The 110,980-nt window shown below is 60.2% G+C and carries 123 protein-coding genes, 2 tRNA genes and 7 pseudogenes (2 of these 132 cut by a window edge); 53 read left to right on the forward strand and 79 right to left on the reverse strand.

All coding sequences use genetic code 11. The features are described from left to right. The 32 genes from NVV72_01015 to NVV72_01170 form a co-directional block, all read right to left on the reverse strand. Positions 1-187, reverse strand: the 5' portion of a protein-coding gene (locus NVV72_01015) for a hypothetical protein (protein ID MCR6657973.1). The gene continues 3,182 nt to the left of window position 1, outside the view; only the first 187 of its 3,369 coding nucleotides appear in the window; its start codon is at positions 185-187; the stop codon falls past the left edge of the window. Positions 188-190: 3 nt separating this feature from the next. After that, entirely contained in the window at positions 191-373 is a 183-nt protein-coding gene (locus tag NVV72_01020; GenBank protein MCR6657974.1) for a hypothetical protein, read from the reverse strand. Continuing rightward, positions 370-3,297 carry a DUF1983 domain-containing protein gene (locus NVV72_01025; protein ID MCR6657975.1) on the reverse strand — a complete coding sequence of 976 codons (2,928 nt, stop codon included), beginning with the start codon at positions 3,295-3,297 and terminating at the stop codon, positions 370-372. Before NVV72_01025 ends, NVV72_01020 begins: the two co-directional genes overlap by 4 nt. Then, positions 3,294-4,385 (reverse strand): hypothetical protein, encoded by a 1,092-nt coding sequence (locus NVV72_01030; GenBank protein MCR6657976.1) that lies wholly within the window; start codon positions 4,383-4,385, stop codon positions 3,294-3,296. The genes NVV72_01025 and NVV72_01030 overlap by 4 nt, the downstream gene beginning before the upstream one ends. A gap of 6 nt (positions 4,386-4,391) precedes the next feature. Continuing rightward, positions 4,392-5,060: a hypothetical protein gene (locus NVV72_01035; protein MCR6657977.1), complete on the reverse strand. Its 669-nt coding sequence runs from the start codon at positions 5,058-5,060 to the stop codon at positions 4,392-4,394. A gap of 2 nt (positions 5,061-5,062) precedes the next feature. Then, positions 5,063-8,290 carry a phage tail length tape measure family protein gene (locus NVV72_01040; GenBank protein ID MCR6657978.1) on the reverse strand — a complete coding sequence of 1,076 codons (3,228 nt, stop codon included), beginning with the start codon at positions 8,288-8,290 and terminating at the stop codon, positions 5,063-5,065. Further along, positions 8,271-8,465 carry a hypothetical protein gene (locus NVV72_01045; protein MCR6657979.1) on the reverse strand — a complete coding sequence of 65 codons (195 nt, stop codon included), beginning with the start codon at positions 8,463-8,465 and terminating at the stop codon, positions 8,271-8,273. The genes NVV72_01040 and NVV72_01045 overlap by 20 nt, the downstream gene beginning before the upstream one ends. A 77-nt stretch (positions 8,466-8,542) precedes the next feature. Next, on the reverse strand, positions 8,543-9,028 hold the full coding sequence (locus NVV72_01050; protein ID MCR6657980.1) for a hypothetical protein: 486 nt from the start codon (positions 9,026-9,028) through the stop codon (positions 8,543-8,545). A gap of 11 nt (positions 9,029-9,039) precedes the next feature. Next, entirely contained in the window at positions 9,040-10,296 is a 1,257-nt protein-coding gene (locus tag NVV72_01055) for a phage tail tube protein (GenBank protein ID MCR6657981.1), read from the reverse strand. Positions 10,297-10,323: 27 nt separating this feature from the next. Then, on the reverse strand, positions 10,324-10,767 hold the full coding sequence (locus NVV72_01060; GenBank protein ID MCR6657982.1) for a hypothetical protein: 444 nt from the start codon (positions 10,765-10,767) through the stop codon (positions 10,324-10,326). Positions 10,768-10,769: 2 nt separating this feature from the next. Continuing rightward, positions 10,770-11,405, reverse strand: coding sequence for a DUF6441 family protein (locus NVV72_01065; GenBank protein MCR6657983.1), 636 nt, complete (start codon positions 11,403-11,405; stop codon positions 10,770-10,772). Further along, positions 11,402-11,716, reverse strand: coding sequence for a hypothetical protein (locus tag NVV72_01070; protein ID MCR6657984.1), 315 nt, complete (start codon positions 11,714-11,716; stop codon positions 11,402-11,404). Before NVV72_01070 ends, NVV72_01065 begins: the two co-directional genes overlap by 4 nt. Before the next feature lie 96 nt (positions 11,717-11,812). After that, positions 11,813-12,139, reverse strand: coding sequence for a major capsid protein (locus NVV72_01075; GenBank protein MCR6657985.1), 327 nt, complete (start codon positions 12,137-12,139; stop codon positions 11,813-11,815). Continuing rightward, positions 12,103-12,891: a major capsid protein gene (locus tag NVV72_01080; protein MCR6657986.1), complete on the reverse strand. Its 789-nt coding sequence runs from the start codon at positions 12,889-12,891 to the stop codon at positions 12,103-12,105. The genes NVV72_01075 and NVV72_01080 overlap by 37 nt, the downstream gene beginning before the upstream one ends. 82 nt (positions 12,892-12,973) lie before the next feature. Next, entirely contained in the window at positions 12,974-13,657 is a 684-nt protein-coding gene (locus NVV72_01085; protein ID MCR6657987.1) for a head decoration protein, read from the reverse strand. 56 nt (positions 13,658-13,713) lie between these two features. Beyond that, positions 13,714-14,658, reverse strand: coding sequence for a S49 family peptidase (locus NVV72_01090; protein ID MCR6657988.1), 945 nt, complete (start codon positions 14,656-14,658; stop codon positions 13,714-13,716). Then, positions 14,561-15,229: a hypothetical protein gene (locus NVV72_01095; protein MCR6657989.1), complete on the reverse strand. Its 669-nt coding sequence runs from the start codon at positions 15,227-15,229 to the stop codon at positions 14,561-14,563. Before NVV72_01095 ends, NVV72_01090 begins: the two co-directional genes overlap by 98 nt. Before the next feature lie 8 nt (positions 15,230-15,237). Beyond that, positions 15,238-16,989 carry a phage portal protein gene (locus tag NVV72_01100; GenBank protein MCR6657990.1) on the reverse strand — a complete coding sequence of 584 codons (1,752 nt, stop codon included), beginning with the start codon at positions 16,987-16,989 and terminating at the stop codon, positions 15,238-15,240. Between the two features lie 23 nt (positions 16,990-17,012). After that, complete coding sequence (locus NVV72_01105) at positions 17,013-17,405, reverse strand: hypothetical protein (GenBank protein ID MCR6657991.1); 393 nt, start codon at positions 17,403-17,405, stop codon at positions 17,013-17,015. 15 nt (positions 17,406-17,420) lie between these two features. Next, positions 17,421-17,654: a hypothetical protein gene (locus NVV72_01110; GenBank protein ID MCR6657992.1), complete on the reverse strand. Its 234-nt coding sequence runs from the start codon at positions 17,652-17,654 to the stop codon at positions 17,421-17,423. Next, positions 17,654-18,265, reverse strand: coding sequence for a phage terminase large subunit family protein (locus tag NVV72_01115; protein MCR6657993.1), 612 nt, complete (start codon positions 18,263-18,265; stop codon positions 17,654-17,656). Before NVV72_01115 ends, NVV72_01110 begins: the two co-directional genes overlap by 1 nt. Next, positions 18,154-19,158 (reverse strand): phage terminase large subunit family protein, encoded by a 1,005-nt coding sequence (locus NVV72_01120; protein ID MCR6657994.1) that lies wholly within the window; start codon positions 19,156-19,158, stop codon positions 18,154-18,156. The genes NVV72_01115 and NVV72_01120 overlap by 112 nt, the downstream gene beginning before the upstream one ends. Beyond that, positions 19,073-19,711, reverse strand: coding sequence for a phage terminase large subunit family protein (locus NVV72_01125; protein ID MCR6657995.1), 639 nt, complete (start codon positions 19,709-19,711; stop codon positions 19,073-19,075). The genes NVV72_01120 and NVV72_01125 overlap by 86 nt, the downstream gene beginning before the upstream one ends. 12 nt (positions 19,712-19,723) lie before the next feature. After that, positions 19,724-20,341, reverse strand: a complete 618-nt coding sequence (locus tag NVV72_01130; protein MCR6657996.1) for a hypothetical protein — start codon at positions 20,339-20,341, stop codon at positions 19,724-19,726. 284 nt (positions 20,342-20,625) lie between these two features. After that, on the reverse strand, positions 20,626-20,958 hold the full coding sequence (locus NVV72_01135) for a hypothetical protein (protein ID MCR6657997.1): 333 nt from the start codon (positions 20,956-20,958) through the stop codon (positions 20,626-20,628). After that, positions 20,948-21,592 carry a hypothetical protein gene (locus NVV72_01140; GenBank protein MCR6657998.1) on the reverse strand — a complete coding sequence of 215 codons (645 nt, stop codon included), beginning with the start codon at positions 21,590-21,592 and terminating at the stop codon, positions 20,948-20,950. Before NVV72_01140 ends, NVV72_01135 begins: the two co-directional genes overlap by 11 nt. Before the next feature lie 64 nt (positions 21,593-21,656). Beyond that, positions 21,657-22,310, reverse strand: a complete 654-nt coding sequence (locus NVV72_01145; GenBank protein ID MCR6657999.1) for a helix-turn-helix domain-containing protein — start codon at positions 22,308-22,310, stop codon at positions 21,657-21,659. 102 nt (positions 22,311-22,412) lie between these two features. Further along, positions 22,413-22,679, reverse strand: a complete 267-nt coding sequence (locus NVV72_01150; GenBank protein ID MCR6658000.1) for a hypothetical protein — start codon at positions 22,677-22,679, stop codon at positions 22,413-22,415. 142 nt (positions 22,680-22,821) lie between these two features. Next, positions 22,822-23,547, reverse strand: a complete 726-nt coding sequence (locus NVV72_01155; GenBank protein MCR6658001.1) for a hypothetical protein — start codon at positions 23,545-23,547, stop codon at positions 22,822-22,824. After that, entirely contained in the window at positions 23,544-23,738 is a 195-nt protein-coding gene (locus NVV72_01160; GenBank protein MCR6658002.1) for a hypothetical protein, read from the reverse strand. The genes NVV72_01155 and NVV72_01160 overlap by 4 nt, the downstream gene beginning before the upstream one ends. After that, a complete protein-coding gene (locus NVV72_01165; GenBank protein MCR6658003.1) occupies positions 23,735-24,553 on the reverse strand; it encodes a hypothetical protein in 819 nt (272 codons plus the stop codon). The genes NVV72_01160 and NVV72_01165 overlap by 4 nt, the downstream gene beginning before the upstream one ends. After that, complete coding sequence (locus NVV72_01170) at positions 24,550-25,020, reverse strand: hypothetical protein (protein MCR6658004.1); 471 nt, start codon at positions 25,018-25,020, stop codon at positions 24,550-24,552. The genes NVV72_01165 and NVV72_01170 overlap by 4 nt, the downstream gene beginning before the upstream one ends. 86 nt (positions 25,021-25,106) lie before the next feature. Between NVV72_01170 and NVV72_01175 the strand changes: the two genes are divergently transcribed. Next, on the forward strand, positions 25,107-25,373 hold the full coding sequence (locus NVV72_01175; GenBank protein ID MCR6658005.1) for a hypothetical protein: 267 nt from the start codon (positions 25,107-25,109) through the stop codon (positions 25,371-25,373). Here the strand turns inward: NVV72_01175 and NVV72_01180 are convergent. Further along, positions 25,352-25,546, reverse strand: coding sequence for a hypothetical protein (locus NVV72_01180; protein MCR6658006.1), 195 nt, complete (start codon positions 25,544-25,546; stop codon positions 25,352-25,354). The genes NVV72_01175 and NVV72_01180 overlap by 22 nt on opposite strands. A 419-nt stretch (positions 25,547-25,965) precedes the next feature. On the opposite strand from NVV72_01180, the gene NVV72_01185 reads away from it, so the two are divergent. The 12 genes and pseudogenes from NVV72_01185 to NVV72_01240 all read left to right on the forward strand — a co-directional run bounded on the left by NVV72_01185 (position 25,966) and on the right by NVV72_01240 (position 33,417). Next, positions 25,966-26,598 carry an XRE family transcriptional regulator gene (locus NVV72_01185; GenBank protein MCR6658007.1) on the forward strand — a complete coding sequence of 211 codons (633 nt, stop codon included), beginning with the start codon at positions 25,966-25,968 and terminating at the stop codon, positions 26,596-26,598. A 21-nt stretch (positions 26,599-26,619) separates the two neighbouring features. Then, entirely contained in the window at positions 26,620-27,495 is an 876-nt protein-coding gene (locus NVV72_01190; GenBank protein MCR6658008.1) for a hypothetical protein, read from the forward strand. A 131-nt stretch (positions 27,496-27,626) separates the two neighbouring features. Further along, complete coding sequence (locus tag NVV72_01195) at positions 27,627-27,959, forward strand: hypothetical protein (GenBank protein MCR6658009.1); 333 nt, start codon at positions 27,627-27,629, stop codon at positions 27,957-27,959. Beyond that, entirely contained in the window at positions 27,959-28,258 is a 300-nt protein-coding gene (locus NVV72_01200; GenBank protein ID MCR6658010.1) for a hypothetical protein, read from the forward strand. The genes NVV72_01195 and NVV72_01200 overlap by 1 nt, the downstream gene beginning before the upstream one ends. Before the next feature lie 300 nt (positions 28,259-28,558). Then, on the forward strand, positions 28,559-28,777 hold the full coding sequence (locus NVV72_01205; protein MCR6658011.1) for a hypothetical protein: 219 nt from the start codon (positions 28,559-28,561) through the stop codon (positions 28,775-28,777). After that, complete coding sequence (locus NVV72_01210; GenBank protein ID MCR6658012.1) at positions 28,774-29,103, forward strand: hypothetical protein; 330 nt, start codon at positions 28,774-28,776, stop codon at positions 29,101-29,103. Before NVV72_01205 ends, NVV72_01210 begins: the two co-directional genes overlap by 4 nt. Positions 29,104-29,113: 10 nt before the next feature. Further along, a pseudogene (locus NVV72_01215) lies at positions 29,114-29,526 on the forward strand (helix-turn-helix domain-containing protein). A 20-nt stretch (positions 29,527-29,546) separates the two neighbouring features. Next, the gene (locus NVV72_01220) at positions 29,547-30,680 is read left to right on the forward strand and encodes a hypothetical protein (protein MCR6658013.1); all 1,134 of its coding nucleotides are present in this window, start codon (positions 29,547-29,549) and stop codon (positions 30,678-30,680) included. After that, positions 30,677-31,096 (forward strand): hypothetical protein, encoded by a 420-nt coding sequence (locus NVV72_01225; GenBank protein ID MCR6658014.1) that lies wholly within the window; start codon positions 30,677-30,679, stop codon positions 31,094-31,096. The genes NVV72_01220 and NVV72_01225 overlap by 4 nt, the downstream gene beginning before the upstream one ends. Beyond that, positions 31,093-31,422 (forward strand): hypothetical protein, encoded by a 330-nt coding sequence (locus NVV72_01230; GenBank protein MCR6658015.1) that lies wholly within the window; start codon positions 31,093-31,095, stop codon positions 31,420-31,422. The genes NVV72_01225 and NVV72_01230 overlap by 4 nt, the downstream gene beginning before the upstream one ends. Continuing rightward, positions 31,419-33,116, forward strand: coding sequence for a ParB/RepB/Spo0J family partition protein (locus tag NVV72_01235; GenBank protein MCR6658016.1), 1,698 nt, complete (start codon positions 31,419-31,421; stop codon positions 33,114-33,116). Before NVV72_01230 ends, NVV72_01235 begins: the two co-directional genes overlap by 4 nt. Positions 33,117-33,177: 61 nt before the next feature. Further along, positions 33,178-33,417: a hypothetical protein gene (locus tag NVV72_01240; GenBank protein ID MCR6658017.1), complete on the forward strand. Its 240-nt coding sequence runs from the start codon at positions 33,178-33,180 to the stop codon at positions 33,415-33,417. Positions 33,418-33,428: 11 nt separating this feature from the next. On the opposite strand, the gene NVV72_01245 is transcribed toward NVV72_01240, so the two are convergent. Further along, entirely contained in the window at positions 33,429-34,088 is a 660-nt protein-coding gene (locus NVV72_01245) for a hypothetical protein (protein MCR6658018.1), read from the reverse strand. A gap of 71 nt (positions 34,089-34,159) precedes the next feature. On the opposite strand from NVV72_01245, the gene NVV72_01250 reads away from it, so the two are divergent. Genes NVV72_01250 through NVV72_01275 form a run of 6 tightly spaced genes read left to right on the forward strand, consistent with a single transcriptional unit; the run spans position 34,160 to position 37,594 of the window. Beyond that, positions 34,160-34,312, forward strand: a complete 153-nt coding sequence (locus NVV72_01250; GenBank protein ID MCR6658019.1) for a hypothetical protein — start codon at positions 34,160-34,162, stop codon at positions 34,310-34,312. Positions 34,313-34,315: 3 nt separating this feature from the next. Further along, on the forward strand, positions 34,316-34,897 hold the full coding sequence (locus tag NVV72_01255) for a hypothetical protein (protein ID MCR6658020.1): 582 nt from the start codon (positions 34,316-34,318) through the stop codon (positions 34,895-34,897). Then, a complete protein-coding gene (locus NVV72_01260; protein MCR6658021.1) occupies positions 34,898-35,026 on the forward strand; it encodes a hypothetical protein in 129 nt (42 codons plus the stop codon). After that, a complete protein-coding gene (locus tag NVV72_01265) occupies positions 35,023-36,096 on the forward strand; it encodes a phage Gp37/Gp68 family protein (GenBank protein MCR6658022.1) in 1,074 nt (357 codons plus the stop codon). Before NVV72_01260 ends, NVV72_01265 begins: the two co-directional genes overlap by 4 nt. Continuing rightward, on the forward strand, positions 36,093-36,428 hold the full coding sequence (locus NVV72_01270; GenBank protein MCR6658023.1) for a hypothetical protein: 336 nt from the start codon (positions 36,093-36,095) through the stop codon (positions 36,426-36,428). Before NVV72_01265 ends, NVV72_01270 begins: the two co-directional genes overlap by 4 nt. Beyond that, on the forward strand, positions 36,410-37,594 hold the full coding sequence (locus tag NVV72_01275; protein ID MCR6658024.1) for a site-specific integrase: 1,185 nt from the start codon (positions 36,410-36,412) through the stop codon (positions 37,592-37,594). Before NVV72_01270 ends, NVV72_01275 begins: the two co-directional genes overlap by 19 nt. Here NVV72_01275 and NVV72_01280 read toward each other — a convergent pair. The 3 genes from NVV72_01280 to NVV72_01290 form a co-directional block, all read right to left on the reverse strand. Then, positions 37,591-37,947, reverse strand: a complete 357-nt coding sequence (locus NVV72_01280; protein ID MCR6658025.1) for a hypothetical protein — start codon at positions 37,945-37,947, stop codon at positions 37,591-37,593. The two genes, NVV72_01275 and NVV72_01280, sit on opposite strands and share 4 nt — an antisense overlap. A gap of 149 nt (positions 37,948-38,096) precedes the next feature. Further along, the gene (locus NVV72_01285; protein MCR6658026.1) at positions 38,097-38,555 is read right to left on the reverse strand and encodes a DUF4065 domain-containing protein; all 459 of its coding nucleotides are present in this window, start codon (positions 38,553-38,555) and stop codon (positions 38,097-38,099) included. Positions 38,556-38,813: 258 nt separating this feature from the next. After that, positions 38,814-38,890: transfer RNA gene (locus NVV72_01290), tRNA-Arg, on the reverse strand. 200 nt (positions 38,891-39,090) lie between these two features. Here NVV72_01290 and NVV72_01295 point away from each other — a divergent pair. After that, complete coding sequence (locus NVV72_01295; protein MCR6658027.1) at positions 39,091-40,848, forward strand: gamma-glutamyltransferase family protein; 1,758 nt, start codon at positions 39,091-39,093, stop codon at positions 40,846-40,848. A 3-nt stretch (positions 40,849-40,851) separates the two neighbouring features. Here the strand turns inward: NVV72_01295 and NVV72_01300 are convergent, their stop codons facing one another. After that, positions 40,852-41,037, reverse strand: coding sequence for a hypothetical protein (locus NVV72_01300; GenBank protein ID MCR6658028.1), 186 nt, complete (start codon positions 41,035-41,037; stop codon positions 40,852-40,854). A 136-nt stretch (positions 41,038-41,173) separates the two neighbouring features. On the opposite strand from NVV72_01300, the gene NVV72_01305 reads away from it, so the two are divergent. After that, complete coding sequence (locus tag NVV72_01305; GenBank protein ID MCR6658029.1) at positions 41,174-41,857, forward strand: NAD-dependent deacylase; 684 nt, start codon at positions 41,174-41,176, stop codon at positions 41,855-41,857. A 649-nt stretch (positions 41,858-42,506) separates the two neighbouring features. On the opposite strand, the pseudogene NVV72_01310 reads toward NVV72_01305, so the two are convergent. From NVV72_01310 to NVV72_01340, 7 genes and pseudogenes are all read right to left on the reverse strand, one after another. Next, a pseudogene (locus NVV72_01310) lies at positions 42,507-42,650 on the reverse strand (Arm DNA-binding domain-containing protein). A 144-nt stretch (positions 42,651-42,794) separates the two neighbouring features. Then, positions 42,795-44,054, reverse strand: a complete 1,260-nt coding sequence (locus tag NVV72_01315) for a site-specific integrase (GenBank protein ID MCR6658030.1) — start codon at positions 44,052-44,054, stop codon at positions 42,795-42,797. A 347-nt stretch (positions 44,055-44,401) separates the two neighbouring features. Next, positions 44,402-44,486 (reverse strand) — tRNA-Leu (locus NVV72_01320). 64 nt (positions 44,487-44,550) lie between these two features. Beyond that, on the reverse strand, positions 44,551-44,706 hold the full coding sequence (locus tag NVV72_01325) for a hypothetical protein (protein ID MCR6658031.1): 156 nt from the start codon (positions 44,704-44,706) through the stop codon (positions 44,551-44,553). Then, a complete protein-coding gene (locus tag NVV72_01330) occupies positions 44,703-45,389 on the reverse strand; it encodes a hypothetical protein (GenBank protein ID MCR6658032.1) in 687 nt (228 codons plus the stop codon). Before NVV72_01330 ends, NVV72_01325 begins: the two co-directional genes overlap by 4 nt. A 2-nt stretch (positions 45,390-45,391) precedes the next feature. Next, positions 45,392-46,126 (reverse strand): hypothetical protein, encoded by a 735-nt coding sequence (locus tag NVV72_01335; protein MCR6658033.1) that lies wholly within the window; start codon positions 46,124-46,126, stop codon positions 45,392-45,394. A 95-nt stretch (positions 46,127-46,221) separates the two neighbouring features. Further along, positions 46,222-46,650, reverse strand: coding sequence for a MarR family transcriptional regulator (locus NVV72_01340; GenBank protein ID MCR6658034.1), 429 nt, complete (start codon positions 46,648-46,650; stop codon positions 46,222-46,224). A 267-nt stretch (positions 46,651-46,917) separates the two neighbouring features. On the opposite strand from NVV72_01340, the gene NVV72_01345 reads away from it, so the two are divergent. From NVV72_01345 to NVV72_01365, 5 genes are read left to right on the forward strand one after another with little or no spacing between them, the layout of a single operon-like run. After that, positions 46,918-47,499 carry a DedA family protein gene (locus NVV72_01345; protein ID MCR6658035.1) on the forward strand — a complete coding sequence of 194 codons (582 nt, stop codon included), beginning with the start codon at positions 46,918-46,920 and terminating at the stop codon, positions 47,497-47,499. A 12-nt stretch (positions 47,500-47,511) separates the two neighbouring features. Then, positions 47,512-47,853, forward strand: a complete 342-nt coding sequence (locus NVV72_01350; GenBank protein MCR6658036.1) for a disulfide bond formation protein B — start codon at positions 47,512-47,514, stop codon at positions 47,851-47,853. Further along, positions 47,771-48,073 (forward strand): disulfide bond formation protein B, encoded by a 303-nt coding sequence (locus NVV72_01355; protein ID MCR6658037.1) that lies wholly within the window; start codon positions 47,771-47,773, stop codon positions 48,071-48,073. The genes NVV72_01350 and NVV72_01355 overlap by 83 nt, the downstream gene beginning before the upstream one ends. A gap of 10 nt (positions 48,074-48,083) precedes the next feature. After that, positions 48,084-48,650, forward strand: a complete 567-nt coding sequence (locus tag NVV72_01360) for a demethoxyubiquinone hydroxylase family protein (GenBank protein MCR6658038.1) — start codon at positions 48,084-48,086, stop codon at positions 48,648-48,650. Positions 48,651-48,701: 51 nt separating this feature from the next. Next, positions 48,702-49,973: a divalent metal cation transporter gene (locus NVV72_01365; protein ID MCR6658039.1), complete on the forward strand. Its 1,272-nt coding sequence runs from the start codon at positions 48,702-48,704 to the stop codon at positions 49,971-49,973. Here the strand turns inward: NVV72_01365 and NVV72_01370 are convergent. From NVV72_01370 to NVV72_01380, 3 genes and pseudogenes are all read right to left on the reverse strand, one after another. Beyond that, positions 49,945-51,186, reverse strand: a complete 1,242-nt coding sequence (locus tag NVV72_01370) for a hypothetical protein (protein ID MCR6658040.1) — start codon at positions 51,184-51,186, stop codon at positions 49,945-49,947. The two genes, NVV72_01365 and NVV72_01370, sit on opposite strands and share 29 nt — an antisense overlap. Before the next feature lie 3 nt (positions 51,187-51,189). Beyond that, positions 51,190-51,411, reverse strand: coding sequence for a hypothetical protein (locus NVV72_01375; GenBank protein ID MCR6658041.1), 222 nt, complete (start codon positions 51,409-51,411; stop codon positions 51,190-51,192). 153 nt (positions 51,412-51,564) lie between these two features. Next, a pseudogene (locus NVV72_01380) lies at positions 51,565-52,126 on the reverse strand (HNH endonuclease). Between the two features lie 181 nt (positions 52,127-52,307). On the opposite strand from NVV72_01380, the pseudogene gluQRS reads away from it, so the two are divergent. Next, positions 52,308-53,106 (forward strand): annotated as a pseudogene (gluQRS, locus tag NVV72_01385) (tRNA glutamyl-Q(34) synthetase GluQRS). A gap of 86 nt (positions 53,107-53,192) precedes the next feature. Here gluQRS and NVV72_01390 read toward each other — a convergent pair. Then, complete coding sequence (locus NVV72_01390; protein MCR6658042.1) at positions 53,193-53,396, reverse strand: cold-shock protein; 204 nt, start codon at positions 53,394-53,396, stop codon at positions 53,193-53,195. 370 nt (positions 53,397-53,766) lie between these two features. Between NVV72_01390 and NVV72_01395 the strand changes: the two genes are divergently transcribed. From NVV72_01395 to NVV72_01415, 5 genes are all read left to right on the forward strand, one after another. Beyond that, positions 53,767-54,390, forward strand: a complete 624-nt coding sequence (locus tag NVV72_01395; protein ID MCR6658043.1) for an alpha/beta hydrolase — start codon at positions 53,767-53,769, stop codon at positions 54,388-54,390. After that, a complete protein-coding gene (locus NVV72_01400; protein MCR6658044.1) occupies positions 54,290-54,838 on the forward strand; it encodes an alpha/beta hydrolase in 549 nt (182 codons plus the stop codon). Before NVV72_01395 ends, NVV72_01400 begins: the two co-directional genes overlap by 101 nt. Then, entirely contained in the window at positions 54,838-55,374 is a 537-nt protein-coding gene (locus tag NVV72_01405; GenBank protein MCR6658045.1) for a DUF1285 domain-containing protein, read from the forward strand. Before NVV72_01400 ends, NVV72_01405 begins: the two co-directional genes overlap by 1 nt. Positions 55,375-55,469: 95 nt before the next feature. After that, positions 55,470-55,874, forward strand: a complete 405-nt coding sequence (locus NVV72_01410) for an RcnB family protein (protein MCR6658046.1) — start codon at positions 55,470-55,472, stop codon at positions 55,872-55,874. Positions 55,875-55,924: 50 nt separating this feature from the next. Further along, the gene (locus NVV72_01415) at positions 55,925-56,329 is read left to right on the forward strand and encodes a hypothetical protein (GenBank protein ID MCR6658047.1); all 405 of its coding nucleotides are present in this window, start codon (positions 55,925-55,927) and stop codon (positions 56,327-56,329) included. Between the two features lie 21 nt (positions 56,330-56,350). Here NVV72_01415 and dxs read toward each other — a convergent pair. From dxs to NVV72_01450, 7 genes and pseudogenes are all read right to left on the reverse strand, one after another. After that, positions 56,351-58,268: pseudogene (dxs, locus tag NVV72_01420) on the reverse strand (1-deoxy-D-xylulose-5-phosphate synthase). A gap of 106 nt (positions 58,269-58,374) precedes the next feature. Continuing rightward, the gene (locus NVV72_01425) at positions 58,375-59,286 is read right to left on the reverse strand and encodes a polyprenyl synthetase family protein (protein ID MCR6658048.1); all 912 of its coding nucleotides are present in this window, start codon (positions 59,284-59,286) and stop codon (positions 58,375-58,377) included. A gap of 3 nt (positions 59,287-59,289) precedes the next feature. After that, entirely contained in the window at positions 59,290-59,526 is a 237-nt protein-coding gene (locus NVV72_01430) for an exodeoxyribonuclease VII small subunit (GenBank protein MCR6658049.1), read from the reverse strand. Next, entirely contained in the window at positions 59,523-60,140 is a 618-nt protein-coding gene (locus NVV72_01435; GenBank protein MCR6658050.1) for a histidine phosphatase family protein, read from the reverse strand. Before NVV72_01435 ends, NVV72_01430 begins: the two co-directional genes overlap by 4 nt. Positions 60,141-60,272: 132 nt before the next feature. Beyond that, positions 60,273-61,505, reverse strand: coding sequence for a cyclopropane-fatty-acyl-phospholipid synthase family protein (locus NVV72_01440; protein ID MCR6658051.1), 1,233 nt, complete (start codon positions 61,503-61,505; stop codon positions 60,273-60,275). 168 nt (positions 61,506-61,673) lie between these two features. Continuing rightward, positions 61,674-64,547, reverse strand: coding sequence for a DUF5110 domain-containing protein (locus NVV72_01445; GenBank protein MCR6658052.1), 2,874 nt, complete (start codon positions 64,545-64,547; stop codon positions 61,674-61,676). A gap of 189 nt (positions 64,548-64,736) precedes the next feature. Continuing rightward, on the reverse strand, positions 64,737-66,407 hold the full coding sequence (locus NVV72_01450) for a DUF5597 domain-containing protein (protein ID MCR6658053.1): 1,671 nt from the start codon (positions 66,405-66,407) through the stop codon (positions 64,737-64,739). 246 nt (positions 66,408-66,653) lie between these two features. On the opposite strand from NVV72_01450, the gene NVV72_01455 reads away from it, so the two are divergent. The 3 genes from NVV72_01455 (at position 66,654) to NVV72_01465 (ending at position 68,270) form a co-directional block, all read left to right on the forward strand. After that, on the forward strand, positions 66,654-67,352 hold the full coding sequence (locus NVV72_01455; protein MCR6658054.1) for a FadR family transcriptional regulator: 699 nt from the start codon (positions 66,654-66,656) through the stop codon (positions 67,350-67,352). 3 nt (positions 67,353-67,355) lie between these two features. Next, a complete protein-coding gene (locus NVV72_01460) occupies positions 67,356-67,736 on the forward strand; it encodes an MmcQ/YjbR family DNA-binding protein (protein MCR6658055.1) in 381 nt (126 codons plus the stop codon). A gap of 249 nt (positions 67,737-67,985) precedes the next feature. Next, the gene (locus NVV72_01465) at positions 67,986-68,270 is read left to right on the forward strand and encodes a hypothetical protein (GenBank protein ID MCR6658056.1); all 285 of its coding nucleotides are present in this window, start codon (positions 67,986-67,988) and stop codon (positions 68,268-68,270) included. A gap of 63 nt (positions 68,271-68,333) precedes the next feature. Here the strand turns inward: NVV72_01465 and NVV72_01470 are convergent, their stop codons facing one another. Next, on the reverse strand, positions 68,334-69,473 hold the full coding sequence (locus NVV72_01470; GenBank protein ID MCR6658057.1) for a glycoside hydrolase family 27 protein: 1,140 nt from the start codon (positions 69,471-69,473) through the stop codon (positions 68,334-68,336). 418 nt (positions 69,474-69,891) lie between these two features. On the opposite strand from NVV72_01470, the gene NVV72_01475 reads away from it, so the two are divergent. From NVV72_01475 to NVV72_01495, 5 genes and pseudogenes are all read left to right on the forward strand, one after another. Next, positions 69,892-70,767 (forward strand): UTP--glucose-1-phosphate uridylyltransferase, encoded by an 876-nt coding sequence (locus NVV72_01475; protein ID MCR6658058.1) that lies wholly within the window; start codon positions 69,892-69,894, stop codon positions 70,765-70,767. Between the two features lie 91 nt (positions 70,768-70,858). Further along, positions 70,859-72,360: pseudogene (locus NVV72_01480) on the forward strand (phosphomannomutase/phosphoglucomutase). Positions 72,361-72,372: 12 nt separating this feature from the next. Beyond that, positions 72,373-73,677, forward strand: a complete 1,305-nt coding sequence (pncB, locus tag NVV72_01485; GenBank protein MCR6658059.1) for a nicotinate phosphoribosyltransferase — start codon at positions 72,373-72,375, stop codon at positions 73,675-73,677. A gap of 67 nt (positions 73,678-73,744) precedes the next feature. Beyond that, positions 73,745-74,665 (forward strand): VOC family protein, encoded by a 921-nt coding sequence (locus NVV72_01490; GenBank protein ID MCR6658060.1) that lies wholly within the window; start codon positions 73,745-73,747, stop codon positions 74,663-74,665. 13 nt (positions 74,666-74,678) lie between these two features. Next, positions 74,679-75,839 (forward strand): Gfo/Idh/MocA family oxidoreductase, encoded by a 1,161-nt coding sequence (locus NVV72_01495; protein ID MCR6658061.1) that lies wholly within the window; start codon positions 74,679-74,681, stop codon positions 75,837-75,839. Here the strand turns inward: NVV72_01495 and NVV72_01500 are convergent. Next, a complete protein-coding gene (locus tag NVV72_01500; protein MCR6658062.1) occupies positions 75,834-76,598 on the reverse strand; it encodes an RNA methyltransferase in 765 nt (254 codons plus the stop codon). The two genes, NVV72_01495 and NVV72_01500, sit on opposite strands and share 6 nt — an antisense overlap. Then, positions 76,546-77,649, reverse strand: a complete 1,104-nt coding sequence (locus tag NVV72_01505) for a mechanosensitive ion channel family protein (GenBank protein MCR6658063.1) — start codon at positions 77,647-77,649, stop codon at positions 76,546-76,548. Before NVV72_01505 ends, NVV72_01500 begins: the two co-directional genes overlap by 53 nt. A 299-nt stretch (positions 77,650-77,948) precedes the next feature. Between NVV72_01505 and NVV72_01510 the strand changes: the two genes are divergently transcribed. The 4 genes from NVV72_01510 to NVV72_01525 all read left to right on the forward strand — a co-directional run bounded on the left by NVV72_01510 (position 77,949) and on the right by NVV72_01525 (position 83,192). Next, positions 77,949-79,349, forward strand: coding sequence for a glutamine synthetase family protein (locus NVV72_01510; GenBank protein ID MCR6658064.1), 1,401 nt, complete (start codon positions 77,949-77,951; stop codon positions 79,347-79,349). Between the two features lie 46 nt (positions 79,350-79,395). Next, positions 79,396-80,670: an FAD-binding oxidoreductase gene (locus tag NVV72_01515; GenBank protein MCR6658065.1), complete on the forward strand. Its 1,275-nt coding sequence runs from the start codon at positions 79,396-79,398 to the stop codon at positions 80,668-80,670. Between the two features lie 161 nt (positions 80,671-80,831). Continuing rightward, on the forward strand, positions 80,832-81,884 hold the full coding sequence (locus tag NVV72_01520) for a methyl-accepting chemotaxis protein (GenBank protein MCR6658066.1): 1,053 nt from the start codon (positions 80,832-80,834) through the stop codon (positions 81,882-81,884). Positions 81,885-82,130: 246 nt separating this feature from the next. Next, positions 82,131-83,192: a methyl-accepting chemotaxis protein gene (locus NVV72_01525; GenBank protein ID MCR6658067.1), complete on the forward strand. Its 1,062-nt coding sequence runs from the start codon at positions 82,131-82,133 to the stop codon at positions 83,190-83,192. A 110-nt stretch (positions 83,193-83,302) separates the two neighbouring features. Here the strand turns inward: NVV72_01525 and NVV72_01530 are convergent, their stop codons facing one another. From NVV72_01530 to NVV72_01585, 12 genes are all read right to left on the reverse strand, one after another. Beyond that, positions 83,303-84,709, reverse strand: a complete 1,407-nt coding sequence (locus NVV72_01530; protein ID MCR6658068.1) for an aspartate aminotransferase family protein — start codon at positions 84,707-84,709, stop codon at positions 83,303-83,305. A gap of 126 nt (positions 84,710-84,835) precedes the next feature. Further along, positions 84,836-85,585, reverse strand: coding sequence for a gamma-glutamyl-gamma-aminobutyrate hydrolase family protein (locus NVV72_01535; protein ID MCR6658069.1), 750 nt, complete (start codon positions 85,583-85,585; stop codon positions 84,836-84,838). A 4-nt stretch (positions 85,586-85,589) separates the two neighbouring features. Continuing rightward, entirely contained in the window at positions 85,590-86,705 is a 1,116-nt protein-coding gene (locus NVV72_01540; protein MCR6658070.1) for an ABC transporter ATP-binding protein, read from the reverse strand. 8 nt (positions 86,706-86,713) lie between these two features. Next, positions 86,714-87,604, reverse strand: coding sequence for an ABC transporter permease (locus tag NVV72_01545; GenBank protein MCR6658071.1), 891 nt, complete (start codon positions 87,602-87,604; stop codon positions 86,714-86,716). Continuing rightward, the gene (locus NVV72_01550) at positions 87,604-88,500 is read right to left on the reverse strand and encodes an ABC transporter permease (GenBank protein MCR6658072.1); all 897 of its coding nucleotides are present in this window, start codon (positions 88,498-88,500) and stop codon (positions 87,604-87,606) included. Before NVV72_01550 ends, NVV72_01545 begins: the two co-directional genes overlap by 1 nt. 133 nt (positions 88,501-88,633) lie before the next feature. After that, positions 88,634-89,746, reverse strand: a complete 1,113-nt coding sequence (locus NVV72_01555) for a spermidine/putrescine ABC transporter substrate-binding protein (GenBank protein MCR6658073.1) — start codon at positions 89,744-89,746, stop codon at positions 88,634-88,636. Positions 89,747-89,903: 157 nt separating this feature from the next. Further along, positions 89,904-91,286, reverse strand: coding sequence for a glutamine synthetase family protein (locus tag NVV72_01560; protein ID MCR6658074.1), 1,383 nt, complete (start codon positions 91,284-91,286; stop codon positions 89,904-89,906). Between the two features lie 56 nt (positions 91,287-91,342). After that, entirely contained in the window at positions 91,343-92,677 is a 1,335-nt protein-coding gene (locus NVV72_01565) for an aspartate aminotransferase family protein (protein MCR6658075.1), read from the reverse strand. A gap of 141 nt (positions 92,678-92,818) precedes the next feature. Next, on the reverse strand, positions 92,819-94,270 hold the full coding sequence (locus NVV72_01570; protein MCR6658076.1) for an NAD-dependent succinate-semialdehyde dehydrogenase: 1,452 nt from the start codon (positions 94,268-94,270) through the stop codon (positions 92,819-92,821). Positions 94,271-94,273: 3 nt separating this feature from the next. Further along, entirely contained in the window at positions 94,274-95,791 is a 1,518-nt protein-coding gene (locus tag NVV72_01575) for an aldehyde dehydrogenase (protein ID MCR6658077.1), read from the reverse strand. 74 nt (positions 95,792-95,865) lie between these two features. Then, positions 95,866-96,363, reverse strand: a complete 498-nt coding sequence (locus NVV72_01580; protein MCR6658078.1) for a hypothetical protein — start codon at positions 96,361-96,363, stop codon at positions 95,866-95,868. A 1-nt stretch (position 96,364) separates the two neighbouring features. Continuing rightward, positions 96,365-97,087 carry a GntR family transcriptional regulator gene (locus tag NVV72_01585; GenBank protein MCR6658079.1) on the reverse strand — a complete coding sequence of 241 codons (723 nt, stop codon included), beginning with the start codon at positions 97,085-97,087 and terminating at the stop codon, positions 96,365-96,367. A 146-nt stretch (positions 97,088-97,233) separates the two neighbouring features. On the opposite strand from NVV72_01585, the gene NVV72_01590 reads away from it, so the two are divergent. Next, entirely contained in the window at positions 97,234-98,547 is a 1,314-nt protein-coding gene (locus NVV72_01590; GenBank protein MCR6658080.1) for an aspartate aminotransferase family protein, read from the forward strand. Here the strand turns inward: NVV72_01590 and NVV72_01595 are convergent. Continuing rightward, the gene (locus tag NVV72_01595) at positions 98,544-98,822 is read right to left on the reverse strand and encodes a hypothetical protein (protein MCR6658081.1); all 279 of its coding nucleotides are present in this window, start codon (positions 98,820-98,822) and stop codon (positions 98,544-98,546) included. The genes NVV72_01590 and NVV72_01595 overlap by 4 nt on opposite strands. 147 nt (positions 98,823-98,969) lie before the next feature. On the opposite strand from NVV72_01595, the gene NVV72_01600 reads away from it, so the two are divergent. After that, positions 98,970-99,539 carry a hypothetical protein gene (locus tag NVV72_01600; GenBank protein MCR6658082.1) on the forward strand — a complete coding sequence of 190 codons (570 nt, stop codon included), beginning with the start codon at positions 98,970-98,972 and terminating at the stop codon, positions 99,537-99,539. 54 nt (positions 99,540-99,593) lie between these two features. Here the strand turns inward: NVV72_01600 and NVV72_01605 are convergent, their stop codons facing one another. The 3 genes from NVV72_01605 to NVV72_01615 all read right to left on the reverse strand — a co-directional run bounded on the left by NVV72_01605 (position 99,594) and on the right by NVV72_01615 (position 101,459). Further along, the gene (locus NVV72_01605; GenBank protein ID MCR6658083.1) at positions 99,594-99,794 is read right to left on the reverse strand and encodes a DUF3126 family protein; all 201 of its coding nucleotides are present in this window, start codon (positions 99,792-99,794) and stop codon (positions 99,594-99,596) included. Positions 99,795-99,980: 186 nt separating this feature from the next. Continuing rightward, positions 99,981-100,808, reverse strand: a complete 828-nt coding sequence (gene cysE, locus NVV72_01610; GenBank protein ID MCR6658084.1) for a serine O-acetyltransferase — start codon at positions 100,806-100,808, stop codon at positions 99,981-99,983. Positions 100,809-100,829: 21 nt separating this feature from the next. Continuing rightward, positions 100,830-101,459 carry an NUDIX hydrolase gene (locus NVV72_01615; GenBank protein MCR6658085.1) on the reverse strand — a complete coding sequence of 210 codons (630 nt, stop codon included), beginning with the start codon at positions 101,457-101,459 and terminating at the stop codon, positions 100,830-100,832. 114 nt (positions 101,460-101,573) lie between these two features. Here NVV72_01615 and NVV72_01620 point away from each other — a divergent pair, with 114 nt between their 5' ends. After that, a complete protein-coding gene (locus tag NVV72_01620) occupies positions 101,574-102,194 on the forward strand; it encodes a nitroreductase (protein ID MCR6658086.1) in 621 nt (206 codons plus the stop codon). Here the strand turns inward: NVV72_01620 and NVV72_01625 are convergent, their stop codons facing one another. Further along, entirely contained in the window at positions 102,195-102,581 is a 387-nt protein-coding gene (locus NVV72_01625; protein MCR6658087.1) for a hypothetical protein, read from the reverse strand. 73 nt (positions 102,582-102,654) lie between these two features. Continuing rightward, the gene (gene queF / locus NVV72_01630; GenBank protein ID MCR6658088.1) at positions 102,655-103,116 is read right to left on the reverse strand and encodes a preQ(1) synthase; all 462 of its coding nucleotides are present in this window, start codon (positions 103,114-103,116) and stop codon (positions 102,655-102,657) included. 170 nt (positions 103,117-103,286) lie between these two features. Here queF and NVV72_01635 point away from each other — a divergent pair, with 170 nt between their 5' ends. Further along, complete coding sequence (locus NVV72_01635; GenBank protein ID MCR6658089.1) at positions 103,287-104,243, forward strand: nitronate monooxygenase family protein; 957 nt, start codon at positions 103,287-103,289, stop codon at positions 104,241-104,243. A gap of 148 nt (positions 104,244-104,391) precedes the next feature. Here the strand turns inward: NVV72_01635 and metC are convergent. Further along, positions 104,392-105,571: pseudogene (gene metC / locus NVV72_01640) on the reverse strand (cystathionine beta-lyase). A gap of 450 nt (positions 105,572-106,021) precedes the next feature. Beyond that, positions 106,022-107,296: a DNA-directed DNA polymerase gene (locus tag NVV72_01645; protein ID MCR6658090.1), complete on the reverse strand. Its 1,275-nt coding sequence runs from the start codon at positions 107,294-107,296 to the stop codon at positions 106,022-106,024. A 124-nt stretch (positions 107,297-107,420) separates the two neighbouring features. Here NVV72_01645 and NVV72_01650 point away from each other — a divergent pair, with 124 nt between their 5' ends. The 5 genes from NVV72_01650 to pheS all read left to right on the forward strand — a co-directional run. After that, complete coding sequence (locus NVV72_01650) at positions 107,421-108,773, forward strand: MFS transporter (GenBank protein MCR6658091.1); 1,353 nt, start codon at positions 107,421-107,423, stop codon at positions 108,771-108,773. Further along, positions 108,766-109,431, forward strand: a complete 666-nt coding sequence (locus NVV72_01655; GenBank protein MCR6658092.1) for a hypothetical protein — start codon at positions 108,766-108,768, stop codon at positions 109,429-109,431. The genes NVV72_01650 and NVV72_01655 overlap by 8 nt, the downstream gene beginning before the upstream one ends. A 129-nt stretch (positions 109,432-109,560) precedes the next feature. After that, positions 109,561-109,758: a 50S ribosomal protein L35 gene (rpmI, locus tag NVV72_01660; GenBank protein MCR6658093.1), complete on the forward strand. Its 198-nt coding sequence runs from the start codon at positions 109,561-109,563 to the stop codon at positions 109,756-109,758. Between the two features lie 15 nt (positions 109,759-109,773). Then, on the forward strand, positions 109,774-110,130 hold the full coding sequence (gene rplT / locus NVV72_01665) for a 50S ribosomal protein L20 (GenBank protein ID MCR6658094.1): 357 nt from the start codon (positions 109,774-109,776) through the stop codon (positions 110,128-110,130). 119 nt (positions 110,131-110,249) lie between these two features. Next, positions 110,250-110,980, forward strand: the 5' portion of a protein-coding gene (pheS, locus tag NVV72_01670; GenBank protein MCR6658095.1) for a phenylalanine--tRNA ligase subunit alpha. Its footprint extends 343 nt past the window's final position; the window shows 731 of its 1,074 coding nt (coding positions 1-731); the start codon lies at positions 110,250-110,252; its stop codon lies off the right edge, out of view.

Here is a 110,980-nt window from a genome sequence, read left to right on the forward strand (position 1 = left end):
CCACCGGGCCGCGCGCCATATGGAAGGCCGGCCCCGCGGCGTTGGTGGCCGTCATGTTGCCATCGGACAGCGTGATGTTCGCCGATTTCGGGCCGAAGATACCGGCCACTATGGCTGTGGCCGGGGCATAGGCCGTCGCGCCGTCCTCCAGCCAGAGGGCGTCATCGGTGGGATGAGGGAACGCCATGGCTTATTCCTTTGGCACGATCTGGCCGTCCACGACCTTGAACGACTTGTAATCGCGCGGACCGTCCGGATCCTCGACCGAGGGCCAGGGCAGCATGACCGGATTGACCGTGGCGCCGGAGGTGAACTGGACGATCGGGCCGCTGGTGCTGCCCGGCGCGTCTGGCTGATAACAAACGTAAATCATGCGACTTTCTGAATGCCCTTGACGAAGAGGGTGGCGGCGACGTTTTCGACCGAGGCCCCGCCCTTCCATTTGATTTCCACGGTATGGGCGCCGGCGGCGGCGGCGCGGGTGTTGAAGAGCGGCACGGCCACCTGCGTCCAGTCGCCCTGGACGTAGGAGGTCAGTCCGCTGAGCGAGCCGTCGATATAGATCCACACGTTCCAGTTATCGTCGCCGCTCGGGAAGCCCTGGATCAGGGCGCCCGACACTTCGATCGTGCCGGCCACATCGAGGGTGACCGTGGTGGCGCAGAGCGTATAGATGGTCGAGCCGTCGCCATGGAAAAAGGAAACGGTTTCGGCCTCGGCCGGCACGATAAAGGTATTGAGGGCGATGCCCTGGATGGTGACGGAGTCATCGAATATGGCCGCGCCATGGACGCGGATATCGGTATTGAAGCTGAAGACGCCGCCGCCGTACAGCATGACCTGGATCGGATGATCCGGATCGGAGGTGTCGCCCACAAAGAACTTGCTGGCGAAGACGCCGACCTCGGACGTGCCGGTCGTATCGTCCGCCCCGGCATAGACGCCGGCAATATATTTCCCGGCCTGAACCTTGACCATGTATTGCGCCTTCAGCCCGTCGACGGCCGTGGCGGTTTCGGTCACAGACGATTCCAGATCGCCGATCGACGAATTGACCGTGGTGACGAAGCCGGCCAGGGTCGTGTCGGCATTGATCTTGACGAAACTGGTATTGAGCACAAAAGCCGAGCTATCGGCACTCAGCACACCCAGCAGGTCGACCTTATACTGCGCGTCGTTCGCCCGGTTGATCGCCTGCAGGGAGACATACTGGATTGACCTGCCGTCGCCGGTATAGAGCAGACTGTCGGTGATCTGCTTATAGGTTTGCAGATCGAGATAGAATGACAAAAGGTCGTCGGCCGTCGAGGTGATGAGCGTCACCACCTCTTCGGGCAGGTCTTCGGTGGCCAGACGAACGTTCGGCGTGGTGGCCGTCACCCACGACGTCCAGTTGGAGCGGCGCTTGGTCACCAACTTGGCGCGCGCCTGATAATCGGTCGAGCCGACAATGCCTTCCGCCACCACGATGCCGCCGGCGGCGACATTATCGGTCGACGAACTGGTGACATCGGCCAGGCTGGGCAGCACCCGCACCTCATACATGACCGCATCGATATCCAGCAGATCCTCGGCATCCCATTCGATCGCCGGGGCCGCCCGGCGATCCGTGCCATTGCCATCCTTGATGGTGGTGCCCGTCACGCTGAAGCCCGGTACTTCCTGCGCCACCGGCAGGTGACTGCCCGGAATGGCCGCCACCCAGGGCAGGTATACCGAAGGCGGCACGAAATCGAGGCCGTCGCGTTCGCGCAGCATCATCGTATTGTTCAGGGTGCGCAGGCCCAACTGAGTGCGGGTCAGTTCGAAGACCTTGGCGGTGTAGCTTTCGGCGGCCGAAGTCCAGGCAATGGAATCGAGCGGCTCCAGCATGGAGGCATAGGGCCCCCGGGTGTGGCCATGTCGGCGGAACCGGCGCGCATCGGCGATCACCGACGTCATGATCCGCTGCGCCTGGGTGGGTATCCAGCAGGCGGTGATCGGCAGGTCAGCCACCAGGCGCCGGCCGCCGTCTTCAGCCTCCCAGTTCGGCCGGCCGCCCGTGCCGTCGTTATAGATCGGCGGCGCGTCCGTGTTTTCCCACAGGTTGGATGGCAGGGGATGGGTCGCCTGAATGCCGTTATGGGTATCGGCGAGGCTCGGAAACAGGTCGCGGTTTTCGTCGTGGTCGATTAGGATCGCGCCGTCATCCATGAAATAGACCGGCAGGCCGGGCCCGCCGACCCGCACCTTCCAGACGCCGCCGATCTCGACCGATTGCGCGCAACAGGCGGTGTTCAGCGCCTCCAGGATGGCCGCCGGTTCGTCCGACAGCGAGATTTCCATGCCGCACTGATACATGGGCTCGGGCGCGCCATCCGCGTCCTCGGCGGCCTCATCGCAGGCATTCATGGCCGCGAACCAGTTATCGAGCGGCAGGTCCTCGGCGGCCGCCTCACCGCCCCAGCTCAGGCCGTCCGGCAGGGCGATGCCGCGGTGAATATTGTACGACACCACCATGTTGTTCGTGGTCGTCACCCAGGTCGAGGGATCATCGAAACGCTGGTCGCCGGCGCCGCCGACAGTATCATCATGGCGCGGATCATAAAGCGGGATGCCGATACATTCGGGGCGGATCGACGGCTCACCGCTGTAGAGTTCGGTATTCAGCTTGAAGACGGCCACGATGTAGGGAATGCCGGTCAGGATCATATCCGCCGACCAGGGCCGGTCCGGATAGTCCGCGCATTTCTGCATCAGCAGGGCGTCGGCCTCGGTCTGGGTGCCGTCGTGGTAGCGGATCCAGGCATAGCCTGCATAATCGTCCTGCAGCGGGTAACCCAGGACAGTGGACCCGCCGATAGTCTCCTCGGTCGTGCCGATCGTGACATAGTTGTCGTTGATGACGATGCGCGAGATCTGCTGGCCGGGTATGCAGCCGAGGGCGATGACATAGACCAGATAGGCGTTCGGCGTCTTGCCGTCGACGCCGTAGCTCATGGGCGGACACACGGCCTGGCCGGCAGTGGCGTATTTGCCGACGATGAAGGTCTGCGGCGTGGTGCCCCCGCCGGAGGTCGTCGTCTTGACCCCCGTCGCCGCAGCCGTCTTTTTGCGGGCAAGGCCCTGGGCCGAGATCGACAGACCGACCACCGCCTTGGTCGCCTCGAACGCGACGATCAGCCAGGGCGCGCCGGTCTGAAACGCCGTCCAGGCGGCAATGGCCGCCGAAACCGGATCGGCGTGCGCCGGCGTGGCCGCAACGGTGCCGAGACAGACAACGGCCAGAACAGCCAGCCAAAGACGAAACAGCCTCATACGCGGAAGGCCCGTTGCATCTGGGCGCGCCTGACGATGGCCAGGCCCTCCGGCTTCAGCACATAGACGCCTTCGCCCTGGACGATGCCGAGCGCGGCGATGCCATCGGCCCCGTCAACCACGGCGATATCGCCGCGATGGGCGAAGGCCGGGGCCACTTCCTCGAACAGCGTGGCCACCAAAGCGACATGACTGGCATAACCGGCCTTCTTGAGCGCGCGCTGCCCGCCCTTCAGGGTCTTGTAGCGGCCGCGCCAGCCCTCGGCATGGTCTATACTGGTCATCGCCGCCACGGCGCCGGCGGTAAAGAGGGCGCAATCGTGCGACCCCGGTTCAAACGACCGGGCCTTGACCCCCGCCAGATAGGCGACCAGGCGCGGTTCCCAGTCTTTCATGCGCACATGCGTCATGTCGAGAAAAAGACCTTGAATGGCGGTGACCACCTTGCTTTTTACGGTTTTCGGCACGATGCGGTTCTGACCCCACCAGACATCGGCCGAGACGACGTCGGCATATTTGAAGCCGCCGTCGGCCGGGTTACGCAGGCGCTGGCTGGCATCGCTGAATTTTTGGGTCAGGGTCTTTGTCAGGCCCTGGGCCGCGCTCAGCAGTCTCAGCACCACGGTGGAATCGCCGGTGGGCTGGCCTTCCTCATCCTGGTTGGCCGTGACCTGGGGCGCTTCATCGACCCAGCCCTTCCACACCCGCTCCAGATCCGCTTCGATCAGTTGGTTGGTTTCGGTATCGAATTCGGCGAGATGCACCTCGGCCGGGGCCAGACGGGCGTCATAGCTGCTGATGGCAACGATCACCTCGTTGGAGACCGCCGACAGGGTGACATCGAGCGTGCGCACGTCATAGCCGATCTCGGCGACGATATCGCCGATATCTAGCAGGCTGCCGGCCGCATAATAGGTGCGGCCCACCCCACCTACCGTAAACACCTTGTGGTCGTCGCCCGACCAGAGCCCGATCGTTTCGATCGCGCCGGTCGAGCGGTTCCGGGCGGAAATCCACAGCAAGACATGCGTGGAGACGCCGGCCCGCGACTGGCGATAGGCCAGTTGCGCCGAAGAGAGCGATTTCATGGGAAGTTACCTAAGCGTCTGGCGCCAGTTGAACGAAATGCCTTCCAGGAACACCCCGGAGGCGGTGCCCGGCTGGACGGAACCGGGCACGATGACGGCTTTGCAGGCCGGCCGGATAAGCGACACGGCCAGATCGGCCTCGGCGCCATCGCGCAGGAAGCTGGAGGTTTCAACCGCCGCCACCCCGCCGACATTGGCCGTGCCGCCCCGCGCCAGGCGATGCAGGGCATAGCGCGTCGGGCTCTCGCCATAGGCAAAACCGAGATAATCGCCGCCTGAAAGTGCCAGTCCTGCCGGCAAGCCCTGCAGTTCCAGGTCACGGTTATTGCTGGCCACCGTCTTGATCGTCACCGTGGCCGCCTGCAGGGCGATATCGTCAGCCGATCCCGCCGCCACAGTAGCCGGGCGCGGCTTGGTGATGTTGTAGACGAAGAATGACCGCCCGGCCTCGCCCAGGGTATCGATCAGCCCCATCGCCGCCTCGCCTTCCGCGAAGCTGCACTTGCGCAGGGTAATCGTGCCCTGCCACAGGCGCTGCCCCCTGGTGGCGGTCAGTTGATCGCCGTCGCCGGTGAGGCCAGAGCCCTTGACCGCCGGCGGCAGATGGAAGCTGCACGATTTAACGCGCAGACCGCCGAAGAAATCATCGACCGACAAGGGAAAGGACAGCGCCATGTTTACGGCACCTTGCGCTGGTTGATGGCCGCGATATTGCCCTTCAGGCTGCTGGCCGAGGTCTTGACCGCCTCCTTATAGGCTTGCTTGGCGGCCTGGCTCGCATAGGTCCGAGCCTGTTTATTCAGGCTGTTGATCAGCTCCTCGGTCACGACCGCCCCCTGCGCATTTAGCTGAAACACCTGCTGCACAACAACCGGCTGCTGCCTGGGCTGCTGGGCCAGGACCGAGCGCGTCATGGCGTTGCTGGCCGGGTTCGACTTGATCACGTCGCCGGCGCGCATTTTCATCAGTTCCGGGCCCCGCTCACCCACCCAGGCATAGCCGGGCACGGCCGATTCCGTGCCGTCGGCATGGCCGCCGATATTGAAGATCGAGCTGAGTATGCTGGCAATGCCCCCGCTGTTCAGGGTCGGGTTGTCCTGGCCGAACGCCCAGTTCTTGAACGGGTTGATGACTGCCAGCTTCACCACCTCGGCCATGATGTCGTTGAGCACATTTTCCGCGGTATCGCCCAGTGATTTCCAGCTTATCTTGCCGTCCATCAGGTATTGCTGCAGCCGGTCGCCGATCTGGTCCTGCATACTGCGGATTTCGCCCTGGATCGCCTTGCCGCGCTCGAGCTGGGCGTTTTCATCCTCGCGGGCCGCCACGGCGCCCAGGATCTTTTGCCCCTCTTCCGACTCCAGACTGATATTCCGCTCCTTGAGGTCTTGACGCGCCTGCTCAAGGGCCAATGCCTTTTGGATTGCAGCGTCTTTTTGCCCCAACAAGGAGAGTTCGAGACGATCGATATCCGTCTCGTTTTTCAACGCCTTCGCTCTATCCTCGGCGTACTTTGCTTTATCGAGTGTAATGCCGGCAACCGCGGCCGTATCGGAGCTGATACCTTGGTTTACTGCGGCGAGAAATGGCGAGTCCGGATTATCCGCCTGGGGATTGTCAGGGTCCACCGATGAGTTGCGGGCGATTTCCTGTCCGGTGCGTTGCTGCGCCAGGGCTATGGCCCGCGCATCATTGGTGGCGTCGATCAGTTCAAGCTGTCTTTGGAGGAAGAACAACTGATCGGCATTGGCCTCAGTGGCCGTCAGCATATTGGCGCGCTGCTGTTCGGTATTGAGGTCGTGAAGCCCCTTCGTGGCTGCCTCGATAACCTTGTTCAGGCCGTCAAGCGCATCGCCCTGCATTTTCGTGCGCAGGGCGATCAGCGGGCGCAGGATCGCCTCTTCCTGCAGCGACTGCTGGGCGTCACGCGCCGGTATAAGACCGGCCGCCACCTGGTCATTGACGACCTTTTGCGCCGCCGCCTGGTCACGCGAGGCGGCGGCGGATTTCGCGCCGTTAAGCACGGCCCGGGCGTTGGTCAGGTCCATTTGCCGCTGCACGGCGGCGGCGACATCCGTGCCCTTGCGGGTGGCCTCGGTCATGGCCTTGCGCGTCGCCTCGGCCTTAAGCGCGGCGTCATTGCTTGTCAGATAGGCTTCGGCCAGATCGAGCGTGGCCGCCGTATTGACCTTGACCGACTCGGCTTCCCGCGCCAGCGAGGCTGCGCGGTTGGCGCCGGGCGCCGTCGGATTGTCCTGCTTGTCGAGAGCGGCATATTTTTGCTTTAACTTGGCGCGACCGTCAATCGCCTGGGCCAGCGTGATGTTGCCGGCCTTCAGATCGTCCTCAAGCTGCTTTCCCCGCGCGTCCAGGTCACGACGCTGCGCATCCGTCGGGTTCAGGAAATCGAGGTTCGACTGGGCGGCAAGAGATGCCTGGTCCTTCGCGGCAGCGGCGGATTTGGCGGCCTGGGCATTTTGGTCCTTCCAGAACAGCATATACGCCTTCTGGAAGGTCGAGTCGGAGCCGCCGAAATAGTTTGGGTCGACCTTGCCCGGATTGACCTTATTGAAATCGGCCATCCGGTTGAGGATCGTCGCGGGGTCCGGATTAACCAGTTGGCCGAATCCATGCCAGAAGTTCGACATCTTGTTGCCGAGCGCATCCATGGCCCCTGCCATGCCGTACACTTCCTTCGACGCATCACCAATTTTGCCCTTCATGGCACTGATGATTTCGGCAACCGCGCCCGCCTTGTCGCCGGCCTGCGCCATCGAGATGACATTCTTTTGCCAGTTCGCGTCGCCCAGCAACAATTCGGCGTTCAACTGCTTGACGCCATTGACCGGATCGGCGAGCGCTTTGGCCAGCGCATCCTGCGCCGCAGGAAGCTCCCTGCCGGTAACCAGGCCGTAGTCCCTTGTCAGCGCGATGGCGTCGCCGAGAACAGCCTTATTCACCATTCCGGCGCGCAACATCGCCGCAGCGCCGCTTTCGGCCGACGAAACCGAAATGTCGCCTGCCTTGGCGGCCTGAGCGGCGATTGATACAACCTGAGTACCGGTCAATCGGCTGGCGGCGCCAATGCCCATGACGGCCAGTTCCGCCTCGGAGATCGATTTGCCGAAGTCATAGCCGGCCTTGGCGGTGAGGAACAGAGCCCCGCCGACCAGGCCGATCGCGCCCGCCGCCAAAACCGCCGGTGAGGTGAGCGACCGCATTGCCGCACCGAAGCCGCCCGGCTGCATACCGGCGATCTGCACCGCCTGGCCGGCCTGGTTGACGAAGCTGGCAAAGGAAAACTGCCCGGCCAGCAGACCCTGGGCCAGGTCCGGCAGGGTCGAGACGGCCATCAAGCGCAGCGCGCCGCTGGACAGGCCGACCGCCTTCGCGCCCTTGTTGTGGGCCTCAGTGAACTGATCGAGCGCGACCTTTTCGTTCTTCAGGGCCGCGCCGTGCTGCTCGATTGTGATCTTGCCGTTCTTCAGCAGCTTGTCGAGCGCGGCTTCGGCCGCCGCATACCGGTCCGTTGCCATGGCCAGCGGGTCCAGCGAATAGCGCACTGCACGGGCCTGCTTATCCATCAGCTTAAGCTCGGCCGTGATGGCCGCCGCCGAAACCCCGGCCTTTGCGGCGCTCGAGGGATCGATACCGATCAGGTCACGCGCCGCCGCCCGGCCTTTGGCCGTAGAGGTGCGCGAGGCATTGGCAAGCGTGGCCGATTCCTCGGCAGAAGCCCGCTTCAGCGCCGCCACCAGATCATCGGTCGAGGCGGTGGCGCCGTCGATCGAGCCTTTGACGTTGCCGAAAGACGCCTTGGCCTGGGTTTCCAGTTCGGAGACATCGCGCTTGAACTCGGACTTGCCGTCCATCCCTAAGCGGATGCTAATCCTCTTGTCCGTCATCTTCGGATTCCTGTGAGTGATAGTCGATAAGGGCCGCCTCGATTCCCGGCAGCAGGTCGGTCAGCCAGTCCGATGGCAGGCCGGCGGCATCGGCAAAAGTGAGGAAGGCGGGGAAATCGGCGGCATAGACGCCGAAACCCGTGGTGCGGATCTGGTTGCGGCAGGCGCTGATCACCTCCCAGGCGGTGAGCCCCTCCTCGGTTTGGGGCTCATTCTCGCGCTTCGGGCATTCATGCCCGCAGTCCTGGCCGTCTAGTTGAACGCAGGCGCGGCAGTAGTCGTCCCCGCGCTGACCGAAGACCCACTCGGCAAGCGCGATGATACGTTTTTTTCAATGACCCTGGCGACGTAAGGGCTGACATAGGCTTCATCGACCGCATCGAAGATTTCGGCGATGGCCATGAACTGGTCGATTGCCTCGGGCGTCGGCTGCAGGACGTTGCCCTCGGCGTCGGTCACGACCGAACAGTCGACCTTTTCCGTGGTGATTGCCTCGCCTTCGCCCCCGGTGAATTGCCCCCAGGCGAGGATGCCCTCCCGCGCCAGAGCGCAGGAATAGGCTTCGTTGGCGGCCGCCAGACGGTCGTTTTCCGTCTGGCCGTCGGCCAGTTCGGCCGAGTTGACGGCCGTATAGGCCCTGGAGGCGGCACGGGCCGCCAGTTTTGAGACGGGCTGGAAGAGCGCCACCAGCCCGCCGCCCAGGGCGATCCAGCGCGCCCCCAGAATGATTTTCGTCATGTCAGGTCTCCTCAATATCCCGCCACATCATTGACCAGCTCGAAGGTGACGCCGGCGCCGGTATCCGGATCGAGGGCGGCCCGGCCGGCAAAGGTCATCTGGATGCCCTTCGGCCCGGTAATCGGCTTTTTCGGCTTGGGGATGAAAACGCGGGCGGCCGTGACCGTGAACGAATTGGAATCGTCGATCTTCCAGCCGAAAGACAGTTCGCACGGCGACTTGTTGGTGGCCTGGTCGAGCAGGACGCTGTCGGCGAAGCGGACGGTCATATTGACCAGGAAGGACCAGACGCTGGCGGTCAGGTCGCTGATATCGCCGGTTTCGGTGATATCCTCGCCCTTCTCCAGGTCGTTGGAATAGGTCCAGTCGCCCGCCGTGACCTTGCCCAGCGCCACGCCGTTGCGTTTGATGGCGCCGGAGAACTGGGCGAGGCGCTTGGTCGGCTTCACCGAGGGCGTGCCGGCCTGGCTGGTGGTGGCGACGCTTTCATTCTTGCCGAACAGGCTGACGACCGGGGAGAGCAGGCCGCTGCGCGCCGCCGACATCTTGAGCGAATTGACGCCCATGCCGTAATTCATGAAATATTTCAGCAAATCGGGCAGGCCCACCTCGATCGACATCGGCGGCAAGACCGTCCCGCCCGAGGTGAAGACGTGCTTGTTCGCGCCACCTGTAAGGGTGTCGCCCGAAAGCGTCGCCGTCGTGGTGGTCTCCAGCGTATAGGTGTTGCCGGCAATGCCCAGGGTGTCGTGCTCGATGGTCAGCGAGGTGGCGTCTGCCGTGTAGGTGCATTTCGCCGTCTGGGTATCGGCGCTGCCGTTGAGAGCGGTAGCCGCGGCGGTGAGGGTGGCGGCCAGGTTGGCGCCGATCAGGATCTGGTTGCCGGTCGTCAGCGCACTCACGAACGTCCATTCCGTCCCGTTGAGCGTGATCGTCGAATTCGCGGCCGGCTGGGTGCTGAAGGTCAGCTTGCCCGTGGCGGCGGCGAAGGCTGTGGTGACCGGTGCGCCCAAGCCACCCTTCAGCCAGTAACCCATATTGCGGACACAGGCCGGCACGGTGACATCGCCGTCATTGGTGATGACGTCGAACGTCGGATCGGACGGGTTTCGCCCCTGGCCGAGCGTGTCGTCCGTCACCAGGGCCTGTTCGGCGCCCAGATTGGACTGGGTGAAGGGTTGCGAGGCGAAGCCGGATGAGGGCGCAACGCCATATGTCGTCTCAAAAGCCAGCGCCATGACGGCATTGGCACCACGGGCCCAGGGCATGGGTGTCTCCTTATAAAAGTGGTGGGATTACTTCAGCGGGTTCGCCGTCCCGTAGGTGACGACGAAGTAAAAAAGGGCGCCGCCAACGGTTTCGGCGCCGTCGGCGGTGGCGTCGTCCGGATCCGGAACGTCAAGATCGACCCAGTCGCACCGGTCCTGGCCGTCGAAATTGAGGCGGCGGTTAGCTTCAACCGCATCGCCGATCGATACAAGCATCCGGTCGACGAACTGGTCGCGGGTCAGTGTGGCCGACTCATAGCCCATCACGACACAGGGCACCTTGCGCTCATAAATATAGCGAAGCTGGCCGAGTTCAGTGTCGATCAGGACGGACTCACCGCGTTTGATTTCAGCATATCCGCCGGCACTGACGCGCGGCGCCTTATCCGGGTTGAAATGGACGTCGGCATGGGGCAAGGCGGCCTTGACCAGGCGAAAACAACCGTTATCGACGTCTTCATGACTGGACATGATCAGTTTCCGAGATGTCCGGCCACCAGGCCGGGTGTGCGCGCTGCCCATTGATCGATGCGGCGCTGGATATCGACCCGCTTGCCAGGCCGAACGGATTTCACCAGAACGAACATCAGCACCAGCTCGGGCTTGCGCCCCTGGGCCAGCCGTCCACGGGTTGCCTGACGGAAGCCCCGGCCGCTCTTGCCGGCCACCACATTGACGAAGGCGTAATAATGGCCGAGGCGACCAGGCCGCAGGATCAGGTCCTGATTATAAAGGGTCTCGACCTCGACCGGCGTCATGGGCGTCGCGCCGCCGCGGCCATGCTTGTTCGGCGTGTTCTTGGTCGGGATGGCCAGCATCCTGCCGCCATTGACCGGGACAATGTTCGGATTGCGATCGAAGGCGTCGAGGATCTTCGGCGCTTTCGACCAGACCAGGGCGGCTGGGTCCAGGCTCTTGCCATGCGATGGATAGACCTTGAAGCGCCAGGTATTGGCCAGTTTACGACCGAGGCCGGCCTTGATGACGTCCTGGCGGAAGTCGTTACACAGCCCCTCCCCGACTTCATTCATGGCAGCCGTTGCGGCCTTTGCCATTTCATCCTCGGCCGCGGCAAACGCCTCGTGCAGGCCCGTTATCTGGCTGCTCACCGTGAAACGGTTTCCGTGGCTTCGCAGGTCCAGACCCGCCCTCGCCGATCGAGGCGCTGGGGTGGCGCGATAATCCTCAAAAGCTGACCACCGACCTCGACCAGGTCGTCGATCGCCGGACAAGGCACCTCTTTGACGCGAACCTTCAGGATATTGGCCTCGGCCAGAATGCCGGTGCCGGCGGCCATCAGTTCGCGGTCATTATGAAACCGGCGGATCAGGGCATCCTGATACTGCCACTTTCCGGGCGCGCCGAAGGTCTCAAAGGCGAGATCGAGCTGCTCTTCCATGGCGTCGTCGAATACGGACATGGCTTGCCTCCGATTTTAGAAATGATGGGGAGGGCCACAGGAATAACCCTCCCCGCATCCGGCGGCAGGACTGTACGCGCCGCCGGACGGACCCGGTTAGTAGGCGGTCGGCGTGGTCGAGGTGCCGTCGCCGGCCAGAACCTTGACCAGCAACTTCGGGCGACGCCAGAAGGGAAGCTGGTTCATGCGGCCGAGCAGCTCGATACCCTTGCCGTGATCCATGACCTTTTCGGTGATCCAGATGGCGGCGTCTTCCGGCGAAACGTCCGATCCGTCCAGCAGGGCGATGTCGTCCGGCGGGCAGCCATAGGTCACGTGGCTGCTGGTCGTGCCGGCGGGATAGGCGTGGCCGGTATCGGCGGCGATGACGCGCTGGGGGCCGGTCATCAGGGGAATGATCGCCGGATTTTCGTGGAAGGTGATATTGCCGAAGGTGAAGGTGCGCGGGCGCCATTCATCCTCGACCCCACGGACAGGTTGGCCAGGGCGAGGGCGTTTTCCGACGCCAGCCACTTGTCCTTGACCTTCGGGTGATTGATCAACTTCTGGAAGAACCCGGAATCGACCTCGACATTGACCATGGTCATGCTTTCGTCGGTCAGGTCCTGGCTGATCAGTTGATAGACCAGGGCGCACTTGCCCTCGACATCGGTCGTGTCGTCCGAGAGATCGAAATAGACTACCTTTTGTGTGATTTCGAAGGCCGTGAAGAGGTTCAGCACCTCGGCGCCCTTGCCGTCCGTGATGATGCCCTTCAGGGCGCCCCAGCGGAACCATTCGCGCGTCATGTCGAACTTCTTGCGCAGGCGCGCCAGGGTGCGGTTGGTCTGGTTCGCCAGGGTCTCGGGATTGCGGGACCGCTCAAAGAGCGCCATCATATTCTTGATGTCCCTGGCCGTGAAGGCGTCCTCGTGCTCGACCTGTGGCACGCGGAAGATGCGGCCGACGCTTGAGCCTTTGCGCGCCTCCGAACGGCCGACCGGCAAAACGGTTATGACGTCGTTCTCCATGTTGATCTCGAAGTACTCGGTCGCCAGCAGCTCATCTTCGACGAAGAGGCCCTGGCGGCTGAGATAGCCGTACTGGTTCGGCAGCACATTGATGGCCAGCGAATAGTCGATATTGGTATAGGGGAGCGGGCTCGCCCCCGTCTTGTCGACGACAGTGGTAGACATGTCTTTTTTCCTATTTTTGAGGGGATTAAAGGGTCGGGCGGCGAGCCGTTACCGGGGATTGGCCGTCAATGACGACCGGGGATCAGTTGCGGGCCAGAATACTGCGCGCTTCGAGCTGGGCGACCCAGACGGCCTTCTGAGCGTCCGTGGTGCTGTCCGGCCAGACCAGTTCATCGCGGACCACGACGGCCGGCCCGCGATCGAGCACCATGTCCAGAGTGACATCCTCACCATCGGGCGCGGTGGCTTCGCACAGGCAGATAGCGGCGGCGATCTGCGAGCCATCGGTGGCCGAGGCATCGACCGGCACATACTTTTCGGCGTCGTCCGAGGCCGTCACCGTATATTTGACCTGGGCGCCCGCAGCCCAGTCGGTGGCGCCATCCGCGATCGTGCCGGCCAGGCCGCCGATCGAGAAGGCGGAACCCACCGTGATGATGCCCATATTGACGCCGTCGGGATCCTCCAGGGCGAACACGCCGCCGGCGGACACCGGCTCGATGCAGGTGGCGACCCAGACGCCGAGCTTTGTATTGGCGGCGGCGGTGGCGCCGGTGATGGCGCCATCGCCCGTCCCGGTCTTGGCCGCGGCCACCGAGCGGGCACCGACGGCAATGACACCGAGAACCGCCAGCATGGCGAAGACACGTGCCGAACCCGAGCCGGCCAGGCCGGTGACGTTCACGCCGCGGGTAAATTGCTGGTTATACTCATGACGGATCAGATGCCCTTCCGTCTTCGGGCTGGTGGTCTTGATGACTTGCATCGCTTAGCTCCTGATTGCAGGTTTTGAGGGAGAGCCGGAAACCGCCCGGCGACGGTTTAGGATTTTCGCCTGAAGTCCTTGGCGGACTTGACCAGGCCGGAGCCGGGCGTTTCGGCTTTCTTGTCGCCATCGGCCCCAACGCGCTTCACGCCGGCCATGGCGTCACGCAAAGGCGAGGTTCTGGCGGCGCCGGCCGTGCCTTCGGCAGGCACAGCGGCGACATTGGCCTTGAACTGGGCATAGGTCTGGCCCGAACCAATGGCTGCGAGCGCAAGCTGCGGATGGGTTTTGGCCTCCGGGCTGCGCGAGATAATGGCCGCTTCAGGTTCCTTGGGGGCCTCATCATCGCCAGTATCGTCATCGTCCGCGTCATCATCGCCGTGCGTATCGGGATCGTCGACGTCTTCGTCTTCGGATTCACCGCCATCAGTTTCGGCATCGTCTTCCGGCTTGGCCTGGTCGTCGGCGCTCGCCGTGGTCTTCGGGTGCAGTTGCGCACTCTTGAACATTTCGGTCTCCATTTTGGCTTGGGTTTGGCCGGCCTGGGTTTCCCCTGTGGTTTGACCGGCGGGTAAAGTCACAGCGACGGTGGAACCGCCGAAGGTGGCGAGAAGAGCCTGAAACGCCTCTTCTTCGGTCTCGATGGCATCGACGAAGCCAAGCGACAGGCCGGAGCGCTCCGGATCGTCATGGTCGCCCATGTAGACGCGCGCCCGGGTGGCGATCAGGGCCTCCGGGGTCAGGACGGGGCGACCGGTAGCGACGTCGGCCACGAAATCCCGACCGCACTGGTCAATCTCTGCCTGCAGGTCGGCGCGCGCCGAGGCCGAAAGCGGCTTCCAGTACGCGCCGGCCGTCTTTTCCTCGCCGAACTGGATGGCCTCGACCTTGATGCCGGCCTGTTCATAGGCCCCGGAATAGTCCGCATGGACGATAACCGCGCCGATCGAGCCGACCAGGCCCACCTTGGGCGCGGAAATACGATCGCCCTGGGCGGCGATCCAATAGGCGGCCGATGCCGCCATATCCGAGAAAAAAGTGAATGGGCTTGCCACCGGCCGCGGCCCGCGCCGAACGAATATAGGCCGCCAGCGCCGGCAGGCCGCCCGCCACCGGCCCGCCGGGGCAATTCATGCGGATAAACAGCCCCTTTACACGCGCGTCATTGGCCGCATCGCGCAGCCCCGCGAGCAGGGTGTCATAACCATGATACCAGGTGCCGCACCAGTAATCGCCCTGGGCGCTCAGGGCCGTACTGACGTCAAAAAGCGCTGCGCCCTGGTACAGCGACCAGCAAAACCCTTCGTCCTCCGGCTCACCATAGGCTTGCTGCGCCCAGAGCGGTGAATAACAGGCCGGTTTTGCCGGTTCCTGCGTGCCGGCCTCATCATCTTCCATGGCCATCGGCCGGAAAATATTCAGCTTGCGCAGATTGGCGAGCAGCCGGCTTTCCGTCCGCATACCGCGCGGATCGGCGGCGGCCAGCCGTTCGATCAGGGCCTCGGCGGCTTCGGGCAACATGAGGAGCGGCCGGCGCGTATATCGCGCCAGCAAGGCGGCAGAATTAGACATAAATACCTCTAAATATTTGGCCGGGCGTCGAGTGACGCCTCATGCTCAGCGCTCATGGCGACCCGGCGTATCCAGGCCAAAGCCGAACCGGCGATCCCGCGTTTGGGGGCCGATGCCGTCTTGTCGCCCGGCCGTTGATCGGCGGGATCGGTCGTTTGCGTGTCCGCCGCCGGCGCATTCGGATCATTATTGCCCGGCTCTTCATCCGGCAGACCGAGATCGGCCTTGAGCTGGCGTTCATGCGCCTTTTGCTCCAGGACCTCTTCGTAATCCTTGCCCTGTTCGGCGCATTCGTCTTCCAGCGTGGAAATACCGGCCTCGATGCGCGCCGCCGCGGCGGCGATTTCCTTCACCGGGTCGATATAACCCCGGCCAGGGCCCAGCCACCGGCCATCGGCATAGGCGTCGATGGCGTCATAGAAGTCCGGCGCACCCGCAGGCGGGGCGATCCGGCCGGAATCGAAGGCTTCCTCCAGCCAGGCCACGAAGAACGGCTTCACCAGGTGCGATTCCAGCGTGCCCATCAGGGCCAGCGTATCGGACCAGGCGTGAATCATGGCCGCCCGTGCAGACGAATAGTTCGTCTGCGAATAATCCATGGACAGTTCTTCATAGGTGACGCCCAGGGCCGCGGCGATCAGCCGGATGATGGCGCGGGTGAAGGGCTCGAACTGGGTAACGTCCTTGCTGGCTGTCGCCAGTTGGATTTCATCATCGAAGGCAAGCGTCGGCAGGACCGCGTCGCCCATCTCGATGGCATTGTCTTCGTAATGACTGTACCGTTCCTTATCGAACTTGATCAGGTCGTCTACGCTGCCGCCGAAGGCTTCGCCGACCGCCTTAAAGCCGGAATTCGACTTGATATAACCCAGGATCAGCGCGTTGATCGTCGCCGCCTGGATCGTGGCATCGGTAAATTTGCTGAAGCCGCGGAAGGATTTCAGCGTCGAGGCGAAACGCGTGATGCCGCGCGTCTGGCCGGCGCGGTCCGGATCGAAGCCGTGCAGGATGTTCGGACGGCCAAGCGGCGTCGAATAACGGGGATGGCGCTGGTATGTCAGCGATTTGGCCGAAAACCCGACGTCGCGCGGATGGCGCTCGCGGATATGATAGGCGATCGGCACATCATTGTCGTTGAATTCGACGCCGGCGCGCAGATTGTCACCGTTCATGCGGCCGAGCGGGTTCCCCAGGCGGTCGGGATCGAGCAGCTTCAGGCAGGTTTTGTAACGCGCCATCGGGTCGTCATCGGCATAGACCACCTGAGCCAGGAACTCACCGTCCTGCATCAGGTGCGATGTGGCCACGCGCAGTTGCTGGCCGAAATGCAGCTTGCGCTCGGCGTCCGACAGGAAGGCGTAGCTATTGGCGTACAGCTTCCACTCGGTGTTGATCAGTTGCCCCAGCTCACGCGCTGCGGCCGGATCGATACCTAGGGCGCGGGCGTTCGGCTTCGAGGAAAAACGCCAGCCACGCCCGACGGCGGCGTTTTTCTTCCGCGCCACGCCGGCCGAGGCGATCGGATCGTTGCGGAACTGGTCCCGCGCCCGGCCGACCAGGTTGTGGCGGGCCGGAAAGTACTCCCGGTCGATCGATTGCAGCGATATCGGCCAGCGCCGCATAAAGGTGCCCGAACGGCGGGCGCCCTCATAGGCGATGCCGGCGTCGATCGCCTCCACCGCACTGTTGGCGGACGCACGGGTCCGGCCCGCCACGCCGGAGCGTCTCGGTTGGGCCACTGGCCGGTTCAGATTACGCATGGTGTTAAACGGCCCCCGGCGCGTCAGACGTTAAGCGAAGCCTGGTTGGCCCCGGCGCCGTCGCTCTTGGCGTCTTCAGCCTTGATCTCCGCGGCAACACCGGCTGGAGCGCTATCCGTTTTGATAGCGCGGCCCGCCGGCTTTTTCGCAAGTTCTTCTTCAGGCGCCGGGGACGCCTCGACTGCGGGCTTCACGTCGGTTTCGATTTCGGCCAATTTGGCGGTCAGATCGTCTTCGAGGGCCGTCATTTCAGCATCTGCCGATTGCAGGCCGTCGATCGCCTTGCGCAGATTGCGATACTGGTCGATACCCAGTGCCTGCGGCAGGGATTGCAGAACCGCTGAAACCGTGGCGGCCAGCAAGAGGGCCGAACTGCGGAAACCGCGCGAAGCGGCCAGATATTTGTCTTGAGACATGGAAAGTCCTTTCGATTAAACGGAAAAACGCAGGGGCCCGCGCTGGCGGGTAACACTGCCGGTGGCGGCCTTAGCCTCCAGATCGGCGATCGCGCGCTCAAGGCGCTTGATATTGGCCTCGGTCGGCTGCATCCAGCGCATCCGCTCGCCATCGGATTCCACTTCCTGGACAGCCACCCCCATGATCAGCTTGTCATAGGCGGCCTTCAGCTTGGCGAGACGTGCCGCCTCTTCTGTAGTCAGGGCCATCAGGCTTTGCTCCGGTGTTTGAAGAAGGATTTGCGCGCGTTGCCCGGATTTTCCGGCAGGGCGGGCGCGACGGGCATTTCAGCGGCGGCGAACAGCGGCAGATCAGGTTCCGGCGTCTTCAGACGCGCGGCAAACCGAGCCTGCCATTCGGCCGGGGTGCGGCTGAAAACCCCGTAACTCCAGGCGAGCGCGTAAGCGTAGACGGCGCAGTCAAGGCGTTCATTGGCCTGGCCGGGGATGCGGTCCCACCAGCCTTTTGCGCCGGCGCGAGCCGATTTGGGTTGTTGGTAGATTTCACCGACATATTGCTTGAAGTCCTCCAGGGTGGCATCGGGCGGATTGTAGAGACCGGCCGGCAGGCGATCGCCCTCGGCCTCGCGGCTTATATCGAGCATCCCGTAGATGATGCTCTTGATGGCGGCGCCACCCACCAGCCAGGGCTCGGCGGAAACCGGCTTCGACCCGTCTTTGGGGCGGTGAATGTGCCGCTTGCCCTTGGTCAGGGGCACGGCGTCGGGATCCTTCGCGCCCTTGAGCGCGATGACATTCTGCCGGCGATTGACGAAGCGGTAGACCATGGGCGTGACGCCCGCCTTGCCGCCGGAATCGATGCCGACCAGGTCAGCGCCGAGGTCAATCGACGTTTCACCCGGCCAGTGCGCGCGATGACGGCCGCCAGTTCGGCCCACGCCTCATTCTCCAGCGGATCGATACCGATTACGCCCCAATCGAAGCGGGCGAAGGCCAGGTCCGGACCGACGGCATAGGCGTCCCACTCGATACGGTCGCCCTGACAGTCACAGGCCAGGAACACATCGCAGGCCCAGGCGGGTATTATGCCCCTTTTTCTTGACGAACCGGCCGCGCGCCTCGAAGAGCTTCTGTGAATCCGGCGCGTCCGTACCGGCTTCCAGGCCAGACCCAGCTTCTGCTGGTAAAAGACCTTCATGGCCTTCGGATCGATGCCGGTTTCGACATCCTTCTTCGCTGACAGGTACTCCGCGAAGATCTTGGTCCAGCTTTTCAGCTTCGAATAGGCTTGCCAGGCCCAGAATGACGGATTTCGGCCCTCCGAAGGCCGGGCCCGCCATTTCGCCAGATCTTCTTCCGGGAAATGGTCGGGTGGCGCCGGATTCTCCGGATCGTCGGAAGGGTAACAGCGGATCCAGTACCGTCCCTGGCCGAGCATGAACGGCTTGTGGATTTCATCGATCACGCATCCATTGCCCGAGATGCAGGCAAAGGAGACGCGGCCCCCTTTACGGTCAGGCGGCAGTATGTTTTCAAACAGCAGCACCTGGAATTCACGGCAGTGCGGGCACTGAGCGTAATATTTGCGCTGATCGCCTTCGTCATAGAGCGCCGAGATGCGGCAATTCGGCAGTTCCTTCGGCGTCGAGGTCCACAGGCATTTGAAATCATCGTGGCCATCGCCGCGCGCGCCTGGCCTGCTTGACGGGATCGCCCCGGTCGCCCGCCTCCTCCGGGTATTCCGAGACTTCATCGCCCCACAGGCGCTTTATCGAGACGCCCTGGAGCCCTTTTGACGAAGACGCCGTCGTGAAAACGGCGTAGCCGCCGCGGAACTTCTTGAATTTGCCCGTCGAGCCCTTGCCGGAGCGCTCGACAACCTCACAAACCAGCTTCTTGAGTGCCGGCGTAACCTCGACCGTCGGGTCGAATTTCGTATTGTTGTACTTCGCCAGCTCGTCCAGGCTGGGGAAGATGGCCATGAACGAACACGGATCGTCGCAGATCGTCTGGCCGAGCCAGTTGGTGCCGACCTCGGTCTTGAACAACTGGGCCGAAGCCTTGATGACCACCTCGCCGCACGGATAATCCGCGCTGAGGCATTCCATGGGCTCGATCGCCAGGGGCGTGGTGTCGTTCGACCACTTGCCGGACCGCGAGGAGCCGGATTCGGCGGCGACTTCCCGCACCTCCTCGGCCCATTGCGCCACATTGCGCGGGATGCGAGGGGCCGAGACAAGCGCCATCGCGCCGAACACGACGACAGCGGCTGATCCCAGCCACTTCATTTTCGCGGATGCGGCCACCGAAAGAGGCGCTTAGAAGCCCAGGTCGGCCTGGGTGAAATGATCGTCCCCCAGGTCCATGATTTTCACTACATCGGGCGCCGGCTCAGCCAGTTTCGCGGCAACTTCGCCAAAACGCCCCAGTGTGGCCTCGAACTGATCGGACAGGAAGCGCACCACAGCGGTTTCCCGGTCAGGCGGCAGGTCGAAATGGGCACACAGCTTTTGCGCCATCTGCCGGCGATCATTGGAGAATTTCTCCCGCATGGCTTCCACGGCCAGTTGGGCCTGTTGCGCCACGTCCGAGGCCAGAAGCAGTTCGCCGGCCTTTTTCCGGAATTCCATTTCGGCGTTGAGCGCCGCGAACATGTCCTTGCGGGCCTTGTGACTGGTCGGCTCCGGTATCGGGCCGTTACGCGGCCGGGTTACCGTCTCAGGTGCGGCCGCGGGCACGAAATCACCCGCCTCCAGGGCGTCCAGTTTCTCCAGGGCCCGGCGGCGCTTATCCTCATTGAGCCGCCCCTCCAGAGCCTCCAGCGAGGCGCGGGCATCCACCTGCTTGCCATTCATCGAGATCAAGCCGTCGGCGTTGTATTTCGAGACCATGGCCTTCGAAATCCCGCACAGGGTGGCGAACTCGCTGGAGTTCATGAGGTGTGCCTTTACAGGCCCTTCCTATTCAATTTTCGGGGGTTGTTTCAAGGCTCCGCACGGTTGCCATAAATGGCAATCCGTGCGCGGGAGACCTCAGAATCACTAAAATAGCCGATTCGTTAACACGGTAAACAGCAAATTATTAATTTCGTTAACTCCACGGTCAATTGTTAACCGTTTTCGTCAACTGCCCTACTAAAAAACTCATGCGCTCTGCCGCACCGTATAGCAGGTACTTTTGGGGGAAGGACCCATGAAGCGGCATACGCGACTGATTTTGTTCACCTTTTCTCAGAACCCGCTTTGACCCGCCCGATGGCCATCTCCTGGGCCTGCCACGCCCGGAGTACCGCGATTGCCCGACCTTTGAGCCGCTCGACCATCATGGCGGCGGTGGCCAGTTCGCGGGCCGTGACACATAGGGTGTTGCGATAGGCGAGCGGACCGGTGACCGATCGATGCAGGCGGTCGATCTCGCGTTCGACCTGGTCTACCGGCATACCCACGCCCATGACCGTCAAGACATCCGGATCCGCCGCGGAGGTGCGTTCGACCGGCGTAACCACCCGAGGTGGCGGCACCCTGCCAAACAGGTCGCCCTGGTCACGCGGCATCTGGCGCCCGCCCCTTTTTCTTTTTCGTTGCCTTCTCGATCGCCGAGGCCGAGGCGATCTGCTCGGCCGTCCGCGTCCGCACCACCCGCGCCAGGCTGACCAGCAGGTGCGACGACCCGCCCATGAAACGCGACAGCAGGCTCAGGCGGCCATTGAGGTGATTGCACGTCACCACGCCCTGGATCAGCCCGTCGAGCGTCTCGACCTCATCGCCTTCCTTGATCTGATCCCGTGACGGATCGTTCGCATTGACGAAGCGGATATACCCATCCACTTCCTCGGCGCGCAGCCGATCGATCACGGCCTGCCGCACGGCCACCATGAAGCCCCGCTCGATACCGAAGATCGACATCAGCTCGGCCCGGCCGGGCCGCACCCGGCGCACGAACATGTAGTTCCCGAAGAGCGGTTCGCTGACCATCTGCAGGGTGGTGGCCCGCACCCCGTTGATCATAGGGCGCATTTGGCGTTGCGTCATCGGCCGGTAGAACTCGAAGCCCTCTGCCTCCAGTTGGCGGATGGTCAGATCATGGACGCATTTGCGGATCCCCATGCGGTACATGACGACATGCCAGCAGTCCTGAACGGGGGTCAAGGCCCGGACGAGGGTCGATTGATTGATTTCGGATTTCATTGGTGGACCTCCCAGCCCAGGGCGTTGACGCGTGCTCGAATGTTTGAAGCTGTGGCGCCTGGCCTTACGGCGGCTTCACCCGAATGCCCCTTAGGGCGGCGCATCCGCTCAGGCGCTCGAAGGCTGTCATGCTGGCGGCGACGATACCGCCCATGCCGTCGGGTCGGGCGCTGTCGAGGTAGGAACGGGCAAACGCCTCGCCGTAACGGGGATCATCCACGATCCGCTGGCGGACGACCGGATCACCGGCCCAGGCCGGAAAATAATCCACAGGAAGCGAAGTCGTGAATTTGCGTCGCCGCGTGTTTTTACGGTTATCTATACTTACAGGGTTAGTGTGCAAATTTTGCACACGGGAATTTGCCGATTTTGCACACGGGGCTGTGTGCAAATCCTGCACACGGCTGTCCGACTTGTCCACAGCGTCAGGCACCATTTTGAAGCCATCCTCAAAGGCCAAATGATACCGCGTCGGGCGCTGCTGATAGGTCTCCGGATCGATCGACGTCAGCCGCGTGATCAGCCCCTGCTGTTCCAGGAATTCCAGGTGCGTGTTAACGCTGCGGCGCGATATTTCGCACTCATCCGCTATGAATTGCTGCGTCGGAAAACAGCCATTGGCAGGGTTGTGACAATCAGCCAGGCACATCAGGACAAGCTTCTGTGCCGGTGTAAGGCCGCGTTGCCCCCATGCCCAATTGGTCGCTTTATGGCTCACGCCCAGTCCCCTTACCCTGCCGTCAGGTGACGGCTTATCGATGGCGGGAAGCACGCCCCCGCCGGTGTCACAGATGATCGGGCAGCCCCTTCCGGGGCCGCCCTAGTTGTTCAGATCGGCCCGGCTCAGCCAGCGCGGCTTCGGCGCGGACATGGCCCTGGGGCGATACCGGAAGGCGCTTTTACGCCCCCGGCGAGTGGGTTTTCGCAGGCACGGCGGCACCGGTGGCGGCAGTTCGGCCATCACCGCCCAGCAGGCTTCGGCGAAGCGTGTCAGCGCCCAGAAGGCCGCGGCCGACCCGTCATAGGCCAGACCGTCGCGCACCAGGCGCGCAAAGCAGGACTCGGCGTGGCAATGCCCCTCGGGCATGGAAGCGCCCCGGTTGCGATCGCCGCGCACCCCCGGCAGCGTTTCGCCGCCCGCTGGATGGCCAGCGTCTTCGGCGGCCGCTCACGCAGGCAAAGCGCGATCAGGGCGCTCCAGCGGTCATGATCCTCGGTCGTCAGCGGTTTCATATCCGCACATCCTCCCGGCGCTGAAAGCGCTCACGCGAGCCGGGCGGAATGGGCAGCACCAGCGGATGACCGCGATACCCCCGCTGGTAGTGAAACCAGGCGAATTCGGTGGCCGTGGAGGCTTGAGGGTCGTATCGCCCCAGCACCATCGGCACCCGCTCGATACAGGGCAGGAAGGTCTTGAGGTTGCCGCCAGGGTTATCGAAATGCAGCCCGTAACGCCCGGTCGAATTGAGGAAGGACAGCCGGCACAGCACGATCACATGATCGGCGAACTGAAGAGCTTTGTTGACGAAGGCTTCGGCCAGCTTGAAAGGCGGGTTGGTGACCATGGCATCGCATGGCCAGAGCATCAGATCCTCGGCCAGGAAGTCGACGACCCTGAACCCGCACCCATGATCATGAATGTCGCTGGCATGGACGAAACAGCCCAGCTCGCGCAAGGTCAGGGCGATATGACCGCGGCCGGCCGCTGGCTCCCAGACCGTCGGGTGCCGGTTCGGCTCTTTGCCGTCAAACGTGCGGAAATCCACGACACCAGAGGTGACCAGTGTCTCCCACATGGCGCGTACCGCCCAGGGCGGCGTCGGGAAGAATTCCAAGCTGTGGTGTAGCGCATTCTGCGCCGCGATATCGGCGCCTGCCACGAAGAGGGTATCCTCGGGCGGCGGCTTATCGAAGCGATCGACGCCTTCCATGATATGCGCGGATGGCGTTTTCATGCCGCCACCTGCCGATCAGGGTCGAGCCAGTCGGCGCAATCCTCGCTGAAATCGTGCGTCATCAGCCCCGGACGGCTTTCCATGCGGTCGAGCGCTTCGGCGAGGACATCGGCCAGGGTGGCGCGGCGTGGGCAGGCCATAAACCCGCAAAAGGCGGTGCAGACGATGCGGTCGGTCTCCCCGGCCGTCATGCGGTCGCCCTCCGTTTGCGCATGTTTTTGAACATGACGGCGGCCATGGCCTTCCACATGGGCTGTTTGTGGCTGAAGGCCAGGAGCTTGGCGTCACGTTCCAGGGTATCCGGCGCCATCTTGTCGAAGAGCGCACCGATATCCTCCGGCAGCGCACCGAAGTCCTTGCCGTGGACGATTTCCTCGGCCGCCTTGATGAAGGTCGAGGACACCGGCTCCAGGTCCTTCAGTTGTTCCAGGACAAGCCGTGCCGCTCGCGCGCCGCGCCGGCTGATCAATGCGGATATGGCGGCGATCGCGCTGGTATCGCCCGGCTTGCACGCATTGCCCGGTGTGGCGTTCTTCAGGATGCGTATACCGGCTTTCGCGCACACCTGGTCGATCGTCAGGGCGTCTTCGTCGCCGGCCGCGAGGGCCGAATAGTGCATCTGCGTCGTGGTAATGGCCACCCGATCGCGGTTTTGCCCCACGAAGGCCCTCGCCCGGTCGGCCTGGCTGGCTGCTTCCACGATGAGAACAGGGATCAGGGAAACGCCCGGATGGGTGGCGGCGGCGATCGCCGTATGCTGGCCGTCCAGAACCTCGCGCCCGCCCCCTTCGTTAATGGCGACCACGGGCGGCTTGAACCGGGACCACTGCCAGTGGCCGACGATGCGCCGGATGAGGCGGACCGACTTTTCGGAAAGACCCCGCTGGTAGTCTTCGTCGACCAGCAGGGTCGACGGATCGACCCACTCAATCACCGGGAGGGCGGAATCGATATCATTTGGCACCAGGTCATTAAGCTGCAGACCGGCAATCGCGCGCTTGGTCATGGCGCCACCGCCGTTTCCGCAAGCGTCAGGGCCGCTTCGATCCGCCCCCGCATCCTGGGCGATAGATGACCACCGGGAGACAGGGCATTGGCAACGGCTCCCGGCGTCACCCCGACATGGAAGGCGAACTCACGCACCGTCCAGCCCAGGGCCTGGCGGCGCTGGCGGCATGTCTCGATGAATTTAGGCGCCGCCGGCGACCGCGCGCCGTCATATCGAAGTCGTTCCCGCTTCCTTTGCAGCGGCGACCGGGCGCTTATCTTGGTTGCCGAAATGACGCTGGGCCTGAACGTAACGATCGGAAGGTCACGCGCGCCCTGGGCCGGCATATTGGCCCGCTGGTAGGCATTATCGTACTGCATCCGCAGGCTATGCTCGCTCCGACCGGCAATCCGAGCGGCATCCTGCCAGCGTCCGGCGCGGATCTCGCGCGAAATCACGCGGTCACATTGTGAGTGCACGGTCATTGGCCTCCCCTATGTGTTGAAAATGGTTGTGCGGGCGCACGGACTCGCGCCACGGTCGCGGCCTGGAAACGTGAAAGGAATTTGAGATGACGACATCGGAGGCCGAAAAGGCCATCAATGAAAACTTCCAGGCCCTGACTATTCTGGTCGAACACCTTATCGCTGAGAACGCGATGAAAAAGCCAAACCCGCTGGCTTATATTCACGAAGCGCGGGAACAAATGAGCGGACCGAATGGAAAGGCTGCGCCCGGCGCTAAAGAAACGATCAAAGGCGTCTATGACAGCCTGGAAACGCGCCTTAAAGCCGCGCTTGCCGCAGCCGCGGCGGCTCAGGGCAAAACGACTGGCTGAAGTGGGATTAGTTCGCCGGGGCCCATTTCCATCAAAAGCCTGATACTTTCCTCTGCCCGCTCCACGCGCATCCGGTCCTGCTCGATCCGGTCGGCTTCGATCAGCGCCCGGATGCGGTCTTCCTGCTCGGGCGTGAAGGGGGACGGTGCCCCGCTGTTTGTCGGCTCTGACATGGGCGATCCCTTTGCTGTCATGGTTAATTTGAGTCAGATGTGATGAAATCATGGGCGCTCACCCATCAGGCTGAGTGCCGCCGGTTGTGCGGGTTGGACGGGCGAGCCATTGCCCGGCAGACTGGGGGATATGTCAGGATCGATATCAGACGGTTTAGCTCCGGCTTTTGCTAATTCTTCCAGAGTGGCGACGCCAGCCTGGCTTATCGCCAGCCAGTACGCCGAGGGTATCACAGACCGCCTCTTGGCCTGCTTTGCAGCCCCTAACGACATCCCCGTGAGCCTTGCTAAGGCTGCGGCACTACCTATCCGATCCAATATTTCGGTGAAGTCGATGTGTTCCATGAACGCATTGGGTACACTTCGTACCGATTCACGTCAACACCAATTGTACCCAATCACTGGGTACAATTAGTACCATGATCAATCCAAAAGACCTTCCCCACCTACGCACACAAGCCGAAAGGCTGAAGTGGGCGCGTGAGCGATCGCACTCTTCAATGAGAAGCGCCGCAAATGCCTATGGGTGGAATGAAAATACCTACAAGAGCCACGAACAGGGCATTCGGCGTAATGACGGATTGGTTGTCGAGGATGCCAAGAAATATGCGCGCGCCTTTAAGGTGCCCGTAGATTGGCTGTTATTAGGTACGACGAAGATGGCTGCCTTGCCTTCCGTCCCGATAATCGGAAAGGCAGCCGCCGGCATTAATGGCTTTGCGGTCGATGACTATGAGCCGAATACCCACCCGGCACTTGACCTTTATCAGTTTGAAGATGCGGTCGCCGTCCAGGTCGATGGGGATTCCATGCAGCCCCGGTTCAATCATGGTGAGTTGCTTATGTTCGGCAGAGCAACACAAGACCCAATTCAACATGTCGGCCACGAAGTCCTGACCGAAGTTTCAGATGGCCGCCTACTGATTAAATTGCTTTACCATAACAAATACACAGGCAACTGGGACCTAATCAGCCATAATAGCCGATATGAGCCAATTACAGATAAGCAGCTTTTATGGACACGCCCATTCATCGGATTGCTAGTGGCTTAATAAAATCAACTGGGGGAAACTATGAAAACGAAAAACTGGGCATTAGTATTACCTATGGCTGCTGCCTTGTCGAATTGCAGCCCCGCCACCACCCCTGCTGAAACAAAAGAGAATAGCTCGATTTCGGCAACCGTCGCTTTGAGCGCCATCCCGGATACAAAAGAGGTAACGACGCTCGATCTTCTCAACTATGCTAGGTCTATGCTTTCTTTCAAAAAGCCTGACGAGTTCTCGAAGAGCTTTAATGATACTGCGTTGGCAGGCAAGAATTTTGATTTCCATCTAGCTGTTAATAAGAGGGGAGACGAAGGCAGCATCAATTATGGTTACGATGCTGATCGTGAAATCTTAACGTTATTGGTACTTCCGGAAGCAGGAACAATTCATCGTGGCGATCACGATACCGATCTTGATTTCAATTATATTGTCACAACACATGAAACAATCTTGGGCAAGCCAGGCCCTATGACAAATGCGTACGGTGTTACCAAAAACGTTACTCCTTCATATGAATTTATGGTTGGAGTGGGCTCTGCATCCGGCGAGTATATGGGCGCGCTTCCCCATACCGAAGTTACCGCCGACCGCAAATTCGTCATGTATGATATCGCCTCTAAAGAATTAAAATTGACGCCCGAACAGGCTCGAACCGTCGTCAGTGAGATGTGGGCTGAGGTTTCAGGTACATTCAAACCATCAGAGGATGGAAAAATTTTGACCTGCAAAGAGTCTTCAAAAGACGCGACTATCAACTATCCGTATGAAGAACACTGGACGCAATGCGTCTATTCGGCTCGAATTTCTCACGTTAGAATAGTTTCTAAAGCTTTTGGCGTCCTCGCAGAGTGGCCCGAGACAGGGAAAGACGCCCTTACCGGCAAATATCTCCGCAACTAAGCAAACACTCCCAAGCGCAACTGCGACTAACCCGATTCGTACCCAAATTTGATGTGGGTACATTTTGTGTTGACAATAGTTGGTACATTTCGTACCCATATCCCCAACACCAACCTTTTGGAGCTGGGGCCATGTCCGATACCGCAACACCCGCCAAGCCCGCCAAGACGAAACGGAAGATCCGCACCATCGCCCTGCGCTGTATTCGGGGCGGCGGCATCTGGGTCTTCGGCGACCGCTATCTCGCCCATGCCGTCCATACCGGCGTCAACGTCACCTATTTCGACATCATGACCGGCCGCGAAATGCGCACCGTGCCCGACGACCGGTTCGTGCCGGAGAACCTGTCGCACTGGTGGCTGTTCAGCGTCAGCCAGCGCCTGCGCTTCGGCCCCGGCGCCCGCGATCATCACCTGGCCTACCCGAATGCCGACCATCGGCTGACCGATCGGAGGGCCGCCTGATGCCCGCCATCAATGACAATGCCGTCGTCGACGTGACGACCGAGGAAGGCCGTCGCCAACGTCTGGAGCAGCTCAGGGGCGAGGCCCGTAACGCGGCCTATGAGGTCGGCAAGGCCGTCACCCGTTCGGCCATCGCCCAGGGCGCCATGCGTGATTTGGGCGACCTGACCAACTTCATGGCGGGCGCCGCCTCGGCCGGGAGCCTTCACCGGCCACCGAAGCCGCTGTGGCCGCCGGCGCGCCGGATCAGATTTACCGCACCCATGCCGAGGTGCTGCAGAGCTGGGGCGAAATGCTGATCGCCCTGGCGCAGGACGTGACCCTGCTGGCCAAGCCGCCGGCCAGCGCCACCACCCAGTAGCTTCCCCTTTCCGTTTTGCGTCGACAAGCCCGGTTCTCACCATGCTCATGCCGGGCCCCACGCAAACGGCCGCTGCCGGCGGGTTCATCCCCCCCTTAGCCCACCCGACCGGCAGCGGTCGAAACCTTTCCCCCTCGCGCCGCGCATCCCCCCTTTCCCGACGCGGCGCACACCGCCTCCCTCGCGTTTCCTGAACCTCGCGCGGGGGAGGCCCTTTTCCCCACCCGGAGCCCGGACCGTGCCCCAGCCTTATCACCCGCCGCATGAAGACTTTCCCGGCCATCAGGGCCTGAAGCCGCGCCAGCCGGCCATGGAAGGCCAGCCACCGCAGATCTTCATGGACCGCCGCCGCGGCCGCCTGGTCACGACCGGCGACGATACCCCCACCCTTATCGCCCTGACCGCCTGCCTGGTTGGACTGATCTGCCTCTTTGTCATCGGAAAGGCCCTGTCATGAGCAAGCCCTCTCACCGCGCCGCCGCCGGCCTCAACAAACGCGCCCGCCAGCACTATCCGCGCATCAAGGCCATGCCCGAGGACCCCGCCGCCGATACGGCCGATCTTGCTGAAGGTGACGACGACCTGTCCGTGGCCAATGTCGAAGGCGGCTGGTCCGGCCACAAGTCAGACCTCGACTGGCCGATCGAGACCGATGATCCGTGGATGGTCGGGCTCGCCATCGCCGCCCTGTTCGTCATGGGCGTCGGCATCCTCACCGTTATCGGCGGCCTGGGCTTCGGCCTGTGGCACATGGGTGCCGCCCTTTTCCATTCCCTTGATTAGGAGACCGGCCATGTTCGACGCCGCACCCGCCCATTCGCCACATCCGTTCGATCTGCATGTCGGCGGCCGGGTCCGCACCCGGCGCAAGCTGCTGGGCCTCAGCCAGGAAGCCCTGGCCGAAGGCATCGGCCTCACCTTCCAGCAGGCGCAGAAATACGAGCGCGGATCGAACCGGATCAGCGCCTCGAAGCTGTACGAGATCGCCATCACCCTGAAAACGCCGATGGCCTGGTTCTGCGAAGGCTATGGCGCCGCGCCCGGCGAATATGTGGAGGCCGCCGACGAAGCCGCGATCCACGCCTTCCTGATGACGACCGAAGGTATCGCCCCGGCGCGCGCCTTCCCCAGGTGACCAGCCTGCGCCAGCGCAAGCGCCTGCTCGACCTGATCCAATCCATGGCCGACACGGCCGACGATCTCTAACCCCCACCCGGAGCCCTTCCATGCCGATCGAAACCGAAAGCGCCACCAGCGCGCCTGATGATGTCACCCTCGCGCCCGCCCAGCCCGACCTGGTCGAGGACGCCGAAGCCACGAGCCCGTCGGAAGAGACACCGGCGGAGGAGAAGGCCCCGCCCGAACCCTTCCTGTGCGCCGTGTCGGCCGATCTGTTCCGCCGCGCCTTCCTGGCCGCCTCGAAGGAAGAACACCGCCACTATCTGATGGGCGTCCATATCGAGCCCTGTGACGCCGGCGGCGCCATGCTTTCGGCCACCGATGGCCATATCGCTGTCATCGTTCATGACCCGGATGCCTATGTGAAGGGCCGGGCCATCATCCGGCTTAACAAGCTGATGCTCCGTGCCTGCAAGGCCGAGCGCGGCGACCTGACCGGCACCGAGCGGGTGCTGATGATCAACTGCGCGGAAGATCTGCTCGACACCGCCATGATCGCCCATGTGCCCTATGCCGATAGCGACACCTCGCGCGATCACGCCTTCGGCCTGATTGACGAACCGTCCGAGCAGGTGATCGCCTCGGAATATGGCGATTTCCGTATCAATGAGACCTATCCGCGCCTCGATGCGATCATCCCGCGCGATATGCAGCCCGGCTATTCGGGCGTGGCCCTCAATGCTCTGCAGCTTAAGCCCATCATCGAGGCGCTGAAACCGGCCGTCGGCAAGGCGTGCCCCATCGCCGTCTTTACAGCCGAGCAATCGCCCGAAGCCTCGGCCATCCTGGTCAAGCCGGGCCGGACCACCACCCTGCTCAATGGCCGGGCGCTCGAAGCTATGGCCATCATCATGCCGATCCGTATCGACACCGAGGCCGGCCCCGCCGACTGGGCCCCGAATGCGCCCGATCGCCGCGTGTTCCTGGCCGACCTGGAAGACCGCGACCTGGTGGTGGCCGATGACGGCTTCACCTGCCTGTCGCGCGGCGTCCATACCGTGCATGACGACCCAGACATGACCATCGGTACATGCTCGCTCTATATCGAATGCGCCGACGGCAAGCACTATCTCGATTGTCAGCTCAATGACGACGGCAGCCTGGCCGGTCTCAGCCGGTATTTCGGGCCCATCGGCGTGAAGCCTGGTCAGCCGGTGCGCAAGGTCGAGCCTTCCGCATGAACGCCGAGATCAAACCCCTTCTGACGGCGCGCCAGCGCTTGGAAAAAGCTCTGCAGCACGAGTCGCAGGACTTACCCCGCGAAGCCAATACCTATGTCAGGGTCGGCGATGTGCGGGCCATCATGCACGAAGCCGATCTCTGGAAAACGCGCGCCCTGGCCGCCGGCTATACCCCGGAGGCCAGCGAGTTTTACGCCAGCCTCACGCAAATACGTGAGGGCCGCCCGCCGATGCACCTCATGGCGGCCTATGAACCCACCCAAATGAACGATCCGCGCCCGTACAAGGTCTCGCAGCTTTTGGCGGACGGCAAACGGACGGTCGCCGCCTGGCCGACCGAAACCGAGGCATTCGAGTGCCTGCTGGCGATCGTTATCCGCGCAGATAAGGCGAAGGATCAGGGGAAAAGGCCATGACCGGACACCGTGCCATCCTCAATATGCCGTTTCCGGCCTCCTGCATAAATGCGATCCGCGCCGGCCGCGCCCTGGGCGAAGCCAACATGACCATGGCCTTCGAGCTGGACCAGGTCACCACGCCCCAGGAAGCCCTGGCCTTCGAGGTGACGCACCTGGTGACCGGCCTGCATACCGCTGTCGTCTGCACCGATGACGCACCCCGTATGGCCGCCGAAAAGACAGAGCAGTTTAAGCGACTGCTGTCCGAGGCCATCGCTCACCTCCAGACCCTCGAAGCCGGTCTGACCACCGAAACCGTCAATTCCGAAAGGCCGGACGCATGACCAGCATTTCCAACAAACCCGTGTTCCAGGCCACACTATTGCAATTGGCCGTCGCCCCCGAAAATATCCGCGCCGGGGACGACGTCGACAGCGAAATCGACGAACTGGCCGAGACCCTCCTGGCCGGCCAGATTCAACCGCTGTTGGTACGCGCCGGGGGCGAAAAATGCCTGAAAGACTGGCTCATCCTTGATGGCCGCCGCCGCTTCCTGGCCTATGAGCTGCTCTGGCAGGACGGCCGGATAGATAACGAATTCTCCATCGACTGCATCCTGTGCGAAACGCCGGAGGAGATCGCCGCGGCGGCGATTGTGGCCAATAGCGCCCGCTTGGAAATAACCAAGGCCGATTACCTGCTGGCCGTTCATCGCCTGATGAGCCAGTTCAAGACGCCGGAAGAGATCGGGCGCATCCTGGGTGTGGATGCCGGCGCCGTGCGCCAGGTTGCCCGCCTGGGCAGCCTCGACAAGGTGTTCCTGCAAGCCTTCAAGGAAGACCGGATCAGCCTGAAGGGCCTGAAACAGATCGCCCGGCTGAAGGACGCCGATGCGCTGTCGGAATTGAAACAACGGCTTGAAGGCGATGGCGAGATTCATGACTACCAGTTGCCCGATGCGACTCGGAGCGCCCTGACAGCCCAGTCCCGCCTGCTGGATGTTTTCAGCCTCGAAGACTATACCGCCGCCGGCGGCCGCATCGAATCCGACCTGTTCGGCGAACTGCCGGACCAGTTGCTGGATGGTCAAATCGCCTTTGACCGGTGGATGGCCGCCACTCAGCCCATAGCCGGCCTGCTGGCCGAACAGGGCCTCCAGGTGCATCACATGGTGGTCACGGCCGGCGATCCGCCGGGCACGGTGGCGCTCGATTATAACTATGACAGCGGCAGCACCTACCCCGAGCGGATGGACACGGATAACGCCATCGAAAGCTTCAAGCCGTCGCTCACGGCTGCCCTGGCCGCCAACGATCGCGCCGCCTATATCGAGGCGCTTAAAGATCAGGCTCTGAAGCGGCTCGACCACGCCAAGGTGGTGGCCCAGCCACAGGCCCCTGTCGCCGCCGTCGTCACCTTCAGCCAGTACAATGGTTTGACGATCAAGTTTTACGCCGACCAGGCCGAATACAAGGCCCGGCTCAAGGCAAAGCAAACCGCTCCGGACGCCCCGGCCATACGCAACAGCCTGGTCAATCGCCTGAAACTGCCCCACGCCAGAACGCGCGTGGACGTGCAAAGCTACGGCACACTGCTGCACCAGAAGGTGACCAGCATCGCCGGCAAGGCCCTGGCCTGCGAACTGGCGGCCAACCCGACGGCCGCGCTCGATACGCAGATCTCGGCCCAGTTTCAGCAATGCCTGCTGCATAGCTACAATTCAGACAGCACCACCAACCTGCTGAAGCTGTCGGTGGGCCGGATCATCAGTTTGCAACGCATCGATGCGGACGATATCCGCCGGCCGCTGGTCGACCGGCTGAAAGCCTGGCGGGATCAATATACCGCGAGCGGCCTGTATCCGTTCGAGTGGGTTCAGTCCCTGGACATGACCGCCAAGCTGGAGCTGCTGGCGCTGATCACCGCCCTGCAGGTCGATACCTTCGAGCAGAAAAAACAACGAGCTCCGCCTCGATGCCCGCGCCGAGGCCGCCCATATCGCCCGCGCCATCGGCCACGATATCCGCAAGCATTATAAGCCCGAGGCCGACTTCTACGCCCAGTGCAGCAAGAAACAGCTCATAGATTTCATCGACCAGATGAAGGTGGCCACACGGCCCTTCGAGAAGATGAAGACGGCCGAGCTGGCCGAAGAGGTGGCCAAGCTGGCCGCGGCGCATAACTTCATCCCGCCCGCCTTCCAGTTTGAACTGGTTGAAGACGAGGCGGTCACGACCGATGACAACGCCGAAGATGCCGATATCGACCTCAGCGACGACCAGGACGTCGACACCTTCGACGAAGAAGAGGTCGGCGACGACGACGAGGTGCCGGCATGAGCATTCATGATTTATTTGTTGGACCTAACTTCCCAAATTTCAGCTCTATAGTCTTGAATAAGGGCGCCATTGGAATACCGCGAGCAATATTTGAACGGGAAGCTATCAGTCTTTTCCTCTTTGAAAACATCGAGGTAAGTCAGCTTCACCGAGATGTAAAGCGTCGCTGCACCGTGTTCGACAAGCTTGTAATCGTCTTCATTAAACCCTTCCTCTGTCCTAAGTTCCGGTTCGTCAGGAGCGCCAGGAAATATCGTCCGAATTTCGTGATGTGCCATGACAGGTCCGCCGATCGGTGCATCCGGATCGAGTGCATTGCTCAGTTTGGTAAAACAGATAACTTCGATCTTCAAGGACGCTGCAGGCGTTCTTCCGAGGTTCGTAAGCTTCAGCGACATAGCAACACGGCCAGTGCTGTCAAAGGACACGCCATCGATGTCACACCGAACGTAGGCACGATGTTCAAGACGCTGTGCTTTTCGGTTGTCGAAATAACCGACGCCTGCGACACAAAGCGCAACAAAGGCAACCAGGCTACCGATTGCATTCCAGTTGAGTCTGTCGTCCGGAATCCGGCAGCCCACCAAAACACCAATGAACATTGCAAACAACAGCACAGAGACGACAAGCAGTCGTCTTTCAAGCTTCGTCAGTTCATTCCACCTATCCACACAAACCTCTCCACAACCCCTTCCCAAGCTTTAGCCTGGAACCATCCAGGCGCGCAACTCGAGGTGCTCGTATGAGCACCTATTACTGGACAGGCTACGCCGGCTTCCATGCCGCCAAGAAAGCCGCCCGCGAGACCGGCCGGCCAGAGCCCACACGGCTCGAATATGCCGCCTCCCAGCCCCGGCTGATCCCCATTCTCACACGCGTTCAACAGGCGATCTGATCTATGACTCAACCTCACTTGTTTAGCTTCACCCCCGCCGATCAGTATCGGGTTCATCATGTCCTGGATATGCTTGATGGATTCTCGGATGGCATAGATGCCGACCGTCTCGCCGCCGGAATCGCGTTCGCCAGGTCAGGCATCAAGCCCGACCAAATTCCCGAGGACCTGGTCGACCTGTTCGCGTCATTTTACCTCGGCGCCAAAGAGGCCGGCGAGTGGACGCGCGAAAACGATGACAGTCAAAAGATCGAGGCAAAAGCCGACATTGAGCGCATCATGGCCGAGAGCCTGAAGACGCCTTTGCCAGACGCTTCGGAAGTCCAGAAGCTGCTGCACGAACGCGACCGTATCCTGCGTGACCTCCGGAACCAAATCGTTCCCTTCGATAAGTTCAAGTCCGATTTTGCCGACGAGTTGGTGAAGCAGTTTGGTCAGGAAAAAGACAAGGATGGCGATGATGTCCGTGAATATGGCCTAGGCGCCGCTGAAGGATATTACGACGACCCCGATATGTGGGAAGACGGCACGATCGATCCTGCCTTTTGCGCCAAAACCGATCTCAGCTACTGGGAGACCGAGTAGATGCTGGAGATCCTGAAATTTATTTTCCGCGACTTCTGGACCTGGGCCGGCACCGCCGCCCTGCTGTCGATCATCGCCCAGGGCCTGATTACGGCGGTCGGGATCATCGTCACCGGGAGGAAGGAATGACCACCGGCATCACCTGGACTGAAGAAACCTGGAATCCGATCGTCGGCTGCTCGATCGTCAGCAAGGGCTGCACCAACTGCTACGCCATGCAATGGGCCGGGCAGCGCATGGATGGCAACCCGAAATCGCCGCACTATGCCGACACCACCAAACAGGTGAACGACCACCACGTCTGGACCGGCAAGCTGGCCCAGGCGCCCGAGGCCACCCTGCTGAAGCCACTGCGCTGGCAACGGCCACGCATGATCTTCGTCAACAGCATGTCGGACCTGTTTCATGAGGCCGTGCCTGATGAGTGGATTGACCAGGTGTTCGCCGTCATGGCGCTCACGCCCCAGCACACCTATCAGATCCTGACCAAGCGCCCGCAGCGGATGAAGGCGTATATGTCTAAGACGTGGCACTTCCGCGTCATGGACTTTATGCGCATTTACGGCAAGGTCCCGAAGGATAAGGGCGTAGGACTTAACACCAGCAACGGCGGCACCTTGGCCAATGTCTGGCTGGGCGTATCGGTCGAGGACCAGGCCACGGCCGATGAACGAATCCCGCTGCTTCTGGATACGCCGGCCGCGTTGCGGTGGATTTCGGCCGAACCGTTACTTGGGCCAATCGACTTAGTTTATCTAAACCGTGCACCATCAGTGATAGACAAGGCTATGCCCGGCTTCTCCAATGTTGAAGGTTTTTACTTAGACGCCCTCAATGGAGGTAAACACATCAAAATGAAGGCCGGCATAGGCTACAGCGCATCTTCGGTGCCGCCAAAACTCGACTGGGTTGTTATCGGCGGCGAGAGCGGTCGTGATGCTCGGCCGATGCATCCGGACTGGGCCCGATCGCTCCGCGACCAATGCGCAGATGCCGCCGTTCCGTTCTTTTTCAAACAATGGGGCGAGTGGCATCCAATGGGGCAAACAATGGCGGACGGCACCACCAACGCTTTAGACAAGGGACAACGCCCCGGCCTCTGGCACGAGGGATCGATGTCCGCCCGTGTCGGCAAAGGCGCCGCCGGCGACCTGCTTGATGGTGTCAGACATCATAACTGGCCCTTGGTGAGCCAATGAGTGCAGCCCATGCCATACCGGAAGCCTGGCCTCTGTTCCTTTGTGTGGAACAGTTGGAGGCTTACCTTGGCATGGACATTCGCACGATCCGCCATATCTGCCCGGTGGCGCCACTCGATTTCGGCAATAGCCTGGTACGTTACCATCGCCTGCAGATAGATGCCTGGGCGGCCACCTTGCCGCCACGCTTGCCTAAGTCGGCATCAAACGTTAACACTCCGGAGTCCGAGCCTATGCCGGCGGCCGACACGGTCGAGATTCCTCGCCTCAGTCCGGCCGAAAAGGCACGTCGCCGGGCGCAGGAGAAACAGAAATGGCCGAAGGCGAGTTAAAGGTTCCGCACGTACAGCGTATTAAGCGTGCGGACGGACGGGTCGACCTATATTTCCGCAAAGGTGGGTGGCGCGAAGGCCCCCTGAAATCGGCCGACGGCACGCCCGAGCTGATGGCCGAGGTGCAAACGATCCTGGATAAGGTCGCGCGCGCGCAAACGGCTGCGCTGAAGCCGAGATCGAATACGGTCGGCGGGCTGTTGCGCGCCTATAATAGGTCGGCCGAGTTCCTGATGCTGGCCCGGTCGACCCAGGGCGAATACCAGAATTATATCGATGAGATCATCGAGGACTGTGACACCTGGCCGTTGACCGATGTCACCCGTACCTGGGTGCTGGAGATGCGCGACGCCTGGGCGCTGCGTGGCCACCGCGCTGCCAGCAACCGCCTGCAGGTGCTGAAGAACGCCATGGCGCCTGTGATCGACGATGAGACCGACAACCGTATTGCCGGCGATCCATTCCACAAGGTCAAGAAGGTCTCGAGGCCGCACAGCAGCGACGAAGCCCATCCGATTTGGGAAGACTACGAGGTCGAGACCGCGATCGACGCCGCGATCGAGAATGACCAGGCCGGCCTCGCCCGCGCCATTGCCCTCGGCCGGTATGGCGGGTTCCGCCGCGGCACCATCTGCCACATTCCGCTGGGCGCGCGCCTGACCGGCTACAATGACGAAGGCTATGCGGAGCGCCGCCTATACTGGATAACCGAGAAGCGCATCGTCCGGTGCGACAAGCGCGAGGATCCGCGCCTCACGGCCGTCATGGAGCGCACCGCCAACCGGGCGATCACCATCGCCTATAATCAGCGGGATCACGCCTGGAAGGAGCGGCAACTTAACCAGGCCGTCGACCGGCTGATGACGCGCCTCGCCAAAGATGGCCGGGTGCGCGCCGCCGTCGACGAACAGGGCGAGATCTATTGCCCGCTCACCATTCATGGCCTTCGCCATTCTCGCGGCGTTGAGCTGGCGCACGCCGGCGCATCCGACGCAGAGATCATGGGGCAGCTTGAGCAACTGTCAGCCGCCGCGGCGCAGGAATATCGCCGCCAGGCCAACCGCCGGCGCATGGCCGACTCGGGTCAGGACAAGGTCGACAATGTCGTGAAGTTGCGTGCAGCGGCAAAGGAGCGTAAATCAGTCGACTCGAGAACCGGAAGCTAACCCCGGTTAAGCCTCTTTTCGAAATGCTTACCCAGCGAGGCTGCGATAATGCCACCTGTTATGATGTTCTGCATTGTGTCCATTTGTTTATCAGTAAGCCAATGGCAATGAATAGTTGCCCAGGTCCAAATAGGGATCTGTGCCGGGGAAACTATATGCCAAAGCCAAACAATTGCTACGACACCGAGTGCGACGAACATCCCCCACAACGCAACGACCGCCATGGTTTCGAAATGATCGCGAAACCGCTGGGTACGATTATGTTCCCGCTCCTGCGCTTCTTTTTCCAAATCTGAAGCAGACTTTCCTCGCTGCAGAAACACAGCCTCCCGCTCGGCAAGGTCTTCCGGCACGGACTCCGTTTCCTCAGTGGTCGAGGCAACAAACTCTGGGATTACCCGACGGTTAAGCGCGGCACCATCATCGGAAGTATGCGCCTTCCACCCAACTTGGGAGAAATCAGAACAATCGTCATCAGCGTCATTCCCCCCAGCCGTCATAGTCAGCCAGCCGGCTGCGATGCAAGACGCTCGTAATGGGACTGAATAAGGTCCATCGGAATCACCTCTCCGAAAGCCTGCTCATCGTACACATAATGCCATGGCGTCCGTGGCTGATGGGTCAGTCGGGACAAATCCACACCACTCATGTGTCCATAACGATCGTAGGTTTGGCGCACTAAATCTTTTTCCCACTCCAGTAAGTCGTCATGGCGGGGTGAGGGAAGTGTCTTGTCAACTGGGCTGCTTTTGAAATCTCTAACCGCACTATACAAACGAGGGATCACAGGACCATATTTCCACGCCTGAACGTCGTCACTGATCAATGGCCTGCCATACAGACCAAGGCACCACCCGTGAGCAATATACACCAGCTTCAAAAGCTTCATGGGAGTGATGGGATTATTGTCAGCGCGGGCAAGCTGAAGCAGATAGTTGGCTACCGTTCTGCTGTCGTGCATGGCCACCTCCTCTTCTTCTAACTGCCAATAAATGATTCTAGCATGATTGCAGAGTGACAACTAGATAGTTATCAACAATCTGTGCACAACCCTAGCATTACAAATCGTAAAATAAAGTTCCGGAATTTACTTCGAGAACAAACCTAAAACCGCTTCTGTAACAAGACCTGTAACAGCCCTGTAACAAGCCTCTCTTGCATCACTCCGGCACAAACAAAAACAGCACCCGAAGGTGCTGAATTTATTGAAATAGTTAAATGGCGCACTCGGAGCGATTCGAACGCCCGACCCTCAGATTCGTAGTCTGATGCTCTATCCAGCTGAGCTACGAGTGCCTGCACATTCAAGTCCGTCAGGTCGATCCCTGACAGCGAGGGCGGACATTTAGTTGAACGGTTTCGATAAGGCAAGGCCGGATCGGCACTTTTTCCACCGAATTGATGATTTTTTGTTGATCGCCCTGCCCTGAGGGCGTCACAGTCTTATATAGAACCTGCCAATACCGCCTAACTGTGTCGTCTAAAGGAATACCGTCATGCGTTACCCGTCCCTGAAATCGCTCGTCATTGTGGCAACAGGGCTGGTTCTGACGGGATGCGCCGCTCTCCCTGCGGCTGAAACCCCACGCGTGGAGCCCATCGTGGTCGCCGCCGAGCCGGAGGCCGCCCAGGCGGGGATGGGTGTGCTCAGGCGCGGCGGTACGGCCGCCGACGCCGCGGTGGCGGTCCAGACCGTTCTGGGCCTGGTCGAGCCGCAAAGCTCCGGTCTGGGCGGAGGCGCCTTCATGCTCTACTACGACGCCAGAACCGGAAAGATCAGCGACTATAATGGCCGTGAAACCGCGCCCGCGGCCGCTACGCCGGATATGTTCACAGGAACGGACGGCAAACCACTTGCTTTCAAGGACGCCGTTGTGTCCGGCCGCGCAACCGGCGTGCCCGGCGCCATGTTCCTGCTCGACCAGGCGCAGAAGGACCACGGCAATCAGGACTGGGCCAGCCTGTTCGCGCCCGCCACGGCACTGGCCGATAACGGCTTTACCGTGACAAAGCGCCTTGGCAACTATCTGCAAAACGCCGATTTCGCCGAAAAGCACACGCCGGACTTCATCGCCTATCTCGGTGACGGCCAGGGCGGCTATCGCAAGACAGGCGACGTGATCAAGAATCCGGCCTATGCCGAGACCCTGCGTGCCTTCGCCAGCCAGCGCAGCGAAGCCTTCCGCAAAGGGCCGATCGCCGAAGCCATTGTCGCAAAGACCCACGAAGCCCCCCTGCCCGGCGGCATGAGCCTGAACGATCTGGCTGGTTACAAGGTCAAGGTCACCACCACGGTGCCTTACGCCACCGCCGGCGGATATGCCGGCAAGCCGGTCTGCATCACCTATCACATCTATATCGTCTGCTCGAACAATGCCCCTTCCGGCGGCATCGCCCTGCTGCAGGGGCTGAAGATGGCCGAATCCCAGCCGCTGGCAGAATGGGGCGTGCATGATCCACGGTCGTGGCAGGTGGTCATCGAGGCCGAGCGTCTGATGTATGCCGACCGCGATCAATACGAGGCCGATACAGCACTGTTCAATTCGCAACAGGATGCCTACCTCAATCCGGACTATCTGAAAGCGCGCTCGGCCCTGATCCAGGTGGGCAGGGCCAATGCCGCGCCCAAACCCGGCGACCTGTCGATGAAGGTGGCGATGGACAAGACACTGGAGCCCGGCGGCACCACCCATTTCGTCATCCGCGACACCTATGGCAATGTGCTGAGCATGACGACAACCGTCGAGAGCTTCTTCGGCACCGGCCGGATGGTCGGCGGCTTCTTCCTCAATAACCAGTTGACCGATTTCTCCTTCAGCCCGCAGACGGTGGACGGCCTGCCGGTGGCCAACAGCGTGGCGCCGGGCAAGCATCCGCGCTCCTCCATGTCGCCGGTGATCGTGTTCGATTCGACGGGCAAAAAAGTCATTGCGGCGGTGGGTTCGCCCGGCGGCTCCGCGATCCTGGCTTATAATCTGAAAACCCTGATTGGCATTCTGGACTGGAATCTCTCCATGCAGGACGCCATCAACCTGCCAATCGTGGTGGCGCGTGGCGACACCATCCGCATCGAACAAACGCGCATGGAACCGGCGGTCTGGGACGGCCTGACCGGCATGGGCTACAAGCTATCGCCCCTGGCCGGTGAGGAATCCGGCCTGAACGGCATCTTGCGCCAGCCGGACGGCTCGTTCAACGGCGGTAGCGATCCGCGCCGCGAGGGCGTGGTGATCAGGGGGGATGCGAGGCCGTAAGTTTCACGATGCCTTGAAAGCGATCAGGGCCTGCAAATTGATCGCGTGATTGTCCCACGCATCAAGCACAAGCAGCAGCCGTGCGTAATAGTCATCAGGATCGATAAGCCCCGCCCTGTACTGGCGCAGCAGGAAGCCGAGATAATCGGCCAGGGCCTGTTCACGATCGAATTCAGCACGGCCTTCCATTTCTCTCTCCCTGAATCGGGCGGCATGATGGCCAAAGCGATGCGTTCATCAGGGACATCAGTCGTATAAAATCTCCATTAGGTTCTCTTTTTAAATAGAATTTGACTTGGCCGCGGGGCGATATCTAACCTGTGGCATGAGCAGGATCGTCATTCTTACCGGTGCGGGCATTTCAGCGGAATCAGGCGTGCCGACCTTCCGGGCCTCGGATGGCCTGTGGTGCGGCCACCGGGTCGAGGCCGTGGCGACGCCGGAAGGCTTTGCCGCCAATCCAGCCCTGGTGCAGGATTTCTATAACCAACGCCGCCGGCAACTGGCCGAGGTCCAGCCCAATGCCGCCCACCATGCCCTGGCCCGGCTGGCGGCGCATCCGGCCCATGAGGTGCTGGTGGTGACGCAGAATGTCGATGACCTGCATGATCGCGCCCACGCGGCGACCGGTGCCGCCCCGCCGCTGCACATGCACGGCGAACTACTGAAAGCGCGCCACGTCATTACCGGCGTGGTGCAGGACTGGCATACCGATATCCCCGTCGAGTCGGATCTGCGCCCACATATCGTCTGGTTTGGCGAAATGCCTCTGGAGATGGATCGTATCGAACGCGCACTGGATGCCTGCGACCTGTTTATTTCCATCGGCACCTCCGGCAATGTCTATCCGGCGGCCGGCTTCGTCTCGGCGGCCAAGCACGCCGGCGCCCATACGGTTGAGCTCAATCTCGAACCGTCGCTCGGCCACAGCCTGTTCGATGAAAAGATTTTGGGGCCAGCCACGCAGGTAGTGCCGGACTATGCAAGGCGATTTCTGTCGCTACAATAAAGGCCGCGCAGATTGCCAGCGGTGATGGACAGGGGCACATATTCAGCCATGCGTTCGGCCGGAACGCGGGGCGCCTCGCATTTGACGCAGTAGCATTCATGCGGCCGGCAATGCTGGCCGGGGAGCTTTGCGATTGTCCAGAAATTCAATGAGGTGCGCGCCAGCGATCAGGACGGGCTTTTGGTCATTGACATTGGGCAAGCCGGCCCTAAGCCAGCGCCTTATGGTTATGGGGGCCGCACCCAGCGCGCGGAATATTTCATCCACAGTCTAGGTGCGGTGAGTTTTTATCCCGGCGCAGCTGACTGCGGCGCATTTAGAAGCCATTGATCAGTTCTCGCGGGTTACCGACTTCAAAGAACGGTCCTTTAAATTTTCACAAATGAATGACTGGCTTAAACCGCAGCTCTTACATGCTTCATCAATGTGATACGCGATTTTATCAACTTGGGTAGACATGCGAATCCTTTCGTGGTTGCATGAACCCAAATCTTCTGCTTTGCCGTTTTGGTCATCCTTTAAAAAGATCAAATGTAATCATCAAATCAATATTTTGGATAATATTGGACACCAGTTGCCCACATGTGTTGATTTATTCTAAGGGGTCAAAAACCCTTTCATCCACAGTTTTGGATTAAATCTATGCATTTTCCTTGCCGTCATAACGATACTTCAGACGCCAAAGCTTGCTGCCCGATACCGCGACCAGAACGAACAACCCACCATCATCGGAGAGCTTATAAGGCTTGTCCTTTGGTTTGGCGTTGCGAATTGCCGTGTCGGTCAAGGCCATGTGTACCACCAATTCAGGGGCTGATTTGTGCCATCACGGGGAACCCAATCCTCGTATCCATGCTCCTCAAAAGGGTGGTCAACGATCCTCTAAACGACGGGATGCGAAGGCTCGCGAATGGAAGGCCCAGCATCTATCACCGCGCTACATCATCAGATGATCTAAGTTCAGGCTGTGATACGAAATCAGGTCGATGGCTTCCTTTAGATGTTGTGCGTTATGGCCACGGCCATAATGCTGATGCACCTCATGTTTACTGGCAGAAGCCCAGCCCCCAAGAGCCACGGCAAGCTGCTCATCGATTTTTGCGTCGCGCAGGGCATCGCGGAAGCAATGGCGGTAAGAATGAAACACAAACAGCCTATAATTGCTTCGTTCGTTGATCAGGGGACGGCTGTAGCGGCCATACCACTTCGAGAACTCGACCGAATAATGCCCGTTCTTGGACCGGGCCAGTTCTGGGAACAGCTTTTTTGAACCGTCTCTTTGTCGGATGTTGGCCACCCTAAGCAAGCCCATCTTCAAAAGGGCTTGGTGAATGGGGATCAACCTTCGGCTGGCTTCTGTTTTCAAGTGCTTATCAGCGCCGTCACTGACGGAGAAGCACGGAACGCCATCTACCTCAACGATGTCCTGCGGTTCCAGAGAGCAAATCTCGTTGAGCCTCATTCCGGAGAATAGCGCAATCAGCGGCACGAACCACTTTGCGGTCATTCTGTTGGCCATCGATGTGTCCTGATGCACCTTTCCCCGGAAGATCGCATTCAGATGTGCAATTGTGTAGGGATGACGCTTATCGCGTTTCTTGACGGGATCATTGACGCGCAAACCACGGGTATGGTTGCGATCAATCAGCCCTTCGTTAAGCGCGTAGGTCATGATTGTTGACATCACAATCATGTAGCCATTCACCGACACGGGGCCGAGGAGGTCCGGCGTGCCTTCGGCCTTGGCCATCTTTGCTGCGGCCTTTGCTGAAAGGTTTGGATAGCTCTTACGAGCATTAGCTGGTAGCCAGCGCAGCGTGTCCAGAAGCTTTCTGCACGTATCCCTGTCGATGTCCTTTACGGCCGTATCCTTGCCAACGATGTCGAAAAGGACGCTGACTATTTCATGATACCTGCAGACGGTCTTGGGTGTCCGTTTCTTTGCCGGATCATTGATGAAGAGCGTGAACACCTCTTCGAAGGTCTTACCCTTATCCTGCGTTAATGCCTGTGGCGCAGGGTTGATGACGATGGGTTGGGGAGGATGTCCCTCAGCCTGTCTAAGCCATTGTTCAAATTCGACACCCACTACGCGGGCTTGCCGGACAGCCTCATCAACTCTGCCGGTCCCCAACGATCTGACGAAGTGCGTCTTTCCCACGATGGCTTGTAGTGGTCTGGGGATGGACCATTTCACATAGATCGTTCTGCCTCGGACGATATAGCCTCGTCGTCCACGAAGAGAGAGCGCGCCAACCATCCTTTTCGACGCTGAATCAGATGACTGACGAGCCTTCGCATCCCGTCGTTTAGAGGATCGTTGACCACCCTTTTGAGGAGCATCGATACGAGGATTGGGTTCCCCGTGATGGCACAAAGTGATGGCACAGATAGTTTCAACGCAACTATCTGTTTTCATTGTGGAAAACGGCAATTTCGAATGCGGAAAATGGCACAAACTGATGGCACAGTCAGCACGAACGCTTACGCTACAGGCGTTTAATGGACTGTATTGTATGGAGTTTTTGCGATTTTTTGAAGATTTGGTGCCCCCGGTCGGACTCGAACCGACACACCTCTCGGTACCGGATTTTGAATCCGGCGCGTCTACCAATTCCACCACAGGGGCGCAGGGAAGGAAGCGGGTTGATAAAGGCTTTTCATCGCCCGTGCAAGAGCCAAACCAAGCGTTTTTATGCCAGCATATTGCGCTTGTGCGCCGGCAGTTTCCGAAGGTCCGGTTTTGGCGCCGGGGGCGGCGTCGGATCGGGCTCAGGCTGGGGTTCGGGCGTGGCCGCAACAACAGGCGCCGCGCCCGCCTTATCGGCATCCTTCAGCGCCTCGGTCACCACCGCCTCCGCGCCCTTCTTGCGCGCCAGAGGCCAGGCCGGGCGCCAGCGCACCAGTTCGGGGGACGGCAGGTACTGGGCTTCCAACTGGCGGACATAGGCCGGGAATCCGTCCGCGCCAGTTCGTCCTGGGCGGCGCGGATCAGGCTCTTCACATAGTCCTCGTTACTCCAGAACACCCGGAAGGCATTGAGGCTTTCCCATACCGCAATCATCTGCTCCTCGGCCGACATGGCGATCTTGACCTTGTTGGGCTTTGGCTTTTCCGGCTTCGGCGGCTCCGGCGGCGGCAGGGCCTTTTCGAGCTCGGCCAGGCTCTTGCCGGGCTTGTCGACCAGGGCCATGATATGGCCGAGACGGTTATGCACCTCATCGCGCACCAGGGCCGCGCGTTCGATGATCGCCAGTCCCCGCGCCTCAAGCGCCTGATTCAGCCGATAGCGGATGCTGTCATAGATATGATCGACCGAACGGCGCTTGGCCTCGTCAAGCCGCATGGCCGCCTGGCGCCGGCCGATATAGGCGCCGATGGCGACCGCGATGACCACCGTCACCATCAGCGCCAGAAAGACATAAAACAGGAACGGATCGAAATAGCTTACGCCGACATCGGCATAATAGGGATCGGGGGGCGCGTCATTGAACGGGCCGTTGAAATCCGAATCAAGGAAGAAAAGCGCCATGTCTACCCCCGAACCCCAGGCTCGCCGACACGCGGCAACAGGGGCGGCGTCCAGACGGGGGTATCGATAAGCTGTATGCGCGCATCCTCAATCAGGCCGGCCATGGAGCGCGTGCTTTTCCATTCCTCGTGCAGACCGTTCAGGGCCTTGTATATCCGCGCCTGGTGACTGAGCGGCGGCGCCGGCGGCTGGGCGAAAGGCGCACCGATCTGGGCGACCGGCTGCCCGTTATGGACGCCCGTCTGCACGGCATCGGCCACCGGTTGGCCGTTCGGGCTGTTACTGACGGCGATATTGATGATGGTACCGGAATTTTCGCCTATGCCGCCTATGCCATAACCGGCCGGTGCATCGACTTCCTTCACCCCGCTCAGCGCCTTTTCAAGCTTGCTGTATTCGTTACGGATTTCCTTGCCGCAGCGGCGCGTTTCACCGCTGATGGCATTGACCAGACCGATCACGTCCGGGCTGAGCGTGCCGGGGGTTTCATAGGCCCTGGCCTGGGCCAGACGCGAAGCCGTCTCAACCAGTTTCACGGTTTTGACGTGGGCGAAGAAGCTTTCCCACTGGTTGCGGCGGACAATGCGATATACGCCCCAGACGACGAGCGCCATGACGACGCCCCAGACCAGCAGGGCCAGAAGAGGGGCATCATGATAGAAAACGGGATCGGACGGAAAATCATTGGGCGGGGCAACGGGATCCGGCCCATCGGGAGCGTCGTAATTTCCGTGCATTATGAACCCTCCCTTTCACGCGCCTGCCTTCACCCCGGAAGGTTAACAGATTGCCAAAGGGGATGCGAGTCCACAACGCCTAATTTGCGAAGCGATCAGCCTTCGGCGCCGTTATGCGCCTTCAGCGCCGCTTCCTCGACACGGCGCAGCAGTTTCTTGAATTGCACCACTTCCTCCGGCGTGAAACCTGCCAGCATGATGCGCTCATATTCGGCTGCGGCCGGAGCGACATCGGCATAGAGGCGCTCGCCTTCGGCCGTCAGGATCAGGTGGTGCGACCGGCCATCATGTTCGTGGGGCGCGCGGGTGATCAGGCGGCGCTTGGCCAGGGCCTGGGCGGCGCGCGAAATGGTCACCTTGTCCATGCCGGCGCGCTTGACCAGCGCCTGCTGCGTGGTGGGACCATCTTCGCGCAGAATGAAAATCAGGCGCCATTCCGGAATCTTGAGACCGTAGAGACTCTCATATGCCGTCGAGATCAGAGCACTGACGGCGCTGGAGGCCACAGCCAGGCGATAGGGCATGTATTCGTCGAGAGGCAGCGAGATCTTGAGACATTAATACGAATCCTTCGTAGGGAAACTACTATGTGCCTTGCGGCAAGACCAATTACAAATGAGTTATTGTTAAGGGATTGTCTAATTAACCTAATGCCAGGGCCTTCCGCACACGGAAAATGTCGTTTTTACGCGACGTGACCGCGCTTTTTTGCGTCTGTCGTGCGTCACGCAGGCGACAAGGCGCGGAACACCTGATAAGGCAGTCTGCCTGACCCAATCCAAGGAGCCTCCGTGCTGCGTCGTCTCTATAACTGGCTGCTGAAACTGGCCGGCACCCAACACGCCGAAAAAGTCCTCGCCGTCGTCTCCTTCGCCGAAGCCTCCTTCTTCCCCATCCCGCCCGATGCCATGCTGATACCCATGGTGCTGGCCAAGCCGGAACGCGCCTGGCGCACCGCCTTCATCTGTTCGGTCGCTTCCGTTGTGGGCGGTTTCCTGGGCTACGCCATCGGTTATTACGCCCAGCCCATCGGCCACTGGATTCTGGCCCTCTTCGGCCATCCGCAAGGCCTGGAAGAGTTCCACGCCTGGTTCGCCAAATGGGGCGTCGGCGTCATCTTCATGAAGGGGCTGACGCCCATTCCCTACAAGCTGGTGACCATCGCCGCCGGCCTTGCACAATTCAGCCTCGTGTGGTTCTTTATCGCTTCGGCCCTGACCCGATCCTTGCGTTTCTTCGCGGTCGCTGCCCTGGTAAAGCGTTTCGGACCTGAAATCACCGAACTGATGGAGAAGCGCTTCTATCTGGTCGGCACCATTGTTGTCGGGCTGCTGGTGGCCGGCATACTCGCTGTCAAATTTATTCCTCATTAGATCCAAATCTTCATGACCGCGCACAAATCAAACAGGTTCGCCAAGAAGTTCATGCTGGCCTTCGGCCGCTGGTGGAGCATCACCGCCCTGGTCATTTCCCTGGTCATGCTGGCGACCGCCTGGTCCTTCCAGTTGTTCGGCCATCTTGCCCCCTGCCATCTGTGCCTGAAACAGCGCGACATCTACTGGATCGCGGTTGGCGTTTCGCTGGTGGCGAGTGTCTGGGCCCTTTTTACCGGCGCCAAAGGGCCACCGCGCGTCTTTTTCGTTCGTGCTGTTCGCCATCTTCCTGACCGGCGCGGCTCTGGCTTTCTTCCATGCCGGCGTCGAACTGAAATGGTGGCGCGGCCCTGAAAGCTGCACCGCCTCCGGCGCCGAAATCAGCCTCGACCAGATGGCCGCCTTCTTGGCGGGCGCGTCATCAAGTGCCCCGATGTGCGATGTGGCGCAATGGCGCATGTTCGGCCTGTCGATGGCCGGTTATAATGCCATCGTATCCGTTGTCCTGGCCGGCCTGAGCCTGCTGGCCTCGCTGCGTTTCAAGGCAAAGTACCGCTCCAGCCGGCCCTATTGAGTTCACGCCCATGATTTCGACCGCCAAACCCGTCCCGCCCCGCCCAGGCCATGGCGCCCCGCGCCGCCGGCTGGAGGAAATCCTGCGGGTTGATCATGCCGGCGAACTGGCGGCCATACATATCTACAAGGGCCAGAGCCTGGTCTTTGCCGATACGCCGAAACGGGCCTTGAGCGAACAGTTCAGCCATATGCAGGGCGAGGAACAGGTTCACCTCGACGCTTTCGAGCGCCTGCTGCGCGAGAGACAGGTCCGCCCCACGGCCATGACCCCTATCTGGCGCATGGCCGCGCTGGGCCTGGGTGTCGGCACGGCCCTGCTGGGTGAAAAGGCGGCCCATGCCTGTACCGAAGCCGTGGAAGACGTGATCGCCGATCACTATGCCGAGCAGATCGCCGAGCTGGAAACCTCTGATCCGGCGCTGGCGCAGCGCCTGACCCAGTTCCGCCAGGATGAAATCGGCCATCACGATCGTGCCGTCGACCAGGGCGCACGCGAAGCCACCGCTTACCCACTGCTCTCAGCCCTTATCAAAACCGGATGCCGGATCGCCATCAAGATCAGCGAAAAAATATAGGCGGACCGGCACGCTCGTGTTCGCAGCCTGTTACAGACATGCGGAGCCCTCATGCCGGATACGGATATCCAAAAGGAAAAGCCAAAAGGTCTGAAAACCTTGTGGAACCTCCTCGGTCCCGGTCTCATCACCGGTGCCAGTGACGATGATCCCTCCGGCATCGCCACCTACTCCCAGGCCGGGGCGCAATATGGCCTTACTACCCTCTGGACAGCCCTGATCACCTTTCCGCTGATGGCGGCGGTTCAGGAAATGTGTGCCCGCATCGGCGTGGTGACGACGCAGGGCTTGACCGGCATCCTGCGCAAAAACTATCCCGCCCCCGTCCTGTGGCTGATGGTGCTGTTCAGCTTTCCCGCCATCGTTCTTAATATCGGCGCCGATATCGCCGGCATGGGCGCCGTCGCCAACCTGATCTTTCCGGCCGTGAGTCCGCTCATTTTCAGTGTCGTTTTCACCGGCCTGCTGCTGGCCGCCATCATCGTCCTGCCCTATGCCCGCATGGCTGCGGTACTGAAATGGCTGTGCGCCATACTGCTGGTCTACCTCGTCGTGCCCTTCCTGGTAAAAACCGACTGGCCGGGCGTAGTGCGGCATACCTTCATCCCCGCCATCCAGTTCAACAAAGACTATATCAGCGTGCTGGTCGCCATTCTCGGCACCACCATCTCGCCCTACCTCTTCTTCTGGCAGACCACCATGGAGGTTGAGACAGTCAAACACCGGCATGTCGTGGTGGACAAGCGCTATATCCAGGAGGTCGGGTTCGATGTCGATATGGGGATGCTGTTCTCCAATATCGTCATGTATTTCATCATCCTGACCACCGGCACCGTCCTGTTCAATGCCGGCATCCACGAAATAGACACAGTGGAAGAGGCGGCGAAAGCCTTGGAACCTATCGCCGGCGCCGGCGCCTATTATCTGTTCGCCATCGGCATCATCGGCACCGGCTTCCTGGCCATTCCGGTTTTGAGCGGGTCGTTGTCCTATATCATTTCGGAGACCTTCGGCTGGCAGGAGGGGCTGGACAAGCGCCTGCACGAAGCCCCGGCCTTTTATGGCGTGATTATCGTGTCCCTGCTGGTCGGGCTGGGGATCAACTATATCGGCATCAGCCCGATCCAGGCCCTGATCTGGTCGGCCATTCTCTATGGCCTGACCTCGCCGGTCATCATCGCCATTGTCCTGCATATCTCGAACAACAAGGCCGTCATGGGGGAATATACCAACGGCGTCTGGTCGAATATCTTCGGCGGACTGGCCTTCCTGCTGATGACCGCCGCGGCCGGCTTTATGTTGTATTTTCAGTTCTTTGCGTAGTTAGCCCGGATACGGCGACACGCCCGGCCACGATCACCGTCAGGCAGCCGAAGAGCAGCATGGCCATTGAGGTGCGGTGCCAGAAATCGACATCGAAGATAAAGCTGAACACGCCCCAGACCATCCAGCCGACAAATAGCCACGACAACAGGAACCTGAAGACATCGCCGCCGATACGATAGGCCACCGCCATCAGCAGCGCGGCATAGGGGGCGATCAGGATCATGTCGTAATCGAGGATACGCGGGATCATCAGCGGCACCAGCCCCATGCCGAACAGCAGGCGCTCATCTTCCTCAAGCCTGCCCCATTGCGCGATCGCCATACCCGCAAGTCCCATGACGATCATGAAGCCCAGCGCCAGTTGCCAGTTCAGGTTGGACTTGCCCGGCACATGGAAGACCAGATTGGTCAGCTCGAACCAGCCCATGCCGGGCTGCCGCGCCAGGGTGACGGAATGCAGGGTCCGCTGCCAGGCCTTGCCGAAATGACCATCGGTAATCACCATCAGATGGTTGACGCCGATGCCCGCCACAGCACGCCAGATAAAGGCGAATCCGCGCCGCCACAAAGCCACGTCATCAAACAGGAAGATAACGAAATAGGCCAGGAAGGTTGGCTTGACGCAGGAACACAGGAGCACCGCCACAGTAAACGGCAGGCGCGCCAGGAAGAAATCCGGCTGGCTCATATCCGCCTGTGCCGTGTCCTTGCGCCGGAACAGCAAGAGGCTGGCCAGCACCAGCGCGTGCATGACGATCCCGACGTTGGCGCACAGGAAGGTCATGGCGGTCAGGCCGGAAAAGGCCAGCCAGCGCCAGCGGATATCGATATTGGCGAACGGCCGGATCAGGGCAAACCACAGCAGGAAAAGGGTGGCCGGATAAAGTAATACCCACTGAAACAGGGTGCGCGCGCCACTGATGCCGAAATGCTCGACGAATGGCATGAACAGATAAGCGACCTGCGGCGCGTAGACGTAAGCCGCGGGCCGGACGCCGGCACAGGTCGGCGGATGGATGGCATAGGGCGAATGGCCGGCCGCCAGGGTGCGCGCGCCGCACAGCACGGCGTCGATATCCATCATCATCCAGGCGTGATGGGTGATCATGTGATACATGCCGGCCACCACCGGCCAGGCGCAGAACAGCATGAACAGCAGCAGAAGCGGCCTGGAAACGGTCAGGCGCCGCAAGACCGAAAGTGCGTCCATGCGTCAGTGCGCCTCGAAATCGTGACTTTGGCGCAGGTGCTCCAGAATGATTTCCCGCACATCGTCATCGACCGTCGCCAGGTCAATCTGGGCGTCACCGGTTTCCAGCAGGCGGATCTTCACACGCTCGCCCATATACATAAAGCTCAGTACCTTGGGGCCAAACAGGCGCTCGCGTTTGATCTCGAAACGCACACCGAGCGTGGCTTCCAGTGCGCCCTGCAAGGGTTCGAGGGGAATGCGGCTCCGCCCCTGGGCCGCGGAAACGACACAAGGCCAAAACGGCGTTCATCAATGACGAAACGCACGGGTAATGGTGTTTCAGACGACATATCCTATGCCACGCCCAAGCCGGTATTCCTCCGGTACGCCGGAAGCTCAGCCCTCCAGTAGCGTATCCCAATACAGGTAGTCTATCCAACTTTCATGAAGATAGTTAGGGGGAAAACGCCGCCCCAGTTCCTGCAACTGATACATTGTCGGCCGGTGTGGATTTTTTGCCGGCATCATGCGTGCCTGCTGGGGAGTTTTTCCCCCCTTGCGCAAGTTGCACGGGGCGCAGGCCGTCAGGATATTGGTCCAGCTCGATTTCCCGCCCTGGCTGACTGGCACCACATGGTCGAAGGTCAGGTCTTCGTCAATGCCGCAATACTGGCACGAAAACTCATCGCGCAGGAAGACATTATAACGCGTGAAGGCGGGCGGACGGTTCTGGTCGATATAGGTCTTGAGGGCCACCACGCTCGGCAGGCGCATCTTGATCGAGGGGGGAGTGAATCTCGATGTCATAGGTCGAGACTACATCGACACGGTCTTCAAAAACGGCCTTTACCACATCCTGCCAGGGCTTGGTCGACAGCGGATAATAGGACAGAGGTCGGAAATCGGCATTGAGCACGAGCGCGCGCCAGTCCGACGGCGGGCTTTTTAGAATCTGCATGTCGACCTCCAACAGGCCGCATGAAGCACGGTACAGGTAGCGAACTGTTTGAAGACGTATCCTCCTCATGAAAAAGCAGGCAGTCATAAATCAGGCTGTACGCATACTCTGAGCCCGATTCCCGCAAAAGGAAACGGCAAATTTTTATGAATTTTTTGCGGCGAGAGCCTATATAGCAGGCATGTACCGCACCCGCTTCGCGCCCTCACCGACCGGCTACCTGCATCTCGGCCATGCTTTCAGCGCACTCACGGCCTTTGAGGCGGCGCGGGCCGCTGGGGGCGAATTCATCCTGCGCATTGAGGATATCGACCATACGCGCAGCCGCCCGCACTTCGAGGCGGCGATCTATGAAGACCTGGCCTGGCTGGGCATTGAGTGGGAAAAACCGGTCCTACGCCAGAGCGAGCATTTGGCCGATTACCAGGCGGCGCTGGAAAAGCTGAGAGACCAGGGTCTGCTCTATGCCGATGCCCGTACATGCAAGGGCGAGGCCGAAGCGGCCTTAAGCGCCCCTCAGGCCGATGAGACGGCGCCACAGACCACCCCCGCCAATCCCGCCTGGCGGTTATCGCTGGAAGCGGCACGCGACTATCTCGGCACGCGTTACGAGGCTTTATCTTTTTTCCGAAAAAGGCGAACGCCAAAAGGCCGATCCGGCCATCAATGGCGACGTTATCCTGGGCCGCAAGGATATCGGCGTGGCGTACCACCTCGCCGTGGTGATCGATGACGCGCGGCAGGGGATCACGCACATCATCCGCGGCCGCGACCTTTACGATGCCACGCATACGCAGGTTCTGCTGCAGGCCCTGCTCGACCTGCCAACGCCGCACTATCACCACCACGCCCTGCTGCTCGATGATCAGGGCCGCCGCCTCGCCAAGCGCAAGGGCTCGAAATCCCTGCGCGATTACCGCAATGAAGGCCTGACACCCGCCGATATCCGGGCCCTGATCGCCGCATCCGCCAGGGCTTGAGGTACAAAAAAGCGCAGACGGCCTGACGCCATCTGCGCTTTTCTATCTCAGATAAGATTCAGGCTTCTTACAGAAGCTGCCGGTTCTTACAGAAGCTGGATATCAACGGCAGCGGTCTTGCCGCGTTCGTTTTGCAGTTCGTACGACACCTTCTGGCCATCGGCCAGGCCCTGCAGGCCGGCGCGCTGCACAGCCGAAATATGAACGAAGACGTCGTTGCCGCCTTCAGCAGGCTGGATAAAACCATAACCCTTAGTGGTATTGAACCACTTCACCGTACCTTCAGCCATCAATGCTCTCCTTGGGTCTCAAGCTGTTACGAGGCGTGAGGCTCTTACCCCTCACAAGACAATCGTGTATCTCGGTAGCAGCGGGCGAGACCAAAGACTGCGGCGGATGCCGAAACTCTTCAAATCCCTTTAGCATAGGCAGCCAGACTAACGGATTGTGGGGATATTAAGACGCAGGTTTTAAAAACGGTCAAACAAAAACACGCCGTATTTGGGGTGTCTCTCACGCATTTTACCGGAAAATTGACAAAAATATCCCGGTTTGGCGGATTTTTTATCACTACCCGCTGCGATCCGGGCGTGAAAGATGATAAATCAAAGCCGGTGGCATCCCACGTCATCCGTCTGCAATACCGCTCCCCGAGGGTCTATGCGCGCCTCCGATATGAATACCTGGCTGCTGAAGCGCTACCTGACCCTGCCGGCGGCCGTGCTGCGTTTTCTCGCCGGGAGTGGCGTCGTTTATCGCCAGGGACGCACACTGGATGCGCAGATCCAGTTCCTGTGGCGCGGCCTGTTCACCACTCCGGCCGGACGCACGCGCCTGTCGCTTGCCGGCAAGAGCCTGGAGAGTGTCCGGGCGGAATGGCAGGAGACCATCGACCTGTTCGGTCTGCCGGACGACATCCGTGTCCGGTATGAAACCGTTGAGGGCGAGATCGGCGGACTGCTGATCCGGCCAGCGCATATTTCCGAAGACGCGCCGCTGCTGGTCTTCTTCCATCAGGGCGGCGGCGTGATCGGCGGGCCGAACCTCAGCCGGGCGTTCGCCGCCCTGATGGCACACGAAGCGCATTGTCCCGTTTTCCTGCCCGAATACCGCTTGGCACCGCTCAACCGGTTCCCGGCGGCGCTGGAAGATGCCCGCGCGGCCTATGACTGGGCAGTGGCCAATGCGGTGCGCACTGGGCGCTCTCTCCGGACAGGTGGCGCTGGGCGGGGCCTTAATCGGCGCCAGCACGGCGGCGCGGATCAGCCTCGACCTCAGGCTTGAAAACAGTCCCCTGCCCGCCGGGCAATTGCTGGTGACCCCGCTGGTCGATCTGGCCGATCCGGCCATCAAGGCGGATGCCGCAATCGGCCTGTGGCCGATAAATGCGGACGACCTGGATATCCTGATCAGCCACTATGCCGGCGCCGGCACGAGCCTGACCGATCCTCGCCTCTCTCCGGCACTGGAAAAACTACCCGGCAGGCTGCCGAAAACCTTGATTGTATCCGCCGGCCTCGATCCCCTGGCCAGCCAGGGCGAAGCCTTTGCAAAGAGTCTGACCGCCGCAGGTACGCCTGTCACCTACCGCCGTTATGACGCCCTGCCGCTCGGTTTCGACCTGTTTGCGGGCGTGGTCGATGAAGCCCGGTCGGCGATCAGGAACATCGCCGAAAACTGGGTCGATATGCTGCGCAATGTCGAGGCACGGCGCGCACAGGATGCCGCCTGATGGAGCTGGCGCATCTCTATGCCCATGCGGAGGCGCAAGGCCCGTTGCCGCCGGTCTCGAAATGGAATCCGCCCTTTTGCGGCAATATCGACATGCGCATCAGCCATGATGGAACCTGGCTACATAACGGCACCCCCATCACCCGGCCGGCCATGGTCAAACTGTTTGCCGGCATATTGCGCCGCGAAGGTGACGCCTATTATCTGGTTACGCCGGTTGAAAAGGTCGGGATTACGGTCGAGGACGTGCCCTTCATCGCCGTGGAGATGGCAGCCGACAACGGCCTTCTGACCTTCCGCACCAATGTCGATGACCGGGTGACGGCCGATGCCGATCACCCCTTGCGTTTCGAGTCCGATGGCGATGGTTTCAGGCCCTATATATGTGTCCGCGACGACCTGGAGGCGCGTCTGTCACGCAGTCTGGCGCAGGAGATTGCCGCCCTGGGCGATATCCGTGAGCACATGAATGCGCCATGGTTCGGAGTCAGTTCCGGCGCCTTATTCTTTCCTGTCGTCCCTGCCAACCATTTGTAATCGGCCCATTATTACATGACTGACATATTCATTCTGGGTTCAGGCTGAACCCGCTAAATTAATTTCATGGGGGCGATAGAATGAGGAAAATCGCCATGAAACGATTTATAATTTCCACGGCTCTGGCCGTAATGGCCGGTACATTTGCCATTGCCGGCACGGCTTCGGCCGATCCGGGGCATCGCGGTCACGATCGTGGCTACGAACGCGGCTATGATCGCCACTACGATCGTCATGACCGGCACGATCGCTACGACAACCGCCGTTATTATCGCGGTTACGATCGCGGCTATCATCGCGGCTGGCGCGACCGTTCAGACTGGCGCCGCGGCGGCTATGTCTCTTACAATGACTGGCATCGCGGCTATTATGTCGATTACCGCCGTCACCACCTCCGCCGTCCGCCCTATGGCTATGAATGGCGCCGGGTAGATGACAACTACGTGCTGGCGGCCGTGGCCACCGGCCTGATCGCCTCGGTGATCATCGGCGGCTATTAAAAACCGAAACGGCGCCTCGCAAGGGGCGCCGTTTTTTGTTATGCTTGGGAATGAGCAAGAAAGGTCATCCCCCAGTTCAGAAAACGCCACAGGAAAAAAAGCGGCTAAGTCTTCTTAAGGACCGCCGCAATAATTACGGCGAAAATGACAAGGCGTCGCGCAAATGGATACCTTTGCGCAAAGCGATGGAAAATCGCGACGATCGCCGCAAAGTCGGTCAAGCCTTGGGCCAGGTTCAGAATTTAAACGAAGAAGATGTCGATGTGCTGGAAAGCACGATCCGCCAGGATATAAACCGGATCGCCAACGCATGGACCAAAAGCCCAGACATTCCGCTGGGCGAACACATTGCAAATCAGCAAGAAGCTATCGGAAATCGCGGTAAAGCAGCGCGAAGATTTAAGCAGGAGGCCTTCAAGGATTTGATTGAGCTTACTAAAACTTCAAAACCATAAAGGTTCAACCTTCAGGCTCGATTACCTTTTGATCATCTTCACCGCCGCAGCATCATCCAGACCCAGCGCCTGGAGCGCCGTAAGGGTTATACCCGCCGCGTCAAGCCCGGCCTCGGCATATTGCTCGGCCTGCGACGCCTGATCCTGATAGGTATCCGGCAGGGTCAGGGTGCGGATTTTCAGGCCGGCATCCAATGCGCCTTCGCCAGCGAGATAATGCAGGACAAAGGCGCCGAAGCCTCCGACCGCCCCCTCTTCCACCGTGATCAGGCATTCATGGTTTTTCGCCAGTTGCAATACCAGATCCTTGTCGATCGGCTTGGCGAAACGGGCATCGGCGACGGTGGTCGAAAGTCCTCTCGCCGCCAGCATGTCGGCCGCCTTCAGCGCATCGCCTAGGCGTGTGCCCAGGGGACAGGATAGCGACCTTGCTGCCTTCGCGCAGGATTCGCCCCTTGCCGATCGCCAGAGGTGCGGCCCGTTCGGGAATGGCAATGCCTGTGGCCTCACCGCGCGGATAGCGGAACGCGGACGGACCGTCATCATAGGCCGCGGCCGTGGCGATCATCGCCGCCAGTTCGGCTTCATCGGCCGCCGCCATGATCATCATGTTCGGCAGGGCACCGAGATAGCCGATATCGAAGGAACCGGCATGGGTGGCGCCATCCGCTCCCACCAGCCCGGCGCGATCCAGCGCGAAACGCACCGGCAGGTTTTGCAGGCTGACATCGTGCGCCACCTGGTCATAGCCGCGCTGCAGGAAGGTCGAATAGATGGTGCAGAAGGGCTTCATGCCGTCCGCCGCCAGGCCGGCCGCGAAGGTGACGGCGTGCTGTTCAGCGATGCCGACATCATAGGTGCGCGCCGGGAAAACCTCGGCGAAACGGTCCAGGCCGGTGCCGGAAGGCATGGCGGCGGTGATGGCGACGATGCGGTCATCATCGCGCGCCTGCTTGATCAGTTCGGAAGCGAAAACATCGGTATAGCTCGGCGCATTGGCCTTGGGCTTGGATTGCTCCCCGGTAATGACATCGAACTTGGCGACGCCATGATACTTGTCGGGCGCGGTTTCGGCCGGTTCATAGCCCTTACCCTTTTGCGTCACCACATGGACCAGCACCGGGCGGTCCTTGATCTCCTTGACGCGCTTCAACACGGCCAGCAGGTTTTCCATGTCGTGGCCATCGATCGGCCCGACATAGTAGAAGCCCAGTTCCTCGAAGAAGGTGCCGCCGGTGAACCAGGTACGCGAAAATTCTTCCGACTTGCGCACCATCTCGAACAGCGGACGCGGCAGGCGCTCGGCCACGCTCTTGCCCCAGCGGCGCAGGGACTGATAGGCCCCGCCGGAAACCAGATTAGCCAGATAGGCGCTCATCCCGCCCACCGGAGGCGCGATCGACATGTCGTTATCGTTGAGGATGACCGTCAGGTGCCTGGTCGTCTCGGCGGCATTGTTCATCGCCTCATAGGCCATGCCGGCCGACATGGAACCATCCCCGATCACGGCGATGACGTTGTTGTCCCCGCCTTTCTGGTCGCGCGCGGCACAAAATCCCAGGGCGGCGGAAATCGAGGTGGCGGCATGGGCGGCGCCGAACGGATCATAGACGCTTTCGGAGCGCTTCGTGAAGCCGGACAGCCCTCCGGCCTGGCGCAAGGAGCGGATACGGTCGCGCCGGCCGGTCAGGATCTTGTGCGGATAACACTGATGGCCGACATCCCAGATCAGAATATCGCGCGGCGTCTCAAACACATGATGCAGGGCTACCGTCAGTTCAACCACGCCCAGCGAAGAGCCCAGATGGCCGCCGATCTTCGACACCACGTCGATGGTCTCGCTGCGCACCTCATCCGCCAGCGCCTTCACCTGGGGCGCGGTCAGGTCTCGAATGGTTTCGGGATTGGTCAGGCTGTCGAGGATGGGGGTTTCAGGCATCTAAACGCAAACCGGTATCTTTTGCAATTTCGGCGTAATACAAATCTGTCTTAAGCGCATTGCAACAAAATAGCCATTGGTTTTGCAGCCTGACAGAAGAATTGGCTCAGTTGCGCCGGTTGAGTACAAAGTCAACACTATCGCGCAGGTAACGGGCTTTCCCGCCGAAGATTTCCAGCCGTGATTTCGCCTGATCAGCCAGTATTTGCACCCGGCTCTTCGCCTCTTCCAGGCCCAGCAAGGTGACGAAATTGGTCTTGCCCATAGCGGCGTCCTTACCGCCCGACGCCTTGCCCATTTCTTCCGGATCGCCCTCGACATCGAGCACATCGTCGGCAATCTGGTAGGCCAGGCCCAGGTCCTGCGCGAAATGGGTCAGGGCCACGCCTTCCTTTTCCGAGGCATCGGCGATGATCAGCGGTATCTGGAAGGCATAGACGATCAAAGCACCCGTTTTCAGGCGCTGCATCCGCGCTACGCCGCCGAGATCATCGGGCACACCGATCAGGTCGATCATCTGGCCGCCGGCCATACCCTGTGCCCCCGACGCGATGGCCAGCATCCGGATCAGTTCGACGCGGACCTGCGGGTCTTCGTGGGTATCTTCATGCGACAGGATTTCAAAGGCCACGCTTTGCAACGCGTCGCCAGCCAGAACCGCCGTCGCCTCGTCATAGGCGCGGTGAACGGTCAGGCGGCCACGGCGGATATCATCATCATCCATGCACGGCAGGTCGTCATGGACCAGGCTGTAGGCGTGGATGCACTCCAGTGCGCAGGCGGCACGCAGTACGGCATTTTCGTCAGCATCGAACAGACGACCGGCTTCCAGGGCGAAGAAAGGCCGCAGGCGCTTGCCCGGACCCAGGGCGGCATAGCGCATGGCCTCGGTCAGGCGCATCTCGGCGCCCTCGCCGCGCGGCAGAAGTTCATCCAGTGCCATCGTCACCAGATCGGCCGTTTCGGCCATGCGGGCCTGCAGGGGCGGCAGGTCGGAATTGGCGGCGATGGGAGTCATGGCCTAACCAAACTCAGCCGGCGCGACGCCTTCAACGGCGCCGGACTTGTTCAGGGAAATCTTCTCGACCTGCAAACGTGCCGCTTCGAGGCGCTCCTCGCAAAGTTGCTTAAGACGCGCGCCTTCCTGATAAAGCGCCAGCGCTTTTTCGAGCGGCGCGCTTCCGGATTCCAGTTCGGAAACGATCTTTTCCAGTTGCTTCAGGGCGTCTTCAAAGGAAAGCTCAACAGTTTCGGTCATTTGCGTGTCCTTAGTTCGTAGCGGCGGCACCCCCAATACTTAAACCCCTCCTCCAGGGTTTTTCTATAACCCATTTTCTTCAGTTCAATGCTCACCATCAGATTGAAGAAACCGTGGGCCAGAACCAGCACGTCCCCGCCATCGCGGGCCTTGTCATACAGGAACTCGGCCACCTTGCGGGCACGGACCTTGGCCACTTCGCGGCCTTCGACATCGCCGTGGATATTGAGATACCACCAGCAAATCCGCGCCAGGAAACCCCAGGCGTAAGAATTGGGTGTCAGCCTGATAAAGGATGGCAGATGCGGCGGCGGCAGGGGCGCCTCGATCAGCGCCTCAAGCGACGTAAAGCCCTTGCCATCACAAACCGCCTCGGCCGTTTCGATCGAGCGCGGCAGGGTCGAGGAAAAGATGTAACGGGCTTCGCGGGCGAACTTGTGCAGAATCGGCGGCGGCGTCTGACCTTCCAGAAGGCCGGCCTGGTCGTATCTGGCCCACCACTCGACATAGCCCCGCCAGTCCAGCTTGACGCGGCGCGACAGGGCCGGTTCGCCGTGGCGTACAAGGGTGATCGCGCCGGCCTTCACGGCAGCGGATGTTCCCTGTTCGATCATATTCGTGTCGCGCAACAGACCCCCGAACCGACGCAACTCACAATGAGATTCGCCGCTGGCTATTGAATAGAGGCTGTTGGTAACGTCCTTGCGGAGGCCCGGCAAGGCATTTTTTCCGCTCAAGTGCCGCGCTTAATCCGCCCGCTGTAACTCCAGATGCACGACATTGGTCCGCTGGGTGCGGAAGCCGGCCTCGCAATAGGCCAGGTAAAACAGCCACAGCTTGCGGAAATGGGCGTCAAACCCCTTGATCCGCCCTTCTTTCCACGCATCCTCGAAACGCTGTCCCCACTGCCTGAGGGTCTCGGCATAATCCCCGCCGAACTTGAAGGAGGACACCGCTTTCAGACCCGCGGCCTGCGTCTGTTCCAGCAGCTTCTGCGCCGAGGGCAACATGCCGCCGGGGAAGACATATTTCTGGATGAAATCCGCGCGTGACTTGTAGTCCTCGAACATTTCGTCAGCGATAGTGATGATCTGGAGCCCCGCCTTGCCGCCCTTTTTCAGCACATCATGCAGCTTGGTGAAATAGGTGCCCCAGTAGCTTTCACCGACCGCCTCGAACATCTCGATCGACACCACCGCGTCGAACTGGCCCTTGATATCGCGGTAGTCCATCATCACGATCTCGACCCGGTCCTCCAGCCCCAGCCGCTTCATGCGCTCGATCGCGTAGTCAGCTTGCGCCTGTGATATTGTGACGCCGGTGACCCGCGCGCCGATGGTCTCGGCAGCATATTGCGCGAAGCCGCCCCAGCCACAGCCGATTTCCAGCACATGCTGGCCAGGCTTCAAATCGACCATCTTCGCCAGCTTGGCATATTTGGCCGTCTGCGCGGCGCCGAGATCCTTGTGCTCGCGGAAGCGCTCACCTTCGAACAGGGCCGACGAATAGGTCATCGACTGATCGAGCCACTGATCGTAGAAATTGTTGCCGAGATCATAGTGGTCGAAAATATTCCTGCGGCTGCCTTTCTTGGTGTTTTTGCGCAGGGCGTGGACGATATTGTTGAATGTCCGCACCACAATATTACCCGTGAAAAGCTGGCCCAGTTTCTCGCTGTTCAGGCTGAGTACGGTCAGCAGGGTGGCCAAATCGGGCGTATCCCACTCCCCTTCGCGGTAGCCATCGCAGAAACCGATATCGCCGGACGCCATGACCCGCTTCATGAAATTGAAGTCCTTGACCAGCAGGGTGGCCGCTGGCCCCGGTTCAGGCCCTTCAAGCCGCATGGACCGGCCGTCCGGAAAGACGACATCCATCTGGCCGAACGTCCATACCTTGCGCAGGGTTTCAACGCCCTTGCGCACGGCGAACGGCTGGTCTTTTAAGACTGGCAAATCCTGGTCGATGGCGGTGGTCATGAATGAATGGCCTTTCCTCAGAAGCGGTTCAACCTCTTATACGGTACGCCATGCCGGGCAGACCTGTCCGGCAGCACAATTCAGATGTGGACAGATTAACAGAAAACGGGCCGAACGCAAAAAGGCCCGGCATGATGACCGGGCCTTTTCACGAAGAGTTTAGGGCGGTTACTTTCGTACCGTCACCGCCGCGCCGGAATAGGCCACTTCCTTATCGAAGGCGTCCAGGTTTCCACTGGTCGAGGCGCCCGGCGTGATGAAGCGCACGCGGAAGGTCCGGTCGGCGATCATGCCCTTATAGCTGCCGGTGCGCGCACCAATGGTCAGTTCGCCGGTCTTGTCGTTATAGCTCAGCGGGATACGGCTGAACTCGCCGCGCGTATAACCATTTGTGACTCCGTCATCCTCATAGAGGCTGAAGGTGCCATCGGCGCCGGTATAGACGGTAAAGGTCAGCGGCGCGTCCGGCTTTTCGTCGACATACTGCGTCACCGGTCCCATCGGCACCACCGACCCCGCCTTGACGTAAAGCGGCATCTGGCTCAGCGGTGCATTGGCCGTGATGGTCTGGCCGCCTGTCTGGCGTTCACCGGTATAAAAGTCATACCAGTCGGTGCCCGCCGGCAGGTAGACACTGCGCGACGTGGCCTTGTATTCCGATACCGGCGCCACCAGGAAGGCATGGCCGAACAGGTATTCATCCTTGATATCCTTGACCTTCGGGTCACGGAAATCCATCACCAGGCCGCGCATGATGGTGCCGGAGTTATGATATGTATCTGAGGCCGTGGCGTAGATGTAGGGCATGAGGCGGTAGCGCAGCTTGTCGTACCAGATCATGTTTTCACGCATCTCGGAGCCTTCCGGCGCGATGATGAAGATTTCACGCTTCACGCCTTCGCCGTGCGATCGGAACAGCGGCGAGAAGGCGCCGAACTGGAACCAGCGCTGGTTCAGCTCGCGCCATTCCTTCAGGTCTTCCGCTGTGCCGGTGCCGCCGGCGCTGCGGTTTTCCTGCAACCCGCCGACATCCGTGCCCTGGAAGCGCGTTTCCTGGGCATAGCCGCCGATATCGTGCGTCCAGTTGGGGATGCCGGACATGGAGAAGTTCACACCGGCGGCGATCTGGTCATAGAGATTGTTCCAGCGGCCGACCGTATCGCCCGACCAGACGGCAGCGGCATTGCGCTGTACGCCGGCGAAGCCAGAACGGGTCAGGATGAACTGGCGGGTATCCGGCTGGTCCTTCTTCAGGCCATCATACATCGCCTTGGTGTTCATCAGGGCGTAAGGGTTATGGACAATAGCGCCCGGCCCCATCTGGGTCGGGGTGATCAGGGCGGCGAATTCGGCCGGCGAGGTATTAGAGCGCACGTCCGGCTCGGTATTGTCCATCCACCATGCGTCGAAGCCCTTCACGACCAGGGTGTCATGAAGCTGCTTGTAATACATATCGCGCGCGTCCTGATTATAGGGCGAGTAGTGGCTGTTGAGATAGCCCTTGCCTACCCAGTCGCGCTGGCCTTCCTCGACATTCTTCGTCCACATATAACCTTTCTTTTCAAAGGCTTTGTAGTTGTCGGTATTGGCGTAGAACTTGCCCCAGATCGAGATCATGATGTGGGCATGTTCTTTATGCACCTCGTCGACCATCTTCTGCGGATCGGGGAAGCGGACCGGATCGAAGGTATGCGAGCCCCACTGGTCCTCGGGCCAGTAGAACCAGTCCTGCACCATGTTGTCGATCGGGATCTGCATGTCGCGGTAGGTCTTGAGTACGCTGAGCAACTGATCCTGCGTCTCGTAACGCTGACGCGACTGCCAGAAGCCATAGGCCCATTTCGGCATCAGAGGCGCCTGGCCGGTCAGGTGGCGGTAACCGCCGATGACGCCATCCATGCTGTCCGAAGCGATGAAGTAGTAGTTGAGGCCGGTGCCGGCTTCCGAGGTGAATTGCAGCGAATGCTGGTCGGCGTTGGATTGTGGATTGTTGTGGGTGATGGCGATCATGCCGCCCGAAGGCTGCCATTCGAGATGGAATTTCACCGGCTTGCCCTGGGTGAAGCTCTGCTCGAAATTATGATACCAGGGGTTCCAGCCCTGGCGCCAGACGCTGAGGATTTTCTTGCCGTCGATGGTCAGGTCGGCATAGTCCGACGAGTACATCTGCATTTTATGGACGCCGGAAATATCCGAGGTCATGGTGCCATCCCAGACGACCAGCACCTTCTTGCCGGCGGTCGCTTCTTTGGAGAGCGCCGGATCGCTCGGCCAGTTGGCGGCGACATCGCTGAGATACTGATATTTGATATCGCTCTCATTGCGGGTCAGGACCAGCTTGCCATCGACATAGTATTTCGCGGTCAGGCCGGGCTTGCCGTCATCAGTGGCCAGTTTCAGGTCGCGGCTGAACAAGGCATAGGGCGTTGGGTTGCCCCAGCGGGTGATCGAGTTGTTGTCCCACAGGATGCCGTAATTCTGGTCCGACATGACGAACGGCACGGCCACGTCCATATTATGCTGGGAGAGCAGCACATCCTCGCCATTCATGTCCATCTGGGCGTTCTGGTGCTGCCCCAGGCCATAGAGCCCCTCGGTCGTACCGCGATTGAACTGGGCATGGGTGGCGACGTAAGGCTGGCCTTCGACAGTCATCGGCGTTATGGCGGCGGCCGTCTCGGTCAGGACGCGCCTGCCGTCGGCATCATAGAAGGTAACCAGACCGGTTTCGAGCGAGACCACGGCCGAAGCCTTGGCCGCCTTGAGGGTCACGTCCTTTTTCGTTTCGGAGACAGTGAAGTCGCCTCCCGGCGTTGCCACGGTCATCAGCGACGGCATCTGCTGGCGCGCCGGATCATCCGTCGCCAGCACATGGATGATCGAGTCGCTCATCACCTCCAGGCGAACCTCTTTCGCGGTGCCCGTATCGGGCTTCACCAGGATGCCTGTGGCCGTCTTTTCATAGGAACCGGCCAGGGCCGCGCCCGCCGACATAACGAGGGCGATGGCTGATACCGAGGCCCAAATCTTCGCTGCTTTCATCTCAACTCTCCCTTATTGTTGTTTGGAAGCAAGAAACCCCAGCACCACATCTCAGTCGCTACGCGCCTTCGTGCGGTCCCCCTCCCCTGCATAGCCGGGGAGGTTCTATTTCCTTGTACCTCCCCATCTTTGATGGGGAGGGGGACCGCGCCATTCTTCATGGCGTGGTGGTGGGGTATCTTCCTTTACTTACTGCTCGTAGGTCGCCAACCGAACCTTCAATATCACGGGCTGGCCAGTGAAGTTCAGGCCATAATCGGTCTGGTCACCGTTCCACACGCGTTCGAAGACCCACTTGCCACCTTCAAAGTGGCCTTCCTCGACACGATCGAGCAACATGCCTTTTTTGGCGTTTTCCTTGCCGGCGCCGAAGGTAATGCGCGCGTTTAATCCCGCCACCAAAAACTCATTGTCGTTCAGTTTCGCCACAACGACCCCGCCGCTCGGCACATCAGACCCTTCCGGATAACCGTTCTTATTCTCCGGATCCCATTTGCGCAGACCGAACTGCCACTCGCGGTAACTGACCGTGGCGTGCCATTTCGCGCCCAGATCGAGCACCTGATCCGAATGATCATCCGGTTCCGAGACGCCCCATACCTGATTTTCAAAGCTCAGCTTCGCCCATTCGCGGTCCATGCCTGCGAACAGCTTGTAAACCGTGGCGAAGGGCCTGACCATTTCGATATCGGTTTTGGTCGTCCCCAGCGGATGGTTGGAATAGCCGGTATAATCGAATCCAAACGGATCGAATCCGATGCCCTGCCGCCCCAGAACCGAGAAAATATAGCGGGCATAGACCGGCGAATTGCCGCTTTCAGCGACGTAGAGGGCGTTGTCGGGTCGGGCGTATAGCTCCAGCGTTTTTTCATAGCTGGCCGAAGTCGGTGTATAAAGGTCAGGTGCCAGCAGCTCGATATGCGGGGCCGCCGCCTTCCAGACATCGATCACGCTGTAGACCGGGCCGCCGGACGCATAGGAACCGGCCGGCTGATCGGGATTGAGCGGGTCTTTCAGCGCCGCATTAACATAGGTCGGCAGCGGATAGACGGCGTCGCCAGCCGCCACGATATCGTCGATATAGGTGGCGATCGACCAGGCATGGAAATATTCGTCGGCATCCTTGCCGAACACAGTGTTCCAGTCGCCGGGCTTCTTGTTGTACTTTTTCAATAGCGCCGCAGGCACCGGTTTCGCCATCAGGGCATCGGCCTTTTTTGAATAGTCGCGTGCCGCGCCATAGACACCGGTTTCGTTCTCCGGTTGAAGCATGATGACTGTGTGCTGGTCGCCATCGATCGCCTTGAGGTGCTTCACCAGTTCGACATAGGCTTTTTTATCGGCCTCGCGCGTCGTGTCGTAAAGCGGCGACAGGGCATAGGAGGTGGTGCCGTCCTTGTTGGTCAGGCGCGGGAAGCGCTTATTGTCGGTCTTGACCCACGTCGGCGCGTAGGAGGGGCCAGTGTTCTTCCAGGTGGCGAACCACAGGATCACCAGGCGGACATTGTTCTCACGCGCCTGCTTGACCAAGGTGTCGACGAAGCTGAAGTCGAACTTTCCTTCCACCGGCTCGATCTGCTCCCAGGCCACCGGCATGGTCAGCGTATTGGCGTGCATGTCCTTTATCGCCGGCCAGACCTTCGGCAGGGTGGCTTCATAATTGCTGGAATTATTGGCCTGACCACCCAGCACCAGGAACGGCGCGCCATCGACCATCAGCGCATATTTGCCATTCTTCTGCACCAGTTCAGGAATGGGCACCGTCGCCTGCGCCGAGGCCGCTCCGGCCACAGCCAGCACACTCGCTGATAGCGCTAACAGTAGTTGTTGCGACGCAAAGGTCTTGACTGTCTTTTCCAAAGGTATCCGCTCCCACAAAATTGCCGCCCTGCTTATTTTCGCAAAGTTTTACATGCAAAGTCGGCGCTCACATATAAAATATGTCGTACAATATTGGCCGTCCTTTCGGCAAGCGTCAAATGACGAATCTGGTTTTAAATAGTATTTTTTTCTGTAAGCTTCTTAAGGCGAAGTGGCGAATCTCAGGGTTCTGACATCGTGCGACGCGCCGCAGGGACTAACAAACGCCTACCAGAAAGACACGTCATGCGCTCCGAACTCGGCGTCAGCCTCGCCTACGGGCTCCTCGCCTCCCTTGGCCAATCCATCGTCACCGGCGAGTTCGAAAAAACCGGCTTCCCAACGGAGGCAGAACTGTGTGCCAAATTCGGCGCCAGCCGCACGGTCATGCGCGAGGCCGTCAAGATGCTATCGGCCAAGGGGCTGATCAGTTCGCGCCAGCGCCAGGGCACACGAGTCGAACCGGTCGAAAACTGGAATCTGCTCGATCCGGACGTGCTGCGCTGGCTTATGGAACGCCCCTACTCCAACAAGATTTTCCTCGAATTTGCCCAGATGCGCCTGGCCATTGAACCGGCCGCCGCCGCATTGGCCGCCGAACTCCAGGACAAGCGCGCCATTGCCGGCATCCGCGAAGGTCTGCAGGCCATGATCGACCATGCCGTCCAGCCCGATCTGGCACTTCAGGCCGATATCGATTTCCATGTCGCCATATTGAAAGCGTCGGGCAACCCGTTCTTCTGGCGCCTGAAGCCGCTGATCACCAATGCCCTGCACCTGTCGATCCAGTTGACCAACAAGATTTCCGGCCATATGGCCGATATCCATGCGCACGAGGCCATACTGATTGCCATCGAAAAAGGGGATGCCGTTGCCGCCCGCAAGGCTTCCGAAGACATCCTGCTGGAATCGCTGAATTTTATCGAAAAGGCCCAGGCGGATTAGCAAATGGTGGACAGCGCCGAGGTTCAAAAACTGGTGGCTGTCCTGCCCGGCGCGATCGATGACTCCACCCCCGACCGTCTCATCTTCTCCGTCAGAGAACGCGGCTTCGCCTGGACCTTCATGCAGCGCGATACGCCGAAGCAGAAACGCTGGCCGAACCGCGACGTACTGGCCGTAAGCTGCTCGCTCGATCACAAAGAACTGCTGATCGAAGCCGCGCCGCACATCTTCTTCGACGATGCCCATTATCGCGGTTACCCGGCTGTTCTCGTTCGCCTGCCCGCAATCAGTGCTGACGAACTGGCCAACCTGCTCGCAAGGGCCCATGCCATGCAGTCGAACAAGCCTCCGAAGCGAAAGCGGCCACGGCAAGAAAGCCAATAATTGTCAAACAACATCCAATTTGCGAAATTCACAACACAATATAGTGCATATTTATCGAGTATTCAGAAAAGCAACCCGTTACCGCATAAAGGAACCGACGCTAAAATCTACAAATTATTCATACTTTAAACATAGCCTCCTCCGATCAGGGAGCGGCAAACACAATAAGTCCACTTTAAAAACGGACACGGCCATCTCCAGGTAAAAAGTAAAGGCGTACCAGTTCCGCGTTGAGACCCGGAGAGGCCAATGTCTAATATTCGTGATCTGCTTGAGTATATCAAGGCGGTTGACCGCCTGCATGTCGCTGTCGGTCTGAATGGCCGCACCCAGTTAAACAAGGATTTCGAGCGTTTTCGCTCCATGCCGGGGACGGTGACGGTGTCGGAATATCTATCCAAACGCGTCCGCCCCTACCTGCCGGCCGGCGCGACCGTGGGCATTTACGATCCGGCGGGACGCCTGGTTGGCATGACCGCCCTGCTCGAAAATATCCGCATTCCGGACGCTGCCCCCATTTCCCAGAGGCGATAAAAGCGGCGACAGCAAAAAAAATGCGCCGGACTTCATATCCGGCGCCTTTCGCAATCATATCAATCAGACTGTCGGACTGATCCGTATCATCACCACGCCGTGCGGCGCGACTTCGGCGCTGTAGCTGCCTTTGATGCTCTTTTTCACCGCCTTGGACCAGAGATCCTTGACGCTGCCCTTGAGACCAGGCGCCCATTGCAGGGCATCCCAATCCACCGAAATTGTCTTTGCTTCCGCGCCACGGTTAAAAAGAACCACGGCGCGATCGCCACCCGCCAGCGGACGCACCCAAACCTCAGTATCGCCATTTTGAGCGACACGGCGCGCCTGCTGACCGAGCGTGTCCTGATCCACAGCGATGACGTCTTTGTTGGTCAGGATATCGAGCGTCGCCTTATCCATATTCGACAGGTCGTTACCGGCGATCAAAGGGGCGGCCAGCATGGCCCACAGCGAGAAGTGCGAGCGGTATTCGATATCTGTCATGCCGCCATTGCCGACTTCCAGCATATCGGGATCGTTCCAGTGGTTCGGGCCGGAATTGGCCCAGAGATTGGCATTATGATCGAGAATCCACAGGAAGGAATGGCTATAGCCTTCGTCCTTGTCCCATGAATCGCGGATATCGCCGGTGGTCCGCCACAGATGACTAAGCGGCGCCGCCCATTCTTCCGGCTTGTTATCGCCCCATTCGCAAATGGAAAAGACGATATCGCGCCCTGATGCCCGCAGCGCCTTCGCCATAACGGTATAGGAAGAATTGGCATCGCTTGAGCCGGTATAGCACCAGTCGACCTTCACGTAATCGACGCCCCATGAGGCCCAGGTACGTGCATCCTGGAATTCATAACCCCGGCTGCCCGGACGGCCGCCGCAGGTCTTGGCGCCGATATCGGAATAGAGACCGAACTTGAGCCCTTTTGAATGGACGTAATCGGCCAGGGCCTTGATGCCCGAAGGGAACCGCTCCGGATCGGCCTGGATGGTGCCATCAGCCGCGCGATCCTTCTGCCAGCAGTCGTCGATGACCACATACTGGTAGCCGGCCTCCTTCATGCCGGAAGACGCCATGGCGTCGGCCACACCGCGAATCTTGGCCTCGTCTATATTGCAGGCGAACTTGTTCCATGAATTCCATCCCATCGGCGGAGTCAGGGCAATGGCGGGCTTGGGCGCCTCCAGGCCAAGCGTTTCGTGGGCCATGGCAGCGCCGCCCCAAAACGGGCTCAACAGACAAGCGGCCGCCACTATCGGCTTAAGCCCCCGCAGGCATTGTTCGATATCCATTTTGTCTCTCCCTTACGGCGGTTATCTTCGCGCCTGGGAGGGAAATAAATATGACAATTCATCGAATGGCAAGCGCCGCACGTCACATAAATAAAACAATTTTTATTATTCAGCCGCGACCAACCCGGCCTAATTTCGGATGAGGCTATTATTTTTTAATGTCTTTTCCGTAGGGAAAGATCATCAAATTTTTATGACGGGCATGGAAATCTGCCTTACAAGACTTGCCGTAAACCGGACAGACCTCTAACCTGCGCGGATAGTTCGGCGCGTTGAGCCCATCATTGATTTCCAAATCCACAATGGATTAAGCCCCTTTCCTCCTGAGGTTCTTTTGACTCATAAACGCGTTCGTAAAGCCGTGATCCCTGTCGCGGGTCTGGGTACCCGCGTACTGCCCGGCACCAAGGTTGTTCCCAAGGAACTGTTGAATGTTGTCGATCGTCCGATCCTGTCCTATGTCGTCGCCGAAGCGCGGGCTGCCGGGATCGAGCATTTTGTCTTCGTAACCGGCCGCTCGAAAGGCGCCATCGAGGACTATTTCGATCATCAGGTCGAGCTTGAAGCGCAACTCGCTGCCAAACAGAAGACAGCGATCCTGAATGAACTGCTCGCCGAACTGCCCAAGGCTGGCGAAATGAGCTTTGTCCGCCAAATGCAGCCGCATGGCCTCGGCCACGCCGTCTGGTGCGCACGCGATATCATTGGCGACGAGCCCTTCGCCGTCATTCTGCCCGACATGGTGATGGATGCCGAGGTCTCGGCGCTCAAGCAGGCGATCAATGCCTATGATGAGGTCGGCGGCAATATCATCGTCGTCGAACCCGTACCGCATGACCAGACGCATCAGTATGGCGTGGTCGCCATCGAAGCCAAAGGCGGCCGGCTCAATAAGATGACCGGCATGGTCGAAAAGCCCGCACCGGGCACAGCGCCCTCCAATCTGATCGTTTCCGGCCGCTACATCCTCCAGCCGGAAATCTTCGACCTGCTGGCCTCACAGGAAAAGGGTGCCGGCGGCGAGATCCAGCTCACCGACTCGATGTTCCGCCTGATGGAAACGCAAGGCTTCCATGCGCTGGAATATGACGGCGTCACCTATGACTGCGGCGACAAGATCGGCCTGCTGCGCGCCAATGTCGCCCTGGCCCTGAGACATCCAGAGCTGGGCGAAGCCGCCCGCACCGCCCTGGCGCCTTTCTTTCAATAAGCGTTCGCCTTAATCAAGGCACTTTGAATTTTTACTTATTCATGTGGCATAGGAGCGCTCTCCCCTGCCGACATCCGAGGACACGCCTAGAATGACCCTGCTGCCTAAGGCCGATATCGCCGAGAATACCTACGAATACGAAACCCAGGCCAAGGTAAAGGCCACGGGCTTCCGCGAATATGATGCGCGCTGGGTTTTCGGCAAGGAAATCAACCTGCTCGGCATCCAGGCCCTGGGCCTCGGCCTCGGCACCTATATCCATGAGCGCGGCGTGACGCCCAAGCTGGTGACCGGCCATGACTTCCGCTCCTATTCGACCAATATCAAGAACGCCCTGATCCTCGGCCTGATGCAGGCCGGCATCGAGGTCATCGATATCGGTTTGTGCCTGTCGCCTATCGCCTATTTCGCCCAGTTTGATCAGGATGCGCCCTGCGTCGCCATGGTCACCGCCTCGCACAATGACAATGGCTGGACCGGCGTCAAGATGGGCTGCCAGGCGCCGCTGACCTTCGGGCCGGAAGAAATGGGTCGCCTCAAGGAGATCGTGCTCGGCGGTCTCGGTGTGGAGCGTCCCGGCGGCAGCCTGAAGCGCGTCGAAGGCGTGCAGCAGCGCTACATGGACGACATCTCCTCAAAGCTGCAACTGAAGCGCAAGCTGAAGGTCATCTGCGCCTGCGGCAACGGCACGGCCGGCGCCTTTGCCCCGCAGACCCTGCGCGCGATGGGCGCCGAGGTCATCGAACTCGACACCAACCTCGACTCGACCTTCCCGAAGTACAATCCGAACCCGGAAGACCACGAAATGCTGGTCGACATGGCCAAGGCCGTGAAGGAGCACAATGCCGACGTGGCCCTGGGCTTCGACGGCGACGGCGACCGCTGCGGCGTGGTCGATAACGAGGGCAACGAGATCTTCGCTGACAAGATCGGCCTGATGCTGGCCCGCGACCTGTCGGAAATCTACAAGAACGCCACCTTCGTGGTCGATGTGAAATCGACCGGCCTCTACGCCACCGATGAGGTGCTGAAGAAGAATGGCGCCAAGACGGTCTACTGGAAGACTGGTCACTCCTACATCAAGCGCAAGACCGACGAATTGAAGGCCCTGGCCGGTTTCGAGAAGTCGGGTCACTTCTTCCTGGCCCCGCCGATCGGCCGCGGCTATGACGACGGTCTGAAGGCGGCGGAAGCCATCCCGCCATGCTCGACCGCAATCCGGGCAAGAGCCTGTCGGAATTGAAGAACGCCCTGCCGGTCGCCTGGACCTCGCTCACCATGAGCCCGCACTGCGCCGACGAGATCAAGTACCAGATCCTGGAAAAGATCGTGAAGGAGTATGAGGACCTACTGGCTGCCGGCGGTTCGATCCTCGGCCGCAAGGTCACCGAGGTCATCACGGTCAACGGCGCCCGCGTCCATCTCGAAGACGGCTCCTGGGTGCTGGTCCGCGCCTCGTCGAACAAGCCGGAACTGGTGGTCGTGGTCGAATCCCTGCGTTCGGAAGACGACATGCGCGACCTGTTCCGCAAGGAAGTGAAGCCGCGCCTGGCCAAGTATCCGGAAATCACCGACTACAATCAGGAAATCTAGGCAGGTCGTTGAGTGGCCGTCACCGATATCGCCACCCGCACCTATGACCATAACTGGCGGCTCGATCCGATCGTCCGCAGCCTGCTCGATACTGATTTCTACAAGCTGCTGATGCTGCAAATGATCCGGCACCTGTACCCACAGGTGCCGGTGACCTTCTCCGTCATCAATCGCAATCACAGTATCCGCCTGGCCGAGGAGATCGATGAGGCCGAACTGCGCGCCCAGCTCGACCATGCCCGCACGGTGCGCTTTACGCCGAAGGAACTGATCTGGCTGGCGGGCAACACTTTCTACGGCAAGACTCAGATGTTCAGCCCGGACTTCATCGCCTGGCTGAAGGAGTTCCAATTACCGGAGTACGACCTGCGCAAGGTCGATGGCCAGTATGAGCTGCACTTCCATGGTCCATGGACACATACCACCCTGTGGGAAATCCCCGCGCTGACCATCATCAACGAACTGCGCTCGCGCGCCGCCCTGCGCGGCCGGGGCCGGTTCGCGTTCGATGTCCTCTATGCCCGCGCCAAGGCGAAACTGTGGGGCAAGGTCGAGCACCTGCAGGCCCTGCCCGACCTGGTGATTTCCGATTTCGGCACCCGCCGCCGGCATTCCTTTCTGTGGCAGCGCTGGTGTGTCGAAGCGCTGAAAGAAGGCCTGGGTAAGCGCTTTATCGGCACCTCCAATGTGCTGCTGGCGATGGATAATGACCTCGAAGCCATCGGCACCAATGCCCACGAACTGCCGATGGTGGCCGCCGCCCTGGCCGACAGCGACGCTGAGGTCGCTGCCGCGCCGTATCGTGTGCTGGAAGACTGGCGCGCACACTACGACAGCAACCTGTTGATCGCCCTGCCCGATGCTTTCGGCACGACTGCCTTTCTAGAGCGGGCGCCGAACTGGCTGGCGGAGTGGACAGGTTTTCGTCCGGACAGCGCACCACCCATCGCCGCTGGCGAGCAGATCATCGGCTGGTGGCAATCCAAAGGCGTCGATCCGAAATCGAAGCTGCTGATCTTTTCCGACGGCATGGATATCGACAGCATAGAAGCCACCTACCGCCATTTCCACGGCCGGGTGCGGATGAGCTTCGGCTGGGGCACCAATCTGACCAATGATTTCCGTGACTGTGCGCCGTTTGAAACCGACCGGCTGGATGCCATTTCACTGGTCTGCAAGGTAACCGAGGCCGATGGCCGCCCGGCGGTCAAGCTGTCCGACAATCCCGAAAAGGCGACCGGCGATCCGGCCGAAATTGCCCGCTACCTGCGCATCTTCGGCAACGAAGGACGCCAAGCCGCGGCGGTTAAGGTCTGATCTTTCCTTATTGTTATTACGTGTTAATGTGAGCGCTAACACATAGTAACAAGACGAGGAAATGCACATGAAGGCCCTGACCTGCCTGATCGCGTGCCTGCTATCGGCCTCTCCTGCCTTGGCCGCTGATCCGGTGCGGCCGCCAATCACCGGCATCTCCCATATCGCCCTCTATGCCGCCGACGCCGAAAAGAGCGACGCCTTCTACGCTCATGATCTCGGCGCCACCAAGGGCAACGATCCCGAAAATACCGGCGGCACACGCTATTATTTCTCTCCGGCGCAGTTCGTTGAAATCCTGCCCCTGCCCGCCAGCGCCTCCAAGAACCGGCTGGACCACGTCGCCTTCGCAACCCAGGATGCGGAAGCTCTGCGCACATATCTGGCCAGCCGCAAGATAGCCGTGCCCGCCAAGGTCAACAAAGGCAGTGACGGCAGCCTGTGGTTCGCCGTAAGTGATCCGGAAGGCAACCGCGTCGAGTTCGTCCAGGCGCCGACTGCTCTGGCCGATGTGCCGGCCAATCCCTTGTCCAGCCACATCATCCATGTCGGTTTCATAGTCCATGACCGGTCGCGCGAGGACGCCTTTTACCGCGAGATCCTTGGCTTTCGTCCCTACTGGTTCGGCGGCACCCATGCCGATAAACCCTCCTGGGTCAGCCAGCAGGTGCCCAACGGCACCGACTGGCTGGAATATATGCTGGTCGATGGCCCCGAGACCACCGGCATCCCCGCCGATATGAGCCAACAGACCGCTGGCGTGCTCAATCACTTTTCACTAGGCGTCCCCAATACGCGCGACACCTATACGGTTTTGTGGAATGGCGACCGCCTCAAGGACCAGGACGGCACACCCAAGATCGGTCTCGACGCCAAGTGGCAGCTCAACCTGATCGATCCGGATGGCACCCGCGCTGAGATCATGGAGTTCCATGCCATTGGCAAACCCTGCTGCTCGCCCTTTACCGCTTCAGATCCAGAAAAATAGAGGAGGTCCGGTCATGACCGGTTTTCGCATTGACCGCCGCAGTCTTCTGGTTGGCGCCGGCGGCTTGCCGCTGATCGCCTCCGCCGCCGGCGCGGCGACTCCAAAGGCGCAAGGCCAGCCGCTCGCCGGCAAGTTAAACCTGCCTGATCCACCGAAAGAACGGATGCGCTGGGCCGTGGTCGGCCTTGGCAGCTTCGCCATCGGCCAGATGATGCCGGGCTTCGTCGCTTCCAGCCATGCCCGGATGACCGCGTTCGTTTCCGGCAGTCCGGACAAGGCCCGCGATCTCGGCGCGCGCTACGGCGTCAGCAAATTTTATGATTACAGCACTTTCGACCGGATCGCAGACGACAAGGACATAGACGCCGTCTATATCGCCTTGCCCGTGGCGCTGCACGCCGAATATACCATCCGCGCCCTGAAGGCCGGCAAGCACGTGCTGTGCGAAAAGCCGATGGCCTCCACGGTCGCGGAATGCGAGGCGATGATCGCCGCCGCCCGTGCCTCCAACCGCCAGCTCGGCATTGCTTACCGCGTCCATTTTGAACCGAACAATGCCGATGCCATCAAACGCCTGCGCGCCGGCGAGATCGGCAACCTGCGCTATTTTTCCGGCGAAGCGGGGTTTGTCGTCAATCCGGACTATCCGCCGCACAAATGGCGTCTGCAAAAGGCCCTGGCCGGCGGCGGATCGATGTACGATATCGGCATCTATGCGCTGAATGCGGCGCTATGGGCGGTTGATGAAGCGCCGGTATCGGTGTCGGCTGTTTATTCAACGCCGGCGAATGATCCGCGCTTCAAGGAGGTCGAGGGTGGTGTCGAATGGCGCCTGCGCTTCCCCTCCGGTATCAGCGCGCAAGGCGCCTCGTCCTATTGCTGGACCTACGCCACGCGCCAGCGCTTCTTTGGCGCTCAGGGCAGCATCAGCATGGACCCGGCTTCCGATTACACCCAGATCAACACGACGATGCAGCACGCCGACCTGACGCCGGTGACGCTCCGCGCCGGCAATCCGGCTGTGCAGTTCAGCGCCCAGATCGACGCCTTCTGTATGGCCGCCGCCGCCAACCAGCCGCACCTGACGCCTGGCGAAATGGGCCTGCGCGATATCCGTATGATTCAGGCGATTTACCAGAGCGCCGATGCCGATGGTCAGATTGTGAGGCTATAGACGGCAGATCTGGTAAAGCACGATGCCACTGGTGGTGGCCACGTTCAGGCTGTCAAAGCCGCCGTGCATGTCGATCCGCACGGTGGTGCAGGCGGCCATGATGTCATCGGAAAGCCCTGCCCCTTCGGCACCGAACAGCAGGGCCGAACGCGCGGCCGGCTGAACCTGGTCCAGCGTCACCGTGCCTGACGGGCTGAGCGCATAGGGCGTCAGGTCGAGCCGCCGCAAGGTGCCGATCAGGTCATCGACGCGGTAGTGCGGCACTTCCAGCGCACCCCCGACGCTGACACGGATGGCCTTGCGGTACAGCGGATCGCAGCAGGTGGCGTCCAGCACCACCGCATCAACGCCAAAGGCCGCCGCATTGCGCATCAACCCGCCCATATTGTCGGTATTGGCAATGCCGGAGAGCACCAGCACGCGCGCCCTTTCACCAGCTACCGTTTCTTCAAGTGACAAAGGCGACGCATAGCGGCCGAGCGCCAGATAGCCACGATGGATCGGAAAACCGGCCACCACATCCATCACCGCCTGCGGCACCACATAGACCGGCGCCTCAGGCAAACGCACCAAGCCGGCCAGTCGCTCCGGCGTGGTCAGAACGCTGACCGTTTCCGCCAGCCTTGAGGTAAACAACCGCTCCAGCACCACCTTGCCTTCGGCCATAAACAGTCCGTCGCGGCCGGTCAGGTCGCGGTCCTTGACGTTACGATACAGGTTGAGGCGTGAATCCTGCGGATCGTTGATCTCTATAATCATCTGGGCTTTCGAGCGCGGCGCGGGTCTTGGGCAGGCATTGCGGATAGGTGTCCTGAATGAAGCGGATCATCTGCTCGCGGACGAAACAGCGCAGATCCCAGGCGGTGGGCGAATTGGCGGCACTGACCAGGATGCGTATCTTGATGACATCCTTGTCGCAGTCAGTCACCTGCACGACCTGAACCTGCTTATCCCATAGCCTGGTCGTCTCCAGCAAGGCCACCAGTTTTTCGCGCAAGGGGTCAATCGGCAGGGTGTAATCGGCATACAGTTCCACCGTGCCGATGATGCTGGCCGAGGTTCGGGTCCAGTTCTGGAAGGGCTTCTCGATGAAATAGCTGATCGGCAGCACCAGCCGGCGCAAGTCCCACAGGCGGATAATGACATATGTCAGGGTGATTTCCTCCACCCAGCCCCATTCGTTTTCCACCACCACGGCGTCTTCCAGGCGGATCGGCTGGGTGAAGGCGATCTGGATGCCGGCCAGCAGATTGCCGAGAGTCTTTTGTGCCGCGAAACCGATGGCCAGCCCCGCCACGCCGGCTGAGGCCAGAAGACTAACACCCAGGCCGCGCAGGGTATCGAACATCAGGAAGACCGCCGCCAGGGCCAGCAGGAAGACGATGAAATTGGCGATGCTCTTGACCACCACGATCTGGGTGCGGATACGGCGGGCGCGCAGATTATCAGCGACCGTTATGTCATAGCGCCGGGATACCGCCACCGTGACGATGTCGATGATGCGCATGGCCAGCCAGTACAGAAGGGCCACGCTGGCCACCTTGACAGTACCGGATACAACCGGCGTCAGCATGACTTCCGGCGCCACCGCCCGGATAGCGATGAAGACCGCCAGCACCGGCGTGACGATATAGAGCGGCGTGGCCAGGCGCGCCAGATTGATGTGGCGGGATAACTGCGGGTTACACTTGGCTAGCCATTTTGCCAGACTCATCAGCAGGCGGCCGGCAACCGCACCGGCAATAGCCGCGGCCACGGCAATCAGTATCAGGCGTAAGCCATCGGGCAGATAAATCGGCAGATCGAACATGGAGGCTCCTTTTTATAGCTGTTTCCTCCGCCCATCCCCCTTTAAGTCAACAAGCCGGGGGCCGCCGGGTCAACCCCGCCGCCTTCACGATTGCCCTCACCCCTGCGTGAACACGGCTTGCCTTTGGCTGGAATCCGGCATATTGTGATCACAATTCGTCAGAATACCCCGGCAGCCGCGTAGAGTACTGGCTGTGGACCTCGTCGCGCTTTTGTCATTTCCATTCGCGCTCTGGCTGGTGTCTGATCCCGACTGAACAATAAGCCATAAAGACGATTCACATGTCACACGACAGCTATATGAAGTCCAAGAACAAGCGCAAGATCGTGTTTGCCAAGCGCGGCGCTAAGGATCTTGAGGAGGCCACCGCCTGGCTGGCCAGCCAGAATATCGAGGAAATCGAGTGCATGGTGCCCGATCTCGCCGGCGTGGCGCGCGGCAAGATCATGCCCTCCAAGAAGTTCCTCAACACCCCCTACATGAACCTGCCGCTGGCGGTTTTCTACCAGACCATCACCGGCGACTATCCGGATCTCGAAGGCGTGGTCGGCACGGTGCAATCCGATACCGACATCTTCCTGCGGCCTGATTTCCGCACCCTGGCCGCCGTGCCATGGGCACACGACCCGACCGCCCAGGTCATTCACGATGCCTTCCATCCTGATGGACGCCCGGTTGAGGAAAGCCCGCGCCAGGTGCTGCGTCGCGTTCTCGGCTTCTATGAAGCCAAGGGCTGGAAGCCGGTCATCGCGCCGGAACTGGAATTTTATCTCGTCGAGAAGAACACCGACCCGGACTATCCGCTCAAGCCGCCCATCGGTCGCTCAGGCAGACCGGAAACCGGCCGCCAGGGCTATTCGATCTCGGCGGTCAATGAATTCGACGCGCTGTTCGAGGACATGTACGAATATTCCGAAAGTCAGGGTCTGGAAATCGACACCCTGATCCACGAATCCGGCGTGGCGCAGATGGAAATCAACCTGTTGCACGGCGATCCGCTCGAACTGGCGGACCAGGTGCTGATGTTCAAGCGCACCATCAAAGAAACCTCGCTGGAGCACGACATCTACGCCACCTTCATGGCCAAGCCGATGGCCAATGAACCCGGCTCAGCCATGCACATCCACCAGTCGATCGTCGATGCGGAAACCGGGCAGAATCTGTTTTCCAATCCGGAAACCGGTGAGCCGACCCCGGCCTTCTTCCACTTCATCGCCGGCCAGCAGAAATACATGCCCGCCATCACCTCGCTGCTGGCGCCCTATGTCAATTCCTACCGCCGTCTGGCCAAAGGTTCCGGCGCCCCGGTCAATACGCAATGGGGCTATGACAACCGCACGGCCGGCCTCCGCGTGCCGCCGTCCAATCCGGGCAACCGCCGGCTGGAAAACCGCATTCCGTCCTCCGACGCCAACCCGTACCCGGCGATCGCCGCGGTACTGGCTTCCGGCTATCTCGGCATGATCGAAAAGCTGACCCCCGCCGATCCGGTAGACAAGGACGCCTCCACCCTGCCGCAGGGCGACCTGCCCTATTCGCTGGTTCAGGCCATCATTAAGCTGGAACGCGCCCAGCCGATCATCGACATCATGGGACCGCAGTTCGTCACCGCCTACTCGCGGGTCAAGCTGCATGAATACGAGACCTTCATGCAGACGATCAGCCCGTGGGAACGCGAATTCCTGCTGCTGAACGTGTAGGATTTCATGGGGGAAACGCCTTTCCCCCATGTGCCCCCTTCCAGTCATGAAAAACACCGGTCACCCTTCCGATTCCTGGTACGTCGCCACCACGACTGCATCTCCCTACCCGGCGCTTAGCGGCGCACATCACACCGATGTCTGTATTATAGGCGGCGGCTATACCGGCCTGGGCGCCGCCATCGAACTGTCGCGGCAAGGCATCCATGTCACCGTGCTCGACACGGCCCAAATCGGTTCCGGCGCCTCCGGCCGCAATGGCGGGCAGATCCATACCGGCCAGCGCATTGATCCGGAACGTATGGCCGAAATGCTTGGCCCTGATGCCGCCCGTCAGCTATGGGACATGTCGGAAGATGCCAAGACCAGCCTGTATGGCCTTATCCGCGAACACAAAATCGATTGCGAACTGAAACACGGCCTCGTCCATGCCTGGCATAAGCCCGGCTATGAAGCGGAGGATCGCGCCTATGTCGATTTCGTGCGCACCTATGGTTATGACAAGGTCCGGCTGCTTGACAAGGCGCAGGTCGCCGCCGAACTGGGCACCGACGTCTATCATGGCGGCTCGTTCGATGCCGGCGGCGGTCACCTGCATCCGCTGAAACTGGCGCAAGGCATGGCTCGCGCGGCTGCTTCGCAAGGCGCACAGATTTTCGAGAACAGCCATGTCCTGCGCTATCGCAGGATCGCCAAGGGCATACATCTCCATCTCGAAAACGGCGCCACCGTCACCTGTCAGCGCCTGCTGATCTGCGGCAACGGCTATATGGAAGGGCTATCCGAAGAGATCGACAGCCACGTCATGCCGATCAACAACTTTATCCTGACCACCGAACCGCTCAATGATCCGGCGATCCTGCCGCATGACTACGCCGCCTCGGATTCGCGCTTCGTTGTCAATTACTGGCGCAAGACGCCCGATAACCGCCTGCTGTTCGGCGGCGGTGAGAATTATGTGCCGTGGTTCCCGAAGGACATCCGGGCCTTTGTCCGCCGCAACATGCTCAAGGTCTATCCGCAACTGGCCGATGTTAAAATCTCGCATGGCTGGGGCGGGACTTTGGCCATCACCATGAGCCGCGCGCCCTTCGTCCGCTGCCTGGCGCCGAACGTCTGGACCTCCGCCGGATACAGCGGCCAGGGCGTAGTGCTGGCGCCCTATTTCGGCAAACTATTGGCCCGCGCGGTCACCGGCAATGCGCAGGATATCGACCTGCTGAGCCGCCTGCCAACCCCGGCCTTTTTCGGCGGACGCGCCCTGCGCTGGCCCGCCTTGGTCGCGGGCTTAAGCTATTACGCTCTGCGTGACCGCCTGTAATATATGACCAATCAAGCCCCTGTGTCGCACTTTGCATCACGAAGGTTTCATATGCGATCAAACAACTGAAACAATCGGCAACAATCATGGCCGGTTTACCCATCATTAACCCTCCAAGCGCCATCCAGAGTGTCTTAAAAGCGAGACAAAATGGGGCATTCATGCAGACGGACTCGGTCCGGACGGTCAGCGTTCGTGATATTATTGAACACACCGCCAAGGCCAAATCCGTCACGTCGGACAATCTGCGGGATATCAGGGGCGTCACCAGCCTGCTGCGTATCCTGGCGCTGAACGCCCTGATCGAGGCCAAGCGCGCCGGCGACATGGGCGCCGGTTTCGCCGTGGTCGCCGATGAAGTCCGCCAGATTTCCACCCAGGTCGAATCCATCTCCAACATCATGGCCGAGGACCTGGGCCGCGAGATCGCTTCGCTGGAACAACTGACCGAAGACATGGCACGGCAGAACCAGGGCGCGCGTCTCGTCGACCTGGCGCACAACGCCATCGAACTGATCGACCGCAACCTCTATGAGCGCACCTGCGACGTGCGCTGGTGGGCCACGGATACCGCCATGGTGGCGGCCGCCGCCACGCCCGATGCCGCGCTTCATGACCATGCCTCCGCACGACTGGGCGTCATCCTCGATGCCTATACGGTCTATCTCGATCTGTGGCTGTGCGATCTTGACGGTCACATTATCGCTAACGGCCGGCCCGACCGCTATGCTGTGAAAGGCGCCAATGTCGCCGCCGCCGACTGGTTCCGTCAGGCCCGGCAACTGAAGAGCGGCAATGACTTCGCCGTCGCCGACATCACGACCGAGCCCCTGCTGAAAGGCGCGCAGGTCGCTACCTATGCCACGGGTGTGCGCGAAAACGGCCAGGCGGAAGACCGCCTGCTGGGAATCTTGGGCGTGCATTTCGACTGGCAGCCCCAGGCGAAGGCCATTACCGAAGGCGTACGACTATCCGACGAAGAACGCCGGCGCACACGGGCCCTGCTTGTCGATGCCAAGGGCCTGGTCATCGCCGCTTCCGATGGCCGCGGCATACTGACCGAGCGCGTGCAACTCAAGACGGAGGGCCGGACTAACGGCCACTACGCGTCAGGACGGGGTGAAATCACCGCCTTCCACCGTACACCCGGTTATGAAACCTATGATGGCCTGGGTTGGTATGGTGTCATTCAGCAGAAAATCGACCCTGGTTAACTGGTGCAATTCCAGACTGCCATCTCTGAAAAACGTGTAAATATATAATATACAATAATTTTTTGAGAAAATAGTTTCAAAACTGACGTTGCGTCACAATTGTGCGACACTAAGGAGGCGACAATACCAATTTGCAATCCGGGTGGGGAAACTGATCTTATTTTTAAGAACTGATTAATCTTCCGGACGGACGACTACCTTTTTATATTGCAGCGCAAAAGGTAGCTCCCCATGTCTCTCCCCAGCATGACTGCCCCTTGTTCCCGTAGCGTATCCGATAGCGTATCTCCCGCCGAAGTCACCCTGTCCGACATCATCGCCCAGACCACCCGCGCCAAGACGGTTACCGCTGGCAAGGTACGCGATATCCGCCAGGTCACTTCAAAACTGCGTATTCTCGCTCTCAATGCCCTGATCGAAGCCAAACATGCCGGTGACAAGGGCGCTGGTTTTTCCGTCGTAGCCGATGAAGTGCGGAATATTTCCGGTGAGGTGGAAAATCTCGCCAAGGATCTCGGCAATGAGATCGTGACACTGGAAAGCCTGACCCAGAGCATGGCCCAGCAATCGATCGGCGCCCGCATGACCGATCTGGCACTGAACGCCATCGAGATCATCGACCGGAATCTGTACGAACGCACCTGCGATGTGCGCTGGTGGGCCACCGATTCCGCCCTGGTCAACCAGGCGGCTGAACCTTCGCCGCAAAGGGCCGCTTATGCCAGCGAACGCCTGGGTGTCATTCTCGATTCCTATACCGTCTATATCGACCTGTGGCTGTGCGATCTGCAGGGTAACATCATCGCCAACGGCCGGCCCGGCAAACATCCGGTGATCGGCCAGAATGTATCGGACCGCCTGTGGTTCAGCCGCGCCGTCGCCCTGAAAACCGGCAGCGATTTCGCTGTGGCCGACATAACCACGGAGCCGCTTCTGGGCCATGCGCAGATTGCCACCTATGCCACGGGCGTAAGGCGCGATGGTAATGCCGACGGCGAATTGATCGGCATTCTGGGGATTCATTTCGACTGGGCGCCTCAGGCCGCGGCGATCACCCAGGGTGTGCGCCTGGCCCCGGATGAGCGGCTGCGCACCCGCGTGCTGCTAACCGATGCACAAGGGCTGATCATCGCCTCATCGGACGGCAAGGGTATATTGTCGGAACATGTCCGCCTACGCACCGAAGGCAAGGCCTCCGGCAACTATATCGATGCGTCAGGCACATTGACCGCCTTTCATCGCACACCCGGATATGAAACCTATGCGGGCCTCGGCTGGTACGGCATAATTATACAGAAGGCTTCTTAGAGCACAGGCGACGCCAATTCTCTTAAGCAAGCATGGCTCTCGCCGCAAAGGCGGCGACGGGCCTTGCCCCATACTTTACGCTTCTGGCCAAACGCTTCGCATTTCGAGGTTTAGAGCGCGCGCAGGACCGGCTCGGCCTCGTTCAGCGATTTCTCTATCGTATCGACGAGTTGATCGATTTCAGCTTCGGTGATGATCAGCGGCGGACACATGACGATACTGTCGCGGATGCCGCGCACCATCAGGCCATTCTTGATGCACAGGTCGCGCACGATCGGCCCGGCCGTGCCTTCCGCGCCCTTGAAGCGTTTGTTCGTGCCTTTTTCAGACACGATTTCGACCGCGCCGATCAGGCCCAGGGAGCGCGCTTCACCAACCAATGGATGCGCATCCAGTCGCTTCAATGCCTTAGAAAGGTACGGCCCGGTGACGGTGCGCGTGCGCTCGATCAGGTTCTCGTTTTCCATGATCTCGATATTGGCCAGGGCCACGGCGGCGCAGGTCGGGTGACCGGAATAGGTATAGCCGTGGACGAAATCCCCGCCTTTCTCCAGCAACACATCGACGATCTTTCTGGAAACGCCGACCGCCGAAATCGGCAGGTAGCCGGAGGACAGGCCCTTGGCCATGGCGATCAGGTCCGGCTTGATGCCCCATTGCTGGTGACCGAACCAGTGGCCCAGGCGGCCGAAACCGCAGATCACTTCGTCACAGATCAGCAGGATGCCATATTTGCGGCAGATGGCCTCAACCTTCGGCCAGTAGCTGTCCGGCGGGATGATGACGCCGCCGGCGCCCTGCACCGGCTCACCGATAAAGGCGGCGACGTTTTCCGGGCCGACGGCCAGGATGCGGTCCTCGATGGTCTGCGCCACGCGCTCGCCAAAAGCGGCCGGGTCTTCACCAAAGCCTTCCCCGAACGGATAGGGCTGATCAACATGCTCGATGCCGGGGATAGGCAGGCCGCCCTGGGCGTGCATGAAGGTCATGCCGCCGAGAGACGCGCCGGCGACCGTCGAGCCATGATAGGCGTTCTTGCGTGAAATAAAGACCGTGCGTTTGGGCTCGCCCTTTAGTTCCCAATAATAGCGCACCAGACGGAAGATGGTGTCATTGGCTTCCGAACCCGATGAATTGAAGAAGACGTGCATCAGGTCCGGATCTGACTGATGCATCTTCTCGGCGATCTTGGCCGCCAGCCTGACCGGCGGCGGTGTCGCCGTCTTGAAGAAGGTGTTGTAATAGGGCAGTTCCAGCATCTGCTCATAGGCGACGCGAGCCAGTTCCTCGCGGCCATAGCCGACATTGACGCACCACAGGCCGGCCATGCCATCGAGCAGCGACTTACCCTCGGCGTCGGTGATCACGCAGCCCTCGGCGCGGGTTATGATGCGCGAGCCGCCCAGTTCATGCTGGAGCTTGTAATCCGACTGCGCCGGCAAATGGTGCGCCATGTCGAGCTTCTTCAGTTCGGCCATGTCGTAATTACGCAGGGTGGGTTTGGCAGGCGCGTTCATGTCTGGGTGTCCTCGAAGGTCGCTCTGCATTGGCGGCGACAGCGGATGTGATTGTCGCCAATTTCAACGAAATCGCCGCAAAAGTCAAATATTGTGATCACAATTTTGCGTTAACCATCGCCCACATCAACGCAAAGGCATCCCGCGCAGGGCCTGCCCCATCAGGCGAAAATAAGCCTGGCTATCAGGGTATTTGTCCGCCTGCCATTCCGGATGCCACTGCACGCCCAGGACCTGCGAACCACTGATATTGGCGCTGAAGGCTTCGATCAGGCCATCAGGGGCCGTAGCCTCGACCGCCAGCCCGTCTCCCAGCCGGTCTACGCCCTGGTAATGCACGGAATTGACCCGCAAGTGATCACGGCCATAGACACCATCGAGCACACCGCCGGCCGCCAGACTCACCTCGTGGTAATTCTCGAATTGCTCATGGAATTCAGTACCGTCCGGCGCATGGTGACTGATACCGTTGGCACCATTCGCCGCCCCATAACCGACATCGCGTCGCAGGGAACCGCCCAGCACCACATTGATTTCCTGGAAGCCGCGGCAGATGCCAAAGACCGGCTTGCCCAGGTTAATCGTGCACTCAATCATGCCGAGCGAGACCGCATCCCGCCCTTCGTCAAATGGCCCCTCGCCGCCTTCGCTGCCATAAAGGCTGGACTGTACATTGGAGGGCGAACCGGTCAGCATCAGGCCATCCAGCCGCGCGGTCAGCGCCGCAGACGAGAAGTTGTCTGTCAAAGGCGGGATCAGCAGGGCATGGCAGTCGCCATAGGTGATGGCGGACCGGACATAGCGCTCCATCACGGCATGGGCATTTTCCACGCCGACGGTGCGATTGCACGCCATGATACCGACAACGGGCTTCATAGATTTAACTCAGCAGCACCGCCGGCGAACAGGCATGGAAGCTGATCCAGACCTGTTCTCCCAGTTCAAAATCTTCCTGGTCCCAGCGCGTCAGGTTGGGGCGCACCACCTTGATCAGGCGGCCGCCAGAAATCTCGATCTCGTAATTGGTTTCCGAACCGAGATAGACCATGTGCTTCACCACGCCGGCAGCGACATTATAGCCTTCCGGCGCGTCATCCACCTTCGGTGCCTTGTCGGTGCGCTTGTGCAGTTCGATCTTTTCCGGCCGCACCGCCGCCCACACCGTGCCTTTTTCCGGCCCCGTGACCCCGTGGTCGAGATAGACCGGCCCCATTTCCTGGGTATTGATGATGGCGTGGTCCTTGGCATCGACATCGAGTATGCCCTCGAACATGTTCACGCTGCCGATGAAATCCGCCACGAAGCGCGAATTGGGGAATTCATAGAGATCAGACGGCGTGGCCACCTGTTGCAGCAGACCGCGATTCATGACGGCGCAGCGCGAGGCCATGGCCAGGGCTTCATCCTGATCGTGCGTCACCATGATGAAGGTAATGCCGACCTTCTGTTGCAAGCTGGTCAGTTCGCTGCGCATCTGGTCACGCAGCTTGGCATCCAGCGCCGACAGCGGTTCATCGAGCAGCAGCACGCGCGGTTTCTTGACCAGAGCTCGCGCCAGGGCCACCCGTTGCCGCTGGCCGCCAGAAAGCTGATCGGGCTTGCGAACCCCATAGCCGGCCAGTTGCACCAGTTTCAGCGCCTCTTCGGCACGGTCACGGCGCTCGGAAGCCCCGACCCCGTCCATCTTCAGGCCGTAGGCGACATTATCCAGAACGGTCATATGCGGGAAAACGGCATAGGACTGAAAGACCATATTGACCGGCCGCTGATTGGGCGAAACGGTCGAGACATCCTTGCCGTCGATCAGGATGCGGCCCTCGGTCGGCATTTCAAAACCGGCCAGCATCCGCAGCAGAGTCGTCTTACCGCAGCCGGAAGGGCCCAGCAGTGAGAAGAACTCGCCTTCATTGATGGTCAGGGACACATTATCCACCGCCGTCGTCTTGCCGAAGCGCTTGGTGATGTTTTCAAAGCTGATGATCGGATGAGCGGACATATGAAACCCTATTGGTCGTCGGCGCCGTGGCCGGCGGTAAGGGCACTGGAGCCCTGGAACTTGAGCGCGAGGAAGGTGAGCAGGACAGTGACCACGATCAGGATGGTCGAGGCCGCATTGACCTCCGGCGTCACCGAGAAGCGCACCATGGAATAGACCTTGACCGGGAAGGTGACCGTATCCGGCCCGGCGGTGAAGAAGGTAATGACGAAATCATCGAGCGACAGGGTGAAGGCCAGCAGCCCGCCAGCGATCAGCGACGGCTGGATATGCGGAATGACCACATCCATAAGCGCGCGGAATTCCGAGGCCCCCAGATCCTTGGCCGCCTCCTCCAGTTCACGGTTGAACGATCCCAGACGCGCCCGCACAACCACGGCAACAAATGGGAATGAGAAGGAGACGTGGGCGATGATGATATTACCGAGGTCGAGTGGCCACGGCAGGTCATGCGGCCACGACAGCACCTTGGCGAAGAAGACCAGCATCCCCACGCCCATGCAGATTTCCGGTACGACGATCGGAATGGCCAGGCCAGCATTGAAGGCCGTCTTGCCGACAAAGCGGAACCGCCACAGAACGATGGCTGCCATGGCGCCGATGATCACCGAAATGATGGTGGAGCACAGGGCGATGGTCATGGAGTTGCCAAAGGCCGTGATCAAGCTGTCGTTATGCAGGGCCTTGTCATAATATTTCAGGGTGAAGCCCTGCCAGACGATATTGCGCTTCGAGTCGTTGAAGCTGAAAATCATCAGGGTAATCAGCGGGATATAGAGGAACAGCCCGACCAGAACCAGCCATAGCTGCAGCGGCCAGCGGCGCAGATATTCCAGTGGACCCGGAGGGGTCTTGGGAGTCGCCTTTTTCAGCTTTGCGGGTGCGGTCGTCACGGTCATCAGGCGGCCCTCCCCTTGTCCTTGCGTTCAATGATTCCCTGAAGGGCGATGCCGATAAAGGTCAGATAGACCAGAATGAAACTGAGCGCCGCGCCGAACGGCCAGTTATTGGCGCGCTTGAACTGGCTCTCGATCACATTGGCGATCATTTGCGAATCCGGCCCACCGAGCAAATCGGGCGTCAGGTAGGAACCGAGCGCCGGGATGAAGGTGATCAGGATACCCGACATGATTCCCGCCCCCGCCAGCGGCACAACGACATTGAACAGGGTACCGATATGCCCGGCGCCGAGATCGAGCGAGGCTTCCAGCAGCGAACGGTCCATGCGGTCGAGCGTCGAGTAAAGCGGCAGGATCATGAAGGGCAGGTTGACAAAGACGAGGCCGAAGACGACGGCGAAATTATTGTGCAACAGGGGCAAGGCCGTGAATTCGCCAAGCGATCCCCCCACCACCTTGTTGGCCATATCGAACAGCCAGTGATAGGTCATATTGACATAACCCTCGGTTCGCAGGACGGCGATCAGAGCATAGGTGCGGATCAGCAGATTGGTCCAGAAGGGCAGCATCACCGCTAGCAGCAGCCAAGACTTGGCCTTTTCCGGCGCGAAGGTGATGGCCAGCGCCACCGGAAAGCCGACGACCAGACATAGAAAGGTGGTCAGCGCGGCGATCCAGGCCGATTTCCAGAAGATGCCGGGATAGGGATCATCCAGCGCATGGGCATAGTTGGCCCAGGTGCCGGTGAAGGCAATATCGATCAGCCCGCGGTTTTCGCCGAAGCTGTAGAGCCAGACGATGCCCAGGGGCAGGAAGAAAAAGAAGACCAGCCAGAACAGCGGCGCGCTGATCATGGTCAGGAAGATACTTTTCGCCTGGCGCCAACTTTGCTCCACTATTTTCTCCGCTCAGATGCCGCGGGGCTCCTCGCATTAGCTCGGACGGCCTTTGGCCTTGCCGGCATGAAGTCATGCCGGAGACTCTTCTATTAAAAAACGCGCCCTGATTGCTCAGGGCGCGTTGTACGTCTTAGCTCGCGCGCATCCGCGTGACGGCTTCCTCGAACTGCGAGGCCAGTTCCTGATTGAATTTGGCGTATTCGCACTTGGCCAGGATATCCGCCGGCGGGAAGATGACCGGGTTGTTCTTGTAGCTGTCCGGCATGAGCGCCTTGGCGGCCGCGTTCGGCGTCGGGTACATGATGGTCTTGTAGATTTCGGCGCCGGCCTGGGCATCCATCATGTAGTTGAGGAACTTGTGCGCATTGTCCGGACGCGGCGAATCCTTCGGGATGCACCAGGTGTCGGAATTGAGCTGGCTACCTTCCTTCGGCACCACGAAATCCATGTCGTGGTCCTTGTCCTCAGCCATGACCTGGGCGATGTCGCCATTGTATTCGATGACGATATCGACTTCCTTGGAGACCAGCATGTCTTGGCCGTCGTCATTGTGGAAGGCGTGGACATTCGGCTTCTGTTTGGTCAGCATCTTCTCGACCTGGGCGATGGTCTCCGGCGTGATGTCGTTGACGCTGTGGCCGAGATACTTGGCGCCCAGGCGCATCAGGTCACCGGCCTCTGAAAGGAGCGCGATCTTGCCCTTATACAGGTCGGAATCGAACACCCACTTCCACGAGTCGGGAATCTTGTTGCCGCCGCCCATGTCCTTCATCTTGGACTTGCGATAGCCGATACCGAGCACCAGCCAGGTATAGGGCACCGACCACTTGCGGCCCGGATCGTAATCGGGGTTCATGAAGGCCGGATCGATATTCTTGATGTTCGGCAGCTTGGCATGATCGAGCGGCAGCAACAGGCCGGAATCCGCCAGACGCGTCACGAAATCGTTCGACGGCACAATGACATCATAGCCGGAATTGCCGGTCTTCATCTTGGCGAACAGTTCGTCATTGGTGGCGAACAGGGTCATGTTGACATCGATACCCGACGCCGTTTTGAAGTCCGCCAGGGTGGTTTCGCCGATATAGGTGTCCCAGTTATAGAAGTTCAGCGTGGGCGCTTCCGCCCCAGCGGCTGCCCCCTTGCCGGCGGGTTTGGAGCAACCGGCGGCACCGAAGCTGATCCCCACGGCGGCAGCGCCCAGTGCGGTCAAAAGCGAGCGTCTGGAAGTTTTCGAACTCATAAGCCTGTCTCCTGTGAAGATGTCTTGTAAAAAAGCCCCGGACGTGAAGAGGAATACGGGATTGCGCACCTGTCAATCCCAAAATGTGATCACAAGTCGCCATTTTGTTAATAATTGGCGTTGCGTCGCACAAACGTCGCAATCAGCCGCCGGCGGCCTATGCGTTGCGCAGATACCAGTCGTAGTCCAGTTCGGTAATTTCTTCAAAGAAGCGTGCCTGCTCGGTGCGCTTGACCTTGACATACATGTCAACGAAACGCTCGCCGAGGTAGTCACGCAAGACCTTCGACTTATCGAGATAATCCACGGCCGCGAACCAGTTGGTCGGCAGGGTGGCGCCGCTTTCCGCCGCCACGGCATAGCCATTGCCGACCACTGCCGGGCCAGGATTGGTCTTGTGGGCGATGCCATGGTGCGCACAGGCCAGGATCGCCGCCAGCACAAGGTACGGATTGGCGTCGGCGCCGGCCACGCGGTGCTCGACATGGCGCGTATGGGCCGGGCCGGCGGTGACGCGCAAGCTAACCGTCCGGTTATTGACGCCCCAGGTCAGGCCGACCGGCGCGTAGGAATTGGCCTTGAAGCGCTTATAGCTGTTGGCGCCGGGCGCCAGTATGCCCATGACGTCGGCCAGATGATCCTTCATGCCGCCGATCATGTTATGCAGCAGCTTGGAGCCCTGCGGGTCTTCCGAAGCGCAGAGATTGTTGCCGTCCTTGTCCGCCACCGAAATATGGACATGGAAGCCAGAACCAGCGCGATCCGCCCACGGCTTTGCCATGAATGTGGCCTCGATGCCAAGTGACAGCGCCACGCCCTTGGCCAGGCGCTTGTACATCACCGCGTCATCGGCGGCGCGCAGGGCATCGGGCTTGTGCTTGAGCGTCAGCTCGACCTGGCCCGGTGCGAATTCGGAAATCGCCCCTTCCAGCGGGATATTCTGTGCATCGGCGGTTTCCCAGAGCTGCCTGAAAAACGCGCCGTGCGCCTCGATCTCCGGCAGGCCATAGACCTGGATACCCTTCGGGTTTTCGCCGGTATTGAAGCCGGTGGCGGGCATCAGTTGGCCGTCGTGACCGCGCTCGATATCGACGAGATAATATTCCAGTTCGCAGGCGACCACCGGCGTCAGGCCATCGGCCTTGTAGCGATCGAGCACGCCTTGCAGCACATGGCGCGGATCGAGGTCGTTAGGTGTGCCGTCCAGTTCATAGAGCGACAGCATGACCTGGCCGACATCATCACCCAGCCACGGTGCCGGCACCAGCATACCCGGCACGGGTCGCGCCACGCGATCGGCGTCGCCATCTTCCCAGACCAGGCCGGTATCCTCGCAATCGGCGCCCAGGGTATCAACCACCAGGATGGAGCCTGGCAGGAAGCGGCCATATTCATAGATCGGCAGCAGTTCGTGACGGCGCAGACGCTTGCCGCGCGGCACGCCGGTCATCGAGGTGAACAGGATCTCGAAATAGTTGATATGCGGGTTAGCATCGAGAAAGGCCTTCGCCTCCTCCACCGTCGCCACGCGCTCGGACAGCGGCAGGCTACGGTCTGATTTTCCCCTGGCCGGTGCGCTCGATTTGCCGAAAGTGCTCATGCGTTCAGTTCCTGTGAAAAGCTAGCTACCGCCGTTACCAGCCGGTCGATGGCGTCGAATCCGGTCTGCGGAGAGATAAGCATCATATTGTGGAAGGGCGCAATCAGCACGCCTTTGTTGATCAGATAAAGATGGAAGACTTCGAGCAGGTCATGATCGAGGTGCCGGCGCATGGCCTCGGCGTTTTTCGGCGCTTGCGGCGCAAAGATAAGCTCCGCCCGCGCCCCAACATGGACCACCGACCACGGCAGATCATGGCGTTTGATGACATCGCGCAGGCCGGCGACCAGATAGGCAGCGCCGCGCAACATATGCTTGTAGCCTTCTTCGGTCATCACATTGGTCAGCATGGTTTTGATCGCCGCCATCACCAGCGCATTGCCCGACAGCGTGGTGCCGATACCGGATTGTCCAGGGCCGATCTCGGCTTGCGCCTGATCCATACGCGCAGCGATGTGGGCGGTCACGCCCCAGACGGCCGCCGGGATACCGCCGCCAATGGCCTTGCCGACCACGAACATATCCGGCTTCAGATCATGCGCGCCGGTGTAGCCCGAAGGCCCGGAGGACAGGGTGTGGGTCTCGTCCAGAATCAACAGGGCTCCATGCTGCGTACAGAGGTCACGCAAGCGCTCATTGAAACCGTCGATCGGCTGGATCATCCCGCAATTGGTCATCACCGGCTCGGCCAGAACGGCGGCGATATCGCCAGCCGCCAGCGCCTCAGCCAGCGCGGGCAAGTCATTGAAGGGAATGACCTTCGTGGTGCGCGTCTGGTCCTGCACCTGACCGATCAGACCCTTTTTATTGGCGGCCATTCCGTCATAGAGCGCCACGAAACAGTCATCGACCATGCCGTGATAGCAGCCGTCAAAGACCAGTATCTTGTCGCGCTTCGTAATGGCGCGCGCCCAGCGGATCACGGCGCGATTGGCGTCCGACGCCGTGGTCGCTACCTGCCACTGTTCCATCCCAAAGCGCGCCCGCAGCAGGTCACCGACCTCATTGGCCAGTGGGGTCGGCAGCATGAAACCGACGCCCTCGCCGGCCTGTTTGGCGATCGCCGCCGCCAGTTCCGGCCGGGCATGGCCGAACATCGAGGGCGTATCGCCGAGGCAGAAGTCGTCGTAAGCATGACCGTCGACATCGGTCAGGGTCGCGGCCTTGGCGGATTGGACATACATCGGGAACGGCGCCGCCCAGTCGCGCATCCAGTGCATGGGCACACCATCGCGCCACGCCGTCGCCTTTGCGGCCAGGGCCTGCGATTTCGGATGCGTGGCGGTGAAGATTTCACACTGTTGGGTAAGGAAAGATTGCAGATCGGTCAAAGAAGCCCCCTCCGGCGGGACAAGCCCGCCACCTCCCCCGCTAGCACAGGGGAGGATGAAATGGTCCTATCCTCCCCTGCGAAGCGGGGGAGGTGGCGCGCCTGTCGGCGACGGAGGGGGTTTCTTGCCTTAAAAATCGGGTCAAATTGCCCCCAGACCGCCATAGGAGATGTATTTCACGTTGAGATACTCCTCGATGCCCTCGATTGCGCCTTCGCGGCCGATACCGGATTCCTTGACGCCACCAAAGGGCGTCACCTCGGTCGAGATCAAGCCATCATTCATGCCGACCATCCCATATTGCAGCTTACTCGCCACGCGCATGGCGCGGCCGATATCGCGGGTATAGGCGTAAGCCGCCAGGCCGAACGGCGTATCATTGGCCAGTTGAATGGCCTCTTCCTCGGTCTCGAACCTGAACAGCGGTGCCACCGGCCCGAAGATTTCCGTGTCGAAAATTTCCATGTCGCGGGTGACATTGGTCAGCACCGTGCCCTGATAGAACAGCGGTCCATGCGCATCGACCTGCCCACCAGTCACGACGTGTGCGCCATGCTTCACGGCGTCACTGACCAAATGCTCCACCTTGTCGATGGCCTTCTGATTGATGAGCGGCCCCAGCGTCGTTTCTTCCAGCCAGCCCGGCTCCAGCTTCATCGCTTTCACCTTGTCGGCCAGGGCCTTGGCAAAGCGGTCATAGATGCCGGCCTGCACCAGAATGCGGTTGGCGCAGACGCAGGTCTGGCCGGAATTACGATATTTCGAGGCCAGCGCGCCTTCAACGGCGGCGTCCAGTTCGGCATCATCAAAGACGATGAATGGCGCATTGCCGCCCAGTTCCATCGATACCTTTTTCATGGTGGGCGCGCAGGCGGCATAGAGCAGCTTGCCTACGGGCGTGGAGCCCGTGAAGCTGAGCTTCTTGACGCGCGTATCGGAGGTCATGACCTCGCCCACTTCCTTTGCGTGGACGCTGGTAATGATGCTGATCACGCCATCGGGCAAGCCCGCCTGTTTCGCCAGGGCATAGAGCGCCAAGGCCGACAGCGGCGTTTCTTCGGAGGGCTTGATCACCACGGTACAACCAGCAGCCAGCGCGGGCGCCACCTTGCGGGTGATCATCGAAATCGGAAAGTTCCACGGCGTGATGGCGGCGCAGACACCCACCGGCTGCTTGATCGTCTGCAGGTGCTTGCCCGGCAGGGTGGCCGGAATGGTGCGGCCATAGGCGCGCTTGGCCTCTTCGGCAAACCATTCGATAAAGGAGGCGCCGTAGGTCACCTCACCGCGCGTCTCGCGGATCGGCCGTCCCTGCTCCAGGGTCACCAGCATGGCCATGTCCTCGGCATGGGCGAGGACCAGGTCATTCCACTTTTTCAGAATGATCGAGCGCGCCTTGGCGGTCAGGCCCGACCAGGCCGGGAAAGCCTTGTCGGCAGCGTCGATGGCGGTCCTGGTTTCCGCCGCGCCATGCGCCTGCACGTAGCAGAGGGTCGAGCCGTCGGCCGGATTGAGGACTGCAAAACGGTCGGCTGCGGCCGTATCAAAAATCAGCCCGTTCAGCAGGGCTTTTTGTGAGGCAGAGAGTTGCATGATTTATGCCTTGAAACTGATCGAAACCGCCTTGAGGTCGGCATATTTATATAGGGCGTGCAGGCTGCGATCACGACCGAAGCCCGATTGTTTTACCCCGCCAAAAGGCGACGTGATGTCGCAGGCATCCCAGCCATTGATCCAAACCAGCCCGGCCTTCAGTGCCTTGGCGGCGCGCATGGCCTTGCCGATATTGGCCGTCCAGACGCCCGAAGCGAGACCATAGATGGTATCGTTGGCGATCCGGTAGGCGCCTGCCTCGTCCTTGAAGGTCAGCACCGACAGGACGGGGCCAAACACCTCTTCCTGCGCCAGGATATTGTCGGGTGCTATATCGAGCATGGTCGGCTCGACATAGGCGCCGCCGCTTTCGGCGCGGGCGCGTTCGCCGCCCATCAGCAGCTTGCCGCCTTCGGCCTGACCTTTCTCTATATAGTCGAGCGCCGTATTCATCTGGCGCGGCGAGATCATGGCGCCGAACTGGGTCGCCGGATCGAAGGGATCACCGACCTTGATCGTCTTGGCTATGGCCATGACCTTCTCGACGAAGACATCCTTGATCGATTCCTCGACCAGCAGGCGCGAGGCCGCGGTGCAGACCTGCCCCTGGTTATAGAAAACGCCCCAGGCGGCATTGGCGGCCGCGCCATCGAGATCATCGCAATCGGCAAAGACAATCTGTGGCGACTTGCCGCCGAGTTCGAGCGACACGCGCTTGAGATTTGAGTCCGCCGAGGCGCGCATCAGCATCCGCCCCACCGGGCCGGAGCCTGTAAAGGCGATCATGTCGACATCCATATGGTGCGCCAGGGCGTCCCCCGCCTCGCCGCCCAGGCCGGGCACGACATTGAACACGCCCGCCGGCACACCGGCTTCCAGGGCCAGAAGCGCCGTATAGAGCGCGGTCATGGAAGAATTTTCCGCCGGCTTCAGCACGATCGAATTGCCCATGGCAAGCGCCGGCGCCACCTTCCACATGGCCATGTGCAGCGGGAAGTTCCATGGCACGATGGCCCCGATCACGCCCAGCGGTTCGTGCAGCACATAGGACAGGCGATCTTCCGGCGTCGGCGCCACCTCGCCATAGATCTTGTCGAGCGCCTCGGCGTAATAGCGCGTGGTATTGATGGCCGCGCCGATATCGAAACCGCGCGTATTGGCTATGGGCTTGCCGGTATCGAGACATTCCAGCAGGGCCAGGTTTTCCGCGTGCTCGTTCATCAGATCGGCCAGGCGATGCAGGATTTTCTTGCGCACCTTCGGCGCCAGCCCGCGCCAGCGGCCATCCTCAAAGGCCATCCGCGCCGACTTGACCGCCTGATCGACATCGGCGGCGTCACAGGCGGTAATTTTGTTGATCAGCGTGCCATCACGCGATGAATAGTTGTCGAAGGTACGGCCGGAGACAGACTCCACTTCAGCGCCGTCGATCACCGCCCTGTCCGGCAGGTTCAGGGCCTTGAACGCGGCCAGCACGCCTTCCAGCGTATCGGCGGGGCTAAGCGGAGCGGAAATCGGCATGGGGCGGCCTCAAAGCGGTTTTGTGATCACAATTAGACACCGCCCCCAATGCGGGTGTCAAGGCCGTATCTCTGTTAATGCTCTTCGAGGTAAGCGCTGATCTCACTGGCGTCTATTGAAATGAGCAGACGCCCCAGGTCGATATTACCCTTCGCAAAGGCCAGCACGGACAAATACCCCCTAACCACATCAAGGTTAGTCTCAGCCATCAAATCTTCAATGCAAAATAAGGTGATAGAGCGCCACCCCTGACTGTAGTCGCCGTTCAACCAATCCGGCAAAGCTGAATTAGATTCAACATGCCTTTGAGCCTCGATTGCAGCAATGAATGCGTAGAGATTCCAATTAAAAATCACACCCGCTTGCCGTAGGCCAACCAGATAAACAACGGCCACATATGATGCCGTACCGATATCACCCTGATGATATAATTCCTGCCACAAACGCGCCCATAATGCTGAATCAGAAGGGCTAAAGGCCAGTTTTTGCAAGACCGGCAAAGGATTGTAGAGTGTCTTGCAACCGCCCTCTAGTTCCTGCCATCTAGGATCCGTGTCGGGCAGAAAGTCCAACCTACGCGCCCCGCCGGCGACGCTTCGGTTCAGGCGCCACATGGGCCTTGATCGCATCCAGCATCAGTTCCATGCCTTCATGGATATCCGCCGCCATAGAGGTCTTGACCGTTTCGGCATCACCCGTTTCCAGGGCGCGGATCATGTCCTGATGGTGGTCCTTCGGCAGATGCACCGTGCCCATGCGGCCGAAAACCACGCGCATGAACGGTCCGACCTGAAGCCAGAGGGTCCGCGCCATGTCGAAAAACAGATCGGCGTCGGCCAGACGATAGATCGAGTAGTGAAAATCCTGATTGGCCTGCATATAGGCGGCCACATCCCCCTTGCCGAGCGCCGTCATCACCGCGGCGTCATCCTCACGCAGGCGTTTGATTACATCTTTCGTCACATGCGGGGTGGCCAGTCGCGCCAGTTCCGGCTCGACCCACTGACGCGCCGTCATCAACTGCATCAAACGTTTTTCGGTCAGGTCCGGCACCCGCAGGCGCTTGTTGGAAGGCTGCAGCTCCAGTGCCTTTTCGGCGATCAGTCGCCGCACCGCCTCGCGCACCGGCATGGGCGAGACGCCGAGATTATGCGCCAGCGTGCGCAGGGAAACCGGCTTGAGCGGCGGAATCTTGCCCTGAATCAGGGCTTCGGACAGGGCCTCATAGACCTGATCGTGAATCTTCGCCTCGTTCAGGCTGCCACCGGATACGCTTTCCAGACTGACAACGACCATTTTACCAAAACCTCTTTGCGGCCCCATTGCATGAAGCCCAATTTTGTGATCACACTTCAGCGATCCCTAAACCCAACCTAACACAGTTCATTCCGGATTCGTAATGAAACTGCCGTACCCACTATCGATATCTGTGTGAACCTGACATGAACACGCCGTCCACGCTTGAAAACTTCTGGATGCCCTTTACGCCCAACCGCGCGTTCAAGGCGAAACCCAAACTGCTGGCCAGTGCGAAAGACATGCACTACACCGACGTGGACGGCCGCCAGATCCTGGACGCCACCTCCGGCCTGTGGTGCGTCAATGCCGGGCATGGCCGCGCCAAAATCACCGAAGCGATCCAGAAACAGGCCGCGGTGATGGATTTCGCCCCGACCTTCAATATGGCGCATCCGCTCGCCTTTGAATTCGCCGAAAAGCTGGCCGGTATCCTGCCTGGCGACCTGAAGAAAATCTTCTACACCAATTCAGGATCGGAATCGGCCGATACGGCGCTAAAGATCGCCCTCGCCTACCAGCGCACCCGCGGCCATGCCTCGAAGACCCGCCTGATCGGCCGCGAACGCGCTTATCATGGCGTCGGCTTCGGCGGCATCTCGGTGGGCGGTATTGTTCGCAACCGCATGTATTTCGGCTCGCTGTTGACTGGCGTCGATCACCTGCCGCATACGCATGGCGTCTCCGGCAATCTTTTCGCCAGGGGCATTCCGGAACACGGTGCCGACCTCGCCGATAATCTCGAACGCCTGGTGGCCTTGCATGATGCCTCGACCATCGCCGCCGTCATCGTCGAGCCTGTGGCCGGCTCCACCGGTGTGCTGGTGCCGCCGAAGGGCTATCTCCAGCGCCTGCGCGCCCTATGCGATAAGCACGACATCCTGCTGATCTTCGACGAAGTCATCACCGGTTTCGGCCGGCTGGGCGCAGCCTTCGGCGCCGACTATTTCGGCGTCACGCCCGATATCCTGACCATGGCCAAGGGCATCACCAATGCCGCCGTGCCCATGGGCGCCGTCGCGGTTTCCAATCGCATCTATGACACCTTTATGCAGACAGCCGATGCGCCGATCGAACTGTTCCACGGCTATACCTATTCCGGTCACCCGCTGGCCTGCGCCGCCGGCATCGCCACGCTTGATGTCTATGCCGGGGAAGACCTGTTCAAACGCGCCAACGACATGGCGCCCTACTGGCAGGAGGCCGTGCATAGCTTACGCGATGCGCCGCATGTCATCGATATCCGCAATCTCGGCCTGATCGGCGGCATCGAGCTGGAAAGCCGTCCCGGCGCCCCGACCGCCCGCGCGCTGGAGGTTTTCGACCGCTGCTTTGACAAAGGCCTGCTGATCCGCGTCACCGGCGACATTATCGCCCTGTCGCCGCCGCTGATACTGGAGAAGGCGCATGTCGACCAGATGGTCGAGACCATTCGCGCGGCACTAAAAGAGACGGCCTAAGCCGCGCCGGTCAGCCCTTTCGCGTCCAGCACAACGATCAGGACAAAAAAGGCCACTGTAGCCGCGACATTAAAAACACTTGCGGAGACAAAGCGTTTCACCAGCACGAACCGCAGGCAGAACAGGCAAATAACAAAGCCGATGCTGATCTGGCCGACAGCGCCGCCCTTTCCCAGTTGCATCAACCCGCCCCACAGGAAGGCCAGGGACAACAGCCAGTAAAGTCCGGCGCATATCACCTTGGCGGAATGCCACACCGCCTGCAGAAAGAGCATGTCCCCACCCTTGTTTTTGAACAGGAATTGTCTCTAGCACGCGCCTAGCCACACAACAAAGGGTGCTTTATTCATATTGTGCCTTTATATGGTTGTGCCATTAATTCGGCTCAAAGCATAAGTGTTGCAGCTCTAAACGGAAACCTGATGTTCAATTTCTCCAACCAGATCGAAAACGTGAAATCGGCCCTGATCGGGCTTGTGCTGCTGCTGGCCACGGCGATTATCGGCCTGATCTGGGTGAGTATCGGCCTCTACAGCCTGGCCGTTAAATTGCTGGGCGACTTGTGGGGACCGTTGGCCCTGGGTGCCATTTTCCTGCTGCCGATCGTCATTTATCTGATCATCAAGGCCCTGCCGCACAACCGGGAAAAGCGCCGCCAGTCGCTGATCGACGAAGCCTTCTCGAAATCGACCGTCGGCAGCATTTCCAACCTTATCGACAGCCTGTCGGCCACCTCGCCGGTCCTGGCGACCGTGGCGGCTATTGTGGCCGGTTTCATGGCGACGCGCTTCCCGCAATACCTGCCGATGTTCTCGCAGATCGTCAGCGCACTCGGTGAAGAGTTCAAGCTGCACAAGGTACGCCGCGCCGAATCGAAGGTGCGGAAAGCGCGCGCTGAATATGAACGCACCGCCAATCCGACACCACCGGATGTCGAGCCGGTGGTCAAGCGCCGCCGCCGCAAGAATGATGATCCCTACGCGGATATGTAATAAAAAAGCCCGGTGGATCACCACCGGGCTTTTTTAATGGGCGGACCAGAAAACCTAGAGGTCTTCCTTGAGGATGGCCATCTCAAAGAGATAGGAACCGGCCTCGTCCTCGTCGACATAGACCACGCCGACGAACTCCTCGTCGATGAACACCTCGGCGGAATCCTTCTGCTTGCGCGGCTTGATTTCAAGGCCCTTGGTCTTGAAGGTCTTGAAAAGATAGTCCTGAACCTTGGCGATTTCGGCGGGGGTCATGATTGGCCTCAGAAATTAGAATACGGGTGGCGCCATCCTCGCGCCCGACAGTGCGCAAACTTAAGCACAATTCGCCGGACAAGAGGATAAAATTTATGTGTGCCCCGCTTTAAAGGCTGCGGCAAAGCGGCGCAAACGCAAACAGCCTGTTGTCCCCACTATTTGAGTCCAGGCCGCCGTATCGGATCAGATCGAATAGTCCAGATCAATATCCGGCATGGTGTGGTCCATCTGACGAGCCGGATCTTCACAGGTCTTGCAATTGACCAGTTTGGCCGGCACGCCAGCCGCCGTGCAATGCGCCGGCACGGGTTTCAGCACCACCGAGCCCGAAGCGATCTTGGCATAATCGCCGATAATGATATTGCCGAGTACATTGGCCCCGGCGCCCAGCAGCACGCCCTTGCCGATCTTCGGGTGACGGTCGCCGCGTTCGGCGCCGGTGCCACCCAGGGTCACGCCCTGAAGGATCGAGCAGTCGTCGCCCACCACGGCGGTTTCGCCGATGACAATGCCGGTGCCGTGATCAAGGAACACGCCCTTGCCGATGCGCGCCGCCGGATTGATGTCGATCTGGAACAGTTCCGACACGCGGCTCTGGAGGAAATGCGCCATGGTCTGGCGGCCGTCCTTCCACAGGCGATGCGCCACGCGGTGGATTTGCAGGGAGAGGAAGCCCTTGAAGAACATGAAGGTTTGCAGATACCCCTTGGCGGCCGGGTCACGTTCGTAAACCGCCTGCAAATCAGCCTGTGCAAATTCGACCAGGGACGGATCGGCGTCATACGCCTTGGATACCAGTTCGCGCAGGGTCATCCCGCGCAGGGTATCATCGCCCAGCTTGCGAGCGATCTGATAGCTGAGGGCGCTGGCCAGGTCGTCGTGCGACAGGATGGTGGAATGCAGCATCGAGGCCAGGCCGGGCTCCTCGGCGATGGCGTCGCCGGCCTCCTGACGCAGGCACAGCCAGATCGGCTTGTCGTCAGGGGTTATGACCTCGAAAACCTGTGCCATGAAAAGCACCTCCTTGAATAGTCAGGCAAGTATAGCATCTCGCAGATGCGGCGGCAAATCGCCGCTCACCGCCATATGGTGTACCCGCAATACACTGACAACCGTTAAGCCATCACGAACCTGGCCTTTTATCACGGCTTCGAGCAGGGTTTTAAACGGCACGCGGGCATAGTCGAAGGCTTCGGTTTCGTCCGGCGCGGTGTCGCTTTGGCTGAGGTCGGTGGCGAGAAAGCAGACGGCCACCTCATCGGTCACCGAATTGGACATGTCGAAGGACAGGATTTCGCGCAGGTTCGCCGCCACCAGGCCGGTTTCCTCGCGCAGTTCGCGTACGGCGGCATGGCGCGGGTCCTCGTCATGCGGCCCGCCGCCTTCCGGCAGTTCCCAGCTATAGGCGTCAACGGCAAACCGCCCCTGACCGACCAGGGAAACCGTGCCATCATCATGCAGCGGCAGGACGGCGATGGCGCGGTTGGCAAACTTCACCAGGCCATAATGCGCCGGATTGCCCGTCGGCGCGATGACATCATGGCTTTCGACGCGTATCCACGGATTTTCGAACACGGTTTGTGACGTCAGGCTGCGCCAGTGCGGACGGGTGGCAGCGCGGCGCGTATTATCCCAGGGCGGCAGCTCAAAAGTTTGGCTCATTCTTGTACCTTCAAAATCCGGAACCACGAATGGACACAAATAAACACGAATATTCGTGCGCATTCGTGGTTTCGAACTCCTATATACTGGCCTTGGAATCAGCAAGGATATCTCATGCCCCTTCCCGCTTTTGACCAGACTCCCATCGAATTCGGCCAGCCCGTACCGCAGAAAAAGTCTGCCGAGGTGCTGGATGCCCTGTTCCATCGTCGCAGCGCCCCGGCCCCGACGCTCGGACTGCCGGCACCCAGCGAAGAAGAAATGGACCTGCTAATCCGGATTGGCTTTCGCGTGCCTGATCACGGTAAGCTGGGGCCATGGCGCGTCGTGCGCTTCACGCCTGAAAGCAAGGCAAGACTGGTTGAAAGGCTTAAAACCCTGGCCGAAAGCCGCGGTGACCGCAAGGCCGTGGGCGCCCTGCAAAAGCTTTCCATCCCGCCGGAGGCCCTGCTGGTAATTTCCAGCCCGGTCTTTCCGTATAAGAAGCCATTGTGGGAACAACAGCTTTCCGCCGCTGCGGTCTGCCAGACCCTGCTGATCGCCGCCGGCGCCCTGGGTTACGGCGCCAACTGGATCACCGACTGGTATTCCTATGATGACGAAGCAAAGGCGCTGCTCGGCCTGACCGAGGGCGAAAATGTCGCCGGCTGGATTTTCCTCGGCACCCCTTCCGAAGCGCCGCTGGAACGCGAACGCCCAGATTACAACAGCCGCGTTAGCTGGTGGGAAGGCTAATCAGAAGTGGTCCATTGCGTTGCTCTTTCCTGGCTTTTTCCCAAAAATCACCAAGGTCATGACGAGAACCAAGATCGCTCCGACAACACTCATCCCGTAGCCAAGTAGTGCTTGAAGCCAGATATTATCGATAAAACCGAGAAAGCCCGTATCACTTGAAGCACCATATCGGTTTACCGAAAGCTCAAGTCCGTAGAAGACGATAATAAAGACCATGGCGTGCCAAACATTGACAACGCGCCTGCTGATCAGCTTTACAATTTCCAGAAGGAGGGCCAGCGGCAAGCTGGAAAGCAAACCCACTATTAGGCCCCGCAACATAAAACCTTTAGAATAGACCCAGATGGCGTGATCCCAAGCGTTCATTGTCAAGATCGCAATATTCATAAGCAATGCACCAACAACTGTCGTTATTAGCACACGGAGCCACCACCTCCCCCAAAGTCCCCCCCATTTTACCTTACCCTCGGCCACGATAGGTTGACACACCAAAGTCCGGCACATAGACACCTTTCGGCGCTTCATCCGTCTGCCAGAAGACATCGATCGGAATACCGCCGCGCGGATACCAGAAGCCGCCGATGCGCAGCCAGCGCGGCGCCAGAAATTCGTTCAGGCGCTTGGCGATATAGATTGTACAATCCTCATGGAAGGCGCCGTGGTTACGGAAGCTGGTCAGGAAAAGCTTGAGCGACTTCGACTCGACCAGCCACTCCTCCGGCACATAATCGATAACCAGATGGGCAAAATCCGGCTGGCCGGTGACCGGACACAGCGAGGTAAATTCCGGCGCCGTGAAGCGCGCCACATAGTTCACATCCGGGTGCGGATTGGGCACGCGCTCCAGCACGGCCTTGGCGGGATCATCGACAGGACGGGCATCGCCGCCCAGTTGGGTCAGGTTATCGGTATAATGGCTCATGCGCTGGATATAGACCTTGCCGGCATTTTGGCAAGCCCAACGCCCCCTCCGTCAGCGACACCAGCCCTGCGGGCTTCGCGCTGCCACCTCTCCCGCTCCGCAGTGGAGGAGAAAAAACTTTACGCGAACGTCAATTTATGGTGAATTGCCTGAAATAATGAGGAAACACCATGGCCGTCCCCGCCCTGCTTGCCAAGAACCTGCGCTTCCCGGCCGTTGCCGCGCCGATGTTCCTTGTTTCCGGCCCTGAACTCGTTATCTCCACCTGCAAATCCGGCATGATCGGCACCTTTCCCGCCCTCAACCAACGCACCTCTGAAGGCTATGCCGAATGGCTGACGCAGATCAAGGCGGCGCTTGGCCCGGATGACGCCCAATATGGCGTCAACCTGATCGTCCACAATACCAATACGCGCCTGATGGCCGACCTGGCGATCACCGCCCAGCACAAGGTGCCGCTGGTCATCACCTCGCTCGGTGCGGTCAGGGATATTGTCGATGGCGTCCATGCCTATGGCGGCGTGGTGTTTCACGATGTCATCAATGCCCGCCATGCGAAAAAGGCCGCCGATGCCGGGGTCGACGGCCTGATCCTGGTGGCCGCCGGCGCCGGCGGCCATGCCGGCAACCAGCACCCCTTTGCCCTGATCAATGAAATCCGCCAGTTTTTCAGCGGCACGATCCTGCTGTCCGGCGCCATCTCGACCGGCGGTGATGTGGCTGCCGCCCTGATGGCCGGTGCCGATCTCGCCTATATGGGCACGCGCTTTATCGCCACTGAAGAGGCCCTCGCCGGCAATGACTACAAGGAAATGCTGATCGAGACGACGGCAAAAGACATCACCTATACCGACGCCATTTCCGGCATCAATGCCAACTTTCTGACACCGTCCCTGATCGCCAATGGCCTCGATCCGGCAGCCGCCAAAGACCCGCACCACAAGATCGATATGGCCCACGAACTGAATATCGAAGCGAAAGCCTGGAAAACCATCTGGTCTGCCGGCCAGGGTGTCGGTTCGATCCATAAGGTTCTGCCGGCCGCCGATCTGGTCAGCCGGTTGAAAACAGAGTTCCACGCCGCCAGCGAAGCCTTCGCCGCCAAGGCGCGGTTGTGCGATCTTTAAACGTTAGCCACAGATGACACAGACGGGCACAGATAGTGCGCGTCAGCATCTTCCATGAATTGGTCGCAAGGGTATGCGTTTAAAGTCAGTACAGGCGGCGCCAGCGCTGAGAATATCTGTGACCATCTGTGTCATCTGTGGCTAAATCTTACCTGAAAACTTCCAGCGCCTGCTCGATATCGTTGATTAAGTCATCCGGGTCTTCCAGCCCGACATAAAACCGCACCGCCGAGCCCTGCAGATAGGGATCAGGCTCGTCGCTCAGGCGCGCACGGCCACGGATCTGCGGTTCGGAATTGGTGGCCAGGCTCTCATATCCGCCCCAGCTAAAGCCGAGGCCGAACAGCTTGAGTCTGTTCAGGAAGGCTTGTGAATCCCTGTCGCCATTGCCCTTGAACAGGGCCATGAACAAGCCGTTGGCGCCGGTGAAGTCGCGTTTGAAAATCTCGTGGCCCGGATGGCTTTCCAACGCCGGATGCACCACCTTCAGCACTTCCGGACGGCTTTCCAGCCATTTTGCAACCTTCAAAGCGCTATCGCCCGATTGCTTCAGGCGCAGGTGCAGGGAGCGGATACCGCGCGAGGCCAGATAGCTTTCATCAGCCGAAGTGAAGAAGCCCCACGCCTTGATAGCGTCGTGCAGCCCCTTGTCCAGCTTCGGGTCATTGACCGACACCGAACCGATCAGCACGTCGGAATGGCCGCCGACATATTTGGTCAGGGCCTGCATCGAAAGATCGATGCCATGCGCCAGCGGCTTGAAAAGAACGCCAGCGCCATAAGTGTTGTCGCACAGGGTCAGGATGCCACGCGCCTTGGCCAGTTTCGCAATGCCGGGGGACATCCTGAATGTCGAAGGTCAGCGAGCCTGGGCTTTCGACATAAATCATCTTCGTCTGCGGCGTGGCCAGAGCCAGCACCTCTTCCGGCGTCAGGCGCGGCTCATAGTAGCGCGTGATCACGCCGAAACGCTTCATCTGGGTATCGAGAAAGCGGCGCACCGGGCGGTAGCAGGAATTGACCACCAGGATTTCATCACCCGCCGAAAGGAAGGCGAATATCGGCAAGGTCAGGGCCGCCAGGCCCGAAGGCAGGATAAAAGCTTCCTGCGCCCCTTCCAACTCGGCGATCAGGCGGCAGAGTTCGTTCTGCGTCGAGAGGCCATCCGTGCCATAGGTCGGCTTGATGTCGTCATTATAAAGCACTTCCGCGTTTTCGAACAACACAGTAGAGCCGCGCTCCACGGCCGTATTGACGGCACGGCGGGAGTTCTGGCGACCCAGCGTGGCGCTGGTCAGGCGGGTAGTTTCTTTAGGTGGGGTCGGCATGGTCAGGCACTCGAAAAGGCAGCGACGTATACGATCCTCTTCAACCGCGAAACGCCCCCCAGCGCAAGCCATAAGAACTGAGGATACCGGTCAGTTTCCCTGATCCCTGCACACTTCAATCATAAAAAATCATCCGTACTTTGACTATTTTCGGTTTAGGCATCATAGTTAACTCAGGGCGCGCAGCCGAGGTGCTGCCGGCGGGCTGCCGAGAAGACCGAACACAAGACCGACGACGCCTATCGCAACCTGGCCATTCTGAATGAAAACGGCGGGGGTGGCGACACGAACAAAGTTGTCGCACTCAACAGAAGCCCGATCAAACGGCGCATTATTATCTGCGGGCCGCAAAGAATGCTCGATGCACGATGGGTAGGAACGAAGTCCCTCCGCTTCATGCGCCCCGGATCAATTTGTCAGGATCGTTGCGTCATTTGGCGCTTTCCTCACCTACTCCCAGAATTCCGGCTGTTCGGGGATACGGTTGAAGGCGATCTTGGCGCCGACAAAACCGTGCATCTTCGTGCGCGGCCCGATCGTTATCGCGTCCTTGCCAAACTTTTGATTGAGCGCATCCAGCGCCGACAGCAGGCTCATATGGCGGCCATCCTCCTCGCCGTCCGGTGTCCACCCGAACAGGTCCGGCTTCGCCCCGGCCTCGACCAGATGCAGGCAGGTAACGACGATCTGCTTGACGCGCGGCGCTTTCAGCCTGCGCGCACATTGCGTCCAGAGATCATCTGACGCTTCCAGCATACGAAAACTGTCCGATGTCACGGTAAAGCGGGTGGCCGCCTCCAGCCGTTCGCCGCCAGCGCCGCGCAGATAAAGATGCAGGCCACCGCATTTATAGCCCATGCGCCGCAGCCGCGAGCCGCATTTGGCCGTCAGCCGCCGGGCGACACCGCGGGCATGTTCGACCGGCCGCAGTTCCTGCGCCAGCACATGGCCATGGGTGATGCTGGCGCGCGTTGTCTCGATCTCCGGCGGATCAGTGCCATGCAGCGCATACCAGAAATTTTCCCCCATAATGCCGCGCCACACCTGCCGCATCCGCGACGGCGACATCTCCCACAATTGCCGGACGGTCTCGACGCCGGCCGCATTCAACCGCGTCTTCATCGAACGCCCGATACCGGCAAATTCATCAATCTCCAGATCGAGCAAGGCGCCCGGCAGTTCGTCCTGGCGCAGCACAGTCAGGCCCAGCGGCTTTTTCATATCAGCCGCCGTCTTGGCCAGCAGGCGCGACGGGGCGATACCGATGGAAGCGGTCAGGCATTCACCGACATTTTCCAGAATGCGCCGCTGGATGCGATGCCCGAGGGCCCGCGCCGGCGCCTCCAGTTGCTGCGGGCCCATCAGCCGGCACGCCACCTCGTCGATCGAGCAGACCTTCTCGACCGGGATAACATAATCGATCTGCGCCAGAATTTTGTTGTGCAGGTCGACATAGCGATCGGGCCGCGCCTCACGGACAACCAGGCCAGGGATGCGCTCCCGCGCTTCCTTCACCTGCGTGCCGGTCTTGACGCCCAATGCCTTGGCTTCCTTGCTGGCGGCAATGGCGCAGGTATAATCCGACATCACCGGCACAACGATCACCGGCCGATTGCGGATCGCCGGCTCGTCCTGCTGGGCGCAACTGGCGAAATAGGAATTCATGTCGAGATAAAGCCAACGCAGATCGCCGCCGTCTTTCCATCGGGGGTCAAGATCCGTCATGTCAGCCTTCTGCGCCATAAATAGAACATAACAAGAACGTTAACGCTGAGTCAAGCCACAGGCATCACGCACTTGCGATAAAGAAACTGTCGCAATCGATGGCAAATCATTTATAACCGCCGTCATGGCCAAACCCGATACCCGCATTGCGTCCACGGACGAATCCCTGCTGTCCGAACCGGATGACCTGCGCCCCGCCGAGGCAGACGCCAAAGAAGACGATCCACGCGACACACGCACCTTTTTCCGTGGCCGCCTACTGGGCAAGGTTCGCGCCTTCCTGAATGAAAACGGCCCCCTGGCCGCCATGTTCGCCGTGGTTTTCGTCAATTTGGTCGGCTTTGGCATCGTCGTACCGCTGATGCCCTTCTTCGCCCAGAGCCTCCAGGCGCAGGCGTGGCAGGTGACCCTAATGTTCACCACCTATTCCCTGGGCCAGTTCTTCGCCGAACCCTATTTTGGCCGGCTGTCCGATCGCATCGGCCGCAAACCGATCCTGATCGTCACTACGGCGCTCAGCGTGCTTTTCTACGTATTGCTGGCCTTTTCGCCCAATATCTGGATCGCCATCCTGATCCGCTTCTTCAGCGGTCTCAGTTCCGGCAATATCTCCACCATTCAGGGTTATGTGTCGGATGTTTCGCCGCCGGAAAAGCGTTCCGGCCGCATGAGCCTGATCGGCGGCGCCTTCTCGCTCGGCTTCATTATCGGCCCTTTCATCGGCGGCATACTGAGCCACGAGACCGCCGCCGGCGGCAATCAGTTCCGCCTGCCCCTGATGGGGGCCGCGCTCCTGTCGGCGCTTGCCTGCCTGGGCGTCATGCTGTTCATCCGCGAAAGCCGCGAGCGCCGCACCAAGGTCGAGGCCGCGCAACCGCATATCCTGAAGACCGCGCAGGAAGCCCTGCAAAGCCCGGTCCTTGTGCGCCTGATCCTCTCCACCCTCTGTTACATGATGGCTTTTGCCGGTCTGGAATCGACCTTCGGCCTGTGGGCGGAGGCGCGCTTCCACTGGGGGCCAAAGGAGATCGGCGCCATCTTCCTGCCGCTCGGCATAGCAGCCGCCCTTATGCAGATGGTCTTCATGCGGCCGCTCACCCGGCGCTATGGCGAAAGTCGGGTGCTGGCCGCCGGGCTGTTTGTCTTCGGACTGAGTTTTGTGCTCCAGGGCATGAACCATATCGGCTGGCTGATCACCCCTATCATCATGCTGGGGGCGCTCGGTCAGGCAGTGATCTTCTCCTCGATCTGCGCCATTATCTCGCTGTCGACCTCGCCGGACAAGCAGGGCGCCATGCTCGGCCTCAACATGTCGACCGGCGCCATAGCCCGCATCACCGGCCCGATGATCGCCGGCTATGTCTTCAGCCTCTGGGGGCCCAACGCCTCTGTCTGGATGGGTGCGGTGACCACCCTGCCCGCCGCCCTGCTGGCCCTGCAACTCGGCAAGTATCAGAAGCGAAAAGCGCATGGATAAAATGGATTTTCAGACGGACTGGCAGCGATTTCACGGTAATACCCAGCCGGTAGGTCATCTGCTGCGCAATGCTGAGGGCTGGAACCTGACGCGATTCCACTTCCTGCCCGATGACCGTCGCCTGGCCGCCGATCACGACGAACTGCGCAGCCTTCTGGAACGCTACAACCGGGTCGCCACGGCCACGCTTGGCGAAGACGCGCCCTGCTGGCTGATCATCCTGCAATCACCCAACCAGGATCGCCGGCTGGGTCAGCGCCTGGAGCGGTTCAAGTCACGCTACAGCCTCCAGCCCGGCTGGTCGTTCTTCAACGCCACCGACAATCTCAGCTACCAGGTCTGCGCCGGAGAGATCACCTGGCGGACGGATGGTTTCAACCGCCTGATGCTGTACGTCTACCAGACCGAACTATGGGACGTGATGTGGATGAACCAGGCAACCGGCGCGGTCTTCCGGCCCTATGACGCCGGCGCCGATATCTCGCAGCCCACGCCGAACGACCTGATCGCCCGTATTTCCAGCTTTTATGGCTGGATGCCGACCAATGGCCACGGCTTCATCCATTTCAATGCCGCCCAGATGGCGACGGCTAAGTTCCAGGTGACCAAGCCCTGCGCCGAAGCAATCCAGAAGGTCATCGCGGCGGAGAAGACTTAAAGACTCCGCTTGCACTGACAGGCCATTTCCTGTAGTGCTCCGCCTTCCTACCGACCCGACGGGCCAAAAGGCATGCCTTGGCGGGTCTTAATCCTTATAGAGGGCGGCTTTAATCCAGCCGTACATGAAATGCCCAAGCTGAAGACCAAGTCGGGCGCGAAAAAGCGCTTCCGCATCACTGCCTCTGGCAAGGTAAAGGCCGGCGTCGCCGGTAAGCGCCACCGTTTGATCTCGCACAATGCGAAGTACATCCGTCAGAACCGGGGTACCGAAGTGATGTCCAAGCCGGATATCATCAAGATCAAATCCTACATGCCTTACGCCTAAGAGGAGCAGACACATATGGCTCGCGTTAAAAGAGGCGTAACTTCCCACGCCAAGCACAAGAAGGTTTTGAAGCTCGCCAAGGGTTTCTACGGCCGTCGTAAGAACACCATCCGCACCGCCAAGGCCGCCGTTGATCGTGCCGGCCAGTACGCTTACCGTGACCGCAAGGTCAACAAGCGTAACTTCCGCGCCCTGTGGATCCAGCGCATCAATGCCGCTGCCCGCCTGGAAGGCTTCACCTATTCGCAATTCATCCACGGCCTGAACGTGGCCGGCATCGACATGGACCGTAAGGTTCTGTCCGATATCGCCATGCACGACGCCGACGGCTTTAAGGCCGTCGCTGAAAAGGTGCGCGCGGCTCTGGGTTGATCGCAGATCGGTCCTGAATAAAAGAACCCCGCACCTTTACCGGTCGCGGGGTTTTTTGTGCTTTATCCCCGGCGGCCTTTCGCCTAAACACACGCATCCTTTTCTTTGAAGATACGCACATGACCGCCTATACCGACCTGCAAAGCGAAATCGAAGGCGAGATCGCCGCCGCTTCTGACCTCAGCGCGCTTGATGCCGTCCGCGTCTCGGCCCTGGGCAAGACCGGCCGCATTTCCGGCCTGCTCAAGACCCTGGGCGCCCTGCCGCCGGAAGAGCGCAAAACCACCGGCGCGGCCATCAATGCTGTGCGTGACGCGATCCAGGCATCGCTCGATGCCCGCAAGGAAACGCTGGAAGCCGCCCATTTGGCCGAGCGCCTGGCGAAGGAACGCATCGATCTCTCCCTGCCCTCGGCGCCGCGCCCCAAGGGCGGCGTCCACCCGACGCTTCAGGTCATGGACGAGATGATCGCCATCTTCGCCGATATGGGGTTCGAGGTCGCCGAAGGTCCGGATATCGAGGACGACTTCCATAACTTCACCGCGCTGAACTTCCCCGAAAAGCATCCGGCGCGTGAAATGCACGATACCTTCTTTTTCAATCCGGATGAAAACGGTGTGCGTAAATTATTGCGCACCCATACCTCACCGGTACAGATCCGCTCAATGATTTCGGGCAAGCCGCCCTTCCGCCTGATTGTGCCGGGACGCGTCTTCCGCTGTGACAGTGACCAGACCCACACGCCGATGTTCCACCAGATCGAAGGTCTCGTGATCGACAAAACCGCGCATATGGGTCATCTGAAATGGGTGCTGGAAACCTTCATTTCGCGTTTCTTTGAAACCGACAG

Origin of the sequence: Asticcacaulis sp. (assembly GCA_024707255.1) — a bacterium.
Taxonomy (GTDB): Bacteria; Pseudomonadota; Alphaproteobacteria; order Caulobacterales; family Caulobacteraceae; genus Asticcacaulis.

What these genes read in the sequence shown, in the direction of transcription:
- NVV72_01435 (MCR6658050.1), bottom strand. Translation starts at nt 60,140, where the DNA reads ATGATCGAACAGGGAACATCCGCTGCCGTGAAGGCCGGCGCGATCACC.
- NVV72_01175 (MCR6658005.1), top strand. Translation starts at nt 25,107, where the DNA reads ATGACGACATCGGAGGCCGAAAAGGCCATCAATGAAAACTTCCAGGCC.
- NVV72_01515 (MCR6658065.1), top strand. Translation starts at nt 79,396, where the DNA reads ATGAAAAACACCGGTCACCCTTCCGATTCCTGGTACGTCGCCACCACG.
- NVV72_01225 (MCR6658014.1), top strand. Translation starts at nt 30,677, where the DNA reads ATGAACGCCGAGATCAAACCCCTTCTGACGGCGCGCCAGCGCTTGGAA.
- NVV72_01595 (MCR6658081.1), bottom strand. Translation starts at nt 98,822, where the DNA reads ATGCTCTTTCTGCAGGCGGTGTGGCATTCCGCCAAGGTGATATGCGCC.
- NVV72_01460 (MCR6658055.1), top strand. Translation starts at nt 67,356, where the DNA reads ATGGTGGACAGCGCCGAGGTTCAAAAACTGGTGGCTGTCCTGCCCGGC.
- NVV72_01105 (MCR6657991.1), bottom strand. Translation starts at nt 17,405, where the DNA reads ATGTCTCAAGACAAATATCTGGCCGCTTCGCGCGGTTTCCGCAGTTCG.
- NVV72_01440 (MCR6658051.1), bottom strand. Translation starts at nt 61,505, where the DNA reads ATGACCACCGCCATCGACCAGGATTTGCCAGTCTTAAAAGACCAGCCG.
- NVV72_01285 (MCR6658026.1), bottom strand. Translation starts at nt 38,555, where the DNA reads ATGCACGACAGCAGAACGGTAGCCAACTATCTGCTTCAGCTTGCCCGC.
- NVV72_01295 (MCR6658027.1), top strand. Translation starts at nt 39,091, where the DNA reads ATGCGTTACCCGTCCCTGAAATCGCTCGTCATTGTGGCAACAGGGCTG.
- NVV72_01430 (MCR6658049.1), bottom strand. Translation starts at nt 59,526, where the DNA reads ATGACCGAAACTGTTGAGCTTTCCTTTGAAGACGCCCTGAAGCAACTG.
- NVV72_01220 (MCR6658013.1), top strand. Translation starts at nt 29,547, where the DNA reads ATGCCGATCGAAACCGAAAGCGCCACCAGCGCGCCTGATGATGTCACC.
- NVV72_01140 (MCR6657998.1), bottom strand. Translation starts at nt 21,592, where the DNA reads ATGAAATCCGAAATCAATCAATCGACCCTCGTCCGGGCCTTGACCCCC.
- NVV72_01405 (MCR6658045.1), top strand. Translation starts at nt 54,838, where the DNA reads ATGGAGCTGGCGCATCTCTATGCCCATGCGGAGGCGCAAGGCCCGTTG.
- NVV72_01445 (MCR6658052.1), bottom strand. Translation starts at nt 64,547, where the DNA reads ATGAAAGCAGCGAAGATTTGGGCCTCGGTATCAGCCATCGCCCTCGTT.
- NVV72_01020 (MCR6657974.1), bottom strand. Translation starts at nt 373, where the DNA reads ATGATTTACGTTTGTTATCAGCCAGACGCGCCGGGCAGCACCAGCGGC.
- NVV72_01415 (MCR6658047.1), top strand. Translation starts at nt 55,925, where the DNA reads ATGAGCAAGAAAGGTCATCCCCCAGTTCAGAAAACGCCACAGGAAAAA.
- NVV72_01570 (MCR6658076.1), bottom strand. Translation starts at nt 94,270, where the DNA reads ATGCAACTCTCTGCCTCACAAAAAGCCCTGCTGAACGGGCTGATTTTT.
- NVV72_01600 (MCR6658082.1), top strand. Translation starts at nt 98,970, where the DNA reads ATGTTCAATTTCTCCAACCAGATCGAAAACGTGAAATCGGCCCTGATC.
- NVV72_01275 (MCR6658024.1), top strand. Translation starts at nt 36,410, where the DNA reads ATGGCCGAAGGCGAGTTAAAGGTTCCGCACGTACAGCGTATTAAGCGT.
- NVV72_01455 (MCR6658054.1), top strand. Translation starts at nt 66,654, where the DNA reads ATGCGCTCCGAACTCGGCGTCAGCCTCGCCTACGGGCTCCTCGCCTCC.
- NVV72_01410 (MCR6658046.1), top strand. Translation starts at nt 55,470, where the DNA reads ATGAAACGATTTATAATTTCCACGGCTCTGGCCGTAATGGCCGGTACA.
- NVV72_01390 (MCR6658042.1), bottom strand. Translation starts at nt 53,396, where the DNA reads ATGGCTGAAGGTACGGTGAAGTGGTTCAATACCACTAAGGGTTATGGT.
- NVV72_01540 (MCR6658070.1), bottom strand. Translation starts at nt 86,705, where the DNA reads ATGTCCGCTCATCCGATCATCAGCTTTGAAAACATCACCAAGCGCTTC.
- NVV72_01340 (MCR6658034.1), bottom strand. Translation starts at nt 46,650, where the DNA reads ATGCCCTATCGCCTGGCTGTGGCCTCCAGCGCCGTCAGTGCTCTGATC.
- NVV72_01185 (MCR6658007.1), top strand. Translation starts at nt 25,966, where the DNA reads ATGATCAATCCAAAAGACCTTCCCCACCTACGCACACAAGCCGAAAGG.
- NVV72_01130 (MCR6657996.1), bottom strand. Translation starts at nt 20,341, where the DNA reads ATGAACTCCAGCGAGTTCGCCACCCTGTGCGGGATTTCGAAGGCCATG.
- NVV72_01330 (MCR6658032.1), bottom strand. Translation starts at nt 45,389, where the DNA reads ATGGCGCTTTTCTTCCTTGATTCGGATTTCAACGGCCCGTTCAATGAC.
- NVV72_01170 (MCR6658004.1), bottom strand. Translation starts at nt 25,020, where the DNA reads ATGACCGTGCACTCACAATGTGACCGCGTGATTTCGCGCGAGATCCGC.
- NVV72_01025 (MCR6657975.1), bottom strand. Translation starts at nt 3,297, where the DNA reads ATGAGGCTGTTTCGTCTTTGGCTGGCTGTTCTGGCCGTTGTCTGTCTC.
- NVV72_01255 (MCR6658020.1), top strand. Translation starts at nt 34,316, where the DNA reads ATGACTCAACCTCACTTGTTTAGCTTCACCCCCGCCGATCAGTATCGG.
- NVV72_01510 (MCR6658064.1), top strand. Translation starts at nt 77,949, where the DNA reads ATGAAGTCCAAGAACAAGCGCAAGATCGTGTTTGCCAAGCGCGGCGCT.
- NVV72_01095 (MCR6657989.1), bottom strand. Translation starts at nt 15,229, where the DNA reads ATGTCTAATTCTGCCGCCTTGCTGGCGCGATATACGCGCCGGCCGCTC.
- NVV72_01160 (MCR6658002.1), bottom strand. Translation starts at nt 23,738, where the DNA reads ATGACGGCCGGGGAGACCGACCGCATCGTCTGCACCGCCTTTTGCGGG.
- NVV72_01230 (MCR6658015.1), top strand. Translation starts at nt 31,093, where the DNA reads ATGACCGGACACCGTGCCATCCTCAATATGCCGTTTCCGGCCTCCTGC.
- NVV72_01625 (MCR6658087.1), bottom strand. Translation starts at nt 102,581, where the DNA reads ATGAATATTGCGATCTTGACAATGAACGCTTGGGATCACGCCATCTGG.
- NVV72_01110 (MCR6657992.1), bottom strand. Translation starts at nt 17,654, where the DNA reads ATGGCCCTGACTACAGAAGAGGCGGCACGTCTCGCCAAGCTGAAGGCC.
- NVV72_01605 (MCR6658083.1), bottom strand. Translation starts at nt 99,794, where the DNA reads ATGACCCCCGCCGAAATCGCCAAGGTTCAGGACTATCTTTTCAAGACC.
- NVV72_01615 (MCR6658085.1), bottom strand. Translation starts at nt 101,459, where the DNA reads ATGAGCCAAACTTTTGAGCTGCCGCCCTGGGATAATACGCGCCGCGCT.
- NVV72_01150 (MCR6658000.1), bottom strand. Translation starts at nt 22,679, where the DNA reads ATGCCCGAGGGGCATTGCCACGCCGAGTCCTGCTTTGCGCGCCTGGTG.
- NVV72_01265 (MCR6658022.1), top strand. Translation starts at nt 35,023, where the DNA reads ATGACCACCGGCATCACCTGGACTGAAGAAACCTGGAATCCGATCGTC.
- NVV72_01635 (MCR6658089.1), top strand. Translation starts at nt 103,287, where the DNA reads ATGGCCGTCCCCGCCCTGCTTGCCAAGAACCTGCGCTTCCCGGCCGTT.
- NVV72_01505 (MCR6658063.1), bottom strand. Translation starts at nt 77,649, where the DNA reads ATGTTCGATCTGCCGATTTATCTGCCCGATGGCTTACGCCTGATACTG.
- rpmI (MCR6658093.1), top strand. Translation starts at nt 109,561, where the DNA reads ATGCCCAAGCTGAAGACCAAGTCGGGCGCGAAAAAGCGCTTCCGCATC.
- NVV72_01365 (MCR6658039.1), top strand. Translation starts at nt 48,702, where the DNA reads ATGCCGGATACGGATATCCAAAAGGAAAAGCCAAAAGGTCTGAAAACC.
- NVV72_01120 (MCR6657994.1), bottom strand. Translation starts at nt 19,158, where the DNA reads ATGAAGTCTCGGAATACCCGGAGGAGGCGGGCGACCGGGGCGATCCCG.
- NVV72_01250 (MCR6658019.1), top strand. Translation starts at nt 34,160, where the DNA reads ATGAGCACCTATTACTGGACAGGCTACGCCGGCTTCCATGCCGCCAAG.
- NVV72_01555 (MCR6658073.1), bottom strand. Translation starts at nt 89,746, where the DNA reads ATGAGTTCGAAAACTTCCAGACGCTCGCTTTTGACCGCACTGGGCGCT.
- NVV72_01080 (MCR6657986.1), bottom strand. Translation starts at nt 12,891, where the DNA reads ATGTCTACCACTGTCGTCGACAAGACGGGGGCGAGCCCGCTCCCCTAT.
- NVV72_01200 (MCR6658010.1), top strand. Translation starts at nt 27,959, where the DNA reads ATGCCCGCCATCAATGACAATGCCGTCGTCGACGTGACGACCGAGGAA.
- rplT (MCR6658094.1), top strand. Translation starts at nt 109,774, where the DNA reads ATGGCTCGCGTTAAAAGAGGCGTAACTTCCCACGCCAAGCACAAGAAG.
- NVV72_01470 (MCR6658057.1), bottom strand. Translation starts at nt 69,473, where the DNA reads ATGGCCCACGAAACGCTTGGCCTGGAGGCGCCCAAGCCCGCCATTGCC.
- NVV72_01135 (MCR6657997.1), bottom strand. Translation starts at nt 20,958, where the DNA reads ATGCCGCGTGACCAGGGCGACCTGTTTGGCAGGGTGCCGCCACCTCGG.
- NVV72_01590 (MCR6658080.1), top strand. Translation starts at nt 97,234, where the DNA reads ATGAACACGCCGTCCACGCTTGAAAACTTCTGGATGCCCTTTACGCCC.
- NVV72_01490 (MCR6658060.1), top strand. Translation starts at nt 73,745, where the DNA reads ATGAAGGCCCTGACCTGCCTGATCGCGTGCCTGCTATCGGCCTCTCCT.
- NVV72_01050 (MCR6657980.1), bottom strand. Translation starts at nt 9,028, where the DNA reads ATGACGAAAATCATTCTGGGGGCGCGCTGGATCGCCCTGGGCGGCGGG.
- NVV72_01035 (MCR6657977.1), bottom strand. Translation starts at nt 5,060, where the DNA reads ATGGCGCTGTCCTTTCCCTTGTCGGTCGATGATTTCTTCGGCGGTCTG.
- NVV72_01060 (MCR6657982.1), bottom strand. Translation starts at nt 10,767, where the DNA reads ATGTCCAGTCATGAAGACGTCGATAACGGTTGTTTTCGCCTGGTCAAG.
- NVV72_01235 (MCR6658016.1), top strand. Translation starts at nt 31,419, where the DNA reads ATGACCAGCATTTCCAACAAACCCGTGTTCCAGGCCACACTATTGCAA.
- NVV72_01585 (MCR6658079.1), bottom strand. Translation starts at nt 97,087, where the DNA reads ATGGTCGTTGTCAGTCTGGAAAGCGTATCCGGTGGCAGCCTGAACGAG.
- NVV72_01305 (MCR6658029.1), top strand. Translation starts at nt 41,174, where the DNA reads ATGAGCAGGATCGTCATTCTTACCGGTGCGGGCATTTCAGCGGAATCA.
- NVV72_01395 (MCR6658043.1), top strand. Translation starts at nt 53,767, where the DNA reads ATGCGCGCCTCCGATATGAATACCTGGCTGCTGAAGCGCTACCTGACC.
- NVV72_01165 (MCR6658003.1), bottom strand. Translation starts at nt 24,553, where the DNA reads ATGACCAAGCGCGCGATTGCCGGTCTGCAGCTTAATGACCTGGTGCCA.
- NVV72_01370 (MCR6658040.1), bottom strand. Translation starts at nt 51,186, where the DNA reads ATGGACGCACTTTCGGTCTTGCGGCGCCTGACCGTTTCCAGGCCGCTT.
- queF (MCR6658088.1), bottom strand. Translation starts at nt 103,116, where the DNA reads ATGAGCCATTATACCGATAACCTGACCCAACTGGGCGGCGATGCCCGT.
- NVV72_01535 (MCR6658069.1), bottom strand. Translation starts at nt 85,585, where the DNA reads ATGAAGCCCGTTGTCGGTATCATGGCGTGCAATCGCACCGTCGGCGTG.
- NVV72_01530 (MCR6658068.1), bottom strand. Translation starts at nt 84,709, where the DNA reads ATGAACGCGCCTGCCAAACCCACCCTGCGTAATTACGACATGGCCGAA.
- NVV72_01360 (MCR6658038.1), top strand. Translation starts at nt 48,084, where the DNA reads ATGATTTCGACCGCCAAACCCGTCCCGCCCCGCCCAGGCCATGGCGCC.
- NVV72_01070 (MCR6657984.1), bottom strand. Translation starts at nt 11,716, where the DNA reads ATGTCCGTATTCGACGACGCCATGGAAGAGCAGCTCGATCTCGCCTTT.
- NVV72_01190 (MCR6658008.1), top strand. Translation starts at nt 26,620, where the DNA reads ATGAAAACGAAAAACTGGGCATTAGTATTACCTATGGCTGCTGCCTTG.
- NVV72_01055 (MCR6657981.1), bottom strand. Translation starts at nt 10,296, where the DNA reads ATGCCCTGGGCCCGTGGTGCCAATGCCGTCATGGCGCTGGCTTTTGAG.
- NVV72_01040 (MCR6657978.1), bottom strand. Translation starts at nt 8,290, where the DNA reads ATGACGGACAAGAGGATTAGCATCCGCTTAGGGATGGACGGCAAGTCC.
- NVV72_01085 (MCR6657987.1), bottom strand. Translation starts at nt 13,657, where the DNA reads ATGCAAGTCATCAAGACCACCAGCCCGAAGACGGAAGGGCATCTGATC.
- NVV72_01620 (MCR6658086.1), top strand. Translation starts at nt 101,574, where the DNA reads ATGCCCCTTCCCGCTTTTGACCAGACTCCCATCGAATTCGGCCAGCCC.
- cysE (MCR6658084.1), bottom strand. Translation starts at nt 100,808, where the DNA reads ATGGCACAGGTTTTCGAGGTCATAACCCCTGACGACAAGCCGATCTGG.
- NVV72_01240 (MCR6658017.1), top strand. Translation starts at nt 33,178, where the DNA reads ATGAAGGTGGCCACACGGCCCTTCGAGAAGATGAAGACGGCCGAGCTG.
- NVV72_01335 (MCR6658033.1), bottom strand. Translation starts at nt 46,126, where the DNA reads ATGCACGGAAATTACGACGCTCCCGATGGGCCGGATCCCGTTGCCCCG.
- NVV72_01525 (MCR6658067.1), top strand. Translation starts at nt 82,131, where the DNA reads ATGACTGCCCCTTGTTCCCGTAGCGTATCCGATAGCGTATCTCCCGCC.
- NVV72_01465 (MCR6658056.1), top strand. Translation starts at nt 67,986, where the DNA reads ATGTCTAATATTCGTGATCTGCTTGAGTATATCAAGGCGGTTGACCGC.
- NVV72_01100 (MCR6657990.1), bottom strand. Translation starts at nt 16,989, where the DNA reads ATGCGTAATCTGAACCGGCCAGTGGCCCAACCGAGACGCTCCGGCGTG.
- NVV72_01030 (MCR6657976.1), bottom strand. Translation starts at nt 4,385, where the DNA reads ATGAAATCGCTCTCTTCGGCGCAACTGGCCTATCGCCAGTCGCGGGCC.
- NVV72_01210 (MCR6658012.1), top strand. Translation starts at nt 28,774, where the DNA reads ATGAGCAAGCCCTCTCACCGCGCCGCCGCCGGCCTCAACAAACGCGCC.
- NVV72_01545 (MCR6658071.1), bottom strand. Translation starts at nt 87,604, where the DNA reads ATGACCGTGACGACCGCACCCGCAAAGCTGAAAAAGGCGACTCCCAAG.
- NVV72_01260 (MCR6658021.1), top strand. Translation starts at nt 34,898, where the DNA reads ATGCTGGAGATCCTGAAATTTATTTTCCGCGACTTCTGGACCTGGGCC.
- NVV72_01155 (MCR6658001.1), bottom strand. Translation starts at nt 23,547, where the DNA reads ATGAAAACGCCATCCGCGCATATCATGGAAGGCGTCGATCGCTTCGAT.
- NVV72_01495 (MCR6658061.1), top strand. Translation starts at nt 74,679, where the DNA reads ATGACCGGTTTTCGCATTGACCGCCGCAGTCTTCTGGTTGGCGCCGGC.
- NVV72_01270 (MCR6658023.1), top strand. Translation starts at nt 36,093, where the DNA reads ATGAGTGCAGCCCATGCCATACCGGAAGCCTGGCCTCTGTTCCTTTGT.
- NVV72_01500 (MCR6658062.1), bottom strand. Translation starts at nt 76,598, where the DNA reads ATGATTATAGAGATCAACGATCCGCAGGATTCACGCCTCAACCTGTAT.
- NVV72_01575 (MCR6658077.1), bottom strand. Translation starts at nt 95,791, where the DNA reads ATGCCGATTTCCGCTCCGCTTAGCCCCGCCGATACGCTGGAAGGCGTG.
- NVV72_01645 (MCR6658090.1), bottom strand. Translation starts at nt 107,296, where the DNA reads ATGACGGATCTTGACCCCCGATGGAAAGACGGCGGCGATCTGCGTTGG.
- NVV72_01195 (MCR6658009.1), top strand. Translation starts at nt 27,627, where the DNA reads ATGTCCGATACCGCAACACCCGCCAAGCCCGCCAAGACGAAACGGAAG.
- NVV72_01400 (MCR6658044.1), top strand. Translation starts at nt 54,290, where the DNA reads ATGCGGTGCGCACTGGGCGCTCTCTCCGGACAGGTGGCGCTGGGCGGG.
- NVV72_01180 (MCR6658006.1), bottom strand. Translation starts at nt 25,546, where the DNA reads ATGTCAGAGCCGACAAACAGCGGGGCACCGTCCCCCTTCACGCCCGAG.
- NVV72_01350 (MCR6658036.1), top strand. Translation starts at nt 47,512, where the DNA reads ATGACCGCGCACAAATCAAACAGGTTCGCCAAGAAGTTCATGCTGGCC.
- NVV72_01300 (MCR6658028.1), bottom strand. Translation starts at nt 41,037, where the DNA reads ATGGAAGGCCGTGCTGAATTCGATCGTGAACAGGCCCTGGCCGATTAT.
- NVV72_01655 (MCR6658092.1), top strand. Translation starts at nt 108,766, where the DNA reads ATGGATAAAATGGATTTTCAGACGGACTGGCAGCGATTTCACGGTAAT.
- NVV72_01520 (MCR6658066.1), top strand. Translation starts at nt 80,832, where the DNA reads ATGCAGACGGACTCGGTCCGGACGGTCAGCGTTCGTGATATTATTGAA.
- NVV72_01650 (MCR6658091.1), top strand. Translation starts at nt 107,421, where the DNA reads ATGGCCAAACCCGATACCCGCATTGCGTCCACGGACGAATCCCTGCTG.
- NVV72_01425 (MCR6658048.1), bottom strand. Translation starts at nt 59,286, where the DNA reads ATGACTCCCATCGCCGCCAATTCCGACCTGCCGCCCCTGCAGGCCCGC.